General features: G+C 72.8%; 109 protein-coding genes and 2 pseudogenes (1 of these 111 running past the window's edge). 46 read left to right on the top strand and 65 right to left on the bottom strand.

Translation table 11 applies throughout. From position 1 onward, the window contains the following. The first annotated feature begins 62 nt into the window (after positions 1-62). A complete protein-coding gene (locus ACF07V_RS01870; RefSeq protein ID WP_392150929.1) occupies positions 63-1,340 on the top strand; it encodes a thymidine phosphorylase in 1,278 nt (425 codons plus the stop codon). A 92-nt stretch (positions 1,341-1,432) separates the two neighbouring features. On the opposite strand, the gene ACF07V_RS01865 is transcribed toward ACF07V_RS01870, so the two are convergent. Then, positions 1,433-2,080 carry an HAD family hydrolase gene (locus ACF07V_RS01865; protein WP_392150928.1) on the bottom strand — a complete coding sequence of 216 codons (648 nt, stop codon included), beginning with the start codon at positions 2,078-2,080 and terminating at the stop codon, positions 1,433-1,435. 50 nt (positions 2,081-2,130) lie between these two features. On the opposite strand from ACF07V_RS01865, the gene ACF07V_RS01860 reads away from it, so the two are divergent. Continuing rightward, positions 2,131-2,406, top strand: a complete 276-nt coding sequence (locus ACF07V_RS01860) for an STAS domain-containing protein (RefSeq protein ID WP_392150927.1) — start codon at positions 2,131-2,133, stop codon at positions 2,404-2,406. On the opposite strand, the gene ACF07V_RS01855 is transcribed toward ACF07V_RS01860, so the two are convergent. The 3 genes from ACF07V_RS01855 to ACF07V_RS01845 all read right to left on the bottom strand — a co-directional run bounded on the left by ACF07V_RS01855 (position 2,395) and on the right by ACF07V_RS01845 (position 5,501). Continuing rightward, positions 2,395-3,366 carry a sigma-70 family RNA polymerase sigma factor gene (locus ACF07V_RS01855; protein ID WP_392150926.1) on the bottom strand — a complete coding sequence of 324 codons (972 nt, stop codon included), beginning with the start codon at positions 3,364-3,366 and terminating at the stop codon, positions 2,395-2,397. The two genes, ACF07V_RS01860 and ACF07V_RS01855, sit on opposite strands and share 12 nt — an antisense overlap. Positions 3,367-3,450: 84 nt before the next feature. After that, positions 3,451-4,158: a L,D-transpeptidase family protein gene (locus ACF07V_RS01850; protein WP_392150925.1), complete on the bottom strand. Its 708-nt coding sequence runs from the start codon at positions 4,156-4,158 to the stop codon at positions 3,451-3,453. Positions 4,159-4,241: 83 nt separating this feature from the next. Continuing rightward, on the bottom strand, positions 4,242-5,501 hold the full coding sequence (locus tag ACF07V_RS01845) for an MFS transporter (protein ID WP_392150924.1): 1,260 nt from the start codon (positions 5,499-5,501) through the stop codon (positions 4,242-4,244). Positions 5,502-5,563: 62 nt separating this feature from the next. Between ACF07V_RS01845 and ACF07V_RS01840 the strand changes: the two genes are divergently transcribed. After that, positions 5,564-6,535 carry a LysR family transcriptional regulator gene (locus tag ACF07V_RS01840; RefSeq protein ID WP_392150923.1) on the top strand — a complete coding sequence of 324 codons (972 nt, stop codon included), beginning with the start codon at positions 5,564-5,566 and terminating at the stop codon, positions 6,533-6,535. On the opposite strand, the gene ACF07V_RS01835 is transcribed toward ACF07V_RS01840, so the two are convergent. Together ACF07V_RS01835 and ACF07V_RS01830 are read right to left on the bottom strand one after the other, a co-directional pair. After that, positions 6,521-7,297, bottom strand: a complete 777-nt coding sequence (locus ACF07V_RS01835; RefSeq protein ID WP_392150922.1) for an alpha/beta hydrolase — start codon at positions 7,295-7,297, stop codon at positions 6,521-6,523. The two genes, ACF07V_RS01840 and ACF07V_RS01835, sit on opposite strands and share 15 nt — an antisense overlap. A gap of 91 nt (positions 7,298-7,388) precedes the next feature. Continuing rightward, positions 7,389-8,153: a GNAT family N-acetyltransferase gene (locus ACF07V_RS01830; RefSeq protein WP_392150921.1), complete on the bottom strand. Its 765-nt coding sequence runs from the start codon at positions 8,151-8,153 to the stop codon at positions 7,389-7,391. Positions 8,154-8,245: 92 nt separating this feature from the next. On the opposite strand from ACF07V_RS01830, the gene ACF07V_RS01825 reads away from it, so the two are divergent. Then, a complete protein-coding gene (locus ACF07V_RS01825) occupies positions 8,246-9,400 on the top strand; it encodes an adenosine deaminase (protein ID WP_392150920.1) in 1,155 nt (384 codons plus the stop codon). A gap of 172 nt (positions 9,401-9,572) precedes the next feature. Then, positions 9,573-9,950, top strand: coding sequence for a hypothetical protein (locus ACF07V_RS01820; protein ID WP_392150919.1), 378 nt, complete (start codon positions 9,573-9,575; stop codon positions 9,948-9,950). Between the two features lie 74 nt (positions 9,951-10,024). Here the strand turns inward: ACF07V_RS01820 and ACF07V_RS01815 are convergent, their stop codons facing one another. The 5 genes from ACF07V_RS01815 to afsQ1 all read right to left on the bottom strand — a co-directional run bounded on the left by ACF07V_RS01815 (position 10,025) and on the right by afsQ1 (position 13,726). After that, entirely contained in the window at positions 10,025-10,225 is a 201-nt protein-coding gene (locus ACF07V_RS01815; RefSeq protein ID WP_392150918.1) for a PspC domain-containing protein, read from the bottom strand. Positions 10,226-10,314: 89 nt separating this feature from the next. Further along, the gene (locus ACF07V_RS01810; RefSeq protein ID WP_392151360.1) at positions 10,315-10,818 is read right to left on the bottom strand and encodes a VanZ family protein; all 504 of its coding nucleotides are present in this window, start codon (positions 10,816-10,818) and stop codon (positions 10,315-10,317) included. Between the two features lie 111 nt (positions 10,819-10,929). After that, on the bottom strand, positions 10,930-11,523 hold the full coding sequence (locus tag ACF07V_RS01805; RefSeq protein WP_392150917.1) for a hypothetical protein: 594 nt from the start codon (positions 11,521-11,523) through the stop codon (positions 10,930-10,932). Next, positions 11,520-13,052 (bottom strand): ATP-binding protein, encoded by a 1,533-nt coding sequence (locus ACF07V_RS01800; protein WP_392150916.1) that lies wholly within the window; start codon positions 13,050-13,052, stop codon positions 11,520-11,522. The genes ACF07V_RS01805 and ACF07V_RS01800 overlap by 4 nt, the downstream gene beginning before the upstream one ends. Continuing rightward, positions 13,049-13,726, bottom strand: a complete 678-nt coding sequence (gene afsQ1, locus ACF07V_RS01795) for a two-component system response regulator AfsQ1 (RefSeq protein WP_017239746.1) — start codon at positions 13,724-13,726, stop codon at positions 13,049-13,051. Before afsQ1 ends, ACF07V_RS01800 begins: the two co-directional genes overlap by 4 nt. 169 nt (positions 13,727-13,895) lie before the next feature. Here afsQ1 and ACF07V_RS01790 point away from each other — a divergent pair, with 169 nt between their 5' ends. Beyond that, positions 13,896-14,618 (top strand): SigE family RNA polymerase sigma factor, encoded by a 723-nt coding sequence (locus ACF07V_RS01790; RefSeq protein ID WP_392150915.1) that lies wholly within the window; start codon positions 13,896-13,898, stop codon positions 14,616-14,618. A 172-nt stretch (positions 14,619-14,790) separates the two neighbouring features. Here the strand turns inward: ACF07V_RS01790 and ACF07V_RS01785 are convergent, their stop codons facing one another. Then, positions 14,791-15,486: an ATP-binding protein gene (locus tag ACF07V_RS01785; protein WP_392150914.1), complete on the bottom strand. Its 696-nt coding sequence runs from the start codon at positions 15,484-15,486 to the stop codon at positions 14,791-14,793. Between the two features lie 52 nt (positions 15,487-15,538). Here ACF07V_RS01785 and ACF07V_RS01780 point away from each other — a divergent pair, with 52 nt between their 5' ends. Then, on the top strand, positions 15,539-15,937 hold the full coding sequence (locus tag ACF07V_RS01780; RefSeq protein WP_392150913.1) for a hypothetical protein: 399 nt from the start codon (positions 15,539-15,541) through the stop codon (positions 15,935-15,937). Here ACF07V_RS01780 and ACF07V_RS01775 read toward each other — a convergent pair. Further along, positions 15,870-17,375 carry an MDR family MFS transporter gene (locus ACF07V_RS01775; RefSeq protein ID WP_392150912.1) on the bottom strand — a complete coding sequence of 502 codons (1,506 nt, stop codon included), beginning with the start codon at positions 17,373-17,375 and terminating at the stop codon, positions 15,870-15,872. The genes ACF07V_RS01780 and ACF07V_RS01775 overlap by 68 nt on opposite strands. A 2-nt stretch (positions 17,376-17,377) precedes the next feature. Next, positions 17,378-17,968: an NADPH-dependent FMN reductase gene (locus tag ACF07V_RS01770; protein ID WP_392150911.1), complete on the bottom strand. Its 591-nt coding sequence runs from the start codon at positions 17,966-17,968 to the stop codon at positions 17,378-17,380. 115 nt (positions 17,969-18,083) lie between these two features. On the opposite strand from ACF07V_RS01770, the gene ACF07V_RS01765 reads away from it, so the two are divergent. After that, a complete protein-coding gene (locus ACF07V_RS01765) occupies positions 18,084-18,815 on the top strand; it encodes a TetR/AcrR family transcriptional regulator (protein ID WP_392150910.1) in 732 nt (243 codons plus the stop codon). Positions 18,816-18,860: 45 nt separating this feature from the next. On the opposite strand, the gene ACF07V_RS01760 is transcribed toward ACF07V_RS01765, so the two are convergent. The 3 genes from ACF07V_RS01760 to deoC are packed head-to-tail and all read right to left on the bottom strand — an operon-like array spanning position 18,861 to position 22,145. After that, positions 18,861-19,751, bottom strand: coding sequence for an aldehyde dehydrogenase family protein (locus ACF07V_RS01760; protein ID WP_392150909.1), 891 nt, complete (start codon positions 19,749-19,751; stop codon positions 18,861-18,863). Then, a complete protein-coding gene (locus tag ACF07V_RS01755) occupies positions 19,744-21,180 on the bottom strand; it encodes an aldehyde dehydrogenase family protein (protein ID WP_392150908.1) in 1,437 nt (478 codons plus the stop codon). Before ACF07V_RS01755 ends, ACF07V_RS01760 begins: the two co-directional genes overlap by 8 nt. Positions 21,181-21,185: 5 nt before the next feature. Further along, positions 21,186-22,145 carry a deoxyribose-phosphate aldolase gene (deoC, locus tag ACF07V_RS01750; RefSeq protein ID WP_392151359.1) on the bottom strand — a complete coding sequence of 320 codons (960 nt, stop codon included), beginning with the start codon at positions 22,143-22,145 and terminating at the stop codon, positions 21,186-21,188. 253 nt (positions 22,146-22,398) lie between these two features. Between deoC and ACF07V_RS01745 the strand changes: the two genes are divergently transcribed. The 3 genes from ACF07V_RS01745 to ACF07V_RS01735 all read left to right on the top strand — a co-directional run bounded on the left by ACF07V_RS01745 (position 22,399) and on the right by ACF07V_RS01735 (position 25,094). Beyond that, positions 22,399-23,628: a hypothetical protein gene (locus ACF07V_RS01745; RefSeq protein ID WP_392150907.1), complete on the top strand. Its 1,230-nt coding sequence runs from the start codon at positions 22,399-22,401 to the stop codon at positions 23,626-23,628. A gap of 115 nt (positions 23,629-23,743) precedes the next feature. Next, the gene (locus ACF07V_RS01740) at positions 23,744-24,382 is read left to right on the top strand and encodes a class F sortase (RefSeq protein WP_392150906.1); all 639 of its coding nucleotides are present in this window, start codon (positions 23,744-23,746) and stop codon (positions 24,380-24,382) included. A gap of 34 nt (positions 24,383-24,416) precedes the next feature. Further along, a complete protein-coding gene (locus tag ACF07V_RS01735; protein ID WP_392150905.1) occupies positions 24,417-25,094 on the top strand; it encodes a PH domain-containing protein in 678 nt (225 codons plus the stop codon). Positions 25,095-26,074: 980 nt separating this feature from the next. On the opposite strand, the gene ACF07V_RS01730 is transcribed toward ACF07V_RS01735, so the two are convergent. The 3 genes from ACF07V_RS01730 to ACF07V_RS01720 form a co-directional block, all read right to left on the bottom strand. Further along, positions 26,075-27,727, bottom strand: coding sequence for a phospho-sugar mutase (locus ACF07V_RS01730; protein WP_392150904.1), 1,653 nt, complete (start codon positions 27,725-27,727; stop codon positions 26,075-26,077). A gap of 382 nt (positions 27,728-28,109) precedes the next feature. Then, complete coding sequence (locus tag ACF07V_RS01725; protein ID WP_030687411.1) at positions 28,110-28,913, bottom strand: purine-nucleoside phosphorylase; 804 nt, start codon at positions 28,911-28,913, stop codon at positions 28,110-28,112. A gap of 215 nt (positions 28,914-29,128) precedes the next feature. Continuing rightward, complete coding sequence (locus ACF07V_RS01720; protein ID WP_017239758.1) at positions 29,129-29,566, bottom strand: gamma-glutamylcyclotransferase; 438 nt, start codon at positions 29,564-29,566, stop codon at positions 29,129-29,131. 206 nt (positions 29,567-29,772) lie between these two features. Between ACF07V_RS01720 and ACF07V_RS01715 the strand changes: the two genes are divergently transcribed. Then, positions 29,773-31,212, top strand: coding sequence for an NAD(P)H-quinone dehydrogenase (locus ACF07V_RS01715; RefSeq protein ID WP_369146132.1), 1,440 nt, complete (start codon positions 29,773-29,775; stop codon positions 31,210-31,212). 225 nt (positions 31,213-31,437) lie between these two features. Further along, positions 31,438-32,364: a DeoR/GlpR family DNA-binding transcription regulator gene (locus ACF07V_RS01710; protein ID WP_392150903.1), complete on the top strand. Its 927-nt coding sequence runs from the start codon at positions 31,438-31,440 to the stop codon at positions 32,362-32,364. A gap of 102 nt (positions 32,365-32,466) precedes the next feature. On the opposite strand, the gene ACF07V_RS01705 is transcribed toward ACF07V_RS01710, so the two are convergent. Both ACF07V_RS01705 and ACF07V_RS01700 read right to left on the bottom strand, forming a co-directional pair. Next, a complete protein-coding gene (locus tag ACF07V_RS01705) occupies positions 32,467-33,012 on the bottom strand; it encodes a TetR/AcrR family transcriptional regulator (protein WP_392150902.1) in 546 nt (181 codons plus the stop codon). A gap of 77 nt (positions 33,013-33,089) precedes the next feature. Further along, on the bottom strand, positions 33,090-34,844 hold the full coding sequence (locus ACF07V_RS01700; protein WP_392150901.1) for an acetyl/propionyl/methylcrotonyl-CoA carboxylase subunit alpha: 1,755 nt from the start codon (positions 34,842-34,844) through the stop codon (positions 33,090-33,092). Positions 34,845-35,228: 384 nt separating this feature from the next. On the opposite strand from ACF07V_RS01700, the gene ACF07V_RS01695 reads away from it, so the two are divergent. Continuing rightward, positions 35,229-35,666 carry a hypothetical protein gene (locus tag ACF07V_RS01695; protein ID WP_392150900.1) on the top strand — a complete coding sequence of 146 codons (438 nt, stop codon included), beginning with the start codon at positions 35,229-35,231 and terminating at the stop codon, positions 35,664-35,666. Position 35,667: 1 nt separating this feature from the next. Here ACF07V_RS01695 and ACF07V_RS01690 read toward each other — a convergent pair whose 3' ends face one another. From ACF07V_RS01690 to ACF07V_RS01680, 3 genes are all read right to left on the bottom strand, one after another. Next, positions 35,668-36,273: a nucleoside triphosphate pyrophosphatase gene (locus ACF07V_RS01690; RefSeq protein WP_392150899.1), complete on the bottom strand. Its 606-nt coding sequence runs from the start codon at positions 36,271-36,273 to the stop codon at positions 35,668-35,670. A 63-nt stretch (positions 36,274-36,336) separates the two neighbouring features. Next, complete coding sequence (gene mmpB, locus ACF07V_RS01685; protein ID WP_392150898.1) at positions 36,337-36,465, bottom strand: morphogenic membrane protein MmpB; 129 nt, start codon at positions 36,463-36,465, stop codon at positions 36,337-36,339. A 71-nt stretch (positions 36,466-36,536) separates the two neighbouring features. Then, entirely contained in the window at positions 36,537-37,172 is a 636-nt protein-coding gene (locus ACF07V_RS01680) for a TetR/AcrR family transcriptional regulator (RefSeq protein WP_392150897.1), read from the bottom strand. A gap of 70 nt (positions 37,173-37,242) precedes the next feature. Between ACF07V_RS01680 and ACF07V_RS01675 the strand changes: the two genes are divergently transcribed. Beyond that, entirely contained in the window at positions 37,243-38,697 is a 1,455-nt protein-coding gene (locus ACF07V_RS01675; protein WP_392150896.1) for an MFS transporter, read from the top strand. Positions 38,698-38,768: 71 nt separating this feature from the next. Here ACF07V_RS01675 and ACF07V_RS01670 read toward each other — a convergent pair whose 3' ends face one another. Both ACF07V_RS01670 and ACF07V_RS01665 read right to left on the bottom strand, forming a co-directional pair. After that, positions 38,769-38,981, bottom strand: coding sequence for an acyl-CoA carboxylase subunit epsilon (locus ACF07V_RS01670; RefSeq protein WP_388699724.1), 213 nt, complete (start codon positions 38,979-38,981; stop codon positions 38,769-38,771). Positions 38,982-39,007: 26 nt separating this feature from the next. After that, the gene (locus ACF07V_RS01665) at positions 39,008-40,600 is read right to left on the bottom strand and encodes an acyl-CoA carboxylase subunit beta (protein ID WP_392150895.1); all 1,593 of its coding nucleotides are present in this window, start codon (positions 40,598-40,600) and stop codon (positions 39,008-39,010) included. Positions 40,601-40,734: 134 nt separating this feature from the next. Between ACF07V_RS01665 and ACF07V_RS01660 the strand changes: the two genes are divergently transcribed. From ACF07V_RS01660 to ACF07V_RS01645, 4 genes are all read left to right on the top strand, one after another. Next, positions 40,735-41,580 (top strand): biotin--[acetyl-CoA-carboxylase] ligase, encoded by an 846-nt coding sequence (locus ACF07V_RS01660; protein WP_392150894.1) that lies wholly within the window; start codon positions 40,735-40,737, stop codon positions 41,578-41,580. Positions 41,581-41,879: 299 nt separating this feature from the next. Then, the gene (locus ACF07V_RS01655) at positions 41,880-43,019 is read left to right on the top strand and encodes an adenylate/guanylate cyclase domain-containing protein (RefSeq protein ID WP_392150893.1); all 1,140 of its coding nucleotides are present in this window, start codon (positions 41,880-41,882) and stop codon (positions 43,017-43,019) included. Between the two features lie 62 nt (positions 43,020-43,081). After that, positions 43,082-43,870: an enoyl-CoA hydratase-related protein gene (locus ACF07V_RS01650; protein ID WP_351184460.1), complete on the top strand. Its 789-nt coding sequence runs from the start codon at positions 43,082-43,084 to the stop codon at positions 43,868-43,870. Between the two features lie 118 nt (positions 43,871-43,988). Next, on the top strand, positions 43,989-45,149 hold the full coding sequence (locus tag ACF07V_RS01645) for a diguanylate cyclase domain-containing protein (RefSeq protein WP_392150892.1): 1,161 nt from the start codon (positions 43,989-43,991) through the stop codon (positions 45,147-45,149). A gap of 21 nt (positions 45,150-45,170) precedes the next feature. Here the strand turns inward: ACF07V_RS01645 and ACF07V_RS01640 are convergent, their stop codons facing one another. From ACF07V_RS01640 to ACF07V_RS01620, 5 genes are all read right to left on the bottom strand, one after another. Then, the gene (locus ACF07V_RS01640; RefSeq protein WP_392150891.1) at positions 45,171-46,142 is read right to left on the bottom strand and encodes a sigma-70 family RNA polymerase sigma factor; all 972 of its coding nucleotides are present in this window, start codon (positions 46,140-46,142) and stop codon (positions 45,171-45,173) included. A 74-nt stretch (positions 46,143-46,216) separates the two neighbouring features. Further along, entirely contained in the window at positions 46,217-47,422 is a 1,206-nt protein-coding gene (locus ACF07V_RS01635; protein WP_392150890.1) for an NAD(P)/FAD-dependent oxidoreductase, read from the bottom strand. An 85-nt stretch (positions 47,423-47,507) separates the two neighbouring features. After that, positions 47,508-48,392, bottom strand: coding sequence for a hypothetical protein (locus tag ACF07V_RS01630; protein ID WP_392150889.1), 885 nt, complete (start codon positions 48,390-48,392; stop codon positions 47,508-47,510). Positions 48,393-48,569: 177 nt separating this feature from the next. Beyond that, the gene (locus ACF07V_RS01625; protein ID WP_392151358.1) at positions 48,570-49,316 is read right to left on the bottom strand and encodes an XRE family transcriptional regulator; all 747 of its coding nucleotides are present in this window, start codon (positions 49,314-49,316) and stop codon (positions 48,570-48,572) included. Between the two features lie 48 nt (positions 49,317-49,364). After that, complete coding sequence (locus ACF07V_RS01620; RefSeq protein WP_392150888.1) at positions 49,365-49,700, bottom strand: hypothetical protein; 336 nt, start codon at positions 49,698-49,700, stop codon at positions 49,365-49,367. Positions 49,701-49,779: 79 nt separating this feature from the next. On the opposite strand from ACF07V_RS01620, the gene ACF07V_RS01615 reads away from it, so the two are divergent. Next, on the top strand, positions 49,780-50,202 hold the full coding sequence (locus tag ACF07V_RS01615; RefSeq protein ID WP_392150887.1) for a PaaI family thioesterase: 423 nt from the start codon (positions 49,780-49,782) through the stop codon (positions 50,200-50,202). 195 nt (positions 50,203-50,397) lie between these two features. Here ACF07V_RS01615 and ACF07V_RS01610 read toward each other — a convergent pair whose 3' ends face one another. After that, positions 50,398-50,928 carry a hypothetical protein gene (locus tag ACF07V_RS01610; RefSeq protein ID WP_392150886.1) on the bottom strand — a complete coding sequence of 177 codons (531 nt, stop codon included), beginning with the start codon at positions 50,926-50,928 and terminating at the stop codon, positions 50,398-50,400. 134 nt (positions 50,929-51,062) lie between these two features. On the opposite strand from ACF07V_RS01610, the gene ACF07V_RS01605 reads away from it, so the two are divergent. The 4 genes from ACF07V_RS01605 (at position 51,063) to hutH (ending at position 54,153) form a co-directional block, all read left to right on the top strand. Next, positions 51,063-51,509: an SRPBCC domain-containing protein gene (locus tag ACF07V_RS01605; protein WP_392150885.1), complete on the top strand. Its 447-nt coding sequence runs from the start codon at positions 51,063-51,065 to the stop codon at positions 51,507-51,509. Next, the gene (locus tag ACF07V_RS01600) at positions 51,506-51,868 is read left to right on the top strand and encodes an ArsR/SmtB family transcription factor (RefSeq protein WP_392150884.1); all 363 of its coding nucleotides are present in this window, start codon (positions 51,506-51,508) and stop codon (positions 51,866-51,868) included. The genes ACF07V_RS01605 and ACF07V_RS01600 overlap by 4 nt, the downstream gene beginning before the upstream one ends. Further along, the gene (locus tag ACF07V_RS01595; RefSeq protein WP_392150883.1) at positions 51,865-52,347 is read left to right on the top strand and encodes an SRPBCC domain-containing protein; all 483 of its coding nucleotides are present in this window, start codon (positions 51,865-51,867) and stop codon (positions 52,345-52,347) included. The genes ACF07V_RS01600 and ACF07V_RS01595 overlap by 4 nt, the downstream gene beginning before the upstream one ends. Positions 52,348-52,611: 264 nt before the next feature. Next, complete coding sequence (gene hutH, locus ACF07V_RS01590; protein WP_392151357.1) at positions 52,612-54,153, top strand: histidine ammonia-lyase; 1,542 nt, start codon at positions 52,612-52,614, stop codon at positions 54,151-54,153. A gap of 141 nt (positions 54,154-54,294) precedes the next feature. On the opposite strand, the gene ACF07V_RS01585 is transcribed toward hutH, so the two are convergent. Beyond that, positions 54,295-54,564: an LPXTG cell wall anchor domain-containing protein gene (locus ACF07V_RS01585; protein ID WP_392150882.1), complete on the bottom strand. Its 270-nt coding sequence runs from the start codon at positions 54,562-54,564 to the stop codon at positions 54,295-54,297. Between the two features lie 111 nt (positions 54,565-54,675). Between ACF07V_RS01585 and ACF07V_RS01580 the strand changes: the two genes are divergently transcribed. Further along, on the top strand, positions 54,676-55,014 hold the full coding sequence (locus ACF07V_RS01580) for a hypothetical protein (protein ID WP_392150881.1): 339 nt from the start codon (positions 54,676-54,678) through the stop codon (positions 55,012-55,014). A gap of 192 nt (positions 55,015-55,206) precedes the next feature. After that, a complete protein-coding gene (locus ACF07V_RS01575; RefSeq protein ID WP_392150880.1) occupies positions 55,207-56,475 on the top strand; it encodes an Ig-like domain-containing protein in 1,269 nt (422 codons plus the stop codon). Between the two features lie 55 nt (positions 56,476-56,530). On the opposite strand, the gene ACF07V_RS01570 is transcribed toward ACF07V_RS01575, so the two are convergent. After that, positions 56,531-57,397, bottom strand: a complete 867-nt coding sequence (locus ACF07V_RS01570; protein ID WP_392150879.1) for a helix-turn-helix domain-containing protein — start codon at positions 57,395-57,397, stop codon at positions 56,531-56,533. Between the two features lie 128 nt (positions 57,398-57,525). Here ACF07V_RS01570 and ACF07V_RS01565 point away from each other — a divergent pair, with 128 nt between their 5' ends. Both ACF07V_RS01565 and ACF07V_RS01560 read left to right on the top strand, forming a co-directional pair. Continuing rightward, the gene (locus ACF07V_RS01565) at positions 57,526-58,578 is read left to right on the top strand and encodes an NAD(P)-dependent alcohol dehydrogenase (RefSeq protein ID WP_392150878.1); all 1,053 of its coding nucleotides are present in this window, start codon (positions 57,526-57,528) and stop codon (positions 58,576-58,578) included. A 78-nt stretch (positions 58,579-58,656) separates the two neighbouring features. Then, complete coding sequence (locus tag ACF07V_RS01560) at positions 58,657-59,004, top strand: DUF1330 domain-containing protein (protein WP_392150877.1); 348 nt, start codon at positions 58,657-58,659, stop codon at positions 59,002-59,004. Here ACF07V_RS01560 and ACF07V_RS01555 read toward each other — a convergent pair. Beyond that, complete coding sequence (locus ACF07V_RS01555) at positions 58,997-59,506, bottom strand: hypothetical protein (RefSeq protein WP_392150876.1); 510 nt, start codon at positions 59,504-59,506, stop codon at positions 58,997-58,999. The two genes, ACF07V_RS01560 and ACF07V_RS01555, sit on opposite strands and share 8 nt — an antisense overlap. Before the next feature lie 102 nt (positions 59,507-59,608). Between ACF07V_RS01555 and ACF07V_RS01550 the strand changes: the two genes are divergently transcribed. Continuing rightward, positions 59,609-60,943 carry a BTAD domain-containing putative transcriptional regulator gene (locus ACF07V_RS01550; protein WP_392150875.1) on the top strand — a complete coding sequence of 445 codons (1,335 nt, stop codon included), beginning with the start codon at positions 59,609-59,611 and terminating at the stop codon, positions 60,941-60,943. Positions 60,944-60,965: 22 nt separating this feature from the next. Here ACF07V_RS01550 and msrA read toward each other — a convergent pair whose 3' ends face one another. The 5 genes from msrA to ACF07V_RS01525 form a co-directional block, all read right to left on the bottom strand. Then, positions 60,966-61,628 (bottom strand): peptide-methionine (S)-S-oxide reductase MsrA, encoded by a 663-nt coding sequence (msrA, locus tag ACF07V_RS01545; protein ID WP_392150874.1) that lies wholly within the window; start codon positions 61,626-61,628, stop codon positions 60,966-60,968. 32 nt (positions 61,629-61,660) lie between these two features. Further along, positions 61,661-62,788 (bottom strand): hypothetical protein, encoded by a 1,128-nt coding sequence (locus ACF07V_RS01540; protein WP_392150873.1) that lies wholly within the window; start codon positions 62,786-62,788, stop codon positions 61,661-61,663. Beyond that, positions 62,785-63,858, bottom strand: coding sequence for a hypothetical protein (locus ACF07V_RS01535; RefSeq protein WP_392150872.1), 1,074 nt, complete (start codon positions 63,856-63,858; stop codon positions 62,785-62,787). Before ACF07V_RS01535 ends, ACF07V_RS01540 begins: the two co-directional genes overlap by 4 nt. A 54-nt stretch (positions 63,859-63,912) precedes the next feature. Then, positions 63,913-65,538, bottom strand: a complete 1,626-nt coding sequence (locus ACF07V_RS01530; protein WP_392150871.1) for a M48 family metallopeptidase — start codon at positions 65,536-65,538, stop codon at positions 63,913-63,915. A 142-nt stretch (positions 65,539-65,680) separates the two neighbouring features. Beyond that, positions 65,681-66,787 carry a hypothetical protein gene (locus tag ACF07V_RS01525; RefSeq protein WP_392150870.1) on the bottom strand — a complete coding sequence of 369 codons (1,107 nt, stop codon included), beginning with the start codon at positions 66,785-66,787 and terminating at the stop codon, positions 65,681-65,683. Between the two features lie 72 nt (positions 66,788-66,859). Here ACF07V_RS01525 and ACF07V_RS01520 point away from each other — a divergent pair, with 72 nt between their 5' ends. After that, positions 66,860-68,014 carry a cystathionine gamma-synthase gene (locus ACF07V_RS01520; RefSeq protein WP_392150869.1) on the top strand — a complete coding sequence of 385 codons (1,155 nt, stop codon included), beginning with the start codon at positions 66,860-66,862 and terminating at the stop codon, positions 68,012-68,014. 400 nt (positions 68,015-68,414) lie between these two features. On the opposite strand, the gene ACF07V_RS01515 is transcribed toward ACF07V_RS01520, so the two are convergent. From ACF07V_RS01515 to ACF07V_RS01505, 3 genes are all read right to left on the bottom strand, one after another. Next, positions 68,415-68,666, bottom strand: coding sequence for a hypothetical protein (locus ACF07V_RS01515; protein WP_392150868.1), 252 nt, complete (start codon positions 68,664-68,666; stop codon positions 68,415-68,417). Next, positions 68,663-69,133, bottom strand: coding sequence for a sigma factor-like helix-turn-helix DNA-binding protein (locus ACF07V_RS01510; protein WP_392150867.1), 471 nt, complete (start codon positions 69,131-69,133; stop codon positions 68,663-68,665). Before ACF07V_RS01510 ends, ACF07V_RS01515 begins: the two co-directional genes overlap by 4 nt. A 76-nt stretch (positions 69,134-69,209) precedes the next feature. Next, entirely contained in the window at positions 69,210-69,731 is a 522-nt protein-coding gene (locus ACF07V_RS01505) for a MarR family winged helix-turn-helix transcriptional regulator (RefSeq protein WP_392150866.1), read from the bottom strand. Between the two features lie 149 nt (positions 69,732-69,880). On the opposite strand from ACF07V_RS01505, the gene ilvA reads away from it, so the two are divergent. Then, the gene (gene ilvA / locus ACF07V_RS01500; RefSeq protein ID WP_392150865.1) at positions 69,881-71,110 is read left to right on the top strand and encodes a threonine ammonia-lyase; all 1,230 of its coding nucleotides are present in this window, start codon (positions 69,881-69,883) and stop codon (positions 71,108-71,110) included. A 50-nt stretch (positions 71,111-71,160) separates the two neighbouring features. On the opposite strand, the gene ACF07V_RS01495 is transcribed toward ilvA, so the two are convergent. Further along, positions 71,161-71,685, bottom strand: a complete 525-nt coding sequence (locus ACF07V_RS01495) for a helix-turn-helix domain-containing protein (protein WP_392150864.1) — start codon at positions 71,683-71,685, stop codon at positions 71,161-71,163. A 261-nt stretch (positions 71,686-71,946) separates the two neighbouring features. On the opposite strand from ACF07V_RS01495, the gene ACF07V_RS01490 reads away from it, so the two are divergent. From ACF07V_RS01490 to ACF07V_RS01480, 3 genes are read left to right on the top strand one after another with little or no spacing between them, the layout of a single operon-like run. Continuing rightward, the gene (locus ACF07V_RS01490) at positions 71,947-74,856 is read left to right on the top strand and encodes a BTAD domain-containing putative transcriptional regulator (RefSeq protein WP_392150863.1); all 2,910 of its coding nucleotides are present in this window, start codon (positions 71,947-71,949) and stop codon (positions 74,854-74,856) included. Between the two features lie 40 nt (positions 74,857-74,896). Next, positions 74,897-75,922: an ATP-binding cassette domain-containing protein gene (locus ACF07V_RS01485; protein WP_392150862.1), complete on the top strand. Its 1,026-nt coding sequence runs from the start codon at positions 74,897-74,899 to the stop codon at positions 75,920-75,922. After that, on the top strand, positions 75,919-76,773 hold the full coding sequence (locus ACF07V_RS01480; RefSeq protein ID WP_392150861.1) for an ABC transporter permease: 855 nt from the start codon (positions 75,919-75,921) through the stop codon (positions 76,771-76,773). Before ACF07V_RS01485 ends, ACF07V_RS01480 begins: the two co-directional genes overlap by 4 nt. A 13-nt stretch (positions 76,774-76,786) precedes the next feature. On the opposite strand, the gene ACF07V_RS01475 is transcribed toward ACF07V_RS01480, so the two are convergent. The 4 genes from ACF07V_RS01475 to ACF07V_RS01460 all read right to left on the bottom strand — a co-directional run bounded on the left by ACF07V_RS01475 (position 76,787) and on the right by ACF07V_RS01460 (position 82,724). Further along, complete coding sequence (locus tag ACF07V_RS01475) at positions 76,787-79,069, bottom strand: protein kinase (RefSeq protein ID WP_392150860.1); 2,283 nt, start codon at positions 79,067-79,069, stop codon at positions 76,787-76,789. A 4-nt stretch (positions 79,070-79,073) separates the two neighbouring features. Then, complete coding sequence (locus ACF07V_RS01470; protein ID WP_392150859.1) at positions 79,074-81,566, bottom strand: PQQ-binding-like beta-propeller repeat protein; 2,493 nt, start codon at positions 81,564-81,566, stop codon at positions 79,074-79,076. Positions 81,567-81,634: 68 nt separating this feature from the next. Then, the gene (gene greA, locus ACF07V_RS01465) at positions 81,635-82,132 is read right to left on the bottom strand and encodes a transcription elongation factor GreA (RefSeq protein ID WP_369146167.1); all 498 of its coding nucleotides are present in this window, start codon (positions 82,130-82,132) and stop codon (positions 81,635-81,637) included. Between the two features lie 190 nt (positions 82,133-82,322). Next, positions 82,323-82,724 carry a DUF4307 domain-containing protein gene (locus tag ACF07V_RS01460; protein ID WP_392150858.1) on the bottom strand — a complete coding sequence of 134 codons (402 nt, stop codon included), beginning with the start codon at positions 82,722-82,724 and terminating at the stop codon, positions 82,323-82,325. Between the two features lie 98 nt (positions 82,725-82,822). Here ACF07V_RS01460 and mca point away from each other — a divergent pair, with 98 nt between their 5' ends. Beyond that, positions 82,823-83,704, top strand: coding sequence for a mycothiol conjugate amidase Mca (gene mca, locus ACF07V_RS01455; protein ID WP_392150857.1), 882 nt, complete (start codon positions 82,823-82,825; stop codon positions 83,702-83,704). Then, complete coding sequence (locus tag ACF07V_RS01450; RefSeq protein ID WP_392150856.1) at positions 83,697-83,936, top strand: hypothetical protein; 240 nt, start codon at positions 83,697-83,699, stop codon at positions 83,934-83,936. Before mca ends, ACF07V_RS01450 begins: the two co-directional genes overlap by 8 nt. Positions 83,937-84,367: 431 nt before the next feature. Here the strand turns inward: ACF07V_RS01450 and ACF07V_RS01445 are convergent, their stop codons facing one another. After that, a complete protein-coding gene (locus tag ACF07V_RS01445; protein ID WP_392150855.1) occupies positions 84,368-87,886 on the bottom strand; it encodes a tetratricopeptide repeat protein in 3,519 nt (1,172 codons plus the stop codon). Positions 87,887-87,996: 110 nt separating this feature from the next. Between ACF07V_RS01445 and ACF07V_RS01440 the strand changes: the two are divergent. After that, positions 87,997-88,164, top strand: a pseudogene (locus ACF07V_RS01440) (DUF255 domain-containing protein); the annotation flags it as partial. Between the two features lie 550 nt (positions 88,165-88,714). Here the strand turns inward: ACF07V_RS01440 and ACF07V_RS01435 are convergent. The 4 genes from ACF07V_RS01435 to ACF07V_RS01420 are packed head-to-tail and all read right to left on the bottom strand — an operon-like array spanning position 88,715 to position 91,349. Further along, complete coding sequence (locus tag ACF07V_RS01435) at positions 88,715-89,467, bottom strand: SDR family NAD(P)-dependent oxidoreductase (protein ID WP_392150854.1); 753 nt, start codon at positions 89,465-89,467, stop codon at positions 88,715-88,717. 59 nt (positions 89,468-89,526) lie between these two features. Then, on the bottom strand, positions 89,527-90,189 hold the full coding sequence (locus ACF07V_RS01430) for an NAD(P)-dependent oxidoreductase (RefSeq protein ID WP_392150853.1): 663 nt from the start codon (positions 90,187-90,189) through the stop codon (positions 89,527-89,529). 37 nt (positions 90,190-90,226) lie between these two features. After that, positions 90,227-90,598 (bottom strand): DoxX family protein, encoded by a 372-nt coding sequence (locus ACF07V_RS01425; RefSeq protein WP_392150852.1) that lies wholly within the window; start codon positions 90,596-90,598, stop codon positions 90,227-90,229. A gap of 40 nt (positions 90,599-90,638) precedes the next feature. Further along, a complete protein-coding gene (locus ACF07V_RS01420) occupies positions 90,639-91,349 on the bottom strand; it encodes a DsbA family protein (RefSeq protein ID WP_392150851.1) in 711 nt (236 codons plus the stop codon). 111 nt (positions 91,350-91,460) lie between these two features. On the opposite strand from ACF07V_RS01420, the gene ACF07V_RS01415 reads away from it, so the two are divergent. The 4 genes from ACF07V_RS01415 to ACF07V_RS01400 all read left to right on the top strand — a co-directional run bounded on the left by ACF07V_RS01415 (position 91,461) and on the right by ACF07V_RS01400 (position 94,243). Next, complete coding sequence (locus ACF07V_RS01415; protein ID WP_392150850.1) at positions 91,461-91,907, top strand: winged helix-turn-helix transcriptional regulator; 447 nt, start codon at positions 91,461-91,463, stop codon at positions 91,905-91,907. A gap of 402 nt (positions 91,908-92,309) precedes the next feature. Beyond that, the gene (locus tag ACF07V_RS01410; RefSeq protein WP_392151356.1) at positions 92,310-92,828 is read left to right on the top strand and encodes a MarR family winged helix-turn-helix transcriptional regulator; all 519 of its coding nucleotides are present in this window, start codon (positions 92,310-92,312) and stop codon (positions 92,826-92,828) included. A gap of 165 nt (positions 92,829-92,993) precedes the next feature. Beyond that, positions 92,994-93,800: an MBL fold metallo-hydrolase gene (locus ACF07V_RS01405; RefSeq protein ID WP_392150849.1), complete on the top strand. Its 807-nt coding sequence runs from the start codon at positions 92,994-92,996 to the stop codon at positions 93,798-93,800. 23 nt (positions 93,801-93,823) lie between these two features. Further along, on the top strand, positions 93,824-94,243 hold the full coding sequence (locus ACF07V_RS01400) for a nuclear transport factor 2 family protein (RefSeq protein WP_392150848.1): 420 nt from the start codon (positions 93,824-93,826) through the stop codon (positions 94,241-94,243). A gap of 119 nt (positions 94,244-94,362) precedes the next feature. On the opposite strand, the gene ACF07V_RS01395 is transcribed toward ACF07V_RS01400, so the two are convergent. Next, positions 94,363-94,929 (bottom strand): Uma2 family endonuclease, encoded by a 567-nt coding sequence (locus ACF07V_RS01395; protein ID WP_392150847.1) that lies wholly within the window; start codon positions 94,927-94,929, stop codon positions 94,363-94,365. A gap of 230 nt (positions 94,930-95,159) precedes the next feature. On the opposite strand from ACF07V_RS01395, the gene ACF07V_RS01390 reads away from it, so the two are divergent. Continuing rightward, positions 95,160-97,178 (top strand): thioredoxin domain-containing protein, encoded by a 2,019-nt coding sequence (locus tag ACF07V_RS01390; protein ID WP_392150846.1) that lies wholly within the window; start codon positions 95,160-95,162, stop codon positions 97,176-97,178. A 74-nt stretch (positions 97,179-97,252) separates the two neighbouring features. Here ACF07V_RS01390 and ACF07V_RS01385 read toward each other — a convergent pair whose 3' ends face one another. Together ACF07V_RS01385 and ACF07V_RS01380 are read right to left on the bottom strand one after the other, a co-directional pair. Then, positions 97,253-97,660, bottom strand: a complete 408-nt coding sequence (locus tag ACF07V_RS01385) for a rodlin (RefSeq protein ID WP_392150845.1) — start codon at positions 97,658-97,660, stop codon at positions 97,253-97,255. Positions 97,661-97,753: 93 nt separating this feature from the next. Beyond that, positions 97,754-98,794: an LCP family protein gene (locus tag ACF07V_RS01380; RefSeq protein WP_392150844.1), complete on the bottom strand. Its 1,041-nt coding sequence runs from the start codon at positions 98,792-98,794 to the stop codon at positions 97,754-97,756. Between the two features lie 175 nt (positions 98,795-98,969). Between ACF07V_RS01380 and ACF07V_RS01375 the strand changes: the two genes are divergently transcribed. Then, a complete protein-coding gene (locus tag ACF07V_RS01375) occupies positions 98,970-99,119 on the top strand; it encodes a hypothetical protein (RefSeq protein WP_392150843.1) in 150 nt (49 codons plus the stop codon). 81 nt (positions 99,120-99,200) lie between these two features. Here the strand turns inward: ACF07V_RS01375 and ACF07V_RS01370 are convergent, their stop codons facing one another. Continuing rightward, complete coding sequence (locus ACF07V_RS01370; protein ID WP_392150842.1) at positions 99,201-99,611, bottom strand: rodlin; 411 nt, start codon at positions 99,609-99,611, stop codon at positions 99,201-99,203. Positions 99,612-99,833: 222 nt separating this feature from the next. Between ACF07V_RS01370 and ACF07V_RS01365 the strand changes: the two genes are divergently transcribed. Beyond that, positions 99,834-100,244, top strand: a complete 411-nt coding sequence (locus ACF07V_RS01365) for a rodlin (RefSeq protein ID WP_392151355.1) — start codon at positions 99,834-99,836, stop codon at positions 100,242-100,244. A gap of 188 nt (positions 100,245-100,432) precedes the next feature. Further along, positions 100,433-100,666: a chaplin gene (locus ACF07V_RS01360; protein WP_392150841.1), complete on the top strand. Its 234-nt coding sequence runs from the start codon at positions 100,433-100,435 to the stop codon at positions 100,664-100,666. Between the two features lie 67 nt (positions 100,667-100,733). On the opposite strand, the gene ACF07V_RS01355 is transcribed toward ACF07V_RS01360, so the two are convergent. Together ACF07V_RS01355 and ACF07V_RS01350 are read right to left on the bottom strand one after the other, a co-directional pair. Next, positions 100,734-101,990 carry an FAD-dependent oxidoreductase gene (locus ACF07V_RS01355; RefSeq protein WP_392151354.1) on the bottom strand — a complete coding sequence of 419 codons (1,257 nt, stop codon included), beginning with the start codon at positions 101,988-101,990 and terminating at the stop codon, positions 100,734-100,736. Positions 101,991-102,016: 26 nt separating this feature from the next. Further along, entirely contained in the window at positions 102,017-103,324 is a 1,308-nt protein-coding gene (locus tag ACF07V_RS01350) for an ATP-grasp domain-containing protein (RefSeq protein WP_392150840.1), read from the bottom strand. A 155-nt stretch (positions 103,325-103,479) separates the two neighbouring features. Here ACF07V_RS01350 and ACF07V_RS01345 point away from each other — a divergent pair. Then, positions 103,480-104,634: pseudogene (locus ACF07V_RS01345) on the top strand (glycoside hydrolase family 26 protein); the annotation flags it as partial. A gap of 480 nt (positions 104,635-105,114) precedes the next feature. Here the strand turns inward: ACF07V_RS01345 and ACF07V_RS01340 are convergent. The 5 genes in view from ACF07V_RS01340 to murJ are tightly spaced (at most 12 nt apart) and all read right to left on the bottom strand, a layout consistent with a single transcriptional unit that may run on beyond the window. Continuing rightward, positions 105,115-106,254, bottom strand: a complete 1,140-nt coding sequence (locus tag ACF07V_RS01340; protein WP_392150839.1) for a GNAT family N-acetyltransferase — start codon at positions 106,252-106,254, stop codon at positions 105,115-105,117. Further along, positions 106,251-106,937 (bottom strand): lipopolysaccharide biosynthesis protein, encoded by a 687-nt coding sequence (locus ACF07V_RS01335; RefSeq protein WP_392150838.1) that lies wholly within the window; start codon positions 106,935-106,937, stop codon positions 106,251-106,253. The genes ACF07V_RS01340 and ACF07V_RS01335 overlap by 4 nt, the downstream gene beginning before the upstream one ends. A 12-nt stretch (positions 106,938-106,949) precedes the next feature. Further along, a complete protein-coding gene (locus tag ACF07V_RS01330) occupies positions 106,950-108,083 on the bottom strand; it encodes a glycosyltransferase (protein WP_392150837.1) in 1,134 nt (377 codons plus the stop codon). Beyond that, a complete protein-coding gene (locus tag ACF07V_RS01325; RefSeq protein ID WP_392150836.1) occupies positions 108,080-108,880 on the bottom strand; it encodes a polysaccharide deacetylase family protein in 801 nt (266 codons plus the stop codon). The genes ACF07V_RS01330 and ACF07V_RS01325 overlap by 4 nt, the downstream gene beginning before the upstream one ends. Further along, positions 108,780-110,105, bottom strand: the 3' portion of a protein-coding gene (gene murJ / locus ACF07V_RS01320) for a murein biosynthesis integral membrane protein MurJ (protein ID WP_392151353.1). It continues 423 nt past the right edge of the window; the window shows 1,326 of its 1,749 coding nt (coding positions 424-1,749); its start codon lies off the right edge, out of view; it ends in the stop codon at positions 108,780-108,782. The genes ACF07V_RS01325 and murJ overlap by 101 nt, the downstream gene beginning before the upstream one ends.

Below are 110,105 nucleotides of genomic sequence, written 5' to 3'. Positions count from 1 at the left end.
CCGGCACGATGGGAAGGGTCGCTCCCCTTTCCCCCTCTATGCGCGTAGAAAGAGGCACCACCATGGACGTCATCTCCGTCATCCGCACCAAGCGGGACAAGGGCGAGCTGAGCCCCGAGCAGATCGACTGGGTCATCGACGCGTACACCCGCGGTGTGGTCGCCGACGAGCAGATGTCCGCCCTGGCCATGGCCATCCTGCTGAACGGCATGAACCGCGCGGAGATCGCCCGCTGGACCGCCGCGATGATCGCGTCCGGCGAGCGCATGAACTTCGACTCCCTCTCCCGGCCGACCGCCGACAAGCACTCCACCGGCGGCGTCGGCGACAAGATCACCCTGCCGCTCGCCCCGCTCGTCGCCGCCTGCGGCGCGGCCGTGCCGCAGCTCTCCGGCCGCGGCCTCGGCCACACGGGTGGCACCCTCGACAAGCTGGAGTCCATCCCCGGCTGGCGCGCGCTGCTCTCCAACGAGGAGATGCTGCACGTCCTCGACACCACGGGCGCGGTCATCTGCGCGGCGGGCGACGGCCTGGCGCCGGCCGACAAGAAGCTGTACGCGCTCCGCGACGTCACCGGCACGGTCGAGGCGATCCCGCTGATCGCCTCGTCGATCATGTCGAAGAAGATCGCCGAAGGCACCGGCTCGCTCGTCCTGGACGTCAAGGTCGGCACCGGCGCCTTCATGAAGAACATCGAGGACGCGCGCGAGCTGGCGCGGACGATGGTCGGCCTCGGCACCGACAGCGGCGTGAAGACGGTGGCGCTGCTCACCGACATGTCCACCCCGCTCGGCCTGACCGCGGGCAACGCCCTGGAGGTCCGCGAGTCGGTCGAGGTCCTCGCGGGCGGCGGCCCGGCCGACGTCGTCGAGCTGACCATCGCGCTGGCGAAGGAGATGCTGGAAGCGGCCGGCATCAAGGACGCGGACCCCGCCGAGGCCCTCAAGGACGGCTCGGCGATGGACCACTGGCGCCGGATGATCGCGGCCCAGGGCGGCGACCCGGACGCGACCCTCCCGGTCGCCCGCGAGCAGCACGTCGTCACGGCCCCGTCGACCGGTGTCCTGACCCGCCTGGACGCGTACGACATCGGCATCGCCGCCTGGCGCCTGGGCGCGGGCCGCGCCCGCAAGGAGGACCCGGTGCAGGCGGGCGCGGGCGTCGAGCTGCACGCGAAGCCGGGCGACACGGTGACGGCGGGCCAGCCCCTCCTGACCCTCCACACGGACACCCCGGAGAAGTTCGACTACGCCCTGAAGTCCCTGTCGGGGGCGTGGGACATCGCGGAGCCGGGCACGGCGTTCACGCCGAACCCGATCGTCCTGGACCGCATCGCCTGAGGCGGCCGCCCACGACGCCTTCGGGTGAACGGAACGGGACCGGTGGACCCCACCGGTCCCGTTCGGCATGACGGGCACCGCCGAGGTCCCCGTCAGCCGAGCAGCCCCACCAGCTCCCTCATGTCGTCGAAGACCACCGTCCGCGGGCCCATCAGGCGGTCCGCGCGCGTCAGGCCGCCGCAGTAGCCGAAGGCGCGCATGCCGGCCGCGCGGGCGGCCTGGACGCCGTACGGGCTGTCCTCGACCACCGCGCAGCGCTCCGGTGGGACGCCCATCGTGGCCGCCGCGTGCAGGAAGAGGTCCGGGGCGGGCTTGGCGCGGGCGACGTCGCGGGCGCTGAACACACGGCCCTCGAAGCGGTCGAGCAGTCCGGTCCGGCCCAGGTTCTTCCGGATACTGGCGTGGCTGCCGTTGGAGGCGAGGCAGTACGGGACGGACAGGCCGTCCAGGACGTCCGTGACGCCCTCCACGGCGGTCAGCTCCGCGTCCAGCGCGTCCTCGTACCGCTGCTTGAAGGGCGCCTGCCAGCCGGGTTCGAGGGGCCGGCCCCGCCGCTCCTCGACGATCGCGGTGAGCATCTCGTGCGAGGAGCCGACGAAGTACTCGGCCATCTCCGCCTCGGTGAACTCGGCGCCCAGCGAGGCGAACACCTCCCGGTCCACCCGGCAGTAGATCCGCTCGCTGTCCACCAGAACGCCGTCACAGTCGAAGATCACCAGTTCGACAGGCTCAAGAGTCATGATCGTGAGCGTAGCGATGAGTTCCGTGCACCCGGACGGTCGTACGGAACGTGGACACCAGTCAGCCCCTCGTCGTGACCCTGCCCGCCCGCCCCACCCGGGAGGACGTCGCCCGGCTCTGCGCGCGGCTCGCCGCCGCCCCGCCCGGTGACGTCGTCTGCGAGGTCGGCGCGCTCGCGGGCGCCGACCTCGCCGCCGTCGACGCCCTCGCCCGGCTGAAGCTCGCCGCCGGGCGCCGGGGCCATCGGATCCGCTTCGAGGGAGCGGGGCCCGAGCTGCGGGCCCTGCTCCTCCTGACCGGCCTCGCCGGGACCCTAGGCGTCTAGCCGCGCCGGGAGGTCGAAGAGCGGGAACCAGCGCTCGGTGTCCAGGAAGAAGTCCATCCCGCCGACCTTGCCGTCCCGCAGCTCCAGGACGATCAGCGCCCACGGGCTGAAGCCGCCCGCCGGGTCCGGGTGGTAGTGGGCGAAGGCCGGGGAGCCGTTCGCCACGGTGGCGACCAGCTTCGAGCCCCGGCACACGTCGCCGACGCCCAGCATCCAGCCCACGATGTCGTCGTGGCCCTGGAGCCACAGGTCGTACGGCGGCATGGACATCGTCGCGTCCTCGTGGAGGAGCGCCGTCAGCGCCTTCATGTCGTAGCCCTCGAACGCGGCGACATAGCGCTCCAGGAGCGCCTGCTGCTCCGCGTCCAGCGGGTTCGCCGGGTCGGAGGCGGCGGGCGCCTGCTCGGCGAGGGTCGCGCGGGCCCGCTGGAGGGCGCTGTTGACCGAGGCGACGGAGGTGTCGAGGAGCTCGGCGACCTCGCTCGCCTTCCAGGCGAGGACCTCGCGCAGGATGAGCACGGCCCGCTGCTTGGGCGGCAGGTGCTGGAGCGCGGCCATGAACGCGAGCCGTACGGACTCCCGGGACAGCGCCGTCTCCGCCGGGTCGCCCGCCGTGGGCAGCACCCGTCCGTCGGGGATCGGCTCCAGCCAGGTGATCTCCGGCTGCTTCACGAGCTGCGCCTGCGCCACCGGCGTCGGGGAGGTCAGGTCCATCGGACGCGCCCGCTTGTTGCCCGCGTTCAGCGCGTCCAGGCAGACGTTGGTGGCGATCCGGTACAGCCAGGACCGCAGTGAGGAGCGGCCCTCGAAGGAGTCGATGGCCTTCCAGGCGCGGACCATCGTGTCCTGCACCGCGTCCTCCGCCTCGAAGGAGGAACCGAGCATCCGGTAGCAGTAACCGGTCAGCTCCCTGCGGTACTTGTCGAGTTCGTCGGTCGTCGCGGTCGCGGCGTCGCTCATCGGGTCCACACCCCACTCACCCCTCACCGGCACCCGTTCGGTGCCGGTGAGAGGGAAGCTACCGCAGCGGACTGACAGCCGGGGTCAGGTTCCCGGCTTGCGCCCGTAGACGAAGACGTCGTCGCCGTTCCTGAGCAGGTTCCAGTACGCCTTCGCGTCCGCCGGCCGCATGTTGACGCAGCCGCCGGAGCCCGGCGGGTTCCACATGGACTTGGTGGTCGAGTGGAAGGCCTGGCCGCCGTCGAAGAACTGCGAGTACGGCATGGAGACGTGGTAGAGCGTCGACCAGTGGTTGATGTTCCGCCAGTAGATCTTCTTGGAGCCGGTACGGGTCTCGGTGCCGTCCTTGCCCGTGCGGACCGGCACCGGCCCGTACTTGAGGCGCGAGCCGTCCTGGATCCAGCTGAGCTGGCGGGTCAGGTCGACGCAGGCGATCCGGCCGCGGTTGGTCGGACAGGTGCCCGCCCGATTGGGGTTGGTGCCCGCCGCCTTCTGCTGGATCATCGTGTTCATGGTCCGCCAGGTGATCGGCCCGGCGTATCCCATGGTCGGGGTGATGCCGTGCTTGGCCTGGAAGGCCTGGATGGCCTGACAGTCGCCGAGCGACTGGCGCCCGTCGACCGTCCGACCGAGGAACTTCTCCACCTGCTTCTGGTACGGCCCCGTCGTCACGTTGCAGGACGCCGCCTGCGCCGGGGCCGTGCCGAGCGCGATCGTCATCGGCACCACCAGCGAGGTGATCCCGGCGGCGATGCCCGTTCTTCTGCCTATGTGCCTCGCGATTTGTTTCATGATCGTCAACTCCCCCTAGAGTCCCTGTATTTGAGGACGTAAGGGGGAGTTTGACGGTTGCAGGCCGGGAGCGGGAAGAGTGCCTACGCCGCCGCCGGGCGCAGCCGCCGGGCCTCGACGCGCGCGCTGTGCGAGCCGTACAGGGTGACCGAGACGACCCCGAGGACCGCGACCAGGCCGATCAGGACCGTGCCCGCCCAGCCGCCCGCGTGGAAGGCCATCGCGCCGAGCGTGCCGCCCGCGCTGCTGCCCAGGTAGTACGCCGACTGGTACAGCGCCGATGCCTGCGCGCGGCCCGTCTTCGCCGTGCGGCTCACCGAGGAGGAGGCGACCGCGTGGCCCGCGAAGAAACCGGCGGTGATCAGGACCAGGCCCGCGAGGACGAGGGCGAGGGAGTCGGAGAGGGAGAACAGCAGGCCGACGGCCGTCGTGGAGACCGCCAGGTACAGCGCGCCGCGCCGGCCCGTCCGGCCGACCAGCCTGCCCGCCGCCGCGGAGGAGACCGTACCGACCAGGTAGACCAGGAAGATCGAGCCGATCACGCCCTGCGGCAGCGAGAACGGCGCCTCCACCAGGCGGTAGCCGATCACCGTGTACACGGCGCCGAAGACCGTCATGAACAGCGCGCCGATCACGTACAGCCGCATCAGCAGCGGGTCGGCGAGGTGGCCCCGGACGGTCCGGGCGAGCGCCTTCGGGTTCAGCGTGCCGGGCGTGAAGTGCCGGGCCTTCGGGAGCAGCGCCCGGAAGGCGAGCGCGCACGCCAGGGAGGTCAGGCCGACGGCGGCCAGACCCGCGCGCCAGCCCCACAGCTGGGCGACCCAGCCGGTCACGAGCCGGCCGCTCATGCCGCCGATCGAGTTGCCCGCCACGAAGAGGCCGATCGCGGCGATCAGCGCCCGCGGCCGCACCTCCTCGGCGAGGTACGCCATCGCCGAGGCCGGGAGGCCGGCGAGCGCGGCGCCCTGGACCGCGCGGAGCGCGATCAGCGACTCCAGGTTCGGGGCGAGCGGCACCAGGAGCGCCACGGCGACCGCGACCGAGAGGGAGGCCGTCATCATCGCGCGCCGTCCGAAGCGCTCCGAGAGGGCGCTGAGCGGCAGGACGCAGAGGGCGAGGGCGCCGGTCGCGGCGGAGACCGTCCAGGAGGCGGCGGAGGCGGTGGCACCGAACTCGGCCGAGATGGCCGGGAGGAGGGCCTGCGTGGAGTAGAGGAGGGCGAAGGTGGCCAGTCCGGCGGCGAAGAGCGCGAGGCTCATCCGGCGGTAGCCGGGGGCACCGGGGGAGAGGCGGGTGTCGGCGGACGCGGTGGTGGCGGCCGCCTTGGTACTGGCGGAAGGCATGTCACGAACGTAGGACGGTCCGTTTCATGCGTCCAATGCACGGAACTGCTGTAATCGTTCCCATGGTGCATGAGTACAGGTCACAGCCTCGCCTGTCACCGAACAGTAACGAAGAAGACATGGGACTGCTGCTCGCGCCGCGGCTCGCGTACTTCGCGGCCGTCGCCCGGCACGAGCACGTGACCCGCGCCGCGGCCGAGATGGGCGTGCCGCAGTCGACGCTCTCGCGGGCGATGGTCCGGCTCGAACAGGACCTCGGCGTCACCCTCTTCGCCCGCCGCGGCCGCACGGTCTCCCTCACCCCGGCGGGCCGCCGCTTCCTCACCGCCGCCGAGCGGGCCCTCGCCGAGGTGGAACGGGCCGCCGACACCGTACGGGCCGACGCCGACCCGACCGCGGGCCGGGTCGCCTTCGGTTTCCTCCACACCATGGGGTCCGAGACCGTCCCGGGCCTCATCCGCGCCTTCCGCGTCGACCACCCCAGGGTCCGCTTCACCCTCGTCCAGAACTACGGCGAGGCCATGATCGAGCGGCTGCGGGCCGGCGACCTCGACCTCTGCCTGACCTCGCCCGTGCCGGACGCCCCCGACCTGGTGGCCCGGCGCCTCGACGAGCAGCGGCTGCGCCTCGTCGTCCCGGACGACCACCGGCTCGCCGGCCGCAAGCGGGTGCGGCTCGCCGAGGCCGCGGAGGAGACCTTCGTGACCCTGGAGCCGGGGTACGGGCTCCGCCGCATCACCGACGACCTGTGCGCGGAGGCCGGCTTCAAGCCCCGGGTCGCCTTCGAGGGCGAGGAGGCCGAGACCCTGCGCGGCCTCGTCGCCGCCGGGCTCGGCGTCGCCCTGCTGCCCCCGCCCGCCGTCCCCCGCCCCGGCGTCGTCGAACTGACCGTCACCGCGCCGCGCGCGGTCCGCGAGATCGGCGTCGCCTGGCTGGACGGCCACCCGGACACCGCCCCGGTGGCCGCCTTCAAGAAGTTCCTGCTCGGCCGCCGCGGCCACCTGCTCCCGAAGGAGCCCTCACCGCCTGCGTGAGCTCCCGAACCCCGCCGCCAGCGGCATCCGCAGGCCGAGCGGCGGGGGAGCCGCCATCGCGTCGGCCACCGGGCGGGCGACCGGCCGGGAGAACAGGGCGCCGAGCGCGAAGTCCACGGCGAGGGCCCGGACCTCGGCCGCGTACTGGCGCAGCGCGTGACCGTCCGAGTGGACCTCGAAACGGCAGGTGTCCCGGTTCGCCTTCTTCGCCCGCTCGGCGAACCGGAACGACAGCTCCGGGTCCCTCCGCGCGTCGTTCGTGCCGTGCACGAGCAGCACCCTGCGCCCCACCAGCTGCCGCACCGGCTCCGGCTCCGCCGCCACGTCGTCCTCCGGCAGCCACGGCGCGAGCGCGAGCACCGCGCCGACCGCCGGATGCCCGGCCGCCCGCAGCGCCGCCCGCGCGCCCATCCCGTGGCCCAGGAGGCAGACCGGGACGTCGCCGTAACGCCGTACGGCCTCCTCGACCGCCCAGGAGGCGTCCGCCACGAGATCCGCGTCCGCGCCGTTCCAGCCGCGCGCCCGGTAGCGCACCACATGCGCCGCGAGCCCCTCGGACCGGCCCGCCCGCACCAGTTCGCGCGCCGGCGCGAGCATCGCCGCATGCGCCCGCGCGGAGGCCCGCCGAGCCGACACCGGCTCCCCGTCCGGCAGCAGCAGCACCACGCCGCCCACCGCCGAAGACGTGCGGGAACCTCCAACAGGCCGCCCGAGCCGGGGTCTCCGTGCCTCGGGCGGCGCCACGAGTGCGAAGTGCGCCATGGCAGAACAGTCTCAGAAGCGGAGGTGTACGCCAGCCGTACGCGCGGTCACTGTTACGTATCGTCCGCTGAGCGAACGCCCCTTGTGCCTCCTACCGTGCGAAGCGGGCCACCGAGCCGATGACCGTGAAGCCCTTCCGGCCGTACCAGATGTGCGGCCAGTCGCCCGCGAAGGCGGTGAGGAAACGGGTCGCGCAGCCCGCGGCGGCGGCCTCGTGCAGGGCCGTGTCCAGCACCTTCCCCGCGTAACCCTGCTTCAGGTGCGCCTCCACGGTGACCAGGTCCTCGATCTGCGCGATCCCCGTCGCCGGGTCCATGTACAGATCGACCCAGGCGGCCACCTCGCCCTCCGGGGTGTACGCGGCGAAGAACCGCACGACCTCGGCACCGCGCCGCCGTCGCACCCGCCGCTCCACCAGATCGCGGATCCGCTCCGGCGGCGCCTCCGGGGCGAAGCGCGGCCAGGACGCGGTGACCGGGCCGCGCAGCTCGTCGAAGTCCACCTCGCGCGCCCCGCCGTGCTCCGGCACCGGGCCGGTGTGCGCCATGATCAGGGTGGTGGCGTGGGTGAACCCCGCCCGCTCCATCGGCGCCACACAGGCGGCGGCGACCTTCTCGTCCAGGACGTACGCGAAGCGGTACGGGAGATGGCTCTGCGCCTCGTCCGTGTAACCGGCCAGCGCCTCCGGGTCCACGGCCCCGTCGGCGAGCACGTGGTTGTTCCCCCGCGAGTGCCGGTACTCGTCGTCGAGCACCGCGACCGCGCCGGGGAACTCGACGGTACGGGCCGCCTGCCGGCGGTGGAAGTCGGACAGGAAGCGGTGGATGCGCGGGAGTTCGGATGCAGTCGAGGTCATGCGGGCAGGCTAGGCGGGCCGGTCCCCGCGCCGCCACGAGAAAAACGGCGCCGCACGGGGTGTTCTACGCGCGTAGGGGCTAGAGTGCGGAAATGACGAGCCAGACCCCCAACGTCCCCACCGCGGACCAGATCCGCCGTGCCCCGAAGGTGCTGCTCCACGACCACCTCGACGGCGGACTGCGCCCCGGCACGATCATCGAACTCGCCCGGGAGCAGGGCTACGAGCAGCTCCCCGAGACGGAGCCCGACAAGCTCGGCATCTGGTTCCGCGAAGCCGCCGACTCCGGCTCCCTGGAGCGGTACCTGGAGACCTTCGCGCACACCTGCGCCGTCATGCAGACCCGGGACGCCCTCGTCCGCGTCGCCGCCGAATGCGCCGTCGACCTCGCCGAGGACGGCGTCGTCTACGCCGAGGTGCGGTACGCCCCCGAGCAGCACCTGGAGGGCGGTCTCACCCTCGAAGAGGTCGTGGAGGCCGTCAACGAGGGCTTCCGCGAGGGCGAGCGGCAGGCCAGGGCCAACGGCCACCGCATCCGGGTCGGCGCCCTGCTGACCGCGATGCGGCACGCCGCCCGCGCCCTGGAGATCGCCGAACTCGCCAACCGCTACCGCGACTCCGGCGTCGTCGGCTTCGACATCGCGGGCGCCGAGGCCGGCTACCCGCCCACCCGCCACCTCGACGCCTTCGAGTACCTCAAGCGGGAGAACAACCACTTCACGATCCACGCGGGCGAGGCCTTCGGGCTCCCCTCGATCTGGCAGGCGCTCCAGTGGTGCGGCGCCGACCGGCTCGGCCACGGCGTCCGGATCATCGACGACATCGAGGTCGCCGACGACGGCTCGGTCCGCCTCGGCCGCCTCGCGGCCTACGTCCGCGACAAGCGCATCCCGCTGGAGATGTGCCCCTCCTCCAACCTCCAGACCGGTGCCGCCGCCTCCTTCGCCGAGCACCCCATCGGTCTGCTCCGCACGCTCCATTTCCGCGCCACCGTCAACACCGACAACCGGCTCATGAGCGGGACGAGCATGAGCCGGGAATTCGAGCTGCTGATCGAGGCATTCGACTACACGCTCGACGACATGCAGTGGTTCACGGTCAATGCGATGAAATCAGCGTTCATTCCTTTCGATGAACGACTCGCCATGATCAATGAGGTCATCAAGCCCGGATACGCCGAGCTCAAGTCCGAATGGCTGTTCCAGCAGACCGCCACGACCAGCGAGTCTTCCCACGCAGCAGGCTGAAGGACGCCCCGCGAAGGGGACGGGAGCGGTCGGGTCGTCGCGACACCCGGCCGCTTTCCGGTGTTTGCGGAGGCGACGTTCGCTGGTTAGGTTGCAGAGCCGCTCTCAATTCCCAGGATTTCCCCTCCCGGCTTTCCCACAAGCCCCCGGATTCCCCAAGGAAGATTTTCTGATGAAGCAGTCTGCCGCCAAGAAGCTCGGTGTCGCCGCTCTCGGTGCCGCTTTCGTCGCCGCCGGTGCCGGCGCGGCCAACGCCGCATCGGCGCTGCCGCTCGACGCCGACGCGCTGGGCACGGTGACCTCGGCCGTCCCGCTCGGTGACGGCCTCACCACGCTCCCCGACGGCGCTTCCGAGGCCCTCGGTTCCGGCCAGGGCGCCCTCGGCCAGGGCCTCGACCAGGGCGTGAAGACCCTCCCGGCCGCCGCCGGCCAGGCCACCCAGAACCTCCCGCTCGACGCCGCGGCGGGCGGCCTCGGCGCCACCCCGCTCGGCGGCCTCCTCGGCGGCCTGCCGATCGGTGGCCTCGCCGGCGGTCTGCCGCTCGGCTGACCCCGGCCGTACACGCCGAAGGGGCGCGCACCCGGAAACCGGGTACGCGCCCCTTCGGCGTACGCACGCCCTGACTACCAGGCGGTGCTCGCCGTCTTCTCCGCCGGCAGGAAGATCCACAGGCCCAGGTAGATCAGGAACTGCGGTCCCGGCAGCAGGCACGAGGCCAGGAAGATCAGACGCATCGTCGTCGCGGAGGTGCCGAAGCGCCGGGCCAGCGCCGCGCACACTCCGCCGAGCACGCGTCCTTCACGGGGGCGGGACAGTGCGGCCATGGTGGGCTCCTTCGGAGTCGGTCCGGGAGCCGCTCCTCGGGCTCCCGATGACTCCATCCTGCCGCCGCAGAGGGGGACGAAGCGTCGGTCTACGGGGCGATCGGGACCCTGGAAATCGTCGGGGTCGCACCCTGAGAAGCCGCCCGGTCCGGGGTGCCCGCCGCCCGCCTGCGGCGCAGCCGGCTCCGGCAGGCCGGGACGATCAGGAGATGCGCGAGGGCGACGCCCGTCGTGTTCAGGAGCACGGAGTCCACGTCCACGACCTGCCCCGGCACCGCGGTCTGGAGCAGCTCCACGGCGAGCGACACGAGCGCGCCCGCGGCGGTCGTACGGGTCAGGGAGGCCCACCCGGAGACGTGCAGCCGTCCGTCGGCCATCGGGAGCAGCACCCCGAGCGGGGCCAGGAGCAGCAGGCCCTCGCCGATCAGCCGGGCCGCCTCGGCACCGCCGAGCGCGAGATCGGCCCGCAGGCCGTGCAGGGGGATCGTGTTCGGCGCGGTCACCCAGGCCACGTCGCGTGGGCGCAGGCTGACCCAGGCGACGAGCAGCAGATGCGCGAGGAGGAGGACGAACCCCGCCACGCGGACGACCATGGCGGCCTGGCCGCCCGAACCTTGACGCTGCACGCCCCCCAAGACGCGCCGAACAGCCGAATCGGTTCCGCGCCACCCCCGTGCGGGCACCGGCCCCGCACGGGGGAGGGGTCAGGGGGTTGGTGGGGTGGTCGGTGGGGTGGAGTCGGGGCGTTCGCGGAGTTCCGTCGTGCACCGGTACCGCTTGGGCGCGTACTTCCCCGGCCCCCCGAGCAGCACCGAGTGCCCCCCCGCCCCCGCCGAGCTCTCCGCGAACGTGCAGACGAGCTGCGACAGTGCCGTAGGCGCCAGGTCCTCCGGCTGCCGGCTCAGCCGCAGCGTGCCCGCCGGGTCGCCCGCCCGCCCTCCGGCGACCTTCAGCGGCCCCCGTACCTCGGTCGTGAAGCCGGCCTGCCGCTCGCTCTCCGACGGCTCGGCGAGCAGCTGCGCGAGAAGCCCCCCGGCCGTCCGCACGGGATCGCCGCCCGCCTTCTCCTCCGGCAGCGGCGACCGGCGGTCCACCGCCTCCAGCTGCGAGCCGCAGACGAGGAACACCCGGACCGGCACGCCCGGTGCCGCCGCCTCCGGCGTACTGTCGGCGGTCACGGTGCACGGGACCCGGGACGGGGCCGCGCCCGCGTCCACCGGGACCGACGTGGTCCGGATCCCGCAGCCGGTGACCAGCGCGGTGAGCGCGGCCGCCAGGACAACGACGCGACGCTTCACGCTTCCTCCACCTCGCCCTGGCTGCTGCGCGTCTGCACCTCGCGCGTGATCCCGGAGGCGTCCAGCGGCAGGCGCAGCACGAACACCGCGCCGTCGACCTTCCCGTCCTCGCCGACCGAGTTCGACGCGGTGATGGACCCGCCGTGGATCAGCGCGTTCTCCATCGCGATCGAGAGGCCGAGCCCGCTGCCGTCGGACCGCGGCCGGGACGCGCTCGCCTTGTAGAAGCGGTCGAAGACGTGCGGCAGTACTTCTTCCGGGATGCCGGGGCCGTGGTCCCGTACCGCGATGACCAGCTCGTCGTCGTCCGTGCGGACCGAGACCCGCACCGGGGAACCGCCGTGCTTGAGCGCGTTCCCGATCAGGTTCGCCAGGATCACGTCGAGGCGGCGCGGGTCGAGCGGCGCGACGATCCCGCGCTCCGCGTCGAGCTCCACCGCGTCCAGCCAGGCCCGCGCGTCGATGCACGCGGTGATCTGGTCGGCGATGTCCACCTCGTCGAGGACGAGCCGTGCGGTGCCCGCGTCGAAGCGGGTCACCTCCATCAGGTTCTCCACCAGGTCGTTGAGGCGTCGGGTCTCGCTCACCACGAGCGCGACCGCGGGGGCGATCATCGGGTCCAGGGAGTCCTGCTCGTCCTCCAGGACCTCGGTGACGGCCGTCAGGGCGGTCAGCGGGGTCCGCAGCTCGTGCGACATGTCGGCGACGAACCGGCGGGAGGACTCCTCCCGCGCGCTCATGTCCGCGACCTTCTTCTGCAGCGACTCGGCGGCGCTGTTGAACGTACGGGACAGATCGGCCAGTTCGTCCGCGCCGGAGACCCGCAGCCGGGTGTCGAGCTTGCCCTCGCCGAGCTGCCGGGCCGCCTCTCCGAGCCGGTGCACCGGGCGCAGTACGGTCGTCGCCGCGACCTGCGCGAGGAGCACGGAGCCGGCCACGGCGAGCGCGGTGGCGATCCCCAACGACCAGGCGAGCGAGTTCAGATCGGCCTTCTCCGCGGCCAGCGACTTGAACATGTACCCGGCGGGGCCGCCGCCCTCGATCCGCGTCCCGCCGACCAGGTACGGCGTCCCGTTCCGTTCCGTACGCTGCCAGAACAGGTGGTACGCGTACGGGTCGGTGTCCGTCACCGGCCGCTTCGTGTTCACGGCGTCGCGCAGCGAGTGCGGCACGTCGGTCAGGGTGAAGTCGTCCGGGTCCGAGGCGCCCACGATCGGCTTGCCCGCGGCCCGCTCGCCGAGCAGCAGCACCTGGCAGTCGGCGGCGCTGCCGCTCGCCATCTGCTCGGCGGTCCGCCGCAGGTCGTCCTCGGTGGGCCGGAGCGGCAGCGTCGCCGCCCGGTTCTGCATCTCCTGCCGGAAGTCGTTGAGCGCCCCGTCCTGGGTACGGGTCAGCACCGCCTCACGGTTCAGCCAGTACGCGATGCCGGAGGCGGCGGTGGCCGCGGTGAGCGCGACGAGGGCGAAGACGATGACGAGCCGCAGCCGCAGGCTGGAGAACCGCAGCCGCGTGTAGATCCCTTTGCTCACGCAGGGACGTCCAGCCGGTAGCCGACCCCGCGCACGGTACGGATCAGCGTCGGCGAGGACGGCACGTCCTCCACCTTGGCGCGCAGCCGCTGCACACAGGCGTCGACGAGCCGCGAGTCGCCCAGGTAGTCGTGCTCCCACACGAGCCGGAGCAACTGCTGCCGGGACAGCGCCTGTCCGGGCCGCCGGCTCAGCTCCAGGAGCAGCCGCAGCTCGGTCGGGGTGAGCTGGAGGTCCTCGCCGTTCTTGGTGACCGTCATCGCCGAACGGTCGATCACCAGGGAGCCGTACGTCGCCGAGTCCGTCGACTCGCGCTCCCCGCGCCGCAGCACGGCCCGGATGCGGGCGTCCAGGACCCGCCCCTGTACCGGCTTCACGACGTAGTCGTCGGCGCCGGACTCCAAACCGACGACCACGTCGATGTCGTCGCTGCGCGCGGTCAGCAGGATGATCGGCAGCTGGTCGGTCCGGCGGATGCGCCGGCAGACCTCGAAACCGTCGATGCCGGGCAGCATGACGTCGAGCACGACCAGGTCGGGCCGCTGCTCACGCAGCAGCTGGAGACCGTCCTCGCCGGTCGCGGCGGTGGCCACCCGGTGGCCCTGCCGGGACAGGGAGAGTTCGAGGGCCGTGCGGATGGCGTCGTCGTCCTCGATCAGCAGCAGAAAAGGCACGTCGTCATTCTGGCCCATTGGGCCGTCCGAGATCGACCGCTCTTCGACTCGCTTCTGTTGCGGTCCCTGTGACACGGCTGTGACAGTCGGCGGACAGCGCCATGAAGTCCGGGGGGCAAGCTTCTTGGCACACGGACCGAAACACACTCCAACCGACGGGGGGCGCGAGATGAACGCACTGCACAGCACCACCTCTAGCGCAGTTGTCACGCGTCTCCACGACGTCGTGCGGAGCACGGAGAAGTCCGGCGGGATGAACGGGCGGGGGTGCGTTCGGACCGTCGGGCGTCAGCGCAAGGCGCCGTACATGGTGGCCGTTGCTGACGGGGGAGCGGCGTACGGGGAGGTCACGGGGGAGCGCACGAGCTGCTCGGAAGCCGAGTTCACGGCTTACGTGCAGGAGCGTCGTGCCTCCCTGTACGCCACCGCCTACCACCTCACCGGTGACCGTTTCGAGGCCGAGGACCTGCTCCAGAGCGCGCTGTTCTCCACGTACCGCGCCTGGGACCGGATCAGTGACAAGGCGGCCGTGGGTGGTTACCTGCGCCGCACCATGACGAACCTGCACATCAGCGCCTGGCGCCGGCGCAAGCTCAACGAGTACCCGACCGAGGAGCTGCCGGAGACGGTCGGCGAGACGGACGCGATGCGGGGTACGGAGCTGCGCGCGGTCCTGTGGCAGGCCCTGGCCCGGCTGCCCGAGCTCCAGCGGACGATGCTGGTGCTGCGCTACTACGAGGGCCGTACGGATCCGGAGATCGCGGAGATCCTGGACATCAGTGTCGGCACGGTGAAGTCGAGCATCTGGCGCTCGCTGCGGCGACTGCGCGAGGACGAGGTGCTGAGCTTCGGCCGTGACGAGGAGGAGTCCTTCGGCGAGCTGGTGGCCTGAAGGTCGGGGGGACGCACCCTGCGGGGCCACGGGGGAAACGGGGCCTTGGGGGTACGGGGGAAACACGGGGGAACCGTACGGGGGTACGGGAAGAGCGAAGCGGGTCGTACGAGTCCGGGGGGTCTCGTACGACCCGCTTCGTGCTGTGCGGCCTCGGGGGTGTCCGGGGGCGTCAGCTCGCCGCCGGTGTGCGGTGGCGGCCCGCCGCCGCTGCCGCCAGGCGGCCCAGGGCCTCCGGCTTTCCGCAGGGGTGGGCGCCCAGGGCGGTCTGGCGGGCGACGATCGCGCGCTCGGCGCGCATCAGGCGCCAGCCGCGGCGCAGCAGGAACGGGACCGACTTGCGGCCCTCGCGGAGGTCGCGGAGGAGCCGGCGGCGGAACGTCGTCGAGGGGCGGCCCCGCAGGCACAGCGCGTCCGCGAGGACGTCGAGGTCGCGGCAGCGGTTCACGATCTCGGCCGCGAAGATGCCCTCCGCCACGAAGAGCGGCGTCCGCGCGATGTCGAGCCGCTCCCGGTCCACCCGGGAGCTGGTGGCGATGTCGTACACCGGGACGTCGGTCCGCCCCGTACGGCACAGCTCGACGATCGCGGCGACGGCGGCGTCCGCGTCCCAGGACCGTGGGGAGTCCCAGTCGATGTCCGTGGAGCCGTCGACGAGCGGCAGCGTCGGGTCGTCGGCCTCCTTGTAGAAATCGTCGAGGCGCAGGACCGGAAGGCCGGCGACGGCGGCGAGGGACGACTTGCCGGAGCCGGAGGGGCCCGCGAGCAGGACGACCCGGGTCGGGATCGGTTGGGAACTCACGGAACACCAGTGTGAGGCATTCCCCCGTCCAGGGGACCACCGAGGAAGGCCGTTGGTATCGAGCATCACACCTCGACTACTGTCGGTGCCCGCCCGCTCACCCCCTGGAAGGATCCTCATGGCGCGTCACGCAGACCACCGGACCCCCCGCCGCAGCGCCCTGCTCAAGGCCGGTCTCACCGTCACGGCGGCGGGTGCGGCGATGCTCGGCGCGGGTGCCGGGGCGCAGGCCGCCGCTCCCGTGCCGCTGCCCGTCGACTCGCTGAGCCGGACGGACGCGGGCGCGGCCGGTGCGGGCGCGCTGGAGGGTGTCACACAGGGCGTGGGCCCGCTGACCCGCCTCCAGCTCGACCCGCTGGCCAACACGGGCGTCGACCCGCTCGACAACGGCCTCGGCACCCAGGTCGCCGACTTCAAGCCGGTCGGCACGAACCTGCTCACCGACCACGTCACGAAGGGCGGGGCAGTGGCCGACCTGCCGCTGGCCGGTCCGCTGACGCGGGGTCTGCTTCCGTAGCGTCGCGTAGCGGGACCTCGCGTACGAGCCAGGCCACCGCGAACGCCAGGGCGGCGAGCACGGCCGTGCCGAGCAGCACCCCGTGCACCCCGCTGGTCACCGCCGCCCGCAGGCCCTCCCGTGCCGGCTCCGGCAGCCCTGCGGCCTGGGTCGGCGTCAGGTTCGGGTCGGTCCCCGCGAGGCGCGCGGTGAAGACGGCGCCGAGGGCCGCGACGCCGAGGGAGCCGCCGAGGGTGCGGACGAGCGTGACGGTGCCGCTCGCCGCGCCCATGTCCCGGGGCGGGGCGCTGTACATCGTGATGAGCAGGGTCGACTGCATGAGGAAGCCCATGCCGGCGCCCGGGATCACGGTGAGCGCGGACGCGAGGGCCGTCGGGGTGTCCACGTCGAGCAGGAGCAGGGCGAGCGCGCCCGCGGTCATGAGCCCGCCGCCGAGGATCGGGTAGATCCGGTAGCGGCCGTCGCGCGCGATCAGCCGGCCGGTGACGAGCTGGACGCCGACCATGCCGAGCATGAGCGGCAGCAGGAGCAGTCCGCTCGCCGTGGACGTCCGGCCGCTGACGAACTGGAAGTACTGCGGCAGGTAGTTCATCGCGGCGATCATGCCCGCGCCGACGAGCAGGCTGAGGATCTGCGCGAGGGTGAAGTTCCGGCTGTGGAACAGCCGGGGCGGGATCACCGGCTCGGTGGCGCGCCGCTCGGTCCTGACGAACAGGGCGAGGGCGGCGACGGCGGTCGCGGCCAGGGCGAGGACGCCCGGCGAGGTCCAGGCGTATCGCGTTCCTCCCCAGGTCGCGAGCAGGGTCAGGGCGAGGATGCCGGTGGTGAGGAGCAGGGCCCCGGCCACGTCCACGCGGGCCCGGACGCGCGGGGTGCGGACGCGCAGCCCGAGGGAGACGAGCAGCAGCGCGGCGATGCCGACGGGCAGGTTGACGTAGAAGGCCCAGCGCCAGTTCAGGTGGTCGGTGAGCAGTCCGCCGAGGAGCGGGCCGCCGGCGAAGGCGACCGGGAGCATCGCGCCGGTGATCGCCTGCACCTTCGGGCTGTCCTGCGGGGAGACGACGGTGCCGATCAGGGCGAACGCGCCGACCATCAGGCCGCCGGCGCCGACGCCCTGGAGGGCGCGGAAGGCGATGAGCTGGTCCATGGTCTGGGCGAGGCCGGAGAGGACGGAGCCGGCGAGGAAGACGGCGACGGCGGTGAGGTAGGCGCCCTTGCGTCCGTACAGGTCGCCGGCCTTGCCCCACAGGGGTGTGCCGACGGCGGCGGTGAGGAGGTAGGCGGTGACCACCCAGGACAGCCGGTCGAGGCCGCCGAGTTCGCCGGCGACGGTGGGGAGCGCGGTGCCGACGATCGTGCCGTCGAGGGTGCCGAGGACGATGCCGAGCATGAGACCGGTGAGGCCCGGGTAGGGGAGCGGCTTTCGCTGGTCGGTCATGGTCAGGCTCCGTACGGCTTCTTGGCGCGGGCCTCGCGGAGGGCGTCGGCCCACCAGACGAGCCGTTCGAGCATCGCCTTCGCGGCGGTGTCGGCGCCGGGGTCGACGGCCTTGCCCTCGGCGTCGAACTGACCCCAGACGCCGGCGAGTCCGACGGACTCGCGGAGGGTGACGGCGTGCAGTTCGGCGAAGACCCCGCGCAGGTGCTCGACGGCGCGCAGGCCGGCGGAGAAGCCGCCGTAGGAGACGAAGGCGACGGGCTTGGCGTGCCACTCCTTGTTGTGCCAGTCGATCGCGTTCTTCAGGGACGCGGGGTAGCTGTGGTTGTACTCGGGCGTGACGACGGCGAAGGCGTCGGCGGCGGCCAGGCGGGGGGACACGGCCCGCAGGAGGGCCAGGTCGGCCTCGTCGGCGGGGGCCTGGCCGAGGTGCGGGAAGACGGTGGGCAGCGGGGTCTCGGCGAGGTCGATCACGTCGACGGCCAGGTCGGGGCGGTCGGTGGCGTGGCCGGCGAGCCAGTGCGCGACGGTCGGGCCGAGGCGGCCTTCGCGGGTCGAGCCCTGGATGACGGCGAGGCGGAGCGGCGTGCTCATGGGTCCCCCTGGGAAACGTGGTTGTGTACGGCGTACACCGATGGGTGTACAACGTACACGTCGGTGTGTACGACGTCCACAAGGCATACGCTGTACGCGACACAAGGAGGCCGGAGTGGCGAAGAAGGACGAGACGGAGCGCGTCTCGCTGTGGGAGCGGCTCGATCGGCCCGCGGCGCCCAGGGCCTCCCTCACCCCGGGCCGGATCGCCGAGGTCGCGATCGGGATCGCGGACCGCGAGGGGTTCGCCGCCGTCACCATGCGGAAGGTCGCCGCCGAACTGGGCGTCGCCCCCATGGCCGCGTACCGGCACGTCGACGGCAAGGACGAGCTGTGGGCGCTCATGGTCGACCGGGTCTCCAGCGAGATGGAGCCCCCCGAGCCCGGCGAGGGCTGGCGGGACACCCTGCGGACCCACGCGCACCGCACCCGCGAAGGGATGCTCCGCCACCCCTGGCTCGCCCAGCTGCCGACCCCGCTCTTCGCCCTCACCCCGAACCGGCTGGCGGCGGCCGAGCGGCAGCTGGCCTCGCTCGACGGCCTGGGCCTCGACGTCGACACGATGATGGCGGCGTTCCGCGCGGTCGGCGCCTATGTGCACGGGGCCGTGCAGGCGGAGGTCGCCATCGCCCTGTACATGGAGGAGCAGGGCTGGGCGAACCCCGACGAGACCCGCCGGGGGCTCGCCCCGCAGATGACGTACCTGCTCGGCACCGGCCGCTACCCGACCTACCGGACCTACGCCCTGGGCGCGGCCCGCAAGGACGACGCGGGGTGGCTGTTCGAGACGGGGCTCGAGTGCGTGCTCGACGGGGTCGCGGGCCTGATCGAGCGCGGCGGCGCATGACGAACGGCCCCCGGATGATCCCGGGGGCCGTTCGTCATGGGGGTCCTAGTACGAGGAGCCGCTCGCGCCCAGCGAACCCGTGGGGTGCCAGACCGTCTTCGTCTCCAGGAACGCCGTCATGCGGTCCGTGCCCGGGGACTCGGCGAAGTCCTCGGTACGGGGGCGCAGGACGCGCTTCAGGTTGTCCGCCGCCGCGATCTCCAGGTCACGGGCCAGATCGGTGCCCGCGCCCGTCAGGTCGATCGCGTTGACGTCCTGGTGGGCCGCCAGGTGCGGGCCCATCTCCGAGGCCTTGCCGGAGAGGATGTTGACCACGCCGCCCGGGAGGTCGGAGGTGGCCAGGACCTCGCCCAGGGAGAGGGCGGGGAGCGGGGACTTCTCCGAGGCGATCACGACGGCCGTGTTGCCCGTCGCGATCACCGGGGCGATCACCGAGACCAGCCCCAGGAAGGACGAGTCCTGCGGGGCCACGACGGTGACGACGCCCGTCGGCTCCGGGGTCGACAGGTTGAAGTACGGGCCCGCGACCGGGTTCGCGCCGCCCACGACCTGGGCGATCTTGTCGGTCCAGCCCGCGTACCAGACCCAGCGGTCGATCGCCGCGTCGACGACCACGGCGGCCTTCGACTTCGACAGGCCCTCCGCGTCCGCGACCTCGCGGACGAACTGGTCCCGGCGGCCCTCCAGCATCTCGGCGACGCGGTAGAGGATCTGGCCCCGGTTGTACGCGGTCGCGCCCGCCCAGCCGCCGAAGGCCTTCCGTGCCGCGACGACCGCGTCACGGGCGTCCTTGCGGGAGGAGAGCGGCGCGTTCGCCAGCCACTTGCCCTTCGAGTCGCTCACCTCGTACACCCGGCCGCTCTCGGAGCGGGGGAACTTGCCCCCGACGTACAGCTTGTAGGTCTTGAAGACGCCAAGGCGAGTCGTGTCAGACATCGAGGTAGGCCTCCAGACCGTGGCGGCCGCCCTCGCGGCCGAAGCCCGACTCCTTGTAGCCGCCGAAGGGCGAGGTCGGGTCGAACTTGTTGAACGTGTTGGCCCAGACGACACCGGCCCGGAGCTTGTTGGCGACCGCGAGGATGCGGGAGCCCTTCTCCGTCCAGATGCCGGCCGACAGGCCGTACTGGCTGTTGTTGGCCTTCGCGACCGCCTCGTCGGGCGTACGGAAGGACAGCACCGACAGGACCGGGCCGAAGATCTCGTCGCGGGCGATGCGGTGCGCCTGCGTGACGTTCGTGAAGAGCGTCGGGGCGAACCAGTAACCGGCCGACGGGATCTCGCACGCGGCGGTCCAGCGCTCGGCGCCCTCCGCCTCGCCCTGCTCCACGAGGGAGGTGATGCGGGCCAGCTGCTCCGAGGAGTTGATGGCGCCGATGTCGGTGTTCTTGTCGAGCGGGTCGCCGAGGCGGAGCGTCGACAGACGGCGCTTCAGGCTGTCGAGCAGCTCGTCCTGGATCGACTCCTGGACGAGGAGGCGCGAGCCCGCGCAGCAGACCTGGCCCTGGTTGAAGAAGATGCCGTTGACGATGCCCTCGACGGCCTGGTCGATGGGGGCGTCGTCGAAGACGATGTTGGCGCCCTTGCCGCCCAGTTCGAGGGTGACCTTCTTGTGCGTGCCGGCGATGGAACGCGCGATCGACTTGCCGACCGCCGTCGAGCCGGTGAAGGCGACCTTGTTGACGTCCGGGTGCTCGACCAGCGCGGCGCCGGTCTCCCCGTACCCGGGAAGGATGTTGACGACGCCCTTCGGCAGCCCGGCCTGACGGCAGATGTCCGCGAAGAACAGGGCGGAGAGCGGGGTCGTCTCGGCCGGCTTCAGGACGACCGTGTTGCCGGTCGCGAGCGCCGGGGCGATCTTCCACGCCAGCATGAGCAGCGGGAAGTTCCACGGGATGACCTGGCCGGCCACGCCCAGCGGCCTCGGGTTCGGCCCGTAGCCGGCGTGGTCGAGCTTGTCGGCCCAGCCCGCGTAGTAGAAGAAGTGTGCGGCGACCAGGGGGAGGTCCGCGTCGCGGGTCTCCTTGATCGGCTTGCCGTTGTCCAGGGTCTCCAGGACGGCCAGCTCACGGCTGCGCTCCTGGATGATCCGGGCGATCCGGAAGAGGTACTTGGCGCGCTCGGAACCGGGCAGCGCCGACCACTTCTCGAAGGCCTTCCGGGCGGCCTTCACCGCGCGGTCGACGTCCTCGGAGCCCGCCTGGGCGACCTCGGCGAGGACCTCCTCGGAGGCGGGGGAGACGGTCTTGAAGACCTTGCCGTCGGCGGCGTCGACGAACTCGCCGTCGATGAACAGGCCGTAGCTCGGCGCGATGTCGACGAGGGAACGCGACTCCGGTGCCGGTGCGTACTCGAATGCAGATGCCATGTTGATCAGTCCACCGTCACGTAATCGGGGCCGGAGTAACGGCCGGTCGCCAGCTTCTGGCGCTGCATCAGCAGGTCGTTGAGCAGGCTGGAAGCGCCGAAGCGGAACCAGTGGTTGTCCAGCCAGTCCTCACCCACGGTCTCGTTGACGAGAACCAGGAACTTGATCGCTTCCTTGGTGTTGCGGATGCCGCCGGCCGGCTTCACGCCGATCTGCACGCCGGTCTGTGCGCGGAAGTCGCGCACGGCCTCCAGCATGAGGAGGGTGTTCGCCGGGGTGGCGTTGACCGCGACCTTGCCGGTCGAGGTCTTGATGAAGTCCGCGCCGGCCATCATGCCGAGCCAGGAGGCGCGGCGGATGTTGTCGTACGTGGACAGTTCGCCGGTCTCGAAGATCACCTTGAGGCGGGCGCGGTCGCCGCACTCCGCCTTGATCGCGGCGATCTGCTCGAAGACCTCCAGGTAGCGGCCGGCGAGGAAGGCGCCACGGTCGATGACCATGTCGATCTCGTCGGCACCGGCGGCGATGGCGTCGGCGGTGTCGGCCAGCTTCACGGGGAGCGCGGTGCGGCCCGCCGGGAAGGCGGTGGCGACCGAGGCGACCTTGACGCCCGAGCCCGCGACGGCGGCCTTGGCGGTGGCCACCATGTCGGGGTAGACGCAGACGGCGGCGGTCTTCGGGGTCGTGCGGTCGGTCGGATCGGGGTTGACGGCCTTGGCGGCGAGCGCCCGGACCTTGCCCGGGGTGTCCGCGCCTTCGAGCGTCGTCAGGTCGATCATGGAAATGGCCAGGTCGATGGCGTAGGCCTTGGCCGTGGTCTTGATCGAGCGGGTGCCGAGGGACGCGGCGCGCGCCTCCAGGCCGACGGCGTCGACGCCGGGCAGCCCGTGGAGGAAGCGGCGCAGCGCACTGTCGGACGTGGTCACGTCGGCGAAAGCGGATGCTGCGGATGCAGTGGTGGGCATGGTCACCAGTCGAGCATATCTACGCGCGTAGCGACCTGTACAGGGGCGCCCCTTCATCGAGCCCGAGGTCACAGGGGGTCCGACGGCGTGGTGACTGCTGTCACACGCCCGTGACATGGAGCGGACGGCTCCCACATACAAGATCAATAGATTCTTATCAGCAGCCAGCCAGACCTCACCGGAACCAGTCGGACCGAGAAAAAGCGGCATGCGGCTCTCCTTGTCCGTCTCACCTGAATTCACAGGAGTCGTTATGCGCACCGCCCTTCGCACCGCCATCGCCACCGCCCTCGTCGCGGGTGTCGCCCTCACCACCCCGGCCCTCGTCGTCGGTGCCGCGTTCGCCGCCGACGGCCCGGTGGCCGTCAAGCCGGCCGACGCCGTGAAGCCGGCCGACACCGCGAAGCCGGGCGATGCCGCGAAGCCGGCGGACGCCACCAAGCCGGCCGAGACCGGCACGGAGGCGGAGGCCGACCCCGCGAAGGGCACCCTCGTCCGGACCGAGACCCTCCTCAACGGCACGATCGCCAAGATCTACAAGGTCAAGGAGCAGAACTACCGCGCCGAGCTCTTCTACCAGGGCAACCCGGTCGGCGTCCTGGAGGCGATCACCCGCTCCGTCGCCGGCAACGACAACGGCGAGTTCTTCGTCCTCAACCCGGACGGCACCACCTACAACTGGGACCGCAACTACGTCCCCGGTGCCACGCCCGGCGTCTACCGCCTCGCCGACGGCACGCTCCTGGAGCTCGCCCAGAAGGACGGCCGCTACGGCCTCCAGCTGATCGAGAACGGCAAGGGCCGCGGCTTCACCTACCTGAGCGGCTTCCGCCAGGTCTGGACGTACGGCAAGGCCGTCGTCGTCCTGGAGCAGGACGGAGGCTTCGCCGCCTACATCCCGGGCTCCTCGAAGCAGGCCGCCCCCGAGCTCGTCCAGAACGGCTCCGCCCCCACCCCGGGCCCCGTCGTCACCCTCGGCAAGTGCACCGTCCAGCAGGACATCCCCTCGGTCTTCGCGCTGCTGACCGTGACGCTCACCAACGACCTGGAGAAGGGCCCGAAGGCCGTCCTCAAGGACGAGGACGGCAAGCCCATCGTCACCCTCGACCGCGCCCACGCGGCCGACCTGGGCCAGGGCCTCACGATCAAGGACGCGAACACCACCACCCCGAAGCTCGGCCAGCGCACCCAGGGCGGCGACACGCCCTACCGCTGGACCGCCTTCCCGAAGCTCCCGAAGGGCTGCGAGAAGGACGCCACCGCCACCCCGGCGCCGTCCGCCACCACCCCGGCCTCCGGCGGCACCACCACGAACACCGGGCAGACCTCCGTCGTCCCGCAGGGCGGCGTCGCGGCCGGTGCCGAGCTCGGCACCGAGGGCGACTCCACCGCCCTGATCGCGGCCGGCGCGGGCACGGCCTCCCTCGCCGCCGCGGGCCTCGGCTTCGTCGTCCTCCGCCGCCGGGCCGGCTCCCGCGCCTGATCCCGCACCTTTTCCTGCCCTGACCCGAGCAGGCCACACCCCACCCCAGGCCGGTCGCCGCGTCCCGCGCGGCGGCCGGCCACACCCCGTCCTTCAGCCCGTCCGGAGCCGTCCCGTGAGCCGTCGCCCCGCCCGTACCCGTACCGCCTCGCTCGTCCTCGTGGCCGCGCTCGCCGCGCTCACCGGCTGCTCCGCCGCCGGCGAGCCCGCGCCCGCCACCCCGCCCGCCCACATCTCGCGGGCCACCGCCGCCCCGGCGCCGACCGCGAGCCCGGCGCCCGTGCAGCCGATGGCGCGGTCCCTGCCCGTCCGGGTCCGGGTGCCCGCCGCCGGGGTCGACACCGGGCCCGTGCTCTCCCTCGGCCTCAACACGGACGGCACCGTCGAGGTGCCCTCGGTCGCGGACGCCGACCGCATCGGCTGGTACGACAAGGGCGTCACCCCCGGGCAGACCGGCCCCGCCGTCCTCATCGGCCACTTCGACACCGCCCGCGGCCCGGCCGTCCTCAAGAACGTCTCCAAGGTCCGCGTCGGCGACGAGATCACCGTGACCCGCGCCGACGGCACGACCGCGGTCTTCCGGGTCCGGGAGCTGGAGCAGGTCGACAAGGACGCCTTCCCGACGGCCAAGGTGTACGGCGACACCACCCGCCCCGAGCTGCGCCTCGTCACCTGCGGCGGCGAGCTGGTCGGCGGCCACCGGCCCGACAACATCATCCTGTACGCGGACCTCGTGGCCGCGCGGGCCGCCTGAGTCCCCACCCGCCCCCTGAGGCACAATCGGCGGCATGACGACCCCCGAGCCCAGCCACGAGCCGAGCCCCGAGCAGCCGTCCGCAGGAAAGACCCCCGCGGGACAGACCTCCGCCGACAAGGTCTTCCGGTCGCCCCTCGGGGTCGCGAGCGGCGTGTTCCTGCTGCTCCTCACGGCCTTCTTCGCCGGGGACGCGATCGTCCGCGGCGAGGGCCGCACGCCCTGGATCGCGCTCGCGGTCCTCGTCCTCGCCGTCCCGCTGATCGTCGCCTTCACGATCAGGCCCGCCGTGTACGCCAACGACGACCGGCTCCGGATCCGCAACCCGTTCCGGTCGATCGTGCTGCCCTGGGCCGCGGTCGCCGACGTCCGCGCCGGCTACTCCAGCGAGGTCTTCACGCAGGAGGGCGCCAAGTACCAGCTGTGGGCGATCCCCGTCTCGCTGCGCCAGCGGAAGAAGGCCGCCCGCCAGGCCGCCCGCGCCTCCCAGGACGACCCCCACGGCCGTACCTCCGTCACCGCCGACGTACGGGACACCGCCTCCCGCACCGCCCCGAGCGACAAGACCGTCGCCGAACTGCGCGAACTCGCCGAGCTGCGCGCCGGGACCCCGGGCGCGCAGGGCGAGCCGCAGGTGCGCTGGGCGTACGAGATCGTGGCGCCCGCGGTGGCCGGGCTGCTGCTCCTCGTGATCCTGCTCGCCACACGCTGAGCCGCACCCCGCTTCCGGACACCCCGTAGGGCCTGTCTGACCATTCCCGTCGGGTCCGGCCCGCCCGGCACGCACGCTCGACGCACGGCCGGGACACCCAAGTAGCTCCGCTACGGGGGCGCCCCGGCCGCACGCCGATCGCACGCACCGGACGACCCGGCCTGATCCGACGCGAATGGCGGCGACGAGCCCCGCCGCCCGCCGCGCGCGCCGGGCCGCGAGGAGCCCCGCCGCGCCGACCGCCGCCGCGACCGCGAGCCCCGTCGGCCGGGTGAGACCGGCGGCCACCGCGAGCCCTGCGGCCCACGCCCAGCGCCCGCCGAGCACCGCGTACAGCGCCCAGGCCGCGAGCGCCGTGAACAGCGACTCCGTGTACCCCATCCACTGCACGGCGGCCACCGGCGAGGCGCCCCACAGGACGGCGAGGACCGTTCCGGTCCGGCGCCCGCGCAGCCGGTCGCCGACCGCGAACACCCCCCAGGCGGCGAGCAGCGAGCAGACCACCGCGAGTCCGAGGGCGACCGAGGCGCGGGAGCCGGGGAGGACCGCCGACAGCAGCCGGACGAGCCCGGGGAAGAGCGGGAAGAAGGCCAGGTTCCGGGGGAAGGACGGCTGGGTCGTGTACCCGTGCCCCGCGATGTCCAGGTACCACAGCGAGTCCCACGTCCGGGCGAGCAGCGGCCACAGGCCGTGCCCCTTGAGATGCGCCCAGCGGGCGAGCACCGCGAGCCCCAGGAGCCGTACCGCCAGGAAGCCGAGCAGCGCCGGGGCCGCACGCCGCAGCGCGCCGCCCGCCACGGCCTCGGGTGCGGTCGTACGGGGGCCGGGGACGTACGGCACGGGGGTGACGGACACCGGGTCACCCTGGCGCGCGCCCCCGGCGCACGGTCCACCCTTTACGTCACGTGCCGTACGGGGTTCACCCGGACGGGCGAGGGCCGGTACGGAAGGGAATCCGTACCGGCCCTCGGCGCCATGCCCTACAGCCCGGCGGCCTCGGACAGATCCCGCTTGATCGCGGCGAGGATCTCGGCGCCCGTCGCGCGGGCCGTCGCCAGCTCGCTGCCGTCGCCGACCGGGACGACGACCTCCAGGTAGCACTTGAGCTTGGGCTCGGTGCCGGAGGGGCGGACGATCACCCGGGCCTTGTAGGCGCCCTCCAGGTGGTAGCGGAGCCCGTCCGTCGGCGGCAGGGACTCGGTCCCCTTCGTCAGGTCCTCGGCCGAGACGACCGTCAGACCGGCGAGCCGCACCGGGGGCCGCTCGCGCAGGGTGGCCATCGCGTTCGCGATGATCCCCAGGTCCTCGACGCGCACCGACAGCTGGTCCGTGGCGTGCAGGCCGTGCGCCACCGCCAGGTCGTCGAGCAGGTCGGTGAGGGTCCGGCCCTGCTCCTTGAGCACCGAGGCCAGCTCCGTGACGAGCAGCGCGGCGGTGATGCCGTCCTTGTCGCGGACGCCCTCCGGGTCGACGCAGTAGCCGAGCGCCTCCTCGTAGCCGTACCGCAGTCCGTCGACGCGGGCGATCCACTTGAAGCCGGTCAGCGTCTCCTCGTAGCCGACGCCCGCGGCCTCGGCGATGCGGCCGAGGAGGGACGACGACACGATCGACTCGGCGAAGACGCCGGTGGCGCCCTTGTGCACCAGGTGCGCGGCGAGCAGCGCGCCGACCTCGTCGCCGCGGAGCATCCGCCAGCCGCCCTCGGCGTCCGCGTCGGGCACGGCCACGGCGCAGCGGTCGGCGTCCGGGTCGTTCGCGATGACGATGTCGGGGTCGACGGCCCGGGCGGCCTCGAAGGCCAGGTCCATGGCGCCCGGCTCCTCCGGGTTCGGGAAGGCGACCGTGGGGAAGGCGGGGTCCGGCTCGGCCTGCTCGGCGACCAGCGCGGGCGGCGGGAAGCCGGCCCGGCCGAACGCGGCCGTCAGGACCTCCTTGCCGACGCCGTGCATGGCCGTGTAGACGGTCCGCGCGGTCCGGGGGGAGCCCGGGGTCAGGACGGCGTCCGTGCGCTCCAGGTAGGCCTGGAGGACCTCGTCGCCCAGGGTCTGCCAGCCGTCGGCCGCGCGGGGCACGTCGTGGAGCGAGCGGATGGCGTCGATCTCGGCGGCGATCTCGGCGTCGGCAGGAGGCACGATCTGCGAGCCGTCGCCCAGGTAGACCTTGTAGCCGTTGTCGCGCGGCGGGTTGTGGCTCGCGGTCACCTCGACACCGGCGACGGCGCCCAGATGCCTTATGGCGTACGCGAGGACGGGCGTCGGCAGCGGGCGCGGGAGCAGCGCGGCGCGCAGTCCGGCGCCGGTCATCACCGCGGCGGTGTCGCGGGCGAAGTCGGCGGACTTGTAGCGGGCGTCGTAGCCGATGACGACGAGGCCGCCGGTCCGGCCCTTCGCCTTCAGGTAGGCGGCCAGGCCGGCGGCGGCCCGGATGACGACCGAGCGGTTCATCCGCATGGGCCCGGCGCCGAGCTCACCGCGGAGCCCGGCCGTGCCGAACTGCAGCGTGCCGCTGAAACGGGCGGCGAGCTCGTCGCTCGCGCCGGCCTCGATGAGCCGCGCGAGCTCCTCGCGGGTCTCGCTGTCGGGATCCTCGGCGAGCCAGGCCTGGGCCCGGGTGAGGAGATCGTCCTGCGTCACGGTGTGCCTTTCGGGGTGGGGCGGGTGGGTGCGGGGCCGGTGCGGGCTGGATCGGGTGCGGGCCGGTGGGGCGTGCGGACGGCCGCTGCGCGGAGCCTTTCCCCACCCCGCCCCTTCCCGAACTGGGGGCAAGCCCCCAGACCCCCGTACGGCCTGCGGCCGTGTCCTCGAACGCCCCCTGCGCCTGGCGGCGTGGGGGGACCCCCAGACGGGCTGGATTTCCAGCCCGTCTGGGGGAGAAGCCCCGCGCACCGGCCCCCGCACCGGCGGCGAGCTCCGGCCGGACGGGCGCACCGGCACGCCGGCGGTCGGAGGCCGCCGCAGCGCTCGGAAGCCCGACCGGCCCCCAGGGGCCGGTCGGTGCGAGGGGTGCGGAAGGAGATCAGATCCGGTCGAGGACCCGCGTCAGCAGCTCGCCCATCCGCGCCGCCGAGTCGCGTCCCGCCTGGAGGACCTCCTCGTGGTTCAGCGGCTCGCCCGAGAGCCCCGCCGCCAGGTTGGTGACGAGGGAGATGCCGAGGACCTCGGCACCGGCCTCGCGGGCCGCGATGGCCTCCAGGACGGTGGACATGCCGACGAGGTCGCCGCCCATGACGCGGACCATGTTGATCTCGGCCGGGGTCTCGTAGTGCGGGCCGGGGAACTGGACGTAGACGCCCTCCTCCAGCGTCTCGTCGACCTCCTTGCACAGTGCGCGCAGGCGCGGCGAGTACAGGTCCGTCAGGTCGACGAAGTTCGCGCCGACGATCGGGGAGGCGGCCGTCAGGTTGATGTGGTCGCTGATCAGGACCGGCTGGCCGGGGCGCATGCCCTCGCGGAGGCCGCCGCAGCCGTTGGTGAGGACGACGGTCTTGCAGCCGGCGGCGACGGCGGTGCGGACGCCGTGGGCGACGGAGGCGACGCCCCGGCCCTCGTAGAAGTGGGTGCGGCCGAGGAAGACCAGCGCGCGCTTCTCACCGATCTTGTACGAGCGGACCTTGCCGCCGTGGCCCTCGACGGCCGGCGGCGGGAAGCCGGGGAGCTCGGTCACCGGGAACTCGGCCTCGGGGGCACCGAGGGCGTCGACGGCGGGGGCCCAGCCGGAGCCCATGACCAGGGCGACGTCGTGGTTCTCGACACCGGTCAGCTCGCGAAGACGTGCGGCAGCGGCCTCGGCGGCCTCGTACGGGGTGGCAGTTGCGTTCACTGACTCTCTCGCCTCGGGGAGGGGGGTCCGAGGGGAACCCCGGACGGATTTGGTACGCGAAGCAGCGTAGCCGGAGAATTCCTACGCGCGTAGATGACGATGCTGACGGACATGCGATCGTTGTCTTGTCGTTTCCGACGAACGGGGGATTCCGCTCACCCGGTCGGATCAACCCGGCCCGCTCGCCGAGGCCGGACGGGTGAGGCGGGGCGCGATCAGCAGGGGCGCTTCCGCAACTCCATCACGTAGTCGTGCGGCGCGCCCGCCGACTCGGCCGCGTCGGCGACCTCGCCCAGGTACCGCGCGGACGGCAGCCCGCCCTCGTACGCGTTGAGGACGTACACCCAGGCCGGCTCCTCGCCGTCCAGCGTGTGCACCCGCACCCGCATCCGCCGGTAGATGTCGAGGCCCACGCCCTCCCAGCGGTCCATCGAGTCCTCGTCCATCGGCGCGATGTCGTACAGCGCCACGAAGACCTGGGAGCGGGGGGCCTCCACGATGGTGGCCAGCGCTCCCTCCCAGCCCATCTGCTCTCCGCCGAAGGTCAGCCGCCAGCCGTTGAGCCAGCCGGTGCCGCGCAGCGGGGAGTGCGGTGCGCGGCGGCTCATCAGCCGCGCGTCGAGGTTGCCGGCGAAAGCGGCGTAGAGCGACATGGGACCGAGGGTACGGGAGGGGGCGGGCTGCCCGGAGAAGACCGAGGTGGCGGCCGTACGAGGGGCTCCGGAGGCCCCGGCGCGAGGCAGCGCCCGGCGTGCGGGAGAATGGGGTACGCACTTGAAGCGTGCGGGACAATGGCGTACGCACTGCACCCCAGCGGGGGGACCCCCCGGCAGAACGAGAGCGCGAGGCGTAGATCCCAGTGACCCGGATCGTGATCATCGGCGGCGGACCCGGCGGATACGAGGCGGCCCTGGTGGGCGCCCAACTCGGCGCGGAGGTGACCGTCGTGGACTGCGACGGCCTCGGCGGCGCGTCCGTCCTGACCGACTGCGTCCCCTCGAAGACCCTGATCGCCACCGCCGAGGTGATGACCACCTTCGACTCCTCCTACGAGGAGCTGGGCATCATCGTCGCGGACGACACCCCGCACATCGAGCAGGCCGCTCGTGTCGTCGGCGTGGACCTCGGCAAGGTGAACCGACGGGTGAAGCGCCTCGCGCTCGCCCAGTCCCACGACATCACCGCCTCCGTGACCCGGGCCGGCGCCCGCGTCCTGCGCGGCCGCGGCCGGCTCTCCGGCCGGCAGGCCGTGGACGGCTCCCGCCAGGTGGTCGTCACCGCCGCCGACGGCACCGAGGAGACGCTGACCGCCGACGCGGTGCTGATCGCGACCGGTGCCCACCCGCGCGAGGTGCCCGACGCCAAGCCGGACGGCGAGCGCATCCTGAACTGGACCCAGGTCTACGACCTGAAGGAGCTCCCCGAGGAGCTCATCGTGGTCGGTTCCGGTGTCACCGGCGCCGAGTTCGCCGGTGCCTACCAGGCGCTCGGTTCCCGCGTCACGCTCGTTTCCAGCCGTGACCGCGTGCTCCCGGGCGAGGACCCGGACGCGGCCGCCGTCCTGGAGGACGTCTTCCGGCGCCGCGGCATGAACGTCATGGCCCGCTCCCGCGCCGAGTCCGCCAAGCGGGTCGGCGACCGGGTCGAGGTCACCCTCGCCGACGGCCGGGTCATCTCCGGCACCCACTGTCTGATGGCGGTCGGCGCGATCCCCAACTCGGCCGGAATGGGCCTGGAGGAGGCGGGGGTCAAGCTGAAGGACTCCGGCCACATCTGGACCGACAAGGTCTCCCGTACGAGCGCCCCGGGCGTCTACGCGGCCGGTGACGTCACCGGCGTCTTCGCGCTCGCCTCGGTCGCCGCCATGCAGGGCCGGATCGCGATGTACCACTTCCTCGGCGACGCGGTGGCCCCGCTGAACCTGAAGACGGTCTCCTCGAACGTCTTCACCGACCCGGAGATCGCCACCGTCGGCTACACCCAGGCCGACGTGGACGCGGGCAAGATCGACGCCAAGGTCGTCAAGCTGCCGCTGCTGCGCAACCCCCGCGCGAAGATGCAGGGCATCCGGGACGGCTTCGTGAAGATCTTCTGCCGCCCGGGCACCGGCATCGTGGTCGGCGGCTGTGTCGTCGCGCCGAAGGCGAGCGAGCTGATCCATCCGATCTCGATCGCGGTCGACAACAATCTGACGGTCGAACAGATCGCAAATGCTTTCACCGTGTACCCCTCCCTGTCGGGCTCGATCGCGGAAGTGGCACGGCAGTTGCACACCCGAAAGGCGACGGGCGAGGCGTAACGGCCCGCTCCGGCCCGGCTCCCGCCTGCGGGAACGGTTCGCCGACTCGGACAACCCCCGGCAAGGGGGGACATAGAACGATCAACGGCGGGGCCTCCCATACCACTTGGAGGCCCCGTCCGTGCGCATCTTCTGCAATTCGGCGCATAGTGCTGAAAACTATCGGCCGGTCACGTTACTGTCAGTTTCGTGTTCGCTGCAGAACGTCGCCAGTTGATCCTCGAAATGGTGCGAGCCAATGGGGCCGTGTCGCTCCGCGAGCTCGCCCGCGTCGTCCAGACCTCTGAAGTGACCGTACGGAGAGACGTACGGGCCCTTGAGGCAGAAGGACTCCTCGACCGCCGCCACGGCGGTGCGGTGTTGCCGGGTGGATTCACGCGAGAATCCGGCTTCCCGCAGAAATCCCATCTCGCCACAGCGGAGAAGACGGCCATCGCCGACGTCGCCGCCGGCCTCGTCGAAGAAGGCGAGGCCATCGTCGTCGGCGCCGGGACGACCACGCAGGAGCTGGCCCGCCGGCTCGCCCGCGTGCCCGGTCTGACCGTCGTCACCAACTCCCTGCTCGTCGCCCAGGCCCTCGCCCACGCCAACCGGGTCGAGGTCGTCATGACCGGCGGCACCCTGCGCGGCTCCAACTACGCGCTCGTGGGCAGCGGGGCCGAGCAGTCGCTCCAGGGGCTCCGGGTCTCCCGGGCGTTCCTCTCCGGGAGCGGTCTGACCGCCGAGCGCGGCCTGTCGACGTCCAACATGCTCTCCGCGAGCGTGGACCGGGCGCTCGTGCAGGCGGCGGCCGAGGTCGTGGTCCTCGCCGACCACACCAAGCTCGGCTCCGACACCATGTTCCAGACGGTGCCGACGGACGTCATCACCCGCCTCGTGACCGACGAGCCCCCGGCGCACGACGAGCGGGCCGCCACCGAGCTCCAGGCCCTCGCCGACCAGGGCGTGCAGATCGCCGTCGCCGGCACGGGAGCGACCGCCGGCCCCTCCGGCGGCGACCAGGTCCCCCCGGGCGCCCGGCCCCGCCGTGACATGCCGCTCCCCGTCCAGCGCGGGCGGATGGCGGCCGGTCAGTTCCGCGGGCCGGGTGGCGGAATGGCCGCGGAGACGCTGGAACGCACGGCCCGGGTCGCGGACATGCGCCGCCGCTGAGCGGGCGGGCTCGCGCCGCCGCCCCGCCGGTGGACCCGCACCGCCCCCGAAGTCACCCGAGGGACCCTCCCCCAGGGGTCCCACGCCGACTCCCGCCCCACCTCAGTCCTTCAAGCCCCGAAGCGTCAGCGCGAGCAGACGGTCCGCCAGCTCCGCGTCCTCCGGGCACTGTTCGGCCGCCAGCGCGATCGCGTTGGTCAGCTGCATCAGGTCGCCGATCGACACATCGGCCCGTACCTGCCCCGCCTTCCGGGCCCGTTCGAGCAGTCGCTCGCCCGCCGCGCGCAGGGGGTCGCTGCACCGCGCCAGGGCCGAACTCCGGTCGTACGAGGCGGACATCAGCGCATGCGCGAGTCCCCGGTACTCGCCCGCGTGCGCGATCAGGGCCCGCAGCCACTCCACCAGGGCCGCACACGGCACCTCGGCCTCCGCCAGCTCCCGCGAGCGGTCCAGCAGTTCGGCGAGGGCTTCCTGGAAGACCGCGTTCAACAGGTCGGCCCGGGTGGGGAAATGGCGGTAGAGGGTGCCGATCCCCACGCCCGCCCGTCGCGCGACCTCCTCCAGCGGCGCGTCCGCGCCCTGCTCCGCGAAGGCGGCGCGGGCTTCGATGAGCAGTCGCTCGTGGTTGCGGCGTGCGTCGGCGCGCATGAGCGCGGCCCCTCCCCTCGACGAAGGGCCCGCAGGCGGCTGCCTGCGGGCCCTTCGTACCGTACTGGGTGCGACGGTCAGTCCTTGATGTCGCAGATGGTGGCACCGGAGGTGACGGAGGCGCCGACCTCGGCGCTCAGGCCCTTGACGGTGCCGGAGCGGTGCGCGTTGAGGGGCTGCTCCATCTTCATGGCCTCAAGGACGACGATGAGGTCGCCTTCCTTGACTTCCTGGCCCTCCTCGACCGCGACCTTGACGATCGTGCCCTGCATCGGCGAGGCGAGGGTGTCGCCCGAGGCGGTCGGGCCGGACTTCTTCGCCGCGCGCCGCTTCGGCTTCGCACCGGCCGCCAGGCCCGTGCGGGCCAGGGTCATGCCGAGGGAGGACGGCAGGGAGACCTCGAGGCGCTTGCCGCCGACCTCGACGACGATCGTCTCGCGGCCCGCCTCGTCCTCGTCCGCCTCGGCGCCGGCCGGGGCGAAGGGCTTGATCTCGTTGACGAACTCCGTCTCGATCCACCGGGTGTGGACGCGGAACGGGTCGGCGGTGAAGGCGGGGTCGACGACGACGGCCTGGTGGAAGGGGATGGCGGTGGCCATGCCCTCGACCTTGAACTCCGCGAGCGCACGCGCGGCGCGCTGCAGGGCCTGCTCGCGGGTGGCGCCGGTGACGATCAGCTTGGCCAGGAGCGAGTCCCAGGCCGGGCCGATGACCGAGCCGGACTCGACGCCCGCGTCCAGGCGGACACCGGGGCCGGTCGGCGGGGTGAAGACGGTGACCGTGCCGGGGGCCGGGAGGAAGTTGCGGCCCGGGTCCTCGCCGTTGATGCGGAACTCGAAGGAGTGACCGCGGATCTCCGGGTCGCCGTAGCCGAGCTCCTCGCCGTCGGCGATCCGGAACATCTCGCGGACCAGGTCGATGCCCGTGACCTCCTCGGTCACCGGGTGCTCGACCTGCAGACGCGTGTTGACCTCCAGGAAGGAGATCGTGCCGTCCACGCCGACGAGGAACTCGACCGTGCCGGCGCCGACGTAGCCGGCCTCCTTCAGGATCGCCTTCGACGCCGCGTACAGCTGCTCGTTCTGCGCCTCGGTCAGGAACGGCGCGGGGGCCTCCTCGACCAGCTTCTGGTGGCGGCGCTGCAGCGAGCAGTCACGCGTCGAGACCACGACGACGTTGCCGTGCTGGTCGGCCAGGCACTGGGTCTCCACGTGACGCGGCTTGTCGAGGTAGCGCTCGACGAAGCACTCGCCCCGGCCGAAGGCCGCGACGGCCTCACGGACGGCGGAGTCGTACAGCTCCGGGACCTCTTCCAGGGTGCGGGCGACCTTCAGACCGCGACCGCCACCACCGAACGCGGCCTTGATCGCGATCGGCAGCCCGTGCTCCTCGGCGAACGCCACGACCTCCTCCGCACCCGAGACCGGGTCCGGGGTGCCCGCGACCAGCGGGGCACCGGCGCGCTGCGCGATGTGACGGGCGGCGACCTTGTCACCCAGGTCGCGGATGGCGTGCGGCGGCGGACCGATCCACGTCAGACCCGCGTCCAGGACCGCCTGGGCGAACTCCGCGTTCTCGGAAAGGAAGCCGTAACCGGGGTGGACCGCGTCCGCCCCGGAGTCCTTGGCGGCCTGGAGCACCTTGGCCATGTCCAGGTAGCTGGTGGCCGGGGTGTCACCGCCCAGAGCGAACGCCTCGTCAGCCGCCCGGACATGCAGAGCATCCCGGTCCGGATCGGCGTACACGGCCACGCTGCCGATACCCGCGTCCCGGCACGCCCGGGCCACACGGACAGCGATTTCGCCACGGTTGGCGATGAGCACCTTGCGCACGATGGCTCCCTCCTTGAAACAAGCTGAGTTTAGGGACTGCCGACACGGCCTTTCGACCCGTCCCCAGTGGTGAGCTTGCCCACACGGAGCGTGACCCCGGGCCTGCTCGGGTCGTGAATTCCCTTGTCGCACCACGGTACGCAGGGTTCCTTTACGGCACAGTAGCTCCGAGGTGTGGCGCAGGTCTCTGTTCAAGCGACCAGGGGCCATTCGGGTTTCTTTGTGGAGTCCCTACGAATGGCTCAATGATTCTTTGCCCCTCCGGCGTCCCGCCGTCCCCCGTCGCCCGCCGTGTGCGAACTCTTGTCCGGGGGTTTACCGGCCAGTAGCCTTCGCACTGTCGACCGTACTGCCGGTAACAGGTGAATCCAGGGGGTGGCCGAGGTGGCCCGCAGACCGATAGCGCTCGTGACGGCCGCGGTGCTCTTCCTCGAAGCGCCCGGCATCGTCGCGATCAACGCCGTCATGGCGGGCTTCCTGGAGGCCCAGTCGATGTCCCTCGACGGCATGGACCCCGACGCGATGGTCGCCGGCACCTGGGGGCTCGGCATCGCCTCGGGCATCGCCCTCGCCGTCTGCGCCCTCGTCGCCCTCGTCGCCGGCGTCCGCGACCGCCGCCCGGGCCGCTTCGGCCGGGGCCTCCTCGTCGGCTGCGCGGTCGTCCACGGCGTCCTCGGCGCGGTCGCCGTCGGCCTGCTCGGCTGGCCCGCCTTCGCCTTCCTGGTGACCGTGCTCGGACTCGTCGTCCTCACCCTGGTGGCGTACGGGAAGGAGCCCGCGGAGAAGGCCGACGCCCCCGAGGGGGCGCCGGCCGCCGGCTGACTCAGGCCCAGAGGTCGGTGATCTCGACGTCCAGCTTGCGCAGCAGCCTGCGCAGCAGCGGAAGGGACAGGCCGATCACATTGCCCGGGTCGCCGTCGATGCCGTCGATGAACGGGGCCGAGCGGCCGTCCAGGGTGAAGGCGCCCGCCACGTGGAGCGGTTCGCCGCTCGCCACGTACGCCGCGATCTCCTCGTCCGTCGGCTCGCCGAACCGGACCACGGTGGAGGCCGTCGCCGACTCGTAGCGCTTGGCGGCGGTGTCGTACACGCAGTGGCCGGTCTGGAGGATGCCGACGCGGCCGCGCATCGCCTTCCAGCGGGCGGTGGCCTCCTCGGCGTCGGCCGGCTTGCCGAGGGCCCGCTTGTCGAGTTCGAGGACCGAGTCGCAGCCGATGACGAGCGCGCCGAACGCCTCGGGCCTGGCGGCGACATGGGCGGCCTTCGCCTCGGCGAGGGCGAGGGCGAGTTCGGCCGGGGTCGGAGCGTGGACCTTGTCCTCGTCGACGCCGCTCACGATCACCTCGGGGGCGAGTCCGGCCTGCTGGAGCAGATTGAGCCGGGCGGGGGAGGCGGAGGCGAGCACGACACGGCGCGGATCAGCAGTCATGGGGGCAGCGTAGCCAGTGCGGGGCCTACGCACGCGCGCGCGTGGCTCGACGTGCGCGCGTGGTCAGCGTGCGCCGGCCACGACCATCAGGACCACCATCGCGATCCCGAGCAGGACACCGGCACGGCGGAGCATCGCCTGCATCTCGTGGAGGAACTTCGGCGGCTCGTTCTCCGGGTCGGACCACAGCATGCCTCCGATCCTGCTGACGGGGCGGCCGGGGCGCCTGAGTACGGATACTCAGGCGCACCCGCGCGAAAGGACTATTCGCGTACGAACACCCCGTCCCGCGCCGCCGCGAGGGCCGCCGTCACCGCGCGTTCGGCGACGGCCGCGTCGAGCTCCTCGCGGGTGACCGCGAAGCGGTAGTAGAGCGGCGCGGAGACGGCGCGGAGGAGTTCGACGGGGTCCGTCCCCGCCGGGACCTCGCCGCGCGCCGCGCCCTTCGTGACGACCGGGGCCCATTCCGCGAGCCGGGTCCGGTAGAAGCCGGCGAGGGCGCGGGCGCACTCCTCGTCGCAGGCCGCGGCGGCGATGACCGCGCGGAAGACGGCGCCCATCCGGGGGTCCAGGAGGGTGGCCCGGACGAGTTCGGCGTTGGCCCGCAGGTCGCCCGGGAGGCTGCCGGTGTCGGCGGCGGGCAGCGACTGCTCGGCCATGTCGTGCAGGAGGTCGGTGACCAGGCCGACGGGGGAGTTCCAGCGACGGTACACGGTGGTCTTCCCGACGCCGGCGCTCGCGGCGATCCGGTCCATGTTCAGGGCGTGGAAGCCGGTGTCGGCCAGGGCGTCCAGGGTGGCGTCGAGGACCGCCCTGCGGACCTTCGCGGTGCGGCCGCCGGGGCGCGTGGTGCCGGGCGAGGCCGGCCGGCTCTCAGTCAAACGGGTCTCCTGTTCCATTAGCGCCATCGACTCTGCTACGGTACGGGACATCTTAACGGAACTGGCTTCCCATTAAGGGGTCCTTCGTATGGTTGCCCTCGATCTCCCCACGCCCACGGACCCGTCCACGGACCCGTCCACGGACCCGTCCACGGACACGCCCACGGACCCGTCCACGGACCGCGCCGGAAGCCGGATGACCGGCCGGATGCGGCTCGTCCTCGTCGTCCTCCTCCTCGCCCAGTTCATGCTGGCCGTCGACTTCTCGATCCTGAACGTCGCGCTGCCCGCCATCGGCCAGGGCCTCGGCCTCGGCCTCGGCGGCCTCCAGTGGATCGCCACCGCCTTCGCCCTCGCCGCCGCCGGATTCACCCTCCTCTTCGGGCGCGTCGCCGACCTGATCGGACGCCGCCGCCTCTTCCTCGGCGGCATGGCCCTCCTCGGCGCGTCCTCCCTCGCCGGGGGACTCGCTCCCGGCCCCGAGGTCCTCATGGCCGCCCGCGTCGCCCAGGGCCTCGCCACCGCCGCCGTCACCCCCGCCGGGCTCGCCCTGCTCACCTCCTCCTTCCCCGAGGGCCCGCTGCGCGCCAAGGCCCTCGGCCTGAACGGCGCCCTCATGTCCGCTGGCTTCACCACCGGCGCGATCCTCGGCGGCGTCCTCACCGACCTGCTCTCCTGGCGCTGGGCCTTCCTCGTGAACGTGCCGGTGGCCCTCGCCGTCCTCCTCGTCGCCCCGGCCGTCCTCCGGGAGAGCCGCCCGGCCGTCCGCCCCCGCCTCGACGTGCCCGGCGCGATCACCGTCACCGGCGGCCTCCTCGCCCTCGTCCACGGCCTGACCCTCGCCGGCGGGCACGGCTGGACCCACCCCGCCGCGCTCGTCTCCCTCGCCGCCGGCGCCGCGCTCCTCGCCGCCTTCGTCCTCGTCGAACGGCGGGCCGCCTCGCCCCTCGTCCCGATCCACGTCCTGAAGCGCCGCACGGTCGTCTGGGGCAACCTCGCCGGGCTCGTCGCCTTCGTCACCGAGACCTCGCTGGTCTTCCTGATGACCCTGTACCTCCAGGACGTGCTGGGCTTCTCCCCGCTCGCCGCCGGACTCTCCTTCGGCGTCCTCGGCGCCGGCACGGTCCTCGGCGGGGTCACCGCCTCCCGCTTCATCGGCCGCTTCGGCGCCCGGACCGCCCTCGTGGCCGGCGGACTCCTCCAGGCCCTCGCCACCCTCGCCCTCTACGGGCTCGGCGACGACCGCTCCGGCCTCGCGCTGCTGCTCGCCGCGACCTTCGCCGGCGGCGTGGGCAACATGCTCGCGATCGTCGGCTTCATGGTCACCGCCACCTCGGGGCTGCCCGACGCGGAGCAGGGCATGGCGACCGGGCTCGCGACCATGACCCAGCAGATCGGCATCACCATGGGCACCCCGGTCATGAGCGCCGTCGTCGCCACCGCGCCCGTGCTCCTCGACGGCATCGGCCTCGCGGTCCTCGTCAACGCCGCGATCGTCGCCGCCGGAGCCGTACTCTCCGGCCTCTTCCTGCGCCGTACGTGAGCGCCGGCAGGACGGGTACGCGAAAGGCCGGACCCCCCGCACACGGGGTCCGGCCTTCTCTCGTGCCGCGACTACACGGGCCAGTACGACCGCGCCCAGGCCCGAGGGCCCGGCCGGTGCCGTACCGCCCGCGCGATACGGGAGGGGTCCGACCACCCCTCCGGTACCGCCGGGCCGCCGTCCCCGGCGGACGCCGCCGCCGTGGCCGCGGCCCGGGCTTGAACCACCGCCAGTGCGGCGGCCAACTCCTCCGGAGTCGGGTTGCCTCGTACGACCTTGATCATGTCGGCTCCTTGAGGGTCCGGAGGGGCTAGAGCGGGATGTTGCCGTGCTTCTTCGGAGGCAGGGATTCCCGCTTCGTACGGAGCTGACGCAGGCCCTTCACGATCTGCGGGCGCGTGTCCGACGGCAGGATCACCCCGTCGATGTAGCCGCGCTCGGCCGCGATGTACGGGTTGAGCAGGGCGTCCTCGTACTCCTGCATCAGCCGCGCCCGCTCGGCCTCCTGGTCCTCCGCCTCGGCGATCGTGCGGCGGTGCAGGATGTTGACCGCGCCCTGCGCGCCCATGACCGCGATCTGCGCCGTCGGCCACGCCAGGTTCAGGTCGGCGCCCAGGTGCTTGGAGCCCATGACGTCGTACGCGCCGCCGAAGGCCTTGCGGGTGATGACCGTGATCAGCGGGACCGTCGCCTCCGCGTACGCGTAGATCAGCTTCGCGCCGCGCCGGATGATGCCGCCGTACTCCTGGTCCACGCCCGGCAGGAAGCCCGGCACGTCCACGAACGTCAGCACCGGGATGTTGAAGGCGTCGCACGTACGGACGAACCTGGCGGCCTTCTCCGAGGCGTTGATGTCCAGGCAGCCGGCGAACTGCATCGGCTGGTTCGCGACCACGCCCACCGGGAAGCCCTCGACGCGGCCGAATCCGGTCACGATGTTCGGCGCGAACAGCGCCTGCGTCTCCAGGAACTCGCCGTCGTCGAGCACGTGCTCGATGACCTTGTGCATGTCGTACGGCTGGTTCGCCGAGTCCGGGATCAGCGTGTCCAGCTCGCGGTCCTCGTCCGTCACCTCGGTCTCCGCGACCTCCGGGAAGGCCGGCGGCTCGGAGAGGTTGTTCGACGGAAGGTACGACAGCAGGGACTTGACGTACTCGATCGCGTCCTTCTCGTCACCGGACATGTGGTGCGCCACGCCCGAGGTCGCGTTGTGCGTCCGGGCGCCGCCCAGCTCCTCGAAGCCCACGTCCTCGCCGGTCACCGTCTTGATGACGTCCGGGCCCGTGATGAACATGTGCGAGGTCTGGTCCACCATCACCGTGAAGTCGGTGATCGCGGGGGAGTACACCGCGCCGCCCGCGCACGGGCCGACGATCAGGGAGATCTGCGGGATCACCCCGGAGGCGTGGGTGTTGCGGCGGAAGATCTCGCCGTACATCCCGAGCGCGCTCACACCCTCCTGGATGCGGGCGCCGCCGGAGTCGTTGATGCCGACGACCGGGCAGCCCGTCTTCAGCGCGAAGTCCATCACCTTGATGATCTTCTGGCCGTACGTCTCGCCCAGCGCGCCGCCGAAGACGGTGAAGTCCTGCGAGAACACGGCGACCGGGCGGCCGTCCACCGTGCCGTAGCCGGTGACGACACCGTCGCCGTACGGCCGGTTCTTCTCCAGGCCGAAGTTGGTCGAGCGGTGGCGCGCCAGCTCGTCCAGCTCCACGAACGAGCCCTCGTCCAGGAGGAGGGCGATCCGCTCGCGCGCGGTCAGCTTGCCCTTGGCGTGCTGCTTCTCCACCGCGCGCTCCGAGCCGGCGTGCGTGGCCTCGTCGATACGGCGCTTGAGGTCCGCGATCTTGCCCGCGGTCGTGTGAATGTCGATCTCGTACTGCTCTGCCGGCTCGGACATCGGGATGCGGCTCCCTGCCTGGTCACGGGGGGTTCGTTGACTACGAATGGGCTACTGCTGGCCTACTGACCCGTAGCGTATCGACGCCGATACGGTTCGGCACTGCGGTCTTTGCCACACCTAGTCTGGCTTGCATGACGTCCTCTCAAGGCTCCGGCGGACCCTGGTCCGACCTCGACCGGCCCCCGCTGAACGCCCCCGCGCTGCGCCGCGCGCTCGTCCTCCCCGACGCGCTGTGGACCTCGCTCGACGTGGTCACCACCACCGGCTCCACCAACAGCGACCTCGCCGCCCGCGCCGACGAACTGCCCGAAGGCGCCGTCCTCGTCGCCGAGGAGCAGACCTCGGGCCGCGGCCGGCTCGACCGCACCTGGACCGCGCCCGCCCGCTCCGGGCTCTTCCTCTCCGTCCTCCTCAAGCCGGACGTGCCCGTCCACCGCTGGGGCTGGCTCCCGCTGCTCACCGGAGTGGCCGCCGCCACCGGCCTCGCGAAGGCCGCCGGCGTCGACACCTCCCTCAAGTGGCCCAACGACGTCCTGGTTTCCGTCAACGGCGAGGAACGCAAGACCGGCGGCATCCTCGCCGAGCGCGCCGGCGCCGACGCCATCGTCGTCGGCCTCGGCATCAACGTCACCCTCCGTGAGGCGGAGCTGCCCGTCCCGGCGGCCGGCTCCCTCCTCCTCGCCGGCGCGGTCTCCACCGACCGCGACACCCTCCTGCGGGCCGTCCTGCGCTCCCTCGCCCAGTGGTACGGCGACTGGGTACGCGCCGACGGCGACCCCGAGGTCTCCGGCCTCCAGGCCGCCTACGCGGCCGGCTGCGCCACCCTGGGGCGCCGCGTCCGCGCCGAGCTCCCCGGCGAGCGCATGCTGGAGGGAGAGGCGGTCGCCCTCGACGGAGACGGCCGTCTGGTCGTCGCCACGGAGGGCGGCGGCACGGAGGCGGTGGGAGCGGGCGACATCGTCCACCTGCGGACCTGACCGGGTGTGGGTATGAGTTCCGCGCCCAGGTGTGGGCAATCGTTCCGCCCGGGGGTCCCTCCCCGGACGCGGTCCTCGGCGGAGGAACGGCTGGGCACACCGGAACCCGCCGCGCGCTGCGCCCTCCGGGCCGTGCACCCGGAGGGCCCGCGCCGCCCCGTGGACCCGCACCCCGCACCCGGTGACCCGGGCGGCAGCCGTTCCCGCGTGAGCCAGCACACACCTGCCGTATCGTGGACCGCGATCCAAGGCGACAGATCGGCAGGACAAGTGGGCAGGGAACGGGCAGGAGGCGGCCGGTGACCGTCGACGACACGAACGCGGGCGGCGGAGCCGAACCGCCGACGTACCCCACCCCCCATCACGAGGTCGACCACACGGCCGAGCCGAGCCACGACCCCCTCGCCATCCGCCTGGAACAGCTCATCCTCGGCGCGGACCGCCGCTACACCCCCTTCCAGGCCGCCCGCACCGCCGGCGTCTCCATGGAGCTGGCCTCCCGCTTCTGGCGCGCCATGGGCTTCGCCGACATCGGCCAGGCCAAGGCGCTCACCGAGGCCGACGTCCTCGCCCTGCGGCGGCTCGCCGGCCTCGTGGAGGCGGGGCTGCTGAGCGAGCCGATGGCCGTGCAGGTCGCCCGGTCCACCGGACAGACCACCGCCCGGCTCGCCGAGTGGCAGATCGACTCCTTCCTGGAGGGCCTCACCGAGCCGCCCGAGCCCGGCATGACCCGTACCGAGGTCACGTACCCGCTGGTCGAGCTGCTCCTGCCCGAGCTGGAGGAGTTCCTGATCTACGTGTGGCGCCGGCAGCTCGCCGCCGCCACCGGGCGGGTCGTCCAGGCCGTCGACGACGCGGAGATGGTCGACCGGCGGCTCGCCGTCGGCTTCGCGGACCTCGTCGGCTTCACCCGGCTCACCCGCCGCCTGGAGGAGGAGGAGCTCGGCGAGCTCGTCGAGGCCTTCGAGACGACCTGCGCCGACCTCGTCGCCGCGCACGGCGGCCGGCTCATCAAGACCCTCGGCGACGAGGTGCTGTACTGCGCCGACGACCCCGGCACGGCCGCCGAGATCGCGCTCCGGCTCATCGAGACCCTCGGCCACGACGAGACGATGCCCGCGCTGCGCGTCGGCATCGCCTTCGGCACCGTGACGACCCGGATGGGCGATGTCTTCGGCACCACGGTGAACCTGGCCAGCCGGCTCACCTCGATAGCTCCGAAGGACGCCGTCCTCGTCGACGGCGCCCTCGCGGAGGAGCTGACCAGGACCGGCGAGGCACCCGCGTCGGAGGCGGAGGCGGCCGAGGAGGCGTCCCGCGCCGAGAAGGAGGGCCGCCGGGCCGCCACGTACCGCTTCGCGCTCCAGCCCATGTGGCAGCGCCCGGTCCGGGGCCTCGGCGTCGTCGAACCCTGGCTCCTGAGCCGCCGTCCGTCCTAGGATCTCCCGGTGAACGCCTGTTAACAGCCGTTAACAGGCCAGAACCGGGAGGGTGTGCGGTCATGTCCGAGCAGCGCTTTGGTGAGTTCGTGGTGGTCCGGAAGGACGGTCACGTCGCGGAGCTGGTCCTCGACCGGCCCAAGGCCATGAACGCCGTCTCCTCCGAGATGGCCCGCTCCATCGGCGCCGCCTGCGACGCCCTCGCCGCCGACCCCGAGGTCCGCGTCACCGTCCTGACCTCGTCGAACGACCGCGCCTTCTGCGTCGGCGCCGACCTGAAGGAGCGCAACTCCTTCACCGACGCCGAGCTCGTCCGGCAGCGCCCCACCGCCCGCGCCTGCTACACCGGGGTCCTGGAGCTGCCGATGCCGACCGTCGCCGCCGTGCACGGCTTCGCCCTCGGCGGCGGCTTCGAGCTCGCGCTCGCCTGCGACGTCATCGTCGCCGACGCGACCGCCGTCGTCGGCCTCCCCGAGGTCTCCGTGGGCGTCATCCCCGGCGGCGGCGGTACGCAGCTGCTCCCGCGCCGGGTGGGTGCGGCGCGCGCCGCCGAGCTGGTCTTCACGGCCCGCCGGGTGGAGGCGGCCGAGGCCCGCGAGCTCGGCCTCGTCGACCTCCTGGAGGACGACGCGCGGACGGCGGCCCTGGAGCTCGCCGGGCGGATCGCGGCGAACTCGCCGGTCGGCCTGCGGGCCGCGAAGAAGGCGATGCGGCTCGGTCAGGGCCTGGACCTGCGGGCGGGCCTGGAGGTCGAGGACGCGGCCTGGCGCTCGGTGGCCTTCTCGGGCGACCGGGCGGAGGGTGTGGCGGCCTTCAACGAGAAGCGGAAGCCGAACTGGCCGGGCGAGTGAGCCCCTCCTGACCCTCCTGCCCCGGCGAGTGGTCCTGATTCTTACCGTTTTGCACCAAATGTGACTTACGGTGACGTCTCGGTAGGGAAAACGGATCAAACCTCCCTAAGCTGGAGGAATGGGTGAGGATGTGCGGCTGCGGGCCGTAGTGGCACTGGCGCAGGGGATGGCGGCGGCGCACACTCCGCGCGAGTTCTGGCGGGCGGCGGCGCTCGGGGCCTGCGAGGGGCTCGACGGGAGCTTCGCCGCCCTGTCCGTCTGGCAGCGGGACCACGGCCGGCTGAAGGTCCTGGTGAACGCCGGGGACCGGGCCGTGGGCGAGGAGGAGTTCCCGGACTCGGAGACGTACCCGGTGCACCAGTTCCCCGAGATCACCGAGTTCCTGCACGAGCAGTGGGCGGGCGGCGGCGAGCCGGACGCCTGGGTGGAGACCGCCGCCGACTCCGTCCCGACGGGCCGGGTGACCGGCCTGCGGCGGCGGGGGCGCGGCTGCTGCGTGGTCGCCCCGATCGTGCTGCACGGGCGCGCGTGGGGGGAGCTGTACGTGGCCCGCCCGCCGGAGCAGAAACCTTTCACCCGCGAGGACGCGGACTTCGCGACCGTCCTCGCGGCGGTCGTCGCGGCGGGCATCGCACAGGCCGAACGCCTGGAGGAGGTCAGAAAGCTCGCCTTCACGGACCCCCTCACCGGCCTCGCGAACCGGCGGGCCGTCGACACCCGCCTGGACGAGGCGATCGAGCGCTACCGGGCGGACGGCTCCGTGGTGAGCCTGATGGTCTGCGACCTGAACGGCCTCAAGCGCGTCAACGACACCCATGGCCACGCCGTCGGCGACCGCCTCCTGGAGCGCTTCGGCTCGGTCCTCTCCCGCTGCGGAGCCATGCTCCCCGGCGCCCTCGCGGCCCGCCTCGGCGGCGACGAGTTCTGCCTGCTCACCGTCGGCCCGACGGCGGACGAGGTCGTCGCGGTCGCCGAGGAGCTGTGCGTACGGGCGGCGGAGCTGGAGCTCGGTGAGGGCGTGGCCTGCGGCGTCGCGTCCACCGGCGACCCCATCGGCCCCCTGAAGTCGGCCCGGCGCCTCTTCCGCCTCGCGGACGCCGCCCAGTACCAGGCCAAGGCGGACCGCTCCTCGAAGCCGGTCGTGGCGGGCCGCGACGGCACGGTCATCCGCCTCGCCGACGCACCCCCCGGGGCCCGGGACCGGCGCCGCTTCCGCGACGCCCCGACGGTGCCCGCACCGCCGACGGAGCCGCCGACGGAGCCGCCGAAGGGTCTCTGACTGGTCGTTTCGGTTCGGGAGTCACCACTGGGTGATGAGCGGCGCGTCCGGTTCGCTCTGCCGCCAGGCCTCGGTGAGACGGGCGAGGCGCTGGGGGGCGGCGATGCCGCGCAGGGTTGCGATCCTGCCGTCGCTGATGTCGAACATCGTGGAGCCGACGACCTGGTCGCCGAGCACGAAGAGGATGGCGGGGGCGCCGTTGACGAGCGCGTAGTGGAGGGCGGGCGTGCCGCCGGCCAGTCGCCGCTTCGCGTCGGTCGACTTGAAGCCGGCCCGTACGACGGCGGCGATGCGCTGCGGCGTGTCGAACCGCAGCAGCGTCCTGGCCAGGCCGCCGGCGCCGTCGGAGATCGCCGTCGCGTCGTCGGTGAGCAGCGCCACCAGCCTTTCGGTGCGGCCGGAGGTGGCGGCGGCGAGGAATTCCTCGACGATCCTGCGGGCCGACGCGGGGTCGACTTCGGCGCCGCCCCTGCGGGCGGCGGTGATGCGGCGCCGGGCGCGGTGGAGGTGTTGCTGGCTCGTGGACTCGGTGATGTCGAGGATCTCGGCGATCTCGGCGTGGCTGTAGGAGAACGCCTCGCGCAGGACGTAGACGGCCCGTTCGACGGGTGACAGGCGCTCCATGAGCGTGAGCAGCGCCAGGGAGACCGATTCGCGCTGCTCGAACGTGTCGGCCGGGCCGAGCATCGGGTCGCCGTCGAGGAGTGGTTCGGGCAGCCAGGCGCCTGCGGTGCGTTCGCGGCGGGCCTGTGCCGAGCGGAGCCGGTCGAGGCACAGGTTGGTGACGACCTTGGCCAGCCATGCTTCCGGCACCTTGATGCGCTGCCGGTCGGCGGCCTGCCACTGGAGGAAGGCATCCTGCACGGCGTCTTCGGCGTCGGTGGCGGAGCCCAGGAGCCGGTACGCCAGCGAGGCCATCCGGTGGCGGCCGGCCTCGAACCGACCGGTGTCGAAGTGATCGGTGTCGAAGTGATCGGTGGCGGCGCTGTCCATGTGGACCACCCTAAGGATGCGGTTTCCTGCGGTGGGCGGGAGAGGGGATGGCCGCGACGGCCAGGGCGACGCGGCTACGCGACCGTCTTCTCGGCGGGGGACACGTCCGAGGCGGCGGGGGCCAGCCGGTGCTTGCGCTGGGGCAGGCCGAAGGTCGGGTGCGAGGTGGCCCACAGCGACATCCTCACGATGCCCGCCTTGATCCGCGCGGCCTTGCGGCCGCCCGTGTACTTCGGCTTCGCCCGCCCTTCGCGGTCGACCATCTGCAGGATTCCGTCCCGCCGTCCGAGGCTGATGTGGTTGCCCACGTACTCCAGCTTCGTGTTCGCGATCCTGCTGCCGGTGAGGCGTCCCAGGATCGCGTTCGTGGCCTGCCGGCCGGTGTAGCCGGCCGAAGCGCAGGACATCGGCAGCGGCAGGCCGTTGTCGCCGATGGCGTAGGCGCTGTCGCCGGCGGCGTAGACGTCGGGGTGCGAGACCGACCGCATGGTGCGATCCACGACGATCCGGCCGTCCTCGGTGACCCCGAGGCCGCTCACGGCGGCGAGGGGGCCGACCGCGAACCCGGCCGTCCACACCGTCGCGTCGGACGCCAGGACGGTGCCGTCGGCGCACAGCACCCGCGTCGCTTCGACGGCCTCGACGCTGGTGTGCTCCAGCACGGTGATGCCCAGCCGGTCGCAGGTCGCGCGCAGATGGGTGCGGGCTCCGGTGGAGAGCGAGGCGCCCAGCTCTCCGCGGGCGACCAGCGTCACCGACAGGCCGGGCCGGGATTCGGCGATCTCGGTGGCGGTCTCGATGCCGGTCAACCCGTCGCCGACGATCAGCACGCTCCGGTCTTCGCCCCGCCCGTCCAGGCTGTCCAGGCGCTCGCGCAGGCGCAGCGCGGAGGGCCGGGCGGCGACGTCGAAGGCGTACTCCGCCACGCCGGGGACGCCGTGGTCGGCGACGTGGCTGCCGAGCGCGTAGAGGAGCGTGTCGTAGCCGAGCTCGCCGCCGCCGTCGGCATCGGCCACGGCGACCACCCGGCGCTCGGGGTCCACGGCGGTGACACGGGCCCGGCGCAGCCGGATCGCCGTGTCCGCGAAGACCTCGGCGAGCCGCGGAGCCTCGATCTCCTGGCCGGCCGCGAGCTGGTGCAGCCGCAGCCGCTGGACGAAGTCCGGCTCGGCGTTGACCACGGTGATCTCGGTGTCCGAGGGGGACAGCCGGCGGGCCAGGGTCCCGGCCACGTACGCCCCGGCGTAGCCGGCACCGAGGACGACGATGCGGTGCTTCATGTCTCGCTCCTGTCGGTTCGCTTGCTTCCGCTGACTTGAGCGGGACAGCGCCCCGATTCCTGACAGAAGTCGCATGTGGCCTGGGTCACACGCAGGAGCCGCACAGGGTCTCGTCGCCGACGGGCCGGAACAGCATGGTCTGGGAGTGCCCGCCACCCGCGCACTCCCGTGTGCCTTCGAGTCGCACGGACAGCCGTTTCGCGGCGGGCGCGGGCTGGGGCAGGGCCCGGGGCGGTACGTCCCGGAGCAGGTACCGCACGAGCCCGCCGGGCCGGTGTACGGGCGTTCCGTCGCCGGGCAGGCCGCGCAGGAGGTGTGCGTGTACGTCGGTGGGGGCGTGTCCGGCGTCGAGCCAGCGGGCGGCGAGGCGGGCGAGTTCGTCGCGCATGCCGGGCGGGATGCGGCGGAGGGCGGGGGAGAGGAGGTGGAGGGTGCCGATGAGGGCGCGGGCGTCTTCGAGGTGAGGAGACACGTCCACGGCGGGGTCCGGGGCCTTCGGGGCCGGAAGGTTGGAGGTGTTCTCCGGGCGGTCTTTCTCTGGATGACCGCCGGTCGACGGGGCCGTCGGATCACCGGCGGCCGGTTTCCGGGGGCTCGGTGCGACCTGCGGAGACGTGGTGTCGTGGCTGGTCGGGGCGGGGATCCCGGCGAGCACCTTGACGGCTTGTTCGCTGCTCAACGGCGTGCTGGTGACGAGCTGTTGGGTCACCCAGAGCCCACCGGCCACCTGGACCCGCCGCTCGTGCACGAACCCTTCTTCCTTGAGCTGTCGCTTGGCGCGGGTGAAGGCACATGCCCCGATCCCGGCCCGTTCGGCTGACTTGGAGAGCGACTCGCGCGCACCCCGGGGGAGGGAGAGCTGCCAGGTCAGCAGCCGGACGGCGTCGGAGTTGAGCCGGGGGTGCCGGATGATCTCGTGGGAGAACTGGGTGAAGGCGCGCAGGGGCGCGTTAAAGTGCCGATAGATCACGGTGGAACTAGTGCCTTCCACGGGTGGTTCAGGCCCTCGCCGATGGCGCCAACCATCGGCGAGGGCCGCCTTGTTGCGAACGTACAGTGCGAACCATGTCCAGCCCGACATGCCGGACGAAGTGCCCTCTTACGAGTGATGCGCCGGCCTGCCCTTCTGAATATGTCCGGCCGGACATCAGCGGGATTGTTGCTCCGGTGCCCGGCTGTATTGCTGGAGCGTCGCCTTCGAGGTGGAGGTGTCCATGAGCCTCAGCTCCCACGGCCCGGTGTTGACGTCGAAGTCCTTTCCGAACCCGACCCACTTGCCCGCCATGCGGCGACCGGTCGGCTCCACCAGCATCTGGAGCGCGCCGTGGTGACGGGCTCCCTGGTAGTGGCCCTCGATTGCGGTCTGTTCGATCCAGGACCCGGTGACGACATTGCGGTCGATGGTCAGGTCGAGGCTGAGAGGGCTGTCCGGATTGCCGGATGCCCCCGGCAGGCTCTGGCCGGTCAGCCTGCTGCCGTGCTGGAGCAGTACGACGTAGTGCCTGCCTTCGAACGTCTCGTTGCGGGAAGAGCTGAAGAACTCGTACCGGGACAGCCAGATGCCGGAGTGGTTCATCTCCGGCGGTGGCGGCTGTGTCGCGGTGGCCGCCTGGATGCCGTCGGGGCCGTGGTCCGTCTGGAGCCCGGGGGTGTGTACGCGTTCTCCCGCAACCCGCCTGCCCTGGCCGGTTGTTACGGCCCCCAGGCGTCGCAGATGCAGCCGCCGGAGAAGGGTGCGGAGCCGCTCTACGTGAAGCGCTGGGACTACGAGGCGGAGACGTGGGCGGACCTTCTCGAACGGGCCGGGTTCGCGCACGTGACGGCCGACGTCATCGCGCCCCCGGCCGGCAGGCGCACCGGGACGCTCCTCGTGCGGGGCTTCGCGTGACGGCAGGGCCCGATCAGGCCTTGCCGCGCGTCACTCCGCGAAACCGTCGGACGATCAGTCGCCGACGAACCACAGGTAGCTGCCGGGGGTCTCCGAGCAGGACCGCAGCAGCCCTTCGAGGTCGAGGACGGCCGCCGTCTGTGCCGGGCCGGAGCACTGCTGCAACAGGCCGGGCACGTCCCGCAGCGAGGCGTGCGCCTGTTGCTCGTTGAACATCGTGTTTCCGTACGGATCCACGAGCCCGAGGCTGCCCTGACGCTGGACGTCCACGCCGAGCAGCACGGCGGCCAGCGCGTCGCCGTGCTCGTACGACCCCCGGATCAGCGTCGGCCTGGACCGGTCCCAGTTCAGGACGGGCCGGCCGGCGTGCAGTTCTATTTCGACGCCCACGGTGGTTCCCTTTCGAGGGGCTGGTCCAAGCCCCCGAGTGGGGATCATGGACCGGACAACCCTAGTGAAGTGAGGTCGGATGAACCCCAGCGCCCCTGATCTGGAACTCGCCCGGAAGGTGCTGGCCGCGCAGCCCTTCAGCGTCTACCTGGGCGCCCGGCTGACGGCCTTCGGGGACGGGGTCGCCGTCCTGGAGCTCGACGCCCGCGACGAACTGCGCCAGCAGAACGGCTTCCTCCACGGCGGTGTCCTCAGTTACGCCGCCGACAACGCGCTCACCTTCGCCGCCGGAACCGTCGCCGGTGCCGGGCTGCTCACCGCCGGGTTCACCATCGACTACCTGCGTCCGGCCCGTGGCGAGACGCTCCGGGCCCGCGCCGAGGTCGTACGACCCGGCCGCAGCCGGGTCGTCTGCCGTTGCGAGCTGTTCATGGTGGACTCCGACGGCGCCGAGACGCTCTGCGCGATCGCCCAGGGCACGATCTCCGTCTCCGGCGCCTGAGCGGGGCCGTCACTACCCGCGCGGCGAATCGAGGTCCAGGACCAGGTCGAGCGACCGCGCGCCGTCCGCCCCGGTGAAGGAGCCGACGGAGCCGAAGCCGTTCTTCCGGTAGGAGCGGATGGCGCGCTGGTTGTCGGCGAGGACGCCTCCCGGGAGGCCGTTCCGGACGGGTCCGGCGGCCGCAGCCGGTCGTCCCTACAGGTCGCCGGTCGCGCCCGTCTCCACGAAGCGGACGACGTGGTGACGGATGTGGTCGAGGAACTCCGGCAGGCTGTCGGCGACCTTGTCGAACTCCGCGTCCTGCAGGGACGCGGTCCGGGAGCGGTGGACCGCGCCGCCCCAGTCGGCGACGTACAGGAGGCCCCCGCCGTTCGAAGCGATCACCATCCCCTGGGGGTCATCGGCTTCCGGAAGGAAGACGGGCCCCTCCTGCGCGAGCCGGTCCAGGACCTCGCGCGCCGAGTGGACGAAGCAGCCGTTGCCCACATCGGGCAGCACCACTTCGGCGATCTCCTCGTAGAACGTCAGCAGATCCTCGAATCCCAGGACCTCCTCGCTGAAGTCACGGGCGGCCCGGCAGTCCTCCCGGCCGGCGAGCCGGACCTCGTTCCTGCCCGGCTCATAGCCGTAGGTCTCCTCGAAGGTCGAGAGCAGGGAGCCCACCGCGTCCGTGATTTCGCCACGCCACTGTGACAACCATGCGATGCAGTACGGGAGCTGATCCATGGGCCGGATCATGCCACCGCTGCCTTCCCTCGCCGCGCCCCCAGGCCCGGTTTGCGCAACTAAAGGTTGCGTGAGTGTGGAGTGCCGGGTATGGTGATGTGCAACCGTTGGTTGCGTGAGACTAGGGGTATCCCATGGAGTACGGAAGCATCGAGCGCGAGCTCCGCATCGACGCCGCTCCCGAGGTCGTCTACGAGGTGATCAGCTCCCCCGAGCACCTGCGGGAGTGGTGGCCGGACGAGGCCGAGCTGGACCCGGTCCCCGGTGGCACCGGCGTGATCACCTTCGACGGCAAGGGGACCGCGCCGGTCACCGTCGTGGAGGCCGACCCGCCCCGCCGGTTCGTGTTCCGCTGGGCGTACGACGAGGCCCCGGCCACCGACACGAACTCGTACCTGGTGGCCTTCGACCTCGTCCCCTCCGGCGACGGCACCCTGGTGCGCTTCAAGGAGACCGGGTTCCGTGAGCGCGGGTGGGAGGCCGCCGTGCTGGAGGACGCCTACCTCGACCATGTGCGCGGCTGGGACCACTTCCTCCCGCGCCTCGTCTCGTACGCCGCCAAGGTGGGTGTACGGCCATGAGCGCCGCCATCGACGACGACCTCTGGTCCGCGGTCGGCGATCCGACCCGCCGCCGGATACTCGACCTGCTCCTCACCCACGGGGGCGGTACGTCGACCACCCTCAGCGAGCGGCTGCCCGTCACCCGGCAGGCGGTCGCCAAGCACCTGGGCGTGCTCGACCGCGTCGGCCTGGTGCGCGTGTCACCGGCGGGGCGCGAGCGGCGGTACGAGGTGGACGAGGCCCAGTTCGCCCGCGCCGTCGCCCAGCTGTCCGCCGTCGGCGCGGCCTGGGACGCCCGCCTGCGGCGGATCAAGCGGATCTCCGAGCGCATCCAGCAAGCCTCCGACGCGAAGAAGCAAGGAGTCGATCAGTCATGAGCGCACAGGAATCGACGAGCGGTCGTGGTGCGAGTGCCGGCGAGCGCGGCTACTCGACGTCGTACACCGTCGCGCAGTCGCCGGACGAGGTCTTCGCCGCCGTTCAGGACGTTCCCGCCTGGTGGACGGGGCAGATCGAGGGGAGCGCCGACGGGCTGGGTGCCGAGTTCACCTACCGGCACCCGCCCCAGCACCACAGCGTCCAGCGCGTGGTCGCGTTCGAGCCGGGCCGCCGCATGGTCTGGCGGGTCACGGACAGTCATCTGTCCTTCGTCTCGGAGCCGGAGGAGTGGACCGGCAGCGAGATCGTGTTCGACATCGTGCCCGTGGACGGCGGCACCGAGCTGCGGTTCACCCATGTCGGCCTGGTGCCGGACGTCGAGTGCTTCGGTGCCTGCTCCACGGCCTGGCTGCACTACGTCAACGGCAGCCTGCGCAGCCTGATCGCCACGGGGGAGGGCCTGCCCGAACCGTGGTGACCGACGGCCGGCCGGGCGGCGCCCCCTACGTCCGGGTGCGCCGCCCGTCCGTCGTCCTCCCCTGCGCCCGTTCGGCGCCGTCCCCTGCCCGTGCCTGCGCCGCCCGTCCGGCGCCGTCCCCTGCGCCGCCGGCGCCCCGGCGCGGCAGACTGGAAGCCCGGCGGCGCGCGGTCGTACGCGGTAAGGGGCCATCCCGTCTCGGGGCAGTGACGAATTCACCTAGTGACATGTCGGTCTTCAATCCGTAGGGTGCTGAATATGGATATGCAGACAGTCGTCCTCGGCACGTCCGGCACGACCCCGCAGGACGTCATCGACGTCGCCCGCCACGGCGCCCGCGTCGAGCTGTCGACCGAGGCCGTGCGCGCCCTCGCCGCCGCCCGTGACATCGTCGACGCGCTCGCCGCCAAGCCCGAGCCCGTCTACGGGGTCTCCACCGGATTCGGTGCCCTCGCCACCCGTCACATCAGCCACGAGCTCCGCGCCCAGCTCCAGCGCAACATCGTCCGCTCGCACGCCGCCGGCATGGGCCCGCGCGTCGAGCGCGAGGTCGTGCGCGCCCTGATGTTCCTCCGTCTGAAGACCGTCGCCTCCGGGCACACCGGCGTCCGCCCCGAGGTCGCCCAGACCATGGCCGACGTCCTCAACGCCGGCATCACCCCGGTCGTCCACGAGTACGGCTCCCTCGGCTGCTCCGGCGACCTCGCCCCGCTCTCCCACTGCGCCCTCGCGCTCATGGGCGAGGGGGACGCCGAAGGCCCCGACGGCGTCGTCAAGCCCGCCGGCGAGCTCCTCGCCGCCGCCGGCATCGCGCCCGTCGAGCTCAAGGAGAAGGAGGGCCTCGCCCTCCTCAACGGCACCGACGGCATGCTCGGCATGCTGGTCATGGCCCTCGCCGACCTCGACACCCTCTACAAGTCGGCCGACATCACCGCCGCGCTCTCCCTCGAAGCCCTCCTCGGCACCGAGAAGGTCCTCGAGCCCGAGCTGCACGCCATCCGCCCGCACCCCGGCCAGGCCGCCTCCGCCGCCAACATGCTGGCCGTCCTCAAGGGCTCCGGCCTCACCGGCCACGCCCAGGCCGGCGAGGCCCCCCGCGTCCAGGACGCCTACTCGGTGCGCTGCGCCCCGCAGGTCGCCGGCGCCGGCCGCGACACCATGGCCCACGCCCGCCTCGTCGCCGAGCGCGAGCTCGCCGCCGCCGTCGACAACCCGGTGGTCCTCCCGAGCGGAGAGGTCCGCTCCAACGGCAACTTCCACGGCGCCCCCGTCGCGTACGTCCTCGACTTCCTCGCGATCGCCGCCGCCGACCTCGGCTCCATCGCCGAGCGCCGCACCGACCGGCTCCTCGACAAGAACCGCTCGCACGGCCTCCCGCCGTTCCTCGCGGACGACGCCGGTGTCGACTCGGGCCTGATGATCGCCCAGTACACGCAGGCCGCCCTGGTCAGCGAGATGAAGCGGCTCGCCGTCCCGGCCTCCGCCGACTCCATCCCGTCCTCCGCGATGCAGGAGGACCACGTCTCCATGGGCTGGTCCGCCGCCCGCAAGCTGCGCACCGCGATCGGCAACCTCAACCGCGTCATCGCGGTCGAGCTGTACGCCGCCACCCGGGGCGTCGAGCTCCGCGAGGGCCTGACCCCGGCGCCCGCCTCGCAGGCCGTCATCGACGCCCTGCGCGCGGCCGGTGTCGAGGGCCCGGGCCCGGACCGGTTCCTCGCCCCCGACCTGGCCGCCGCCGACGCCTTCGTACGCGAAGGGAAGCTGGTCGCGGCCGTGGAGCCGGTCACCGGCCCGCTGGCGTAACGATTCGCGAGAAGCGGGAAAGGGCCGCCCCCGGCATCCGGGGGCGGCCCTTCGCGTGTGACGGGACGCGTCCGTACGAGACGTGTCCGTACGAGACGTGTCCGTACGGGACGCGTGCGTACGAGGCGCGTGCGTACGGGATCAGGAAGCGCGGCCCCGGCGTCGCATCGCGAGCGCCACGAAACCCGCCCCGACCCCCAGGAAACCCGTCCCGCCGAGCAGATACCCGGTGTTGTCCCGGCCCCCTGTCTCGGCCAGGTGCCCGTCGTCCAGGAGGGGAGCGTCCTGGGTCACCCCGATGCGCACCCCGCCCTGCTCGTCGGAGGCGTTCGCGGACGGCACGAACCACAGGGCGCACAGCAGCGTCCCCGCGGCGGTGGCGGTCAGCAGTGGGCGTCGGGCGGCGGACACGGAAATTTCGATCCCCCTTGCGGAAACCGCGAATTGGCTGGTGCGCCGATGCTACGGAACACAGCGGGTCGCGGGAAAGCCGAGGGCCCCGGGACCCCTACGCTCCGACCCATGAGCACATCTGAGACCACACGCTATGTCCGCCTTCGCGTCGATGTCGTCCTGGAGATCGACGGACCGGCCGAACTGACCGAGGCCGCCGAGGCCCGGATCGACGGCGACGAGTTCATGCCCGAGGAGGAGCGGGTGCACGCCCGCGAGGCCGCCCGCGAGGACAGCGCCGAGGCGCTCGCCTACCTCGTCGAGCCCTTCGACCTGATCCGTGACGTCCCCGGCATCGAGATGGTCCAGGCCTCCTGGTCCAGCGAGGAGATCGATTACGACCCCGATGCGCTGGAGTGGGACCTCGGCGAGGAAGATGGTGCCGAGGAAGACGACGACCAGCGGTAGGGCCGGCACCAGACCGGTTCGAAGGCCCCGGGACGCCGTCCCGGGGCCTTTCCGTGACGCCGGAACGGCACCGGGAACCGGACGCTCCGCCCGTGCGTGTGGATCAGTGGTGTTCCCCACAAACCCTCCGGTCACGGAACCGGACAGGGTGTCATGGCGTTCATAGAAGAAGTTGGCAGGGAACCGGCGACGATGGAGAAGCGTGTGATGACGGTCGGCAAGCGCCGCAGGAGCCTGGCGGCCGCGGCCGCGGTGCTCGGTGGCGTACTCGTGCTCTCGGCGTGCAACGACGGGGACAAGGGCGGCAGCGCCTCCGGTTCCGCGACGCCGCAGTCACAGGCCCAGGTCGACGAGGCGGCCGCGCAGAAGACCTCCAAGGCGCAGATCACCATCTCGCCGAAGAACGGCGCGCAGAACGCCTCCATCAACAACGACGCCAAGGTCACCGTGGCCGAGGGCAAGCTCACCGAGGTCACCATGACCTCCGCCGAGGGCGCCTCCGTCAAGGGTGACATAGCGGCCGACGGGCTCAGCTGGAAGCCGAGCGAGCAGCTCAAGCGGGCCACGGTCTACAAGATCGCCGCCACCGCCACCGACGCGGAGGGCCTGGAGGCCCACGAGAACTCCTCGTTCACCACCGTCTCGCAGGCCAACAGCTTCATCGGCAACTTCACGCCCGAGGACGGCTCGACCGTCGGCGTCGGCATGCCGGTCTCGATCAACTTCAACAAGGCGATCACCGACAAGAAGGCCGTCCAGAGCGGCATCACGGTCTCCTCCAGCTCCGGCCAGGAGGTCGTGGGCCACTGGTTCAACTCGACGCGCCTGGACTTCCGCCCCGACGCGTACTGGACCGAGGGCTCGACCGTCACGCTGAAGCTCGACCTCGACGGCGTCGAGGGCGCGGACGGCGTCTTCGGCGTCCAGCAGAAGACCGTCACCTTCACGATCGGCCGCAACCAGGTCTCGACCGTCGACGTCGCCACCAAGACCATGACGGTCAAGCAGGACGGCAAGACGATCAAGACCATCCCGATCTCCGCCGGCTCCCCGGAGAACACCACCTACAACGGTCAGATGGTGATCTCCGAGAAGTTCAAGGAGACCCGGATGAACGGCGCCACCGTCGGCTTCACCGACGACGACGGCAAGGGCGAGTACGACATCAAGGACGTGCCGCACGCCATGCGCCTGTCCACGTCCGGCACCTTCATCCACGGCAACTACTGGGGCGCGCGGTCGATCTTCGGCAGCGTGAACACCAGCCACGGCTGCGTCGGCCTCGCCGACGTCAAGGGCGCCGGCGACCCGAACCAGACGGCGGCCTGGCTCTTCGACAACTCGATCGTCGGTGACGTCGTGATCGTCAAGAACTCCAACGACAAGACGATCAAGCCCGACAACGGCCTCAACGGCTGGAACATGAGCTGGTCGGAGTGGAAGGCCGGCTCGGCGGTCTGATCCGCGGACATCCACGAGGGCCCCCTCCCGCGCCGGGAGGGGGCCCTCGCGCATGTCACTTCCGTACGTCCACGGGCTCGTCCGCGCCCCACTGCGCGAGCAGCCGCAGCGCGTCCGCCGAGGGCGTCCCCGGCTCCGCGTGGTACGTCACGAGCATCAGGTCCGGATCGTCCCCGGCCACCTTCAGCGACTCGTACGACAGCGTCATCTCGCCCACCAGCGGATGCCGCAGCCGCTTCTGCCCGTGCCCCTTGTCGGTCACCGTGTGCGCCGCCCACAGCGAGCGGAACTCCTCGCTGCGCACCGACAGCTCCCCGACCAGCGCGAGCAGCTCCTTGTCGTCCGGGTAGCAGCCCGCGTACAGCCGCAGCACGCTCACCACCTCGGTCGCCTTGCACTCCCAGTCGACGTAGAAATCGCGCGCGTTCGGATCAAGGAAGATCATCCGGGCCATGTTCCGGTCACCCGGCTCCCACGCCTCGAAATCGCCCATCAGGGCCCGCGCCATCCGGTTCCAGGCCAGGATGTCGCCCCGGCGGCCCAGTACGAAGGCGGGCAGCCCGTCCATCGAGTCCAGGAGGTGCTGGAGCCCCGGCCGCACCCGCTGCGGACGTGCGATCGCCGCCCGCTGCCGCTTCTTCACCGTCGGCTTCGCCAGATGCGTCAGATGCGCCCGCTCGGTGTCGCTCAGCCGCAGCGCCCGCGCGATCGAGTCGAGGACCTCCATGGACACGTTCCGCCCGTTGCCCTGTTCGAGCCGGGTGTAGTACGCCACGGACACCCCGGCCAGCTGCGCCAGCTCCTCACGGCGCAGCCCCGGCACCCGCCGGTGCCGCCCGTACTCGGGCAGGCCCACGTCCTGCGGCTTCAGCCGGGCCCTCCGGGAGCGCAGGAATTCGCTGAGTTCTGCACTGAGGTCCATACCGCCCCATTATCGCCGCCGGGCCCCGCGGACGGACGTACGTTCCTGACCCTGCCAGTGGTAGGCACGCCGGTCGTAGGCAGAACAGGTGGCTGGGTACGGTCCGCGCGCCCCGGCAGGCTGGACGCATGACCACGAACGTGACGACCGTCCCCGCGTACGCCGCACCCGCCGCCAACGCCCCGCTGGAGCGCACCACCGTGCCGCGCCGGCCCGTCGGCGAGCACGACGTCCTCATCGACATCAAGTACGCCGGAATCTGCCATTCCGACATCCACCAGGCCACCAACGGCTGGGGCGAGGGCATCTTCCCGATGGTCCCCGGCCACGAGATCGCCGGCATCGTCGCCGAGGTCGGCCCCGGCGTGACGAAGTTCCGGGTCGGCGACCGGGTCGGCGTCGGCTGCTTCGTCGACTCCTGCCGGGAGTGCGAGTACTGCCTGCGCGGCCTGGAGCAGTACTGCGTCACCGGCGGCACCGCCACCTACAACTCCCTCGACAAGAACGGCGAGCCGACCTACGGCGGCTACTCCACGCACATCGTCGTCGACGAGAACTACACCCTGCGCATCCCCGAGGGCATCGGCCTCGACGAGGCCGCCCCGCTGCTCTGCGCCGGCATCACCCTCTACTCGCCGCTCGCCCACTGGCAGGCGGGCCCCGGCAAGAAGGTCGCGATCGTCGGCCTCGGCGGCCTCGGCCACATGGGCGTCAAGATCGCCCACGCGCTCGGCGCCGAGGTGACCGTCCTCAGCCAGTCGCTGAAGAAGCAGGAGGACGCCCTCAAGCTGGGCGCCGACCACTACTACGCCACCAGCGACCCGGCGACCTTCTCCGCCCTCCGCGGCACCTTCGACCTGGTGATCTCCACGGTCTCGGCGCCGCTCGACTTCGACGCCTACCTGAGCCTGGTCAGGACGGACGGCGCCCTGGTGAACGTCGGCGCCCCCGAGGAGCCCGTCAAGGTCGGCCTCTTCTCCCTCATCGGCGGCCGCAAGACCCTCGCGGGCTCGATGATCGGCGGCATCGCCGAGACCCAGGAGATGCTCGACTTCTGCGCCGAGCACGGCCTGGGCGCCGAGATCGAACTGATCCGCGCGGACCGGATCAACGAGGCGTACGAGCGGGTCGTGAAGAGCGACGTCCGCTACCGCTTCGTGATCGACACGGCGACCATCTGACGCGGCGGGGTGCGCGACGGCCGGGGCATGACGTGCGGGGTAATCGACCCGTACGGCATGCCCCGGCACGCTTGCGTCATGACCGCTTACGCCATCGGAAACCTGCACCCGAAGCCCGTCCTCGACGAGGAGGTCTTCACCTACATGGAGCGCATCCAGGACACCCTGGACCCCTTCGGCGGCCGCTTCCTCGTCCACGGCGCCCCCGCCCGCGAGGTCCGCGAGGGCACCTGGCCCGGCGCCCTCGTGATCATCGGCTTCCCGACGTACGAGGACGCCCGCGGCTGGTACGACTCCGAGCCCTACAAGGCCCTGATCCCCCTCCGCACCCGCCACATGGCCGGCGACGTCCTCCTGATCGAAGGGGTCCCGGAGGGGTACGAGGCGGCGGCGACCGCGGCCCGGCTCCGCGCGGCCGTCAACTGACCTCGGCACAGAGCGGATCCGTGGTCCCGTGGATCAGGTTCAGCGTCTTGTAGCCGGTGGGGGAGACCTCCAGGGTGTAGGCCCCGTCCACCGTGTAGAGGCCGCGCGGCACGTTCCCGCCGCCCTCGCCGAAGCCCGCGAGGATCGGCCCGACGACGTACCAGGACTGGGAGCGGTCCGGGCGGATCTCGACCACCGCGCGGCCGCTCGCGTCCGCGTCGTACGAGGCGCCGGTCGCGGAGTTGACGACCCGGACCACGAGCTCGCCCTTGTACTCGACGAGCTTCGTACCGTCCTCGTAGGTGGCGAGGGTGCGCCGCACGACCTCGTCGACCACGGGCGAACCCTGGACGGCGAAGTCGCAGCGTGCGCCGGCCGGATAGGACCAGGAGGGGGAGGGGGCGGGCTCCCAGCCGCCGGCGGATTCGGAGGCGCCGGCGGGCGCGGTGAGGGCGGCCACGACTCCAACGGCGGCCAGGGACACGAGAATGCGTCGCTTCAAGGGGAACTCCTGGGTGAGGACGAACGGGAGAGCGAACGGACCCCACATTCCCCCCACCCCCTCACCACATCCTGACCACCGCGCGCCCTAGGGTGACCGGCCATGGACTTCACCCTGCTCGGCCCCTTCGAGACCCGCCACGAAGGGCGTCTCGTGCGGCTCGGCAGCCGCCGTCAGGAGCGGTGCCTGCTCGCGGTCCTCCTCCTGGAGGCGGGCCGTCCCGTCCCCACCGACCGGCTCGCGGACCTCCTGTGGAACGGCACCCCGCCCGACGGCGCCCGCGCCACCCTCCACACCTACGTCGGCCGGCTGCGGGCCGCGCTCAAGCCGTACGGCGTGACCGTGGAGACCCGCCACGACGGATACGCCGTCGACGTCACCGGACACACCGTGGACGTACGGGAGTTCCTCGACCTCGCAGGCCGGGCCGCCCTCGCCGCCGACCCCGGGGAACAGGTCCGCTGCCACGACAGGGCCCTCGCGCTCTGGCGCGGCCCGCTCCTCGCCGACACCCTCGACGCGACCCAGCGGGACCGGCTCGGCGGCCGGCTCGCCGAACTCCGCCTGACCGCACTGGAACAGCGCGCCGAGGCCCGGCTCACCATGGGCCTCCACGAACGGGTCCTCGCCGATCTCGCCCCGCTCGCCGGCGAACACCCCGGCAGGGAACGGCTGGTGGCCGCGCACATGACCGCGCTCTACCGGGCCGGCCGGCAGACGGAGGCGCTGGAACTCCACCGCGTCACCCGCGACCACCTGGTCACCGAACTCGGCATCGAACCGGGACCCGCCCTCACCACGCTCCACGAACGCATCCTGAACGCCGACCCCCGCCTCGACCGCCCGCCGGCCCCGCTCTACGCGGTCCGGGTTCGCGAGGAGTGGCTGCCCTGGTCCACGGGCGGCCACCCGGCCCTGGAGTTCTGCAACACGTACGCGGGCTGGCACCGCGCCCCCGCCGTCCCCGGCTCCGACTGGCTCCGCACCTACCGCACCCTGGCCGTCTGGGCCGGCCACCAGGCCCTGACCGACGACCTCTCGGTGGACCGCCTGTTGACCGGGGCGGGCGCCCACCCGACCGAGGCGGCCGAAGCGCTGGCGGAGGCCAAGAGCTTCCGCACCGCCCTCCACGCCTGCCTCACCGACCCCGCCGACCTCCGCGCCTTCCGCACGGTCGCCGGTTTCGCCGAGGCCGCCGCCCGGGCGGCCGTCCTGGAGCTCGACGAGGACGGCCTCGCCCACTGGCGCCTCCCGCCCGCCACGGGCCTGCGCCTCCCCGTCCTCGCCACCGCCCGCGCCGCCGCCGACCTCCTCGCCGACCCCCGCTGCCTCACCCTCCGCGCCTGCCCGAGCGACGACTGCGGCTGGCTCTTCCTGGACGCGACGGGCCGCCGCCGCTGGTGCTCGACGGCGACCTGCGGCGGCGGCCGGTCCTGACGCCGGGGCGGGCCGGAGCGCCCTACTCGGCCTTCGCGACCCCGATCGGGCAGGAGACGCCCGTGCCGCCGATGCCGCAGTAGCCCGCCGGGTTCTTGTCCAGGTACTGCTGGTGGTAGGCCTCCGCCGGGAAGAACGGGCGGGTCTCGTCGGCCGGGAGGACCGTCGTGGTGATCTCGCCGTAGCCGGAGGCCGTCAGGACCTTCTGGTAGGACGCGCGGGAGGCCTCCGCCGTGGTGGCCTGCCCCGGGGAGTGGGTGTAGACCGCCGAGCGGTACTGGGTGCCCACGTCGTTGCCCTGGCGGAAGCCCTGCGTGGGGTCGTGGGACTCCCAGAAGAGCTTCAGGAGCGACTCGTACGAGACCCTCGACGGGTCGAAGACGACGCGGACGACCTCGGTGTGCCCGGTCAGGCCCGAGCAGACCTCCTCGTACGCCGGGTTCCGCGTGAAGCCGCCCTGGTAGCCGACGAGGGTCGTCCAGACGCCCTCGGTCTGCCAGAACTTGCGCTCGGCGCCCCAGAAACAGCCCAGCGCGAAGTCGGCGACCTCAAGGCCCTCCGGGTAGGGGCCGAGGAGCGGGTTGCCGAGTACGGTGTGGCGCTCCGGGACGGAGAACTCCGGCTCCGCGCGCCCGGGCAGGGCCTGCTCGGGAGTGGGGAGGACGGGGGTGCGGGACAGGAACATGCTGCATCTCTCCTCGACGTTCGGCAGTCCTGTCAACGCCGGACGGGAGGGTGGGATTCCCCGTCCGGCACGTGCCCCGCGCAGTCGTCGCGGGCCCGGCAGAACTCCTCCGCCGGGTCCGTCTTGTACCGCCAGGGCAGGGCGCCGACATAGCCGTCCACCAGCCGGAACTGCTCCAGCGCCGCCGTGTGCCGGTCCTGGAGCCACAGGTAGTACGCCAGCAGGTGCCGGGCCTCGGGGAGCCGCGGGTGGGCCGGGTCGGCGGCGGTCACGTCCGCGAGGAGCGCGTCCACGGCCGCGTACATCTCGGGGGTCCGGTCGACGTCCGCCGTGTCCGAGGTGTCGTGCTCGAAGTGGGCGATCAGCGGGAGCGCCGTGAGCAGGCTGCCGGGCGGGGCCTCCGCCGCCGCCCGCACCGCGAAGGCCCGCGCGAGCTCCGCCGAGCCGCACCACTTGCCGCACCAGTACTGCAGCGCCGCGAAGTGCGCCTCGTAGTGGTGCGGCGCCCGGTCGGAGACCTCGCGCCAGAGCCGCCGCAGCTCCTCGTGGGGCAGGCCGAGGCCGAGGGCCGTCCAGATCTCGCCCACGTACGGCGAGGGGTCGTCGGCCGGCGCCAGCGCCAGCGCGCGCGTGTGCTCCGCCCGGGAGCGGGCCAGGACGCGGCGGAACCCCTCGGTCTGCTCCCGCGTGGTGTCCTCGTCCCGCTGCCCGCCCCGTACGTTCCACGCCAGGAACACCGTCCCGCGCGCCCGCACCAGGGCGGCCCCGGGATCGGCCGGCCGCGCCTCCTCCCAGGCCAGCAGCCACCCGTCCGCCTCGGCGGCCAGGTCCGCGAGGCGCTCGCAGAGGGCTGTGCGGCCCTCCCAGTCGCGGGCCTCCGCCGTCGCGTCGAGGAGCTCGGCGGCCGGCGTCCAGTCGCCGGCCCGGGCGGCCGCGAGCGCCACGGTGAGGGCCGCCGGCCGCGGGCCCGCGAGCTCGGTGTGCTGCCGTTCGGCGGGCAGCAGGCCGAGCGCGGTGGCCCGGGCGGCGGTCTCCTCGGCGCGCGGATCCGTGCGGACGTCGCGGGCCAGGCCGCGCACGATCGCGATCAGGAAGACGAGGGCGACGGCGGCCACGCAGAGGGCGAGCGGCGTCAGGACGATCCAGAGCAGTACGGTCACGACGCGCCGGCGATCGCCTTCTCGCGGGCCCGGACGTACGCCCCCGCCGGGTCGGCCTGGTAGTTCCACGGGAACGCGCCGATGAAGCCGTCCACGATCCGGAACTGCTCCAGGGCCTCCGTGTGCCGGTCGAGCCGCACCAGGTACCAGGCGAGCAGCAGGCGCGCCTCCGGCAGGTGCGGGTGGCCGGCCGGCGCCGCCGCGACGTCGGCCGCGAGGGCGTCGACCAGGGCCGACACCTCCGGTCCTGTGAAGCCCCGGTCCGTGTGACCGAAGGACTCGTGCTCGTACCAGCTGATCAGCGGGAGCACGGTCAGCAGGCTGCCGCGCGGGGCGGACGCCGCCGCGCCCTCCGCGAACGCGGTGGCCAGTTCGAGGGAGCCGCGCCACTTCTGGCACCAGTACTGGAGCGCCGCGTAGTGGGCGTCGTAGTGGTGCGGGGCCCGCGCCTCGATCCGCTTCCACAGCCCGCGCATGTCCTCGTGCGGGGCGCCGAGGGAGAGCGCCACCCAGATGCCGCTGATCAGCGGGGTCGGGTCGGCCGGGTTCAGCTCGGCGGCGCGCGCGATCTCCTCGTCGGCGCGGGCCATCATCCGGTGGAAGTTGTCGAACTGCTCGCGGCTCGTCTCGGACGCGCGCGCCGAGCCCCGCAGCTTCCCGGCGAGCCCGACGGTGCTCCAGGCGCGGACGGCGGAGGCGCTCGGGTTCTCCGGGTCGGCCTGCTCCCACGCCGTCAGCCAGGCGTCGTCGTCGACGGCGACGTCGCCGAGGGCGCCGATCAGTCCGGTGCGGAGCTCCCAGTCGGGGCCGTCGACGGTGTCGGCGAGCAGGGCGGCGGCGGGCGCGAAGTCCCCGGCGCGGGCAGCGGCGACGGCGGCCGCCACGTGGGGCTCGCGGGGGCGGCTGCGCTCGGTGTCGAGCCGGTCCTCCGGCAGGAAGCCGAGTTCGAGGGCGCGGGCGGAGACGCCGGTCTGCGGCGCGGCCGGGGCGGTCCGCCTCCGGGCCTGGCGGGACTTCCACCAGAAGTAGACGGAGACCGCGATCACGATCAGGGGGATGAGACGGGGCACGGGTGCTTCCTCGGTACGGGGTGGTGGCGGGGGTTCGGTGAGGGGTACGGGCGGTCAGGCGGCGGCCAGCAGCTTGCGCAGCCGCTCGGTGTCCGGGCGGTCCGCGATCGCCGCGTCCAGGGCCGCCGGGAGTTCCTCGGCGTACCCGTCGGGCAGCAGCAGGGAGGCGGGGGCCGACCAGGAGAGCTGCCAGCGGGCCCGGCCGTCCACGGCGAGCGCGGTCGTGAGGAGGCGGGCGAGTTCGCGCCGCAGCGAGGAGCGGGCGAACTCGCGGGCCGCGCGGCCGCTCGCGGCGGCGGCCTCCTCGGACTTGGGGAGCCGGTCGACGAGGTCCCAGACCGCACCGGCGTCGACGGCGTCGAGGAAGGCTTCGACCTCCCACCGGAGGCACCGGTCGGTCCCGTCGGGCCGGTCCGGTGCCTCCGCGGGCTCCCCGATCGCCTCCCGCAACACCTCCGTGTCCCGTACGTACTTCGCCGTCATCGCCTCGTGGACCAGGTCCGGCCAGTCGAGCCGGCGCATCCGCAGCGCCTCCGGGGTCAGGGTGGCGTCCTCGACCGCGCGCAGGGCCTCCTCGGGCGAGGCGAACAGGGTGAGGGCCGGACGGTCCTCCTCCGCGGCCCGGCCGTCGTCGGGCAGGGCCTCGACGGTGGCGACGCGCTCGGCGGTCGGCGGGTGCGAGTCGTACGGTGTGGCCGGTTCGGCGGGGAGTGCGGCGCGCATCCCCGCCAGTTCCCCGGCGCGGGCGTCGAGCAGGTGGCGTACGCCGCCGAAGACCTCCCCGCGCGGCGGCAGCATCCCGAACTCGACGCCGAGGGTGGCGTACGAGCTCAGGTAGAACTCGTGCGCCGTGTCGAGCGCCGGGAGCGCGCGCAGCGCCGAGGCGGTGGCGTCGCGGCCCGCGATGCGCGCGGCGGCCAGGTCGGCGGCGATCTCCTGGCGGCGGGAGCCGCTCAGGGTGGCGCGCATGGAGAAGCGGCCGTACGCCGTGTAGATCCGGGCCATCACGCGGTACGTGATGCCGACGCCGGTGGTGTCGACCTCCCTGGCCGTCTTGCCCCTTGCGACCCGCCGGGCCGACTTCCGTTCCTGCCGGGCGCGTTCCTTGGCGACCTTGAGGCCGGACTTCTCCTCGAACCGGCCGACGGTACGGGCGACGTGGAGGCGGCTGCGTTCGGTGATGCCGGAGAGCCGGGTGTCGGAGTGGGCGTAGTGGCCGAGCTCGTGGGCGAGTACGGCGCGCAGCCGGGCCTCGGAGAGGCCGGTGACCAGGGGGAGTCCGAGGTAGAGGCGGCGGGTGCCGCCGAGGAGGCCGAGGAGGCGGGCGTCCTCGGTGACGGCGGCGTTCATGTCGGCGGTGAGCCGGATCTCGTCGGGCGCGCGGGTCCCGACGAGCGCGGCGAGTTCCCGTACGGCCGCCCAGAGCCGGGGCTCCTCGGCCTCGGTGACGGGGACGCCGGCGACGCCCTCGTCGCGGGGGGTGCGGAGCATGAGCATGCCGCGGACGACGGGGACGGCGAGCACGAAGCTGAGGGCGTAGATCTTGAGCGCCCACAGGGCCGGGGCCCAGCGCCAGGCCACCCAGTCCAGCGCGCCGAGCAGGGCGAGCAGACCGAGGCCGAGCAGATGGAAGCCGGCGAGCAGGACGAGGGCGCGCAGCGCGCGCAGAGTGGCGCCCATCGGGCAGATTCCCCCCCACGGGAAAGGCGTGGCGATCATCGTACGAGCAAGTGGGGGAGCCCGGATCATGGCCCACGGGGACGGACGCAGTCCACCCGGATTCCGTGGGTCTACGCAGGCGAGGCCGGTCCGAGGGGGGGGCTCAGCGAGGCAGTGTCGCCGGGCTTCCGCCGTTCGCCTCGTAGCCCGCGACCGCCAGGTTCCGGTAGACCGTGTACCCGGCCGCCGGATCCTCGCTCAGCGTCCACGGCAGCGCGCCCACGTGTCCGTCCACGCGCACCAGCTGGTGCATGGCCTCCGCGAAGCGTTCGGCGGGGACCAGGAACCACACCAGCAGGTGACGGACGTGCGCCAGCATCGGGTCGTCGGCGCGGGCCGAGTGCACCGCGTACAGGGCGCCGTCCATCGCCTTGGACACCACCGCCGTCCGGTAGAAGTCCGTGCCGAGCACGAACTCCGGCCGGTTCTCGAACACCGCGAACAGCGGCAGCGCGGCGAGCAGCGAACCCCGCGGGGCACGCGCCGCGGCCGTCGTCGCGAAGTGGTCGGCCTCCTCGCGCGAACCGTGCCACTTCTCGCACCAGTAGTGCAGGGCCGCCAGATGCGCCCCCATGTGCTGCGGCGCGCGGTCGATCACCTTCGCCCACACCTGGTCGAACTGCTCGTGGCCGTACCCCAGTCCACGCGCCACGGCCAGCTGGGTGATGCAGGGGACCGGGTCGCCGGGGGCGAGGAGCGCCGCCTCCTCGGTGACCTTCAGCGCCTCCTCCAGGATGATCCGGAAGTCGTCCGTGCCGGCCGACGACGAACGCCACGCCTGCTGCACCAGGAACTCGCCGTGCACCGCCGCGCCGCCGGCGTCCTTCGGCGCCTCCGCCCGCCAGGACCGCAGCCACGCCCCCCCCACGCCCGGCCGCTCCTGGAGCTCCAGGGAGGCCGCGCCCGCGAAGGCCTGGACGCGCTGCCAGCGCACCTCGCCGTCCGCGCCGGTGGCGGCGAGCAGCCGCGAGGCGGGCCGCCAGTCCTGGGTGGCCTGGACGACGTCGAGGACGTGCAGGAGCTCGTCGTCGGCGCCCGGCAGCCGCACGTCCTGGTCCTCCTGCCGCACGAAGCCGTACGCCTCCGGGTCCGCCGCGTCCGGCGACCCCGGCTCGACCTGCCGGATCCCTCCGCCGCGGCGGCGCAGCACGAAGGGACCGAGGACGCCGAAGAGCAGGCCGAGCGCGATCAGGAGCCAGAGAATGTCCATGTGTCCATTGTCCAGGACACCCGGTGAGACGAACGAAGCGGTGGGAGGCGTACGGCACTACGCTCCTGACCCATGAGCGACCAGCACTCCCATCAGAGCTTCGAGACCCGCGCGATCCACGCGGGCAACACCGCCGACCCGCTGACCGGCGCGGTCGTCCCGCCCATCTACCAGGTGTCCACCTACAAGCAGGACGGCGTGGGCGGGCTGCGCGGCGGTTACGAGTACAGCCGCAGCGCCAACCCGACCCGTACCGCCCTGGAGGAGAACCTCGCGGCGCTTGAGGGCGGCCGCCGCGGGCTCGCCTTCGCCTCGGGCCTCGCCGCCGAGGACTGCCTGCTGCGCACGCTCCTCGTGCCCGGCGACCACGTGGTCATCCCGAACGACGCCTACGGCGGCACCTTCCGGCTCTTCGCCAAGGTCGTGCAGCGCTGGGGCGTGGACTTCTCCGTCGCGAACACCTCGGACATCGAGTCGGTGCGCGCCGCCGTCAACGACCGCACCAAGCTGATCTGGGTCGAGACCCCGTCGAACCCGCTCCTCGGCATCACCGACATCGAGGCCGTCGCAGGCGTCGCCCGCCAGGCCGGCGTGAAGCTCGTCGTCGACAACACCTTCGCCTCGCCGTACCTCCAGCAGCCGCTGGCGCTCGGCGCGGACGTCGTCGTGCACTCGCTCACCAAGTACATGGGCGGCCACTCCGACGTCGTCGGCGGCGCCCTGGTGACCGCGGACGAGGCGCTCGGCGAGGAACTCGCCTACCACCAGAACGCGATGGGCGCGGTCGCCGGTCCCTTCGACTCGTGGATCGTGCTGCGCGGCATCAAGACCCTCGCGGTCCGCATGGACCGGCACAGCGAGAACGCGGCGAAGATCGCCGAGATGCTCACCCAGCACCCGAAGGTCACCCAGGTCCTGTACCCGGGTCTCCCGGAGCACCCGGGGCACGAGATCGCGGCCAAGCAGATGCGCTCCTTCGGCGGCATGATCTCCTTCCGCGTGCAGGGCGGCGAGGAGGCGGCCGTCGAGGTCTGCAACCGCGCGCAGCTCTTCACCCTCGGTGAGTCGCTGGGCGGCGTCGAGTCCCTCATCGAGCACCCGGGCCGGATGACCCACGCGTCCGTCGCGGGCTCCGCCCTGGAGGTCCCGGCCGACCTGGTCCGCATCTCGGTGGGCATCGAGAACGTCGAGGACCTGCTCGCCGACCTGCGCCAGGCGCTGGGCTAAGACCTGATCCGCGATTCACCAGGGGTGGGTCGCGGGTTGCGGCCGGGGCGGTGTCCGGGCTTTCCGGCGTGGTCACCTTGCGGTGGCTCATCCGGGGTTGCTCGGTGCCGCCGTCCGGCGGTTCGGGGAGCAGAGGTCCCACGGCGTTGCCGTGGGACTGCCACGCGACCGGCACCCCGAGGGGTGTTCTGACACGGTGTGGTTGACTCCCGCAGGGCTTCTTCCAGCCCTTCGGAGAAGATGATCTGTGCATGCCGGGACACGGTGGTGTCCAGGTACGCGGTCCTGGGGTCGTCCACGTCGGCGAAGCGGACGAACGCGGCCAGGGCGGCGGAGACGAGGTGCGCTTCCCGGCCAGGCCGCAGGCGGGGCACGCGTGCTCGCGGTCCCGCAGCGATGCTCACCAGCCTTCCAGCGGCGGGGTGGTCTCCGCCGGCGGGACCTCCCACGGGTGGGTCATCGACGCCCACACCACGAAGGCGAGCACGGCGACCGCTCCCAGGGCCCACAGCACGCGCCGCACCCGCCGGGCCCGGTCGCGCCGCCGGGCCCCGCGCTCGGCCGCCCGCAGCGCCAGGTCGCGGGGGACCGGCGGGTGCGGGGTGTCGAGCAGCCGCCGGACCGCCTCCTCCTTGTCCTCGTACCGGCTCACGCGGCGGCCCCCGCGGCGCCCCGCCGGGCGGCCCTGAGCGTGGCGACCGAGCGGGCGCACACGGCGCGGACCCGGGCCTCGGACTGGCCGAGCAGCGCCGCGACCTGCTCCTCCGCGACCCCCTCGTACAGCCGCAGGACGACGACGAGCCGCTCCTGCGGGGAGAGCAGGGCGAGCACCCCGCCGTGGCCGCCGTGGTGCCGCCAGGCGGTGCGGGCGAAGCGGGCGGCGAGTTCGCGCCGCGCGAGGTCGTAGGGGTCCTCGTCGCGCTGCCGGTCCCACACCGCGTACGTGTGTGCGAGGGCGGCGGTGAGCAGGGCCTGGGCGTACGGGTTGCGGGTGCGGGTCTCGGCGGTCAGCAGCGTCGCGGAGTGCAGCAGCCGGCCCGCGGCCCCGGCCACGAAAGCCTCGAACTCCCTGGTGCGGCGGGCGTGTTCGGCGCCCTGCCCGCGCTGTTGCTCGCGCACCTCCTCATCTGAGGACAGCGCGGGTGCGGGGTCAAGAGGTCTGCGCGGAGTCGGTCCGCTCGCGCGGGGCGGTCCGTCAGGCGGTGGTCCCGGACTCCGTCCCGGCCGGCGGGTGGCCCGTGTGCGCCGACTGCCGTGCGGACAGGGCGGTGTTGAAGCGGGTGAGCAGCGTGCAGAAGGACTCGCGCTCGTCCGGGGTCCAGCCCTCCGTGACCTCGGCCATCAGCTGGCGGCGCGAGGAGCGGACCTCCTCCAGACGCGCGAGACCGCGCGGCGACAGCTGGAGGACGACCGCCCGCCCGTCCTCCGGGTGCGAGGTCCGCTTCACCAGGCCGGTGTCGACGAGCGGGGCGACCTGGCGGGTCACCGTGGAGGAGTCGATCCCCATGCCCGCCGCGAGCGCCTTCACGCCCATCGGCCCTTCCTGGTCGAGGCGGTTGAGGAGGAGATAGGCCGCGCGGTCCATGGAGTTGCGGAGCTGGCCGGTGCCGCCGAGGCGGGTCTGCTCCGCGCGGCGGGCGAAGACGGCCACCTGGTGCTGGAGGGCATCGAGGAGACCGGGGTCGAGCGCAGTCGTCATGTCCTGAGATGTGGGCATGGCTGTGGGTCTCTCTCGTGCGGGGGTGGTCGGTCGGTGGGGGACAGAGTACGCGGCCCCGCCGGGGTCCGTACCGGCGCTGCGCAAACCCGTTCGGCGACCCGGCCGCCGGGCGGCCACGAGGGCCGTGAGCTGCGAGACTTGCTGTCATGAGCTTCCGTATGCCACACCCCTTGCACCGGCTGATGCTCGACGACGTGCGGGGGGCGCAGAAGATGCTGGCCGGGGTGGCCAGGGTGACGGCGATGGAGGGCAGCCGCCATCTGTCCTCGCTGGTGGGAGCCCCGGTCCACCTCAAGTGCGAGAACCTCCAGCGGACCGGTTCGTTCAAACTCCGCGGGGCCTACGTACGGATCTCCGGTCTGCGGCCCGAGGAGCGGGCGGCCGGGGTGGTCGCGGCCTCCGCCGGCAACCACGCGCAGGGCGTCGCGCTCGCCTCGAAGCTCCTCGGGGTGCACGCCACCGTCTTCATGCCGGTCGGCGCCCCGCTCCCGAAGGTCGCGGCGACCCGGGAGTACGGCGCCGACGTCCGGATGCACGGCCATGTCGTCGACGAGACGCTCGCGGCGGCGGAGGAGTACGCCCGCGAGACCGGCGCGGTCTTCATCCACCCCTTCGACCACCCCGACGTCATCGCCGGCCAGGGCACGGTCGGCCTGGAGATCCTGGAGCAGTGCCCCGAGGTGCGGACGATCGTCGTCGGCATCGGCGGCGGCGGGCTCGCGGCCGGCATCGGGCTCGCGGTGAAGTCGCTGCGCCCGGACGTGAAGGTGATCGGCGTCCAGGCGGAGGGCGCGGCCGCCTACCCGCCCTCCCTGGCCGCCGGGCATCCGGTGGTGATCGAGTCGCCCGTGACGATGGCCGACGGGATCAAGGTCGGACGCCCGGGCGACGTGCCGTTCGCCCTGGTCCAGGAGTACGTCGATGAGGTCCGTACGGTCTCCGAGGACGCTCTCTCCTCGGCGCTGCTGCTCTGCCTGGAGCGGGCGAAGCTCCTGGTCGAACCGGCGGGCGCGAGCCCGGTGGCCGCCCTCCTCGCCGACCCCACGTCCTTCCGGGGCCCGGTCGTGGCGATCCTCTCCGGCGGCAACGTCGACCCGCTGCTCCTCCAGCGGATCCTCCGGCACGGCATGGCCGCCGGGGGCCGCTACCTGAGCCTGCGGCTGCGCGTCACGGACCGGCCGGGGGCGCTCGCGACCCTGCTCGCGGTCCTGACGGTCGTCGACGCGAACGTCCTGGACGTGAGCCACGTACGGACCGATCCGCGCCTCGGCCTGACGGAGGCGGAGGTCGAGCTGCACCTGGAGACGAAGGGCCCCGAGCACTGCCGGGAGGTGGAGGAGGCGCTGCGCGACGCCGGGTACACGGTGCTCGGCTGAGCCGCCCCCGCGCCTCCTCCCGCGCTCCCTCCCGCGCCTCCTCCCGCGTCTCACCTGCTCTTACGGGCCGCCCTGCTGAGGACGCCCACCAGGCCGCCGCCGACCAGGGCCCCCGCCGCGATCAGGCCCAGCGGCCGGCCCAGTTCCGGCCGGCCGGACGCCCGCCGCGGGACCGGGATCACGGGGACCAGCACCGGCTCCCGGCCCCGTACGCGCTCGTGGGCGGCGGCCGCCGCGCGGGCGGCCGTCTCGTGCGCGAGGGAACGCTCCAGCCGGAGCAGCAGGGGGCGCGGGTCCGTCCCGGCGGCCGCGGCGAACTCCTCGACGGCGACCCGGGTCGGCAACTGCTTCTGGTTCAGGAACCGTTCCCACGAGGAGCGGCTGTAGTGGGTGCGCTGCGCGAGCTTGCCGTAGCTCAGCTCGGTGGCGCACTTGATGCGGCGCATCTCGGCGGCCAGCTCGGCCCAGGGCGTCGTCGCCTCACCGCCGCCGCACCCCGAGCACTCCCGGTCGCCCGTCTCCCCCGTCCCGTTCGCCCCGCCGGTCCTGCCCGTGCCGTGTGCGCCGACCGCCATCTCAAGCTCCCCGTCGTCGTCGTACTCCGTGCCAGGACCCCAGCATCACCCCCGGGACCAACGGCCCGCCAACAGCACGCCAACGGGCGTCCCGGGCTCCCGTCCGGGACACCGGGACGGCCCGACACGCCGCCGCGCCCACCATGCGAAACCCCGTCACGTTCCGGCCGCCCCCGGCCTACGATGCGTCCGTCGGATCACCTCCCTGGCGGCTGGTGAACGGCGAGGGCCTGTCGGACGGGCCCCAGGGGGAGGGGCGCCGTGCGATTCGGGCTGCTGGGTTCGTTCGTCGTGGAGGACGCCGGGGGCACACCCCGGCCGGTCGGGACGCCGAAGGCGCGGGCCCTTCTCGCGGTGCTCCTGATGCGGCCGAACTCCCTGGTCTCCTGGGACACCGTGAAGGCCGCGATGTGGGGGGAGTCGGTTCCGGCCACCGCCCGCGCCTCGCTCCACAACCACGTCGCCCGCCTCCGGCGCGTCCTGGACGCCGACGGCGAGACGGAGTCCCGCATCCAGGTCGCCCCCCTCGGCTTCCGACTGCGGGTCGGCGAGGACGAGCTGGACGTCACCCTCTTCGACGACTGCCTCTGCCGGGCGCGCGCCGCGAGACTCGCCAAGGACTGGACCGCCGTCCACGCCCTGACCGGCTCGGCGCTCGCCCTGTGGCGCGGCGAGCCGCTCTCCGGCATCGCCCTGCCCGACACCGAGCGCGGACCCTTCGTCCGGCGCCTCGAAGAGGCCAGGCTCCAGGTCCTGGAGTGGCGCTACGAGGCCGACCTCCACCTGGGCCGCCACCAGGGCATCGCCGCCGAACTCGCCGAGCTCGTCGCCGCCCATCCGCTGCGGGAGACCTTCCACGGCCAGCTGATGCTGGCGCTCCACCGCAGCGGACGGCAGGCCGACGCCCTCCTCGCCTACGACACCGCGCGCCGCACGATCCGGAGCGAGCTGGGCGTCGACCCGGAGCCGGGGCTCGTGGAGCTGCACCGGCGCATCCTCCGGCTCGACCCCTCGCTCGCCGTGCCCGCGCCGGAACCCGAGGAGCCGCCCGCCGCCGTCGGTACGAGCGCCGGCCCCGCGCCCGTACCGCACCAGCTGCCCTCGGCGATCGACGACTTCACCGGCCGGGAGGAGGAGCTCGCGCGGATCGTCGGCGAGCTCGCCGCGACCGACCGCCCCGAGGGCGCGACGGTCCTGGTCCACCGGGTCTCCGGTGGTGGGGGCATGGGCAAGACGACCCTGATGGTGCAGGCGGCGCACCGGATCCGCGAGCGGTTCCCGGACGGGCAGGTCTTCCTCGACCTGGGTGGCATGACCACCATGCCCATGACCCCCGAGAACGCCCTCGGGCTGCTCCTCCGGACCCTCGGCGTGGCGCCGGAGGAGGTGCCGGACGGGGTGCAGGCCCGCAGCGCGCTCTTCCGCAGCCTCGTCGCCGGCCGGCGGATGCTGATCCTCCTGGACGACGCGGGCGACGCGGCCCAGATACGGCCCCTGCTGCCGGGCGCGGCGGGCAGCGCCGTCCTGGTCACCAGCCGCCGCCGGCTGGTCAGCTTCCCGGGCGTACGGATCGACCTCGGGGCCCTCCCGGACGACGCGGCCCACCGGCTCCTCGCCTCGATCGTCGGGGAGGAGCGGGTCGCGGCGCAGCCGGAGGCGACGGCGGAGGTGCTGCGCGCGTGCGGCGGGATGCCGCTGGCGCTGCGCCTCGCGGGCTCCCGTCTCGCCGCCCGGCCCGCCTGGTCGGTCCAGGACCTGGCCCACCGGCTGCACAACCACGGCCGTGTCCTGCGCGAGCTGTACGCCGACGACCTGCACGTCCGCACGGCGCTCCAGATGAGTTACGAGCTCCTCCTCCAGGAGCCGGCGGGTCCGGACGGTCCGGCGCGGGCGTTCCGGCTGCTCGGGCTGATGCCCAGCGTGGCGTTCGGCGTCGAGGCGGCCGCGGCCCTGCTCGACTGCGACGAGCTGTGCGTGGAGGACTGGCTGGAGGCGCTCGTGGACGCCCATCTCCTGGAGTCGCCCGCGCCGGGCCGCTACCAGTTCCACTGCCTGGTCCAGGCGCTCGCGCGGGAGCTCGCCAAGGAGACGGACACCGAGGACGAACGGCTGCGGGCCGTCGAGCGCCTCGTCACCTGGTGCCTGCGCGGCGCCGACGCGGCCACCGCCCGCCTCGCGCCCTCGGCCCGCCGCGTACCCCTCGGCGAGGGCCCGGAGGACCGGGGGCCGGAAGGCCGGGGGCCGGGAGAGCAGCGGCCGGAAGGCCGGGAGCCCGGAGAACAGGGGCCGGAAGCGGGGCGGGCCCCCTTCGCCGGCTACGACGAGGCGTACGCCTGGTGCGAGCGGGAGCGGGAGCTACTGGTCGCCGGGGTGCCCCTGGCGCACGGGGCCGGCCTCCACGCCCTCGCGTGGAAGGTGGCGGCCTCCCTCTGGGCGTACGTCAGGCTCGGCCGGAGCGACGACTGGCAGTCCACCCACACCACCGGCCTCGCGGCGGCCAGGGCCGCCGGGGACGAGCGGGGCGAGGCGTGGATGCTGAACGGTCTGGGCAACGGCCGGATCCAGGCGGGCCGCCCCGACGAGGCGATCGCCTACTACCGTCAGGCGCTCGGCATCCACGAGGGGAAGCCGGACCGGGACCGCGAGCTCGGGGCCGTCCTCAGCAACATCGGCACCTGCTGGACCGACCTCGGCGACCACCTGTCCGCGCTCCGTCACTACCAGCAGGCCCTCGTCCACGAACCCGACAGCGCCGCGACCAGGAACAACCTGGCGGACGCGCTGGCCAACCTGGGCCGCCACGACGAGGCCCTGGCCGTGCTCGACGAGGCGGAGAGGAAGCAGCGCGCGACCTGCGACCGGGTGAGCCTCGCCATCGGCCTGCGGATCCGGGGTGACGTCCTGCGCGGTGCCCGTCGCCCCACGGAGGCGGTCGAGGCGTACCGGAGCGCGCTCGTCCTCCAGCGTCAGGGCGGGGACCTGCACGGAGAGGCGGTGTCGTTGTCCGGCCTCGGGGACGCCCTCGCCGACCTCGGCGAACCGGCCGAGGCCATGGCCTGCTGGGAGAGCGCGCTGCTCGGCATGGAGCGGGTCGGCGACGCGGGCAGGGCCGTGGAGCTGCGGCGACGGCTGGTGGAGACTCACTGGGCGGGAGCCGCTCCGCAATCCTAGGATCGGGAGGAAACGCCCGAATCTCTCTGGGAGCGTCCACATGCCAGGCGCGATCTACGCCGAGGGTCTGGTGAAGACATTCGGCGATGTACGAGCTCTGGACGGCGTCGACCTCGATGTGCCGGAAGGCACCGTCCTGGGTCTGCTCGGCCCGAACGGCGCGGGGAAGACGACCGCGGTGCGGGTCCTGACGACCCTGATCAAGCCCGACAGCGGGCGGGCCGTCGTCGCAGGGATCGACGTCCTCAGACACCCCAACGAGGTCCGCCGCTCGATCGGCCTCTCCGGCCAGTTCGCGGCGGTCGACGAGTACCTCACCGGCCGCGAGAACCTGCAGATGGTCGGCCGGCTCTACCAGATGAGGGCGAAGGCGGCGAAGGTGCGGGCCGGCGAGCTGCTCGACCGCTTCCACCTCGCCGACGCCGCCGACCGGCCCGCCAAGACGTACTCCGGCGGCATGCGCCGCCGCCTCGACCTCGCGGCCGCCCTCGTCGTCTCCCCGCCGGTCATGTTCATGGACGAGCCGACCACCGGCCTCGACCCGCGCAACCGCCAGGAACTGTGGGACGTCATCAAGGAGCTCGTCGCCGGCGGTACGACCCTGCTCCTCACCACCCAGTACCTGGAGGAGGCCGACCACCTCGCCCACGACATCTGCGTCGTCGACCACGGCAGGGCCATCGCCCGCGGCACCTCCGACCAGCTCAAGGCCCAGACGGGCGGCGAGCGCGTCGAGGTCGTCGTGCACGAACCGGAGATGATCACCGACGCCCGGGACGTCCTCGCCCGCTACGGCCTCGCCGGGATCGGCCACGGCGAGGTCTCCGTCGAGGACCACACCCGCAAGCTCACCGTCCCCGTCACCGGCGGCGCCAAGCTGCTCGCCGAGGTCATCCGCGACCTGGACGCCGTCGGCGTCGAGATCGACGACATCGGCCTCCGCCGCCCGACCCTCGACGACGTGTTCCTCTCCCTCACCGGCCACGTGGCGGACCTGGGCGAGGAGGAGGGCGAGGGCAAGGCGGCGGCCGGGGACGGGAAAGGCCGGAAGGAGGCCGTGAAGTGACCACCGCCCTGAGGTCGGCGGACCCGCTGACCTCCCCGCGCCCGCGCGGGGGGATCGCCCAGTCCGTCAACGACTCGCTCGTGATCGCGCACCGCAACCTGATCAGGATGTCCCGGATCCCCGAGATGATCGTCTTCGGGCTCATCCAGCCGATCATGTTCGTGGTGCTGTTCAGCTACGTCTTCGGCGGCTCGATGGAGATCGGGAACTCCACCTCGCCCGCCGTCTACCGCGAGTTCCTGATGGCCGGCATCTTCGCCCAGACCGTCACCTTCGCCACGGCCGGAGCGGGCGCGGGCATCGCCGACGACATGCACAAGGGCCTGATCGACCGCTTCCGCTCGCTGCCGATGGCCCGCGGCGCCGTCCTCACCGGCCGCACCCTCGCCGACCTCGTCCAGACCACGCTCACCCTCGTCGTCCTGGCGATCGTCGCCCTGCTCGTCGGCTGGCGCATCCACGAGGGCGTCCCCAAGGCGCTCGCCGCCTTCGCCCTCCTGCTCCTCCTCGGCTACGCCTTCTCCTGGATCGGGGCGCTGATCGGCCTCTCCGTCCGCACCCCGGAAGCGGCGACCTCGGGCGGGCTGATCTGGCTCTTCCCGGTCACCTTCATCTCGATCGCGTTCGTGGACTCCAGCAACCTGACCTCCTGGCTGCAGCCGATCGCCGAGTGGAACCCGTTCAGCGCGACCGTCCAGGCCTGCCGCGTGCTCTTCGGCAACCCCGGCGTGTCCACCTCCGACGCCTGGCCGATGCAGCACCCGGTGTGGGCGTCGCTCCTCTGGTCGATCCTGATCATCGTGGTCTTCCGGACGCTGTCGGTGCGGAAGTACCGGTCGGCGACGGCGTGACCCGCCGGGAGGATCAGGGCAGGTAGCCGGAGAAGACCATGCCGTCGGGGAGGGCGACGAAAGCCGCCCCTCCGGCGGCCAGCGACACCCCGGCGGCCTGCACCTGGAAGTCCCGCGGCAGGTTCGCCTCGAACGTCTCCACGTCGGATGTGGAGGTGGGACCCGACGCCGGGACGGAGATCGCCTCGTCCTTTGCCACGGCGAGGACCCGGTCCCCCGCGAAGTACACCTCGCGCAGGACGCCCTCGGTCACCACCGGCAGCATGGACCAGCGCCGCTCGCCGCTCTCCAGGTCGTACGCGCTGATGACCTGGCCGCTCGCCACCGCCACGAGACCGTCCGCGTTCACCGCGGGACCCCCGGTCACGGCGGCGCCGAAGGACCGCTTCCGCCGCAGCGTCGCGGCGTCGAGCACCGTGACGGACCCGTCCGAGGAGCCCGTGCACAGCACGCTGCCGCTCTTCTCGTGCACCACGAACGCCTGGCAGCCCTCCGCCCCGCGCGCCACCTCCTCGCCGGTACGGGCGTCGAGCGCGACCGGCACGTTGCCGAGCGGCACCAGGACCCGTCCCGCCGCCGCGACCGGCTGCTCCGGCAGCGCGTCGAGCCGCTTGCGCCACAGCTCCTCGCGGTCGGCGAGGCGTACCGCGGTGACCAGGCCGGTCCGCTCGTCGCGCATGTTCACGTACGTCGAGTAGAGGACGCCGTCCCGCAGGTCGGTGCCCTTCACGGCGAAGTCGGCTCCGGGCGCCGGGACACGTCCCCGCTCCTTCCCGTCGCCGACCCCGTACGCGACGATCCCGTCCGGCCCCGTCACATACGCCGTGTCGCCGACGACCGCCGGGTACTGGGGTCCACTGAGCAGCCCCTCGCCCCGGCCCGGCACCTTCCACAGCTCCTTGCCGTCCGCGGCGCTCAGCCCGGTGACCGCGCCGCCGTTCCCCGGGCAGACCAGGACCTTCGGGGAGAGCGCGCAGCTGCCGACGCCCTGCTCGACCCGCGCGGTCCAGGGCGACCAGCCCGCCGGACGGTAGGCACGGTCCGTGGCGGCCGCGCCGAAGTCACGGCCGTGGCCCTCGCCCCCGTACGGCAGGACCACCTGGCTCAGCGAGGCGACCGGCGGCGTCGTGCCGGCGCCGCTCGACGGCCCCGCGACCCCGCCCGTGGACCCGCCCCCCTGCCCGCCGCCCCGGTTCAGCAGCACCACGCCGCCCGTCGCCACCAGGGCCACGGCCACCGCGCCCGCGACGACGGCGCCCCACGGGCGGCGGCGCGGCTCCACGGGGGCCGCCGCGATCACCGGCCGGTCGGTCAGCGCCGTGGGGGAGTACGGCACGACCGGGCCGAGCGTCGGCAGATCGGCCACGCCCGACCCGGAGGCCGCCGCCTCCCCGGCGCTCCGGGCCGCCTCCCCGTACTCGGCGAGCAGCGAGAGCACCCCGCCGGGCCACGGGAAGGCCTCGGGAGCGGCGCCGCCGCCGAGGAGCTCCGCGAGCTCCGCCGCCGACGGCCGCTCGGCCGGGTCGAGCCGCAGACAGCGCTCCAGGACCGGCCGCAGCTCCGCCGGAACCCCGTCGAGCTCGGCCTCGGCCCGGCTGATCCGGTAGATCACGGCCGCCATCTCGTCGTCGTGGAACGGCCCCCGGCCGCTCGCCGCGAACGCGAGGACCGCGCCCAGACAGAACACGTCCGAGGCGGGCACCACCGCCCGGCTCCCCACCAGGTGCTCCGGCGACATGAAGCCGGGGGAGCCCACCACCAGACCGGTCGAGGTCAGCGCCGTCGCCTCGAAGGCCTGCGCGATCCCGAAGTCGATCAGCTTCGGCCCGGCCGCGGCGAGCAGCACGTTCGCCGGCTTGAGGTCCCGGTGCAGCACCTTCACGGCGTGCACGCCCGCGAGCGCCCGCGCGAGGGCGGCCCCGAGCGCCCGGACGGTCGCGACGGGCAGCGCCCCGGACCGTACGACGGCCTCCGCGAGCGAGGGCCCCGGCACGTACTCGGTCGCCAGCCACGGCGAGGCCGCGTCGGCGTCCGCGTCCACGAGCCGGGCGACCCCCGGCCCGTCCACGGTCCGCGCCGCCGCGATCTCGCGCCGGAAGCGGGTCCTGAAGTCCCCGTCGACCTCCAGGTCGTCCCGTACGGTCTTCACCGCGACCATCCGGTACGGATCGGCCGTCGGCGCGTCCGTACGGCAGGCGAGGTGCACCTCGCCCATGCCGCCGGCGCCGAGGCGGGCGAGCAACCGGTAGGGGCCGAGGATCCGCGGCGGCCGGTCCTGCGGCAGGGCTTCCAGCAAGGGACTACTCCTCGGGCAGTGCGACGGAGGCGACGACGCCGGTGTCGTACACGACGTGGGCGACACCGCCGAGCGGCAGGACCACCGGCGGACGGATCTCCCGGTCCAGGTACGTGCCGTCCACGCGGTCGTACGGGTCCTTGGCGCGCGGCCCGGGGGCGCCCGGCACCGGCACGACGCGCTCCTTGCCGGGCGCACCGCCGCTGCCGAGCGGCACCAGGTGCAGGGCCGAGAAGTCGGCGTACAGGACCGAGGTACCGGCGATCAGCGGGTCGGAGACGAGCTGCTGCTTCCCGTCGGCCGAGGTGACCGGGGGAATCGGGTAGTGGCCGAAGGCCTTGCCGGTGGCCGGGTCCAGGACGTAGACACCGGCGGGCTCGCCCGTGTTCCCCCAGTCGGCCCAGCTCATCGGGCCCCGGTCGAGGACGACGGCGGCGCGCGCGGACAGGGCGGTCGGCCAGGCACCGGACTTCGCGACGTCGGCGGGCACCGCGAGCGGGCCACTGCCCACCGGGGCGAGCGTCGCCGCGTCCAGGCGGTACAGCTCGAGCCTGTCCGCGTTCGACGCGTTGGTCGGTGCGCAGTACGCGTACCGCCCCTGGATGTGGAGGCTGTCGCACCCCTTGGCCTCGGACGGGACCTGGCCGCGCTGCTGGCCGGTCTTCGCGTCGAACGCGACGAAGCCGCCGTCGCTCATCGCGTACACGAGCCCCTTGGCGTAGGCGACGGGCTCGAAGTCGCGGAAGTCCCCGCGCGCGAGGTCGGCGTTGGTGAGCGACTTGGACCACAGCTCGCGGCCGTCGGCCAGGGAGAAGGCCGTCATGTGCCCGCTGGTCTCGTCACCGGTCGGGACGAAGACCATGCCGTCGCCCACGACCGGCTGGGTGCGCATCCTGGCTCCGGCGGTGCTCTTCTTCTCCCAGCGCACCGCGCCGCTGCGGGCGTCCCGGACCTGGACGCGCTCTCCGGAGAGCAGGACGACGGAGCTGTCGTGGACCGCGGGCACGGCGGTGCCGCCCGCGATGAAGATCCCGCCGGTGGGTCCGATGAAGCTCATGGCGTCGCGGGGGTCCGCCACCAGGTCCGCGGTCCACAGCCGCTTCCCGTTGGCCGGGTCGAGGGCCTCGTACCGCCCGTCCGTCGTCCGGCACACCAGCGCCTGCTCCCCGGCCGAGCAGCCGAACGCGGGGGCGGTCAGCTTCGCCCGCCAGGGCTTCCAGCCGGCCGGGCGCTGGGCGGCGTTCTGCGCGACGACGCCCGAGGCGTCGGCGGGGCCGCGGTCGCTCACGCCGGGGACGCGGGGCCCGGCGGCCTTCGCGGGGGCCCGCGGCGGCGGCGCCGGCTCGGGCCACAGCAGGTACACACCCAGCCCACCGGCGGCGACGGCGAGCGCGAGGACGGCGGCGAGCAGCCGCTTCCGCCGCTTCCGGGGCGCCTCGGCGGCGGGCACGGTGGGGGACGAGGCGGGCGCGAGCGTCGGTACGGAGTGCAGACCCGGGACCGTCGCGGTGACGAGCGGCCCGGGCGCGGCGGGCCCCGCCTCCAGGAGCGGCCCGCCCGAGGCGACGAGCTGGGCGAGCTCCCTGCCGTACTCGCCGATGTGGTCCCGGACGCCCTCCGGCCACGGGAAGAGCTTCGCGGCCCCGGTGCCGAGCAGCCCGGCCAGGGCCTCCGGTGCCGGCCGGTCCGCCGGGTCCACGGCCAGGCAGGCGGCGATCGTCCCGCGCAGCTCCTCCGGGACGCGGGACAGATCGGCCTCGGCCCGGGAGACGCGGTAGAGGACGGCGGCGAGGGGCCCGTCGCCGAAGGGGTCCTCGCCGGTCGCCGCGTAGCAGAGGAGCGAGCCGAGGCAGAACACGTCGGATGCGGCCGTGACCCGGCGGGCGCCGGCCACGTGCTCGGGGGACATGAAGGAGGGCGTGCCGACCATGAGACCGGTCGAGGTCATGGTGGTGGCGGTGCTGCTGCGGGCGATGCCGAAGTCGATGAGCCGGGGGCCGTCGACGGAGAGCATGACGTTGCCGGGCTTGAGGTCCCGGTGCAGGACCCCGGCCCGGTGCAGGTCGGCGAGGGCCCGGGCGACGTCCGCGCCGAGCGCCCGGACGGCGGCGACGGGCAGCGGGCCGCCGCGCCGCACGGCCTGCGAGAGGCTGGGGCCCGGGACGTACGCGGTGGCCAGCCAGGGCACCTCGGCGTCGGCGTCACCACCGACGGGCGCGGCGGCGTAGGCGCTGTCGACGAGCGCGGCGACCTTGATCTCCCGCCGGAAGCGATCCCGGAAGGCCGGATCCCCGACGACATCCCGCCGCACGGTCTTGAGGGCGACGAAGGTGCCGTTCCCGACCCCGTCGGCGTCCCGCGCGAGGAACACCTCGCCCATGCCGCCGGCGCCGAGCCGGGCGAGCACCTCGTACGGTCCGATGCGGCGTGGCGCGCCCTCGCGCAGCGGTCCCAGCACCTCGTCCTCCCCCTGGTGACGCGACGTCAGAACCCGCATCGTTGCATGCACATGCAACACGAAGGGCCGGCCCCCGGGGGCCGGCCCTTCGCTCAAGGAGTCGCTGCTCAGCCGGTGTACGGCTTCGCGCTGAGGATCTTCACCGTGGCCTTCTTGCCGTTCGGCAGCTCGTACTCCGCGTCGTCACCGGCCTTCTTGCCGTTGACGCCGACGCCGAGCGGCGACTGCGGAGAGTACGTCTCGATGTCACCGCTCGCGTACTCGCGGGAGGCCAGCAGGAAGGTCATCGTGTCGTCCTCGTCGCCGTCGAAGGCGATCGTGACGACCATGCCGGGCTCGACGACGCCGTCGTCCGCCGGCGCCTCGCCGACCTTGGCGTGCTGGAGCAGCTGGGTGAGCTGGCGGACCCGGAGCTCCTGCTTGCCCTGCTCCTCCTTGGCCGCGTGGTACCCGCCGTTCTCGCGCAGGTCCCCCTCTTCGCGCGCCGCGGCGATCTTCGTCGCGATCTCGGTACGCGCGGGACCAGACAGGTACTCAAGCTCGTCCTTGAGCTTGTTGTACGCCTCCTGGGTGAGCCAGGTGACGTTGTCGCTGGTCTGGGTCACAGGTGCTCCTCGTAGGTACTGGGAATACAAAGCATCGCCCTACACGGGAAAACTGTGCTGTCCCGGGCGGGCGAAACCACGAGCCTAACAATGAGTGGCGAAAAGCGGGAGGACATAAACCACAAGGATGGCGTCACCCCAGGTCACCGTGGTGACTCGCCGGGACTCGACACCCCGTCCCTACCCACCGCTACCGCGCCGTACACCCGATGAGCTCGGCGCTCGTCGCGCGGGCGGTCGTACGGATCGAGAAGACACGGTCGACGCGGGTGGCGGCGTCGGCGATCCGGACGTCCTTGCGGGCCACCTCGGCGCCGTCCTCGGAGCGGGAGCGCAGCGTGCAGACGCCCTCGACGTCCTTGTCCTTGCGGATCTCCAGGTGCACCTGGACCTCGGCTTCGCTCACCACGTCGAACTTGATCACTTCGGCGCTGATCTTGCTGTCGACGACGTAGTGCCAGCCGAACCAGCCCATCACGCCGAGGAAGAGGACACCGAGCACCGCTCCGGTGATCATGAGCTTGCGGTCGGCCCGCTCATCCGCGGAGCGCCCGTAGCGCCCCTCGGGCAGCTGCTCTCGCACCGCGCTCATGGGGGATCCTCTCGAAGCCGGGGGTGGCGGAATTTTCGCTCCCCCGATTCCGTCACTATAGAGACCACCCTCCGCGTCGAATCACTGAGGATCGAGTCTTGACTGAGCAGCTGCGATTGATGGCCGTTCACGCCCACCCCGACGACGAGTCGAGCAAGGGTGCGGCCACGATGGCCAAGTACGTGTCCGAGGGGGTGGACGTCATGGTGGTGACGTGCACGGGCGGCGAGCGCGGCTCGGTCCTGAACCCCAAGCTTCAGGGCGACCCCTACATCGAGGCCAACATCCACGAGGTGCGCCGCAAGGAGATGGACGAGGCCCGCGAGATCCTCGGCGTCTCGCAGCACTGGCTGGGATTCGTCGACTCGGGCCTGCCCGAGGGCGACCCGCTGCCGCCGCTGCCCGAGGGCTGCTTCGCCCTGGAGGACGTCGACACGGCGTCCGGTGCCCTGGTCCGCGAGATCCGCTCCTTCCGTCCGCAGGTCGTCACGACCTACGACGAGAACGGTGGGTACCCGCACCCCGACCACATCATGACCCACAAGATCACGATGGTGGCCTTCGACGGCGCGGCCGACGCCGAGAAGTACCCGGAGGCCGAGTTCGGCCCGGTCTGGCAGCCGCTGAAGCTCTACTACAACCAGGGCTTCAACCGGCCGCGCACCGAGGCCCTGCACGAGGCGCTCCTCGCCCGCGGCCTGGAGTCGCCGTACGGGGACTGGCTGAAGCGCTGGGACGAGTTCGGCGGCAAGGCGCGCAACCTCACCACGCACGTCCCGTGCGCGGAGTTCTTCGAGATCCGCGACAAGGCCCTGATCGCCCACGCCACCCAGATCGACCCCGACGGCGGCTGGTTCCGCGTCCCGATGGAGATCCAGAAGGAGGTCTGGCCGACGGAGGAGTACGAGCTCAGCAAGGCGCTGGTCCCGACCTCCCTCCCCGAGGAAGATCTCTTCGCGGGCATCCGCGACAATGCCTGACATGAGCGCACACCTGGCACTGACCCAGCTTGTCCCCTTCGCCGCCGAAGAGCTGGACAAGAACAAGGTGACCCCCGGCGTCCTCGGCTTCGTCGTCTTCGCGGCCCTGGCCCTCGCAGTCTGGATGCTGATGAAGTCGATGAACCGCCACATGGGCAAGATCACCTTCGAGGAGGCCCCGGACCCGAAGGCGAAGCCCTCGGACACCCCGGCGACCACCCCGGGCAAGTAGCCGACGGACGGCCCGGCCCCACCAGGGGCCGGGCCGTCTCGGCATGCCCGGGCCTGCCGATCTGGGCCTGCCGATCTGGGCCTGGCGATCCGGGTCCGCCGATCTGGGCTCGCCGATCCATGCCCGCCGATCTGGGCCCGGATCCGTGCCTGCCGGTCCGTGCCTGCCGGTCCGTGCCTGCCGGTCCGTGCCTGCCGGGCCGTGCCTGTCAGGCCTGCCGTGCCCGCGCAGGCCTGCCGTGCCTGCCAGGCCTGCGGGGCCTGCCGGGCCTGCGGGGCCTGCCGGGCCTGCGGGGCCTGCCGGGCCTGCGGGGCCGGCCCGCCATGCCTGCGCGGGCGACCCCGGGTGCCCTGGGCAGGCCGGCCAGGCGCGGGACGGGCACGTCCGGTCCCGAGCCGTGCGGCGGCCCGGGGCCTCGGGGCCGGCCCCGCTCAGGACGCCTCCGGGACCCCCAGGACCTCCCGGGCCGGGCGGGACGGGACCAGGCCCAGGTCCCAGGCCTGCCAGGGGGTCGTCGGGGCGATGCCCCGGTCCAGGAGCAGGGCGTGGGCCTCGGCGCAGTCGTCGACCCTCGGGTCGCGCGCCGGATGCCGGTCCGCGGCCAGCGCCGCGAGCTCCTCGCGCGCCGACGCCGTCCCCGGCTCCGGCGTGCCCGGCGCCGCGTGCGGGAGCAGCCCGCAGCGCAGCAGCCGGGCCCAGTCCGAGCCCCGCCGGTCGCCGTACGCGTCGAAGAGCGAGCGCGCCTCCTCGCACAGCGCGAGCGCCTGCGGGACCCGCCCGTTGCCGGCGTCGACGATCGCGAGCTCCAGACAGGCCCACGCCTCCCCGTGCGCGACCCCGATCCGCCGGAAGTCCGCCCGCGCGTCCACGAGCAGCTGCCGGGCGAAGCCCGAATTGCGCAGGTTCCCCGCCCGCGCCCCCTGCTGGTCCCGGCTGACCCGCCCCAGCTGGTGCCGGGCGCAGGCGAGCCCGTACAGGTCCCGCATCCGCGAGAACATCGACCGCGCCCGCCCCAGCTCCCGCACCGCCTCGTCCCGGTCGCCCCGCTCCTCGAGGGCCTGCCCCAGGTAGTACAGCGTCCACGCCTCGCCGCGCGCGTCCTCCTGCTCCCGGTGCCGCGCGAGCGCCCCGCGCAGCTCCTCCACCGCCGCCTCCGCCTCCCCGCCGGCGAGCCGCGCCCGGGCCAACTGGGTCAGCGCCCAGGCCTCGCCGCGCCCGTCGTGGACGCGCCCGTACGTCTCCAGGGCACGCCGCAGCTCGCCCTCCGCGCCCGGCACGTCACCCCGGAGCAGCAGCACCTGCCCGAGCTGGAAGTGCGCCCACGCCTCGCCGTGCAGCGACTCGTGCTCCCGGTGCAGGGCGAGCGACCGGTCGAGGAGCGCCGTCGCCTCCGCCAGATCGCCCCGGTCCCGCTCCACCGCGGCGAGCGCGTGCAGCGTCCAGCCCCGGTCGGCGGCCAGGGACTCCGGCTCCTGGAGCGCGAGCGCCTCCCGCAGCCGCGCCGCGGCCTCCGTGAGCCGCCCCTGGTGGTGCAGGGTGATCCCGAGCGAGCAGAGCGCGAGCGCGGCCCCCGCGTCCTGGTGGGCCTCCTGGTAGAGGGAGACGACCGAGGTCAGCGTCTGGTGCGCCTTGTCGAGCTCGCCGAGCTGCCGGGCCGCGATGCCGGTCCGCCACCGCACCGAACGGGTCAGCAGCCCCTGCCCGACGGACTCCGCCAGCTCGTTGATCTCGCCGAGCCGGTACAGGTCGCCGCGCAGCAGGCAGTAGTCGCAGAGCGCGCTGAGCAGACCGAGCACGGTCTCCTGGTCGACGCCCTCCGCGTGCCGCAGGGCCGCCGTGATGAAGCTGGACTCCTCGTCGAGCCAGCCGAGCGCGGCCTCCAGGGAGCCGAAGCCGTGCCCGTCGAACCGGTCGGCCCGCGTCGACATCTTGCCGTCGACCATCCGGATCACCGCGTCGGCGAGCTCCGCGTGGTTCCGGATGAGCCGCTCCTGCGCCGCCGCGACCTCGGCCGCGTCCTCCTCGTCCAGGAGCCGCACGGCCGCGAAGCCGCGCACCGCGTCGTGCAGCCGGTACCGCTCCCCGCGGACGTGGTCGAGCAACCCGGCCGCGGAGAGCTCCCGCAGCCGCCGGGCCGCCTCCGGCCCGTCTCCGCCGAGCAGCGCGGCGGCCGCCGCGGCGCCGAGGGAGGCCCGCCCGGCCAGCGCGAGCCGCCGCAGCAGCTGCCGGGCGTCCTCGTCGAAGTCGAGGAAGTACCGTACGGACAGGGCGCGTTCGAGGGGATCGGTGCCCCAGCCGGGCCGGGCGAGCACATGGCTCACCTCGTCCATGGAGCGGTGCCCGAGCAGGGAGCCCACGACCCGCAGCGCCAGCGGCAGGCCGCCGCACAGCTCCCGTATCCGCTCGAAGGCCTCGGCGTCGTACGGACCGGGGTCGGGCGCGCCGGCCGTCGCCCGCAGCAGCTCCTCCGCGCCCGCCGCGTCGAGCGCGGCCACCGGCAGCGCGTGCACCTCCGCCGGTACGTCCTCGCCGAGGTCCAGCGGCTCCCGGCAGGTCACCAGGACGAGGCTGTCGGACCGCTCCGGCAGCAGGGCCCGCACCTGGGCGGCGTCGCCGGCGTCGTCGAGGATCAGTACGACGGGCACGCCGCTCAACTGCCGCTGGTACAACTCCGAGAGCCGCCGCACCTGTTGCTCGGCCGAGGCGCCCTCGCGGAAGAGCAGCCGGTCGCGCGGGGCGCCGAGCCGGTTGAGGAGGTGCAGCAGCGCCTCCCGGGTGGAGACGGGCCGCTCGCCGCTCGCGGCGCCCCGCAGGTCGACGACACAGGCCCCGCGGAACTGGTCGCGCAGCGCGTGCGCGGCCCGTACGGCGAGGGCGGTGCGCCCGGATCCCGGGGCGCCGTGCAGCAGCACCACGGTCGGCCGGGTGACCGCCGAGGCCCGCCCGGCCTGCACCCACCGGGTGAGGGACGCCAGCTCCTCCCGCCGCCCGGCGAACATCCGGCCGGGATCGGGCAGGTGCCCGAAGGACCGCTCGAGGACGGTACGGCTGCGGGCCGCCGCACTCCGGTCGGCACCCCGCAGCCGGCCACCGGGAAGCCGGTCGTCCCGCGCCTGCCGCGGCACCGCCACCACGCCGTCCGACACCCGGCCCGAACCGCCCCGAGACACGTCACCGGACACCCGGCCCGAACCGCCCCGAGACGCACCGTCCGACACCCCGCCCGAACCGCCCCGAGACACGTCACCGGACACCCCACCCGAAGCGCCCCCCGAACCGTCCCCCGACACCCCGCCCGAAGCGACCCGAGACGCCTCGCCCGACACCCCACTCGACATGACCCCTGCCGCGCCGCCCGGCGACACGCCTGCCGCGCCGCCCGGCGAGACGCCCGCCGCGCCGCCCGGCGAGACGCCCGACGCGAGGGCAGCCCGCTGCCGCTCCAGGAAGGGCCGTACGCCACGGGTCTCCAGGGCCTTGAGCCATGCCTGCCGCAGTCCGTCGAGCGGCGGTGCGTACCGGTCGACGGCCGGCCGGGTCGTCGCCGTCACCTTGAGCACGGTCGCCGCCGCTCCAGCGACCGCCACCGCCGCGCCCGTGCCGAAAGCCGTTCCCGCGCCCGTGCCGAGGGCCAGGTCCGCGGCGACGGCGACGGCCGTCGCGACCCCGGCGACAAGCGCGGGAGCACCCACCGCGGGCCCGGTGAAACGGTCCTTCCACCGCACCCGCCCGAACGGCGTCTCCGTCCGGCCCTCCCAGGACTCCAGAGCCTCCAGGAAGGCCGCGTACTCGCCCTCCGCGCTCGCCGCGATGGTGTCCAGCGCCTCCCGGCCCCGCGCGAGCAGCTCCTCGGCGGGCAGCGCGTCGGCCGGGTCGGCGGAACCGCGCGCCTCCTCCCGCACGATCCGCTCCAACAGCCGTTCGACCACGGCCCGGTGACTCTCCCGCATCTGCGTTCCCCCTCCGCGCGTGCCCGACGAATCCGGCCCAGTGTCCTGCGTCGCGCGCGTCGGCGCGAGAGAGCGGAGAAAGGAGGAGACCGCTGCGGCAGGATGGGGGCATGCCGAACCGACTGGCCCATGAGACCTCCCCGTACCTCCTGCAGCACGCCGACAACCCGGTCGACTGGTGGCCGTGGTCGGCCGAGGCCTTCGAGGAGGCCCGGCGCCGCGACGTCCCCTTGCTGCTCAGCGTCGGGTACAGCTCCTGCCACTGGTGCCAGTGCATGTGAACAACCAGGTAGTCACGACCTGGGGTGTTGTCAGGGTGTAGCCGCATGGACACGCGTGATCAGGAACTGAACACAAGCATCGATGCTTGGGCGGGGGCCGGAACAGGCCGCCAGTTCTGCCGGAGTCTGGAGGACGGCACATCCGCTGTTGCCGCTGGGGAGTAGGGGAGCAGGGTCGCGGACTACGGGCCCGGCGGCAGCCCCTTTCGCACGGTGTGGGGAGGCAGCAGATCGCGTGGTGTCGGCGGTAGCCGTCGGTAGCAGAGCTGGACGACCGGGTGAACTCGTACAGCGGGCGATCAGCCGGCTGCGCGTTTAGCTCGCCACCGGGCGGAGGGTCGAGCTGGACCAGGACCGGGGTGGGATCCTGGGTATTGCCGGAGGCGTCAACCAGTAGCCAGACCCAGGCCGCCAGCCGCGCGAGGGTCGGGCACGGTGGACTCGATCCAGTCCTCCGTGCCCGTAGGCGGGTTCTTGCCGATGTTGACGAGGGCGCTGTGTCCGGTGCCGCTGAGGAAGTGCCGCTCGTCGGCGAGGTGAAGGACCCTTATGCCGTCGGGAAATGGGATGTCTTGTCTCCGGGAGAGGTCGGCTGGGGGTGGACCTGCTCGATGCGGTCGCGCTTGGTGTACAGGTCCCAGTAGTGCTCGGCGAGGTCGTCAGGGTCGACGAGCGGGCCGACGCCTTCCGGCAGGGATGCGGCGGCGATCTCGCCCATCTCGCTGCGGGCGATGAAGGCCGCGATGGACAGGGTGCCGGCGTAGGCGCCGATGTCGGCGAGTTCGCCGTTGAGGGAGTGCAGCCAGTTACGGGCGGCGGACATCAGCGGGCCCACGCCGCTCATGTACGGCCGCGGCGCCACGGCGGTGTGGCCGGTGGTCATCAAGAACGCGCCGTCGCCGCGCTCGGCCCACTCCGGCAGCACCGCGCGGACCACCTCGACCGGGGTGAGCAGGAGAAGGGGGCTGTCCTTCTGCAAGGTGGCGGCGTCCAGCTTGGCGGCGGGCGAGAAGCTCTGTTCGCCGCTGATCGGCCCGTACTCGATGACGTCGATCCGGCCGAAGCGGTCGCGGATGGCGTCGATAAGGGCGGGAACCTCGGCGGGCTTGGAGAGGTCGGCGGTGAATCCGGCCGCGTCGATGCCCTCGGCGGTGAGCTGTTCGACGAGTGCGTCGAGGCGGTCCTTGCGGCGGGCGACGAGGGCGACGCGGAAGCCTTCGCGGGCGAAGCGGCGGGCGACGGAGGCGCCGAGACCGGTGCCGGCTCCGAAGACGGCGATGACCTTGGGCGTGTCGGGCATGGGGATGTCTCCTCGGGATTCAGGGGTGTTGTGGCTGTTCGGCAGGGGTTCGGGGTGGGTCAGCCGCGGGCGTTCCACACCAGCGGGGCGCGGCGGATCCAGGTGTCCTCGTCGACGGTGTCGAGGAGGAAGCGGGCGAGGTCGGCCCGGTTGATCCAGCGCCCGGGGGCGGTGGTGCCGGGGTCGGCGGCGCGCAGGGGGCCGGTGGCGGGCTTGTCGGTGAGGGCGACGGCGCGGGCGAGGGTCCAGTCGGTGTCGGAGGCGCGCACGGCCTGGTCGACGCCGGTGTGGTCGGTGAAGCCGGCCTTGATGTTCGACAGGTTGATGAACGCCTTCATTAGGGGGTTGAGGCGGGCCCAGTCGTCGCCGGCGCCCTGGGAGGAGGTCAGGGCGATCCGGCGGATGCCCTGTTCGGCCATGACGGTCAGGGTGTTGCGGGCGGCGTCGGTCATGAACATCGGCGGGCTGACCGGCTTGGCCCAGGGGTTGTCGGAGGCTCGGGCGTTGTTCAGCACGCTGATCACCGCCTGGGTGCCGTGGGCGGCCCGGCGGATGTCGTCGATGTTCGCGGGCGTGCCCTGGATCAACTCGACGCCGGCCGGGGCCAGGACGGCGGAAGGGTCGCGGACGAGGGCGCGGACGCGGTGGCCGCGTTCGGCGGCCTGCGCCAGGACGTGGAGGCCGGTGCGGCCACTGCCGCCGAGGACGAGCAGGTCGGTCATGGGAAGTCATCGCCTTTCGCGGGCGGGTTCGGAAGGATCAAGAGCCGTACGGGCCGAAGCGGCCCCAGGCCACCACGGCGGACAGGGCCAGCAGCACACCGTTCATGCCGATGGCGCTGTACTCCCGGCGGCGGAGGTGGAAGGCCCCGGCCAACGCCATCACCACCACGAGGCCGACGGCGGCGAGCGGCGTGAGGACCACCGCGACACCGGTGACGGCGGGCAGGACCAGGCTGAACGCGGCGGCCAGCTCGACCGCCCCGATCAGCCGTACCGTGCCCGGCGCGAGGTCCTTGGCGTACGGCAGGGTGCCGGCGAGCTTGTCGATTGGCTGGGTCGTCTTCATGACGCCGGCCATCGCGAACACCGCGGCCAGCAGTCCCTGCAGGACCCACAGCAGGACGTTCATCGGACTCCTCGGTTCTGGATCACGGGTGCTGTGGGGGGATTCAGCCGTGTACGGGGACGGCACAGCCGTCCGGGCCGCAGACCGGGGCGTCACCGCCACCGGCGACGGGGGTGAGGGGGTGGGTGTCGTCCCAAGCGGTGCGGAGCAGGTCCAGCAGGGTGTCGCTGTCCTGGGCTCCGGGGACGCCGTAGCGGCTGTCGACAACGATGAACGGGGCGCCCGTCGCGCCGAGGCGCTGGGCGCGGGCCGCGTCGTCGCGGACCTGTTCGCGGTAGCGGCGCTGGGCGAGGGCCTGTCGGGCCTGCTCGCGGTCCAGGCCCAGGGTGTCGGACAGCGCCAGCAGGTCGTCCGGGGAGAAGACGGGCTCGGCCTTGCCGAAGTAGGTGTCGAAGATCGCGCCCCACGCTTCGCGGTTCTTGCCCTGGGCGGAGGCGTGGGCGAGGAACTCGTGGGCCAGGTCGGTGTTGCCGACCTGGTTGTCCAGCACCCGGTAGGGGCTCAGTCCCTCGGCCGCGGCCAGTGCCTCGATCCGCCGGGTCGACGTCTCGGCCTGACTGCCGCCGACACCGTGCCGTCGCAGCAGAGCCTCGCGGACGGAGAAAGTGCGGTCCTCGGGGAAGCTGCTGCTGAGCGGGAACGAGTGGTGGACCACCTCCACCTCGCTGGCGTGCTCGAACCGCTCCACGGCCTGCTCCAGGCGGTGGTTGCCCAGCCCGCACCAGGGGCACGTCACCTCGGACCAGATGTCCACCTTCACCGCGCACCTCCAATTCTTACGACTTGTTCGTAACGCCATGGTGGACCAGTATGGAAGGCGGCACAAAAGGCACATCCGTGTGCGTGCCGGAGAGGAATGTGCGTGATGGAACAGACCCGCGAAGCGGCGGCGGCCGGCGGAACGCAGACGGTCGGGGCGGCGGCAATCGGGCCGTGCGCGGCGATCCCCGCCGAGCACATGGCCTTCATCCGCGAGGTCCTGGACCGCGTCGGCGACAAGTGGAGCCTGCTGCTGATCGCCGTCCTGGAGTCCGGCCCGCTGCGCTACACCGACCTGCAGCGCCAGGTCCCCGGGATCTCCCAGCGCATGCTCACCCTCACCCTGCGCCAACTCCAGCAAGACGGCCTGATCTCCCGCACCGCCTACGCCGAGGTGCCCCCGCGCGTCGAGTACGCCCTGACCCCGCTGGGCCGCGGCCTCCACGAGATCGTTACGTCACTGGTCGGCTGGGCCGCCGCCCACCACGACGAGATCCGCGAGCATAGAGCCCGCGCGGCTGCGGGGCAGTCGAGCACGGGCGCAGGCGCCTGAGCCGCTGAAGGCCGTCTCTGACGACAGTGAACCCACAGCGACCTGGCCCCCCCCATCAGGTAGCCGCGTGTAGGGGAATTCCCACTGGCCACAGGGCCTGATGACGTCAATCACTGCGGACATCCCGCCGTCGGTGCTCACATCGCCCTGATGATCACGCGATTCCAGCAGAGAATCGACCGCTCGTCGCGGGCACCTGGATGAGGCCGGGCAACCGCCTGGTTTCAGCCGCTGTGCTCGCGCAGAAGTTCGATCATGTTGTGGACCGACCGGGACGTGGTGGGCGGCGTCGCATCGCCCGCGGTCGCCTGGACGGCTCTCCTCGGTCGGACGGCGCACAAAAAGCCGGGCGGACCCGCGGTGGGGGTTGTGGTCGCCTGGCCGGGAGTGGTGTGGGGCAGGATGGCCGTGAGTGCTGTGAGAGGAGTGGTGGTGGATTCGGTGATCGGGTCGGCGCGGGAGGCTGCGGACGACGGACGCGTGCTGGCGTTCGGGCGGCTGCTGGGGGCGGCGTCCCGGTTGGAGCACATCCTGGGGCGGGCGATCGAGGAGGAGTGCGGGATCAGCCACGTGGTCTTCGAGGTGCTGCTGATTCTGGGCCGACACGGTGAGCCGGGGCTGTCGATGCGGGCGATCGGCCGGGAGCAGGTGCTGACGACGGGCGGGGTGACCCGATTGGTGGACCGGATGGAGGCGGCCGGGCTGGTGGAGCGGACGGATGATCCGTCCGACCGGCGGGGACGGCTGGTGCGCCTCACGCCACTGGGCGAGGAGACGGCGGTGCGGGCCGCTCGGGTGCACGTGGTCAACGTCCAGCGGTTCTTCCTCGATGTTCTCCCGGAGGAGGATCGGGGCCGGTTCGCGGAGGATCTGCGCGTCCTCAGTCACAGTGCCCGTGACGCGCTGCCCCCGCTGCGGTGATGTCACCCTGACGGCTGCCCGCGTTGGCGCGTGGGCTGCGGTCCGGTCAGGGTCGGATCGGGGGTCGGTTTCGATTGCCGTCCTCGGAAATATCTGACTGCGCAGTTACTGTTGTCTCAGGTAACTCGTCCGCGTCGGCGAACACCGCACCCTGAGGAGACCCACGTGAGCAGCCTCGACTTCACCGTCTTCGACCTGGATTTCCCGGTCGGCTCCAAGAACAAGACCGCGACCCTGGTCACCGGCGAGAACGACGCGCTGCTGGTCGACGCCGGCTTCACCCGCGCGGACGGGCATCGCCTGGCCGCCGCCGTCCTGGACTCCGGCAAGAAGTTGACGACCGTGTTCGTCAGTCATGGCGACCCGGACTTCTACTTCGGCGCCGAGGTGATCGCCGACGCCTTCCCCGACGCGGTGTTCGTCGCCACGCCGATCGTGATCGAGCACATCGAGCACTCCTACCAGGGCAAGCTGAAGGCGTGGGAGGTGCTGGGGGCGAACCTGCCGACCCGCCTGGTGGACCTCAAGCCGCTGACCGGAGGCCTGGCACTGGAGGGGCACCGCTTCGAGCTGAAGGGCGGCCCTGCCGCGCTGCCGGACCGCCACTACCTGTGGCAGGCCGAGCAGCGCGCGATCCTCGGCGGGGTGCTGCTGTTCCAGCGGGAACACGTCTGGGTCGCCGACACCGCCACCGCGGAACAGCGCGCCGCGTGGATCGCCCTGCTGGACGAGATGGCCGCCCTGAACCCGCGCCTGGTCGTGCCCGGCCACCGGCTGCCCGGCACCCCGGCGGATGCCAGCGCCATCGCCGACACCCGCGAGTACCTGACCTCGTTCGAGAAGGAACTCGCCCAGGCCGCCGACGGCGCCGCCCTGACCGAAGCCCTGGTCAAGCGCTACCCCGATCACGGCATGCTGATCGCGGCGCAGATCGGTGCCAAGGTCGCCAAGGGCGAGATGAAGTGGGGCTGACGGAAATGACTCATCGCCAGACCATGAGCACCACTGCGGACTTCGCCACCTCCACCGCTCCTGCCGACGTGGTGCGCCGCCAGTACCTGGCCTCCGCCGCCGGCGACCTGGAGGCCCTGCGCGCCACGCTCGCCCCCGACGTGGAGTGGACGGAGATGGCCGGCTTCCCTCTCGCCGGCACCTACCGCACCCCCGACGGCGTCACGGCGAACGTCATGGAGCAGCTCGGCAAGGAATGGGACGACTGGACCGCCCACGACGACACCTACGTCGTCGACGGCGACAACGTCGTCGTCCTCGCCCGCTACACCGCCACCAACAAAGCCACCGACAAGCCCGTCGACGTCCGCGTCGCGCATCACTTCGTGGTCCGAGGCGGACTCATCGTCCGCTTCGAGCAGTTCGTCGACACCGCCCTCGTCCGCGACGCCATGACCGCCTGACCGGCACCGCATCGCCGTCGCCGAAGCTGCCTGCCTCGTCGGAATCGTCTTCCTCACCCGAGCCGAGTCAGCCCTGCGCCGCACTCTGCTCTACGCGCTCGCCGTCAGTTCCCAGGCCCTTACATGGCCCCAAGATCGACCGTGATCGAGAAAGGCGCGGCGACCTTCACCGTGCCGGTGAACATCTCGCCGTCCCGGTAAGCCTTGGTGGCGGGATCGAGAACGTAGGTGTAGACGATCGGGACACCGGTGGCGGCCTGTTCGACCCGCCAGTAGAAGGGGATGCCGGCCTTGGCGTACTGGTCCACCTTCACGACCCGGTCGGTGGTCTCCGAACCGGGCGACACGACCTCGACGACCAGGAGCACGTGCTCGGGTCGGGTGGGCGTGAGGTCGATGGTGTCCGCCCGGTAGACGATGACGTCCGGACGGCGGTTGGTGAGCGGCACGTCCTGCAGGCGGACGTCGAAGTCCGTGTCGGCGTTCCAGTCCGGGCCCGCGGCGGCGTCCAGGGCATTGGCCAGGAGCCGAGCCAGCCGGTTGTGCCGCTTGGAGGCGCTCGGGCTCACGACGACCATCCCGTCCACGATCTCGATGCCGGCGCACTGTTCCTCGGACCAGGAGTCGTACTGCTCCGCGCTGATCTGCGTGTGCATCCAGGCGGGCGCCACCATCTCGGCGGACATGGAGTACCTCCTTCGAGGATGCGGTGCTGCCCGACTCAGCGTACTGCCCGCTTCCGGTCGGGCACCGGCTTTGGGTCGGGGCAGAACCTCCAGCGTCCGCAGGGCGACCTGGGCGTAAAGGGGCGATCCGCATTCACCACGTGATGGCGCATGAGTGCAAATCGGCCAAGTAGGGCGGGGGCTTGCGGGCCGAACCGGCAGGGCCGTGTCGGCGTGAGAGGCTGGGTCGTATGAACCGGTTGGCTGGTATGACCTCGCCTTATCTGCTTCAGCATGCTGACAATCCGGTCGACTGGTGGCCGTGGGGACCTGAGGCGTTCGAGGAAGCGAAACGGCGCGATGTACCCGTTCTGCTGTCGGTCGGATACTCTGCGTGTCATTGGTGCCACGTCATGGCGCACGAGTCCTTCGAGGACGACTCCACCGCCGCCCTGGTCAACGACCACTTCGTCGCCGTCAAGGTCGACCGCGAGGAACGCCCCGACGTCGACGCCGTCTACATGGAGGCCGTGCAGGCCGCGACCGGCCAGGGCGGCTGGCCGATGACCGTCTTCCTCACCCCGGACGCCGCCCCCTTCTACTTCGGTACGTACTTCCCGCCGGAGCCCCGGCACGGCATGCCGTCCTTCCCGGAGGTCCTGGAGGGCGTCAGGGCCGCCTGGGCCGACCGTCGCGGCGAGGTCGACGAGGTCGCGGACCGGATCGTGAAGGACCTCGCGGGCCGCTCCCTGGCCTACGGCGGCGACGGCGTCCCCGGCGAGGAGGAGCTCGCGGGGGCCCTCCTCGCCCTCACCCGCGAGTACGACGCGACCCGCGGCGGCTTCGGCGGCGCCCCCAAGTTCCCGCCGTCGATGGCCCTGGAGTTCCTGCTCCGCCACCACGCCCGTACGGGCTCCGAGGGCGCCCTCCAGATGGCCGCCGACACCTGCGAGGCGATGGCCCGCGGCGGCATCTACGACCAGCTCGGCGGCGGCTTCGCCCGCTACGCCGTCGACCGGGCGTGGGTTGTGCCCCATTTCGAGAAAATGCTCTATGACAACGCCCTTTTGTGCCGTATTTACGCGCACCTGTGGAAGGCCACCGGCAGCGACCTGGCCCGCCGGATCGCCCTGGAGACCGCCGACTTCATGGTCCGGGAGCTCCGCACCCCCGAGGGCGGCTTCGCCTCCGCGCTCGACGCCGACTCCGACGACGGCAGCGGCAAGCACGTCGAGGGCGCCTACTACGTGTGGACCCCCGCCCAGCTCACGGAGGTCCTCGGCGCGGAGGACGCCGCCCTCGCCGCCGCCCACTACGGCGTCACCGAGGACGGCACCTTCGAGGAGGGCAGCTCCGTCCTCCAGCTCCCGCGCGAGGCGGGCCCGGCGGACGCCGACCGGATCGCCTCGATCGCGGCCCGGCTCCTCGCCGCCCGCGAGGAGCGCGAGCGCCCGGGCCGTGACGACAAGGTCGTCGCCGCCTGGAACGGCCTCGCGATCGCCGCCCTCGCCGAGACCGGCGCCCTCTTCGACCGACCCGACCTGGTCGAGCGCGCGACCGAGGCCGCCGACCTCCTCGTCCGCGTCCACATGGACGAGTCGGCCCGCCTCACCCGGACGTCCAAGGACGGCCGGGCCGGCACCAACGCGGGCGTCCTGGAGGACTACGCCGACGTCGCAGAGGGCTTCCTCGCCCTCGCCGCCGTCACCGGCGAGGGCGCCTGGCTGGAGTTCGCCGGCTTCCTCCTGGACCTCGTCCTCGACCGCTTCACCGCCGAGGGCGGCGCGCTCTACGACACGGCCCACGACGCCGAGACCCTCATCCGGCGCCCCCAGGACCCCACCGACAACGCCACCCCGTCCGGCTGGACCGCCGCCGCCGGAGCGCTCCTCTCGTACGCGGCGCACACCGGCTCCGAGGCGCACCGCGCCGCCGCCGAGGGCGCCCTCGGCGTGGTCAAGGCCCTCGGCCCGCGCGCGCCCCGCTTCATCGGCTGGGGCCTGGCCGTCGCCGAGGCCCTCCTCGACGGGCCCCGCGAGATCGCCGTCGTCGGCGACCCCGCCGACCCGGCCTTCCGGGAGCTGCGCCGTACGGCCCTGGCGGCGACCACGCCCGGAGCGGTCCTCGCCACCGGAGCCCCCGGCGGCGAGGAGTTCCCGCTCCTGAAGGACCGGCCGCTCGTGGCCGGGTCACCCGCCGCGTACGTGTGCCGTCACTTCACCTGCGACGCGCCGGTCACCGACCCGGCCGAGCTGCGCCGGAAGCTCTGACCCCGGAACGGGGACGGCCCCGCGGCCCCTCGGAGGAGGGGCGGCGGGGCCGCGCCGTGGCCGGGCGCCGTGGCTCAGCTGTTGCCGGCGCCGTTGCCGGAGAGCACCGGGATGTCGCTGAGGATGTGCGACAGCGGCTCGTCACCCTTGGCCTGGGTGGAGTTCTCGGTGCACTGCTGGTTCTGCGGGGAGGACAGGACGTTGATGTCCTGGACGGCGATCGGGATCGCGCCGACGATCGAACCGGCGTTGACCTTGGCCGGCAGCCCGATGCACGGCTTGTTCAGGGAGCCCTGGACGAGCGCGAACTGCGGGCTCATGTCGCCGTAGGTCGCGGAGTTGCCGAACTCCTGGTGCGCGCCGTTGCCGGACAGCGAGGTGGTGCCGCCGTCGTCGGCGATGGCGAGCGCCTGCCCGGCGCCGGCCGCCGTCGCGCCGAGGACGGACGCGGCCACGGCAGCCGTCGCGAGGAGCTTCTTCATGGTTCAGGCCTTTCGGATACGGGCCGCTGAGTGGCGAGCCGTGCTGATCAACTGGCCGGTGGCCCGGAGGTTCCGGGAAGTCCACCGGACGGACTACGGGCAGATGAGCGATGACCCCGTGTCCGGCCGGTACGTGGCGGCCGGGATCTCGCTCGGCGTGACGGCCGTGCCGGCGGGCAGCGGCCGGTCCTCGGCGAGCCGCCCGAAGACCTCCGCGGCCCCTTCGCCGTCCCAGCCGACCGTGGACCCGACGCCCTCGATGTCCGGGTTGAAGCCCCGGATGGGTACGGTGGCGAACTCCGTACGCTCCGGGGGCAGGTCCTTCAGGTGCGCGGCGAGCGTGAGGAGCTCGGCCGTGGAGATCCCCCGCTCGGTCGCCGCCGTCCCGCGCAGGGTCGCCGCGAAGGCCTTCAGCAGCTCCGGGTCGTCGAGGATCCCGTCGTGGAGCCGGCGCAGGGTGTTCACCACGAACTTCTGCTGCTTCCGGATGCGGCCGAAGTCCATCTGCCCGTCGGCCTTCCGGGACCGCACGTACTGGAGCGCCTCGCCGCCCGCGACCCGCTTCGTCCCGGGCTGGAGGTCGATGCCGGTGGAGGGGTCCTTGAGCGGCTGCTCCGTACAGACGGGCACCCCGCCGTCGACGCGGTCCACGGTGTCCATGAAGCGCCGGAAGTCGATCTCCAGGTAGCGGTGGACCGGCAGCCCGGTCATCGACTCGACGGTCTCCACCGCGAAGGCGGAGCCGCCCTCCGCCCAGGCGTTGTTGATCTTCGCCGGGTGGGCGGGGTGCACCTGACCGGTGCGCCGGTCGCGGTGCCCCTCCGGGAAGGAGGCGAGCGAGTCGCGCGGCAGGCTGACGACGTCGACCCGGTCGTTCGCCGCGGAGACGTGCACGAGCATCATCACGTCCGTGCAGTCGCACTCCTTCCCGCCGAGATGGAAACGTTCCTTCTCCTGCTCGGTGACCCCCTTGCGGCTGTCGACGCCGACGACCAGGAGGTTCAGCCCCTTCTCCGGGGCGGGGAGCCCGGTGGGGGCGGCCGCGAGGGCGCCGGGGGCGAGGGCGGCGAGGGCGGCGAAAGCCGCCCCGGCGAGCAGCGGACGGCGGGCGGACCGTGGGCGCGGGAATTTCATGCCCGCACCGTATTTTCGACCCCCTCGTACACAGGTACGCGACGCGACATGAACAGGACGAATCACTCTCCTGCTCCGCCTGTGTAATGATGCGGGAATCGCAGCGGAAGGAGCGAAAATGGCGCCGGATCCCGGAAAATGGGAACGGATGGCCTTCATTCCGAAGAGCCGATATGTGAGCGACCCGCCCCCGGCCGACAGCAATCCGTTCCCCCTCTATTCCGCACTGGTCACCCAGTGGGTACAGGCGGGGCGGGCGGTGCCGGGGATGCCCGACCGGGAGTGGGAGCGCCTGATGGCGACCCCGGTCTGGCCCACCTGGTAGCGGTGGGAACGGGGGAGACGAAAGGGGCCGCCCCGGAGGGCGGCCCCTGACGTGTGAACGTCGTCGTGCTCAGGCGGAACGTCAGCTGTTGCCGACGCCGTTGCCCGACAGGACCGGGATGTCGTCCAGGATGTGCGACAGAGCCTCGTCACCCTTGGCCTGGGTGGAGTTCTCGGTGCACTGCTGGTTCTGCGGGGACGACAGAACGTTGATGTCCTGGACGGCGATCGGGATCAGGCCGACGATCGAACCGGCGTTGACCTTGGCCGGCAGGCCGACGCACGGCTTGTTCAGGGAGCCCTGGACGAGCGCGAACTGCGGGCTCATGTTGCCGTAGGTCTTGGAGTTGCCGAACTCCTGGTGCGCGCCGTTGCCGGACAGCGACGTGGTGCCGCCGTCGTTGGCGATGGCGAGGGCGGGGGTGGCCACGGCGGCGGTGGCGCCGACGATGGAGACGGCTGCGGCCGCAGTGGCCATAACCTTCTTGATCACGGGAGTTCCCTTCTAGAACCGGCTCCGTGCAGGGAGCGACCTGATCAACAGGCCTTCGGACGCCGGGGTTCCGCAGTGTCACCCCCTTGGCGGAGCGCGCGCGGCAGCGCGAAACACGGACACAGTCGAACGAGTGAAGTGCCGGAACCAAAGCCCGCGACCACAGTTGATCCCGTCGCATCAATCAGGTCGATTGGTGGGAACAGGAACGGAATCACCGTGATCAAGAAGATTATGGCGGCTGCGGCTGTGACGGCCTCTGTTGTCGGCGCTTCTGCTGCGGCGGCCTCCCCGGCGCTCGCCATCGCCGACGACGGCGGCACGACCTCGCTCAGCGGCAACAGCGCGCACTCGGAGTTCGGCAACTCCGAGACCAAGGGCGACATGAGCCCGCAGTTCTCGGCCGTCCAGGGCTCGCTGAACAAGCTGTGCCTCGGTGTCCCGGTCAAGGGCAACGTCGGTTCCGTCGTGGGCATCCTGGTCCCGGTCGCCGTCCAGGACGTCAACGTCCTGTCCTCCCCGCAGAACCAGCAGTGCGCGGAGAACTCCACCCAGGCCAAGGGTGACGAGCCGCTGTCGCACCTCGTCGAGGACATCCCGGTCCTCTCCGGGAACGGCGCCTACAACGGCTGATCCGTTCCGCGGGCGACAGGGCCGGAAGGAACGCCACGTTCCCTTCCGGCCCTGTTCCGTACGGGGGGTCGTGCGGGCAATGGGGTGAAACAGCAGGTGCCGGTGTTATTCCGGTTTCCTTTGTGCGGGATGTTCGTTGTGTTGTGTGCCGCGGAAATGCATTCCGCCGAGGAAAGGATCCAGACGAAATGAACTGTAAGAAGGCTGCAGCCGTCGTCGCCGGAATCATCATGGCCATGGGTGTGGCGTCGCCCGCCTTCGCCGACGCGGAGGCGGAGGGCTGGGCCATCGGTTCGCCGGGCGTCCTCTCCGGCAACGTCGTCCAGGCCCCGATCCACATCCCGGTCAACGTCTGCGGCAACAGCGTGAACGTCATCGGCGTGCTGAACCCGGCCGCGTTCAACACCTGCATCAACGCCTGAGTCCCGGCTCTCGCAGGCGCGGAGGGCCGGTCCCGGAAAGCTGCCGCTCCCCGGGACCGGCCCTCCGTCACGCCGTGACCGGCGCCCGCCCGCCCGTACGCGGCCGGCCGGGCGTGCCGGAGCCGGCGCCGGCCCGCAGCCGCTGCCGGACGCCCTTCACCAGCCGCGCCGCCGTGTACTCGGCGCCGAAGACGAACCGCATCGACGGCCCGTACGAAGGGGCCGTGAGCAGACCGGCGAGGAAGAGGCCCGGCCAGGAGGACTCGAAGAGGCCGCCGACCTCCGGGGCGCCGCCCGCGCCGACCCGCCGCAGCGCCCGGCGCAGCGCGGGGGAGAGGACCCCGGCCCGGTCCAGGCTCGGGGTGAAGCCGGTGGCCGCGATCACGTGGTCCGTCTCCAGGACCGTCGTCCCGTCCGGCCCGGCCACGTCGAGCCGCAGCCGCTCGTCCCCGGTCACCCGCGCCGCGGTGATCCGCTGTCCCAGGCGGACGTCGCCGACCGCCGCGAACCGCTCGCGGAGCCACCAGGCGCCCGCCGGGCCGAGCGCCGAGTCGAAGATCCGCTCGCGGGTGGCGGCCGGGAGGCGCCGGAAGATCCCCGGGGTGTCCGCGTACAGCCTGTTCCGCCAGCCGCAGCCGAGACCCGTGTGCGGGGCGCGCAGCGAGGGCCACAGGCCGCGGTCGAGCGCCGGCGGCACCGTGTTCCAGCGCAGCCGGCCGGCCCGGGCGACGATCCGTACGGCTCCGGCGCCCCGCTCGACGAGGAGCGCGGCGGTCTCCAGGGCCGCCTGGCCGGCCCCGACGACGGTGACGTCCCGGCCGGCGAAGCCGTCGAGCTCGCCGTGGTGGCTGGAGTGGGTGACGTACCGTCGGGGCAGTCCCCGCAGCGGCCCGGGGATCTCCAGGAACGGCAGGACACCGACGGCGAGGGCCACCGTCCGGGCGCGCACCGCCTCGCCGTCCTCCGTGCGCAGCTCGAAGCCCCCGGCGGCGGGTAGGACCGAGCCGACGAGGCGCTCGTCGAGCACGGGCACGGTCTGCCTGGCGAACCAGTCGCCGTACGCGGCGAAGAAGCCGACCGGCAGCGGCACGCCGTGCTCGGCGCGGACGCCCCTGGTCGCCGCGTAGGCGTCCAGGCCGTACGCCCCCTCCGGGTCGGAGAGGTGGGACGCCCAGGGCTCCGACTTCAGGAACATGCCGGAGGGCATGGCGTGCCAGGCCTCCATCGAGCGGCCGAAGGCACGGAGGCGCAGCCCGTGGGCCGCGGCGTGGGCGGCCACGGACAGACCGTAGGGTCCGGCCCCGACGACCACCAGGTCGTACATCGACTTCGACATCGCGCCTTCCGCGTTCATCGTGGGGTGAGCTGATCGGTGGGGGTACGGGCCGGGGGCGCCGCGGGTCCGACAGCCGGGCCCGCCCGGCGGGCCACGAGCGCACGGCGCAGCGCCGCCCGTGCCTTGCGCAGCAGATGGGCGAGCCACGCGCCGCCCATGGCGAGCGCGGGCAGGGGATCGTCGGCCGCGAACCAGGCGCACTCGGTCCGCCCCCGCGCGCCGCCGGGCTCGGGCGCGTACCGGCGGCGCGGGGAGGCGAGCAGCGACAGCGCCGCGTAGTTCTCGACCAGGAACCGGCGGCCGTACGCGGGGGAGTGCGGCGGTACGGGGCGGCCGGTGAGGTCTAGGTGCAGCGCCCGGACCACGTCCAGGCCGTCCGGGTCGGTGAAGAGCCGGAACTGGGCGCCGGGCCGGGGGTTGAAGTCCAGCAGGTGGTAGGCGCCGGTCGCCCGGTTCAGCCGGAAGTCCAGGTCGCACACGCCCCGGTAGCCCAGCGCGTCGAGCAGCTCGCGGGCCGTCCGGTCGACGACCGGGTTCGCCGTCCAGCGGCCGGAGGCGGTCAGTCCGGCCCCGTCCGGCCAGGAGCGCTCCTTGCGCCCGGTGGCCCCGGTCGGACAGCGGCCCGCGGAGTCCACGTACCCGTGGAAGAACCAGTCGAGGTCCCGGCCCGCCGGGAGCAGCTCCTGGAGCAGCAGCCGGCTGCCGGCCTCCGTGGTCCGGGCGTACAGCTCCCGCACCTCGGCCAGGGAGCGCACGATCGTGGTGCTCCGCAGCCCGCGGCCGGCCGGGAGCAGCCAGGGCCGGCTCCACTTGGCGACCACCGGAAGCCCGAGCGACCACGCCATGGCGGCGGCCTCGTCGGCGCCCTCGGGGAGTTCGGTACGGGGGTGGGGCAGGCCCAGGTCCGCGCAGGTCTCGGCGAGCGCCGCCTTGTCGGCGACCCGCAGCAGCTGGCCCTCGGTCTGCTCGGGCAGCAGGAAGCGGGGGACGAGTCCGGGGCGGCGGCGGGCGAGCGCGAGGGCACTCACCTCGTCCAGCGGCACCGCGAGCAGGGGATGCGACGGGTCGTCGGTGATCTCCTCGGCGATGCGGTTCAGGAGGGCGGTGAGCGCGGCGGAGGAGTCCGTCCCCGGGCGCTCGCGGGCCGAGCGGAGAAAGCGGGAGCGGGCTACCGGACTGGTGCTCGATTCGATGACGGCGTGGACCGGAATTCCCGCCCGCCCCAGCGAACGGGCGGCGCCGAGCGTGCCGTGATGGAAGGGGTTCCGGTCGAGCCGCACAAGGACGGTGGGGACGCTGGTGTCGAAACGCTGGCGCGGCACGGCATGCCCTTCATCTCGGTGCCCCAACTGGGCGATGAAATCCTCTAATGGACTACGTATCAGATGGAAGCGGAGTTCACGGTCGGCTCATTAGGAATACTTTCTGAGTATCGGATTGACGGACCATCAAATGGCGTAGCCGTGAAGGAGTGGCCATGGCAGCTGGATACCGGAGAACATCGAGAAGATGGTTGGGGGTGTTCACCGCCGGTCTCCTCGCCACGGGCTCGGTCGCCCTCTCGTCCCCCGCCCACGCCACCGAATCCGTGACGACGAAGGACCCCGCACCCACCCTCGCCACCGCCATGGGGGCCTTCCTCGACTCGGGCGATCGCGGTGTCGCCCGCATCGGGCAGCTCGAACGATGGCTCGGCGGCCACGAACTCCGTGTCGGTCACACCTACCTGCCCGGCGACCTCTGGAAGAACATCGAGGGACCCCGCGGCTTCCTCGACGCCTGGGCCGACTGGCGCAACGAGCGCACCGACCGCATGCTCGTCCTCAACGTGCCCATGCTGGAGCGCAACGAGGCCCGCGTCTCCGACCGCGAGGTCCGGCGGCAGCTGCAGCTCGGCGCCGCCGGCTACTTCGACCACCACTTCACGACCCTCGCCGAACGGCTCGTCGAGCAGGGGGCCCTCGACACCGTCATCGTCCTCGGCTGGGAGATGAACGGCACCACCTACACGCACCGGTGCGCCCCCGATCCCGCCGCGTGGAAGAAGTACTGGAACCGGATCGTCACCGCGATGCGTTCCGTCCCGGGCCAGAAGTTCCGTTTCGACTTCAACCCGAGCCGCGGACTCGACGCGATTCCGTGGACCGAGTGCTACCCGGGCGACGACGTCGTCGACATCATCGGGATGGATTCGTACGACCAGCCGTCGGGGAGCAGTTTCGACCGGCACGTCAGCGAACCGTACGGGCTCCAGAAGCAGGTCGATTTCGCCGCCGAGCACGGAAAGCAGATCTCCTATCCCGAATGGGGGCTCTTCCGGAACGGCGACAACCCGGAATACATGCGGCGCATGCTGGACTGGATGAAGCAGCACAAGCCGCTGTACCACACCATCACCGACTACTGTCCGCACGGCGTCTGGCAGTGCGACGACAATCCGCAGTCGTCGCTGGTGTTCCGGCAGGCGCTGTACGGCACGGAACCGGAACTCCCGACGGACCCGACCGATCCGACCGATCCGACGGACCCGACCGATCCGACGGACCCGACAGACCCGACGATCCCTGAGCCGAAGCCTGAGCCGAAGCCTGAGCCGAAGCCGGAACCGAAGCCCGAGCCCAAGCCCGAGCCCAAGCCTGAGCCCAAGCCGGAACCGAAGCCTGAGCCCAAGCCTGAGCCGAAGCCTGAGCCCAAGCCTGAGCCCAAGCCTGAGCCGAAGCCGGAACCGAAGCCCGAGCCCAAGCCGGAACCCAAGCCTGAGCCCAAGCCTGAGCCGAAGCCGGAACCGAAGCCTGAGCCCAAGCCGGAACCCAAGCCTGAGCCCAAGCCCGAGCCCAAGCCGGAACCGAAGCCTGAGCCGAAGCCTGAGCCCAAGCCCGAGCCCAAGCCGGAACCCAAGCCTGAGCCGAAGCCTGAGCCGAAGCCCGAGCCGAAGCCCGAGCCCAAGCCGCAGTGTTGGACCCTCGACCTCGGTTCGTGGGTGGAGCACTGGCTCGGCGGGTCCGTCTGTGTCCCGGAGGGCAACTGGAAGGGCGACGCCGACCTCGGCTGGAAGGACAGCCTGAAGGAGGTCTGGCCCTTCTGACGGCCCTCACGGCGGCGGTGGCGGAGCTCATCCGCCACCGCCCCGACCGAGCAGCCGCCCCACCCAGGCCCGTTCCCGCGCCTGCCGGGCCACCCAGCGCCGGGCGTCGGCCGCGCCCGCGCGCAGCCAGAGGAGCGGGGCGGTACCGCGCCCGGTGAGGAGCAGCCGGCGGTTGCGGACGGGCTCGGGCCGCCAGTGCTGCTTGTACGACTCGCTGCCCCGCAGCATGCTCAGCGTGGCCCGCCCGCCCGCGCTGGTCTCGCGCGCCCCGTGGCGCAGGAGCATCGTCGCCACGTCGACCTTGCGGGCGCGCAGCGCCGGGTCGGCGCCGTACAGATAGCCGCCCGCGAGCCGGGGGGACATCAGGGTCAGGTCGGCGGCGACCACGTCCCCGGCGAGCCGGAACTCGGTGACCATCGCGTCGCCCCGCTCGACCATGGGCCGTACGGCCCGGGTGAGGTGCTGGGCGAACCGCTCGCTGGTGTGCTCGGCGGTCACGCCCCGGCCCTGCCACTGGAGTTGATGGAGCTTCAGGAGCCGGTCGAGGGCGGCCGGTACCTCCTCGCCGGACACCACGTGCGCGTCGATGCCGAGCGCGTCGAGCTTCCGGAGCTTGGCACGGACCCGCTGGGCCTTCCCGGACGGGATCCGTTCGAGGAGCCCCTCCATGGGGACGGCGGGCAGCTCCAGGCAGAGCGAGTCGGGCAGCCGGCGGCGCGGGCCGCGCCAGTGGGCGAAGACCCGTTCGCTGGCGGCGCCCGGCCGGACCTCCCGCAGGTCGAGGACCGCGCCCCGGGCGGCCCGGGCGAGGGCCCCGGCGAGGGCGGGCGCCGCCTCCGGGCAGTCGTCGTCGAGGAGGACGTCCGTGAAGTCGGTGATGGTGCCGCCGAGCTGGGTGAGGACGGGCAGCGGCCCGCGGGCCCGCATCAGGGGCGCGGCGGCGACGAGTGCGCCGTCCTCGCGCCGTACGAGCACCACCCGCAGCGCACCGGGCCTGCCGTACGAGAGCCACCAGGAGTGCAGCCAGGAGTGGGACTGGAAGGGGGTGGCGGAGGAGCAGCGCCCGTACAGCGCCGTCCACTCGGCCGAAAGCCGCCCGAACTCCGTCTCGTCACGGCAGATCTCGGTCCGCAGGGCTCTCTCGGCGACGGGGGTTCTCGGGCTCATACCGCCTCCGCCGGGTGGGTGGCGACCGCCGGGGCGGGCACCGCTGCGGAGGCGGCGGGCGCGGCAGGGGCGGTGGACTGCCGGGAGTGCCGGGCCCCGTCGCGGGTGGCCGCGCGCTTCGGGCGGACCAGGAGGACCAGGCCGCCGAGGAGGCCGCCCGCGCAGCCGCCGACGAGCGCGGAGAGCGGCGCGGAGGGGGAGACGGGGGTGACGGGCTTGGTGGCGCGGGAGAACTGGACGACCTTCACCCCGGTGTTGCCGGCGACGTGCGTGCTGTTCAGGACGAGCGCGCGGGCCACCCCGTCGGCCATCGAGACCGCCTGGGCGGGCTTCGCCGACCGCGCGGTGATCGAGATCATCGGCGCGTCCGGGGAGGTCGCGGCCTGCACGTTCTTCCGCAGGGTGTCGGCGGTGACCCCGGCCCACACCTGGGCGTCGCCGGTCACCGCGATGTCGGTGGCGACCCGCCCGTACGCCTGCGCGAAGCCGAGCACCGCCGCCGGGTCGGACTTCTCGGCCGGTACGACGATGACGTAGCTGGTCGCCGCGTACTCCGGGGTCTTCAGGGCCCCGTAGCCGCCGCCGAGGACCGCGCCGGCGAGGACGGCCGCCGGGAGGACCGCCCAGCGGCCGGGGGAGCGCAGACCGGCGGGGAGGAAGGCGCGGGGTGGGGTGGTGTTCATGGTGGGGCTCTCTCACTTCGCGGGGGAGGGGGTGCCGTGGACGGCCTGGTCGTAGAGGGACATCAACTGCCGTGCGCTGTGCGCGATGTCGTAGCGGCGGGCGGCCTCCGGCAGCGGGAGCCGGGCGAGCCGGGCGTCCCGGATGCCGCGCAGCGCCGAGATCAGCTCGGGTACGGACTCGCCGATCCGGCGCGCGCCCGGTGCCGCGTCCGGGGGCAGGTCGTCGATCGCCGGGCAGGCCACGTACAGCACGGGAAGGCCCGCGGCGAGCGCCTCGACGACCGCGAGCCCGAAGGTCTCGTCGGGGGAGGTGGACACGAACACGTCCATGGCGGCGAGGAGTTCGGGCAGCGTCGGCCCGAGCGGGGCGACGGCCGGCGGATCCTCGCAGGCCCCGGCGAGGAGGATCCGGCCGGCGGCCCCGCACTCGCGGGCGATCCGCAGCAGCTCCTCCCGGTGCTCGCCCTCGCCGACGAGGAGCAGCCGGGCCTCCGGCACCGAGGCCACCGCCCGGACGAGCCGGTCGAACCGCTTCCCGGGCGTGAGCCGCCCGACTCCGCCGACGACGTACGCGTCCTCGGGGATGCCGAGGGCGCCCCGGGTGAGGCGCCGGGCGCGCGCGTCGAAGGCGAACCGGCCGGTCTCGATGCCGTTCGGCACCACCCGGATGCGGTCCGGGGGCACCCCCCAGTCGGCGAGCCGGCGGGCGACGCTGGGCGAGACGGCGACCGTGGACGTGCCGAGCCGCTCGGAGGCCAGATAGAGGGCGCGGGTGCCCGCGGAGAGCGGCCGGCCCTCGATCTGCGTCTCGCCGAGGGAGTGCTCGGTGGCGATGACCCGGCGGACCCCGGCGAGCCGGGCCGCCGTCCTGCCGTACACGCACGCCCGGTAGAGGTGCGTGTGGACGAGGTCGTAGCGGCCCTGCCGGACGATCCGGGCGAGCCGCGGCAGTGCTCCCAGGTCCCGGTTCCCGGTCATCCCGAGATGGGTGACGGGCGTGCCGTCGGCCTGGATGCCGGCGGCGACCGCGCCCGGGTTGGTGAGCGTGACCACCTCGCTGCGCGTCGGCAGGTGGCGGAGCAGGAGCCGCAGCTGCTGTTCGGCGCCGCCGATGCCGAGGCCGGTGATGACGTGCAGGACCTTCACGGCGCACCGACCGCGGCCGGGCCGTGCGGGGCGGGGAACAGGTCGGCGGGCCGGCGGCGGCGCAGCGGGTGCAGGACGCGCTTGGCGGTGAGCCGCCACGGGGTGTCGTTCTCGCCGATGTGGACGCGGGGCAGGGCGTACGTGCCGGTGTGCGGGCCCGGGTCGATCGCACAGGCGTAGCGGTAGCCGGCCTTGCGCACGGCGTGCATCGCGCGCGGGTCGACCTGCCCGTACGGGTAGCAGAAGCCGTCCACCGGACGGCCGGTCATCTCCTCCAGGAGCTCACGGCTCTGCCGGGTCTCGGCGGCGAGCGTCGCGTCGTCGGCCTCGGTGAGCGGGACGTGCCGCAGGCCGTGCGAGCCGATCTCCATGCCGGCCTCGGCGATCCGCCGGATGCCGTGCTCGTCGAGCAGCGGCTTGCGCGGCCCGTCGGTGTCCCAGCCGTTCTCGCCGCCGAGGCGGCCCGGCAGGACGTACACCGTCGCCGTGAAGCCGTGCCGCCGCAGCAGCGGCAGCGCCGAGTCGAGGAAGTCCGCGTACCCGTCGTCGAAGGTCAGGCCCACGAGCCCCTTGGCGCGGCCCTCGGCGGTGGCGGCGAGCAGCTCCCGCACCGACACCCCGCGCAGCCCCCGGTCGCCGAGCCAGTGCAGCTGCCGGGCGAAGCGCACGGGGGAGACGGTCACCCGGTACGGATCGTCAGCGGTGTCCGTGATCGAGTGGTACATCGCCACCCACAGGGGCGGCTTCCACAGGGACGGCTTCGGCAGGGGACGGCGCAGCGCGGTGGCGGCGGGCATGGGGGGTCCTCCGGAAGGCGGAGCGGGGCAGGGGCGGGATCTCGGGCGCTTTGGCGGCGCAGGCGATGAAGAGCAGGAAGACGCCGACGACGACCAGTCCCGCGACGGCGACGGCGAGGAGGGCGGAGCCGATCGCCAGCTGGCAGAGCCAGCCGGCGCCGGTGGCCCAGGCGCTCGCGGTGGCGAGCCGGAGCAGCCCCTCGCCGAGCCGGCCGACGTGGATCGGGACGGCCTGGCGGTGCGCGCCCCGCAGCAGCAGGACGGCGCTGAGGGTGATGCCGAGGGCGTTGGCGGCGGCGATGCCGACGGCGCCCCAGTAGTGGGCGCCGGGGACTCCGGCGGCGGCGGTCGTGACGAGCCCCGCGGCCATGGCGGCGGCCGGGTACCAGAGCGGGCGGGCGGCGGAGAAGTAGCAGCGGACGAGCGCGCCGACCATCGTCTGGCCGAGCAGGCCGAGCGCGTACACCCGCATGACGGCGGCGGTCGCGGTGGTGTCGGCGCCGGTGAACTCACCCCGCTCGAAGAGCAGTTCGACGATGCGGGGGGCGGTGGCGATCACCGTCGAGGAGCCGACGAGCACGACGACGGCGGCGAGCAGCAGATCCCGCTCGACCCGGCGTCGGGCCCCCTCGGGATCGCCCGCCGCGAGCGCGCGGGCGACGACCGGGAAGCTGACCGTGCACAGCATCAGGGAGAGGATCATCGGCATCTGCGCGACCTTCTGCGCGTAGTTCAGATGCGAGATGGCGCCGGCGGGGAGCGGCGAGGCGAGGAACCGTTCGATCAGCGTCTGGGACTGGCGGCACAGCGAGAACGCGACGACCGGCGCGATGAGTCCGAGGACCAGGATGCGCCCCTCGCCGGTGGTGGCGGGCGCGGGCGCCGACGGCTCCCTGCGCCGGGGTGAACGGAGCTCCCGCAGCAGCGTCGGTGCCTGTACGAGGACCATCAGGACGCCGCCGACGGCGACCCCGGCGGCGGCGGACCGCACGCCCCACGGCTCGCGCAGCACCAGGATCGTGCCGATGATCCCCGTGTTGTACGCGACGTAGATCGCCGCCGGCGGCAGGAACCGTCCGTGCGCCCGGAGCGCCGCCGAGCAGTACCCCACCAGGGCGAAGGACAGCACGCAGGTCCCGGTGAGCCGGGTGCAGTCGACGGCGAGCGCCGGGTCGGGAAGCCCCGGGGCGAGCGCGGCCACAAGGAGCGGCGCCGCGACGATGAG

This window comes from Streptomyces sp. NPDC015661 (assembly GCF_043077765.1).
Classification (GTDB): Bacteria; Actinomycetota; Actinomycetes; order Streptomycetales; family Streptomycetaceae; genus Streptomyces.
Note: the sequence above shows the minus strand (reverse complement) of the source record. Positions and strands in the feature narration are given on the sequence as shown.

What these genes read in the sequence shown, in the direction of transcription:
- ACF07V_RS01755 (WP_392150908.1), bottom strand. Translation starts at nt 21,180, where the DNA reads ATGGCATCTGCATTCGAGTACGCACCGGCACCGGAGTCGCGTTCCCTC.
- ACF07V_RS01460 (WP_392150858.1), bottom strand. Translation starts at nt 82,724, where the DNA reads ATGAGCGCGGTGCGAGAGCAGCTGCCCGAGGGGCGCTACGGGCGCTCC.
- ACF07V_RS01760 (WP_392150909.1), bottom strand. Translation starts at nt 19,751, where the DNA reads ATGTCTGACACGACTCGCCTTGGCGTCTTCAAGACCTACAAGCTGTAC.
- ACF07V_RS01580 (WP_392150881.1), top strand. Translation starts at nt 54,676, where the DNA reads ATGAGCACATCTGAGACCACACGCTATGTCCGCCTTCGCGTCGATGTC.
- ACF07V_RS01385 (WP_392150845.1), bottom strand. Translation starts at nt 97,660, where the DNA reads ATGAAGAAGCTCCTCGCGACGGCTGCCGTGGCCGCGTCCGTCCTCGGC.
- ACF07V_RS01600 (WP_392150884.1), top strand. Translation starts at nt 51,506, where the DNA reads ATGAGCGCCGCCATCGACGACGACCTCTGGTCCGCGGTCGGCGATCCG.
- ACF07V_RS01550 (WP_392150875.1), top strand. Translation starts at nt 59,609, where the DNA reads ATGGACTTCACCCTGCTCGGCCCCTTCGAGACCCGCCACGAAGGGCGT.
- ACF07V_RS01720 (WP_017239758.1), bottom strand. Translation starts at nt 29,566, where the DNA reads ATGTCGCTCTACGCCGCTTTCGCCGGCAACCTCGACGCGCGGCTGATG.
- ACF07V_RS01820 (WP_392150919.1), top strand. Translation starts at nt 9,573, where the DNA reads ATGAAGCAGTCTGCCGCCAAGAAGCTCGGTGTCGCCGCTCTCGGTGCC.
- ACF07V_RS01485 (WP_392150862.1), top strand. Translation starts at nt 74,897, where the DNA reads ATGCCAGGCGCGATCTACGCCGAGGGTCTGGTGAAGACATTCGGCGAT.
- ACF07V_RS01850 (WP_392150925.1), bottom strand. Translation starts at nt 4,158, where the DNA reads ATGAAACAAATCGCGAGGCACATAGGCAGAAGAACGGGCATCGCCGCC.
- ACF07V_RS01450 (WP_392150856.1), top strand. Translation starts at nt 83,697, where the DNA reads ATGCCTGACATGAGCGCACACCTGGCACTGACCCAGCTTGTCCCCTTC.
- ACF07V_RS01400 (WP_392150848.1), top strand. Translation starts at nt 93,824, where the DNA reads ATGAGCACCACTGCGGACTTCGCCACCTCCACCGCTCCTGCCGACGTG.
- ACF07V_RS01610 (WP_392150886.1), bottom strand. Translation starts at nt 50,928, where the DNA reads ATGGATCAGCTCCCGTACTGCATCGCATGGTTGTCACAGTGGCGTGGC.
- ACF07V_RS01790 (WP_392150915.1), top strand. Translation starts at nt 13,896, where the DNA reads ATGAACGCACTGCACAGCACCACCTCTAGCGCAGTTGTCACGCGTCTC.
- ACF07V_RS01865 (WP_392150928.1), bottom strand. Translation starts at nt 2,080, where the DNA reads ATGACTCTTGAGCCTGTCGAACTGGTGATCTTCGACTGTGACGGCGTT.
- ACF07V_RS01830 (WP_392150921.1), bottom strand. Translation starts at nt 8,153, where the DNA reads ATGACCTCGACTGCATCCGAACTCCCGCGCATCCACCGCTTCCTGTCC.
- ACF07V_RS01845 (WP_392150924.1), bottom strand. Translation starts at nt 5,501, where the DNA reads ATGCCTTCCGCCAGTACCAAGGCGGCCGCCACCACCGCGTCCGCCGAC.
- ACF07V_RS01430 (WP_392150853.1), bottom strand. Translation starts at nt 90,189, where the DNA reads ATGACCGACCTGCTCGTCCTCGGCGGCAGTGGCCGCACCGGCCTCCAC.
- ACF07V_RS01690 (WP_392150899.1), bottom strand. Translation starts at nt 36,273, where the DNA reads ATGACTGCTGATCCGCGCCGTGTCGTGCTCGCCTCCGCCTCCCCCGCC.
- ACF07V_RS01390 (WP_392150846.1), top strand. Translation starts at nt 95,160, where the DNA reads ATGAACCGGTTGGCTGGTATGACCTCGCCTTATCTGCTTCAGCATGCT.
- ACF07V_RS01660 (WP_392150894.1), top strand. Translation starts at nt 40,735, where the DNA reads ATGACGTCCTCTCAAGGCTCCGGCGGACCCTGGTCCGACCTCGACCGG.
- ACF07V_RS01340 (WP_392150839.1), bottom strand. Translation starts at nt 106,254, where the DNA reads ATGAGCCCGAGAACCCCCGTCGCCGAGAGAGCCCTGCGGACCGAGATC.
- ACF07V_RS01575 (WP_392150880.1), top strand. Translation starts at nt 55,207, where the DNA reads ATGGAGAAGCGTGTGATGACGGTCGGCAAGCGCCGCAGGAGCCTGGCG.
- ACF07V_RS01870 (WP_392150929.1), top strand. Translation starts at nt 63, where the DNA reads ATGGACGTCATCTCCGTCATCCGCACCAAGCGGGACAAGGGCGAGCTG.
- ACF07V_RS01780 (WP_392150913.1), top strand. Translation starts at nt 15,539, where the DNA reads ATGGCGCGTCACGCAGACCACCGGACCCCCCGCCGCAGCGCCCTGCTC.
- ACF07V_RS01635 (WP_392150890.1), bottom strand. Translation starts at nt 47,422, where the DNA reads ATGAAGCACCGCATCGTCGTCCTCGGTGCCGGCTACGCCGGGGCGTAC.
- ACF07V_RS01650 (WP_351184460.1), top strand. Translation starts at nt 43,082, where the DNA reads ATGTCCGAGCAGCGCTTTGGTGAGTTCGTGGTGGTCCGGAAGGACGGT.
- ACF07V_RS01520 (WP_392150869.1), top strand. Translation starts at nt 66,860, where the DNA reads ATGAGCGACCAGCACTCCCATCAGAGCTTCGAGACCCGCGCGATCCAC.
- ACF07V_RS01840 (WP_392150923.1), top strand. Translation starts at nt 5,564, where the DNA reads ATGGTGCATGAGTACAGGTCACAGCCTCGCCTGTCACCGAACAGTAAC.
- ACF07V_RS01505 (WP_392150866.1), bottom strand. Translation starts at nt 69,731, where the DNA reads ATGCCCACATCTCAGGACATGACGACTGCGCTCGACCCCGGTCTCCTC.
- ACF07V_RS01785 (WP_392150914.1), bottom strand. Translation starts at nt 15,486, where the DNA reads ATGCTCGATACCAACGGCCTTCCTCGGTGGTCCCCTGGACGGGGGAAT.
- ACF07V_RS01325 (WP_392150836.1), bottom strand. Translation starts at nt 108,880, where the DNA reads ATGCCCGCCGCCACCGCGCTGCGCCGTCCCCTGCCGAAGCCGTCCCTG.
- ACF07V_RS01435 (WP_392150854.1), bottom strand. Translation starts at nt 89,467, where the DNA reads ATGCCCGACACGCCCAAGGTCATCGCCGTCTTCGGAGCCGGCACCGGT.
- ACF07V_RS01735 (WP_392150905.1), top strand. Translation starts at nt 24,417, where the DNA reads ATGACGACCCCCGAGCCCAGCCACGAGCCGAGCCCCGAGCAGCCGTCC.
- ACF07V_RS01675 (WP_392150896.1), top strand. Translation starts at nt 37,243, where the DNA reads ATGGTTGCCCTCGATCTCCCCACGCCCACGGACCCGTCCACGGACCCG.
- ACF07V_RS01360 (WP_392150841.1), top strand. Translation starts at nt 100,433, where the DNA reads ATGAACTGTAAGAAGGCTGCAGCCGTCGTCGCCGGAATCATCATGGCC.
- mmpB (WP_392150898.1), bottom strand. Translation starts at nt 36,465, where the DNA reads ATGCTGTGGTCCGACCCGGAGAACGAGCCGCCGAAGTTCCTCCACGAG.
- ACF07V_RS01640 (WP_392150891.1), bottom strand. Translation starts at nt 46,142, where the DNA reads ATGGACAGCGCCGCCACCGATCACTTCGACACCGATCACTTCGACACC.
- ACF07V_RS01645 (WP_392150892.1), top strand. Translation starts at nt 43,989, where the DNA reads ATGGGTGAGGATGTGCGGCTGCGGGCCGTAGTGGCACTGGCGCAGGGG.
- ACF07V_RS01415 (WP_392150850.1), top strand. Translation starts at nt 91,461, where the DNA reads ATGGAACAGACCCGCGAAGCGGCGGCGGCCGGCGGAACGCAGACGGTC.
- ACF07V_RS01670 (WP_388699724.1), bottom strand. Translation starts at nt 38,981, where the DNA reads ATGATCAAGGTCGTACGAGGCAACCCGACTCCGGAGGAGTTGGCCGCC.
- ACF07V_RS01410 (WP_392151356.1), top strand. Translation starts at nt 92,310, where the DNA reads ATGGCCGTGAGTGCTGTGAGAGGAGTGGTGGTGGATTCGGTGATCGGG.
- ACF07V_RS01705 (WP_392150902.1), bottom strand. Translation starts at nt 33,012, where the DNA reads ATGCGCGCCGACGCACGCCGCAACCACGAGCGACTGCTCATCGAAGCC.
- ACF07V_RS01380 (WP_392150844.1), bottom strand. Translation starts at nt 98,794, where the DNA reads ATGAAATTCCCGCGCCCACGGTCCGCCCGCCGTCCGCTGCTCGCCGGG.
- ACF07V_RS01605 (WP_392150885.1), top strand. Translation starts at nt 51,063, where the DNA reads ATGGAGTACGGAAGCATCGAGCGCGAGCTCCGCATCGACGCCGCTCCC.
- ACF07V_RS01680 (WP_392150897.1), bottom strand. Translation starts at nt 37,172, where the DNA reads ATGGAACAGGAGACCCGTTTGACTGAGAGCCGGCCGGCCTCGCCCGGC.
- ilvA (WP_392150865.1), top strand. Translation starts at nt 69,881, where the DNA reads ATGAGCTTCCGTATGCCACACCCCTTGCACCGGCTGATGCTCGACGAC.
- ACF07V_RS01835 (WP_392150922.1), bottom strand. Translation starts at nt 7,297, where the DNA reads ATGGCGCACTTCGCACTCGTGGCGCCGCCCGAGGCACGGAGACCCCGG.
- msrA (WP_392150874.1), bottom strand. Translation starts at nt 61,628, where the DNA reads ATGTTCCTGTCCCGCACCCCCGTCCTCCCCACTCCCGAGCAGGCCCTG.
- ACF07V_RS01615 (WP_392150887.1), top strand. Translation starts at nt 49,780, where the DNA reads ATGAACCCCAGCGCCCCTGATCTGGAACTCGCCCGGAAGGTGCTGGCC.
- ACF07V_RS01335 (WP_392150838.1), bottom strand. Translation starts at nt 106,937, where the DNA reads ATGAACACCACCCCACCCCGCGCCTTCCTCCCCGCCGGTCTGCGCTCC.
- ACF07V_RS01775 (WP_392150912.1), bottom strand. Translation starts at nt 17,375, where the DNA reads ATGACCGACCAGCGAAAGCCGCTCCCCTACCCGGGCCTCACCGGTCTC.
- ACF07V_RS01445 (WP_392150855.1), bottom strand. Translation starts at nt 87,886, where the DNA reads ATGCGGGAGAGTCACCGGGCCGTGGTCGAACGGCTGTTGGAGCGGATC.
- ACF07V_RS01810 (WP_392151360.1), bottom strand. Translation starts at nt 10,818, where the DNA reads ATGGTCGTCCGCGTGGCGGGGTTCGTCCTCCTCCTCGCGCATCTGCTG.
- ACF07V_RS01855 (WP_392150926.1), bottom strand. Translation starts at nt 3,366, where the DNA reads ATGAGCGACGCCGCGACCGCGACGACCGACGAACTCGACAAGTACCGC.
- ACF07V_RS01395 (WP_392150847.1), bottom strand. Translation starts at nt 94,929, where the DNA reads ATGTCCGCCGAGATGGTGGCGCCCGCCTGGATGCACACGCAGATCAGC.
- ACF07V_RS01525 (WP_392150870.1), bottom strand. Translation starts at nt 66,787, where the DNA reads ATGGACATTCTCTGGCTCCTGATCGCGCTCGGCCTGCTCTTCGGCGTC.
- ACF07V_RS01560 (WP_392150877.1), top strand. Translation starts at nt 58,657, where the DNA reads ATGACCGCTTACGCCATCGGAAACCTGCACCCGAAGCCCGTCCTCGAC.
- ACF07V_RS01710 (WP_392150903.1), top strand. Translation starts at nt 31,438, where the DNA reads ATGGTGCGAGCCAATGGGGCCGTGTCGCTCCGCGAGCTCGCCCGCGTC.
- ACF07V_RS01570 (WP_392150879.1), bottom strand. Translation starts at nt 57,397, where the DNA reads ATGGACCTCAGTGCAGAACTCAGCGAATTCCTGCGCTCCCGGAGGGCC.
- ACF07V_RS01815 (WP_392150918.1), bottom strand. Translation starts at nt 10,225, where the DNA reads ATGGCCGCACTGTCCCGCCCCCGTGAAGGACGCGTGCTCGGCGGAGTG.
- ACF07V_RS01470 (WP_392150859.1), bottom strand. Translation starts at nt 81,566, where the DNA reads ATGCGGGTTCTGACGTCGCGTCACCAGGGGGAGGACGAGGTGCTGGGA.
- deoC (WP_392151359.1), bottom strand. Translation starts at nt 22,145, where the DNA reads ATGCCCACCACTGCATCCGCAGCATCCGCTTTCGCCGACGTGACCACG.
- ACF07V_RS01665 (WP_392150895.1), bottom strand. Translation starts at nt 40,600, where the DNA reads ATGTCCGAGCCGGCAGAGCAGTACGAGATCGACATTCACACGACCGCG.
- ACF07V_RS01595 (WP_392150883.1), top strand. Translation starts at nt 51,865, where the DNA reads ATGAGCGCACAGGAATCGACGAGCGGTCGTGGTGCGAGTGCCGGCGAG.
- ACF07V_RS01495 (WP_392150864.1), bottom strand. Translation starts at nt 71,685, where the DNA reads ATGGCGGTCGGCGCACACGGCACGGGCAGGACCGGCGGGGCGAACGGG.
- ACF07V_RS01425 (WP_392150852.1), bottom strand. Translation starts at nt 90,598, where the DNA reads ATGAACGTCCTGCTGTGGGTCCTGCAGGGACTGCTGGCCGCGGTGTTC.
- ACF07V_RS01355 (WP_392151354.1), bottom strand. Translation starts at nt 101,990, where the DNA reads ATGTACGACCTGGTGGTCGTCGGGGCCGGACCCTACGGTCTGTCCGTG.
- ACF07V_RS01825 (WP_392150920.1), top strand. Translation starts at nt 8,246, where the DNA reads ATGACGAGCCAGACCCCCAACGTCCCCACCGCGGACCAGATCCGCCGT.
- hutH (WP_392151357.1), top strand. Translation starts at nt 52,612, where the DNA reads ATGCAGACAGTCGTCCTCGGCACGTCCGGCACGACCCCGCAGGACGTC.
- ACF07V_RS01770 (WP_392150911.1), bottom strand. Translation starts at nt 17,968, where the DNA reads ATGAGCACGCCGCTCCGCCTCGCCGTCATCCAGGGCTCGACCCGCGAA.
- ACF07V_RS01745 (WP_392150907.1), top strand. Translation starts at nt 22,399, where the DNA reads ATGCGCACCGCCCTTCGCACCGCCATCGCCACCGCCCTCGTCGCGGGT.
- ACF07V_RS01565 (WP_392150878.1), top strand. Translation starts at nt 57,526, where the DNA reads ATGACCACGAACGTGACGACCGTCCCCGCGTACGCCGCACCCGCCGCC.
- ACF07V_RS01530 (WP_392150871.1), bottom strand. Translation starts at nt 65,538, where the DNA reads ATGGGCGCCACTCTGCGCGCGCTGCGCGCCCTCGTCCTGCTCGCCGGC.